This is a genomic window from Pseudomonas sp. WS 5079 (assembly GCF_012985465.1).
Taxonomy (GTDB): Bacteria; Pseudomonadota; Gammaproteobacteria; order Pseudomonadales; family Pseudomonadaceae; genus Aquipseudomonas.
In genome coordinates this window covers 1-115,343 of the sequence record NZ_JAAQWN010000011.1, presented here as the reverse complement: position 1 = coordinate 115,343, position 115,343 = coordinate 1, and the positions used below count along the sequence as shown (strand labels likewise).

The 115,343-nt window shown below is 62.5% G+C and carries 58 protein-coding genes and 1 riboswitch (1 of these 59 running past the window's edge); of the genes, 36 read left to right on the top strand and 22 right to left on the bottom strand.

The features are described 5' to 3' along the window. Positions 1-470: the 3' portion of a hypothetical protein gene (locus HBO05_RS24975; protein WP_169954746.1), read on the top strand. Its footprint begins 115 nt before the window's first position; only the last 470 of its 585 coding nucleotides appear in the window; its start codon lies off the left edge, out of view; the stop codon is at positions 468-470. Between the two features lie 135 nt (positions 471-605). On the opposite strand, the gene cobF is transcribed toward HBO05_RS24975, so the two are convergent. Both cobF and HBO05_RS24965 read right to left on the bottom strand, forming a co-directional pair. Further along, positions 606-1,364: a precorrin-6A synthase (deacetylating) gene (gene cobF, locus HBO05_RS24970; RefSeq protein WP_169954747.1), complete on the bottom strand. Its 759-nt coding sequence runs from the start codon at positions 1,362-1,364 to the stop codon at positions 606-608. Between the two features lie 47 nt (positions 1,365-1,411). Continuing rightward, positions 1,412-1,978: a histidine phosphatase family protein gene (locus tag HBO05_RS24965; protein WP_169954748.1), complete on the bottom strand. Its 567-nt coding sequence runs from the start codon at positions 1,976-1,978 to the stop codon at positions 1,412-1,414. Positions 1,979-2,149: 171 nt separating this feature from the next. Here HBO05_RS24965 and HBO05_RS24960 point away from each other — a divergent pair, with 171 nt between their 5' ends. From HBO05_RS24960 to dkgB, 5 genes are all read left to right on the top strand, one after another. Beyond that, the gene (locus HBO05_RS24960; protein ID WP_172314496.1) at positions 2,150-6,481 is read left to right on the top strand and encodes a hypothetical protein; all 4,332 of its coding nucleotides are present in this window, start codon (positions 2,150-2,152) and stop codon (positions 6,479-6,481) included. Between the two features lie 66 nt (positions 6,482-6,547). Further along, positions 6,548-6,753, top strand: a riboswitch (cobalamin riboswitch). A gap of 90 nt (positions 6,754-6,843) precedes the next feature. Next, positions 6,844-8,784 carry a TonB-dependent receptor gene (locus HBO05_RS24955; protein ID WP_172314494.1) on the top strand — a complete coding sequence of 647 codons (1,941 nt, stop codon included), beginning with the start codon at positions 6,844-6,846 and terminating at the stop codon, positions 8,782-8,784. Continuing rightward, positions 8,784-9,143: a (2Fe-2S) ferredoxin domain-containing protein gene (locus HBO05_RS24950; RefSeq protein ID WP_169954751.1), complete on the top strand. Its 360-nt coding sequence runs from the start codon at positions 8,784-8,786 to the stop codon at positions 9,141-9,143. The genes HBO05_RS24955 and HBO05_RS24950 overlap by 1 nt, the downstream gene beginning before the upstream one ends. After that, entirely contained in the window at positions 9,140-10,054 is a 915-nt protein-coding gene (locus HBO05_RS24945; RefSeq protein WP_172314492.1) for an ABC transporter substrate-binding protein, read from the top strand. The genes HBO05_RS24950 and HBO05_RS24945 overlap by 4 nt, the downstream gene beginning before the upstream one ends. A gap of 122 nt (positions 10,055-10,176) precedes the next feature. Then, positions 10,177-10,980, top strand: a complete 804-nt coding sequence (dkgB, locus tag HBO05_RS24940; protein ID WP_169954753.1) for a 2,5-didehydrogluconate reductase DkgB — start codon at positions 10,177-10,179, stop codon at positions 10,978-10,980. Between the two features lies 1 nt (position 10,981). Here the strand turns inward: dkgB and HBO05_RS24935 are convergent, their stop codons facing one another. The 5 genes from HBO05_RS24935 to HBO05_RS24915 all read right to left on the bottom strand — a co-directional run bounded on the left by HBO05_RS24935 (position 10,982) and on the right by HBO05_RS24915 (position 18,497). Beyond that, positions 10,982-11,395 (bottom strand): chemotaxis protein CheY, encoded by a 414-nt coding sequence (locus HBO05_RS24935; RefSeq protein WP_172314490.1) that lies wholly within the window; start codon positions 11,393-11,395, stop codon positions 10,982-10,984. 133 nt (positions 11,396-11,528) lie between these two features. Next, a complete protein-coding gene (locus HBO05_RS24930; protein ID WP_172314488.1) occupies positions 11,529-15,167 on the bottom strand; it encodes a transporter substrate-binding domain-containing protein in 3,639 nt (1,212 codons plus the stop codon). A 1-nt stretch (position 15,168) separates the two neighbouring features. Then, a complete protein-coding gene (locus HBO05_RS24925) occupies positions 15,169-15,795 on the bottom strand; it encodes a response regulator transcription factor (protein WP_169954756.1) in 627 nt (208 codons plus the stop codon). A gap of 325 nt (positions 15,796-16,120) precedes the next feature. Continuing rightward, entirely contained in the window at positions 16,121-16,837 is a 717-nt protein-coding gene (locus HBO05_RS24920) for an MgtC/SapB family protein (protein WP_169954757.1), read from the bottom strand. Between the two features lie 322 nt (positions 16,838-17,159). After that, the gene (locus HBO05_RS24915) at positions 17,160-18,497 is read right to left on the bottom strand and encodes a SidA/IucD/PvdA family monooxygenase (RefSeq protein ID WP_169954758.1); all 1,338 of its coding nucleotides are present in this window, start codon (positions 18,495-18,497) and stop codon (positions 17,160-17,162) included. Positions 18,498-18,883: 386 nt separating this feature from the next. Here HBO05_RS24915 and HBO05_RS24910 point away from each other — a divergent pair, with 386 nt between their 5' ends. The 3 genes from HBO05_RS24910 to HBO05_RS24900 are packed head-to-tail and all read left to right on the top strand — an operon-like array spanning position 18,884 to position 23,438. Further along, a complete protein-coding gene (locus tag HBO05_RS24910) occupies positions 18,884-20,056 on the top strand; it encodes an efflux RND transporter periplasmic adaptor subunit (protein ID WP_169954759.1) in 1,173 nt (390 codons plus the stop codon). Next, positions 20,057-22,030, top strand: a complete 1,974-nt coding sequence (locus HBO05_RS24905; protein WP_169954760.1) for a MacB family efflux pump subunit — start codon at positions 20,057-20,059, stop codon at positions 22,028-22,030. It abuts the gene before it with no gap. 7 nt (positions 22,031-22,037) lie between these two features. Then, positions 22,038-23,438, top strand: coding sequence for an efflux transporter outer membrane subunit (locus HBO05_RS24900; RefSeq protein ID WP_172314486.1), 1,401 nt, complete (start codon positions 22,038-22,040; stop codon positions 23,436-23,438). Between the two features lie 107 nt (positions 23,439-23,545). Here the strand turns inward: HBO05_RS24900 and HBO05_RS24895 are convergent, their stop codons facing one another. Next, positions 23,546-25,174, bottom strand: coding sequence for a PvdJ/PvdD/PvdP-like protein (locus HBO05_RS24895; protein WP_172314484.1), 1,629 nt, complete (start codon positions 25,172-25,174; stop codon positions 23,546-23,548). 171 nt (positions 25,175-25,345) lie between these two features. Between HBO05_RS24895 and pvdM the strand changes: the two genes are divergently transcribed. The 7 genes from pvdM (at position 25,346) to HBO05_RS24860 (ending at position 56,005) form a co-directional block, all read left to right on the top strand. Then, a complete protein-coding gene (gene pvdM / locus HBO05_RS24890) occupies positions 25,346-26,707 on the top strand; it encodes a pyoverdine-tailoring dipeptidase-like protein PvdM (RefSeq protein ID WP_169954763.1) in 1,362 nt (453 codons plus the stop codon). Continuing rightward, entirely contained in the window at positions 26,704-27,975 is a 1,272-nt protein-coding gene (locus HBO05_RS24885; RefSeq protein ID WP_172314482.1) for an aminotransferase class V-fold PLP-dependent enzyme, read from the top strand. The genes pvdM and HBO05_RS24885 overlap by 4 nt, the downstream gene beginning before the upstream one ends. A gap of 30 nt (positions 27,976-28,005) precedes the next feature. Next, on the top strand, positions 28,006-28,884 hold the full coding sequence (locus tag HBO05_RS24880; protein WP_169954765.1) for a formylglycine-generating enzyme family protein: 879 nt from the start codon (positions 28,006-28,008) through the stop codon (positions 28,882-28,884). 138 nt (positions 28,885-29,022) lie between these two features. Next, positions 29,023-30,672, top strand: coding sequence for a cyclic peptide export ABC transporter (locus HBO05_RS24875; RefSeq protein ID WP_169954766.1), 1,650 nt, complete (start codon positions 29,023-29,025; stop codon positions 30,670-30,672). A 188-nt stretch (positions 30,673-30,860) separates the two neighbouring features. Next, positions 30,861-43,178 (top strand): non-ribosomal peptide synthase/polyketide synthase, encoded by a 12,318-nt coding sequence (locus HBO05_RS24870; RefSeq protein ID WP_172314480.1) that lies wholly within the window; start codon positions 30,861-30,863, stop codon positions 43,176-43,178. Beyond that, entirely contained in the window at positions 43,178-54,985 is an 11,808-nt protein-coding gene (locus tag HBO05_RS24865) for a non-ribosomal peptide synthetase (protein ID WP_172314478.1), read from the top strand. Before HBO05_RS24870 ends, HBO05_RS24865 begins: the two co-directional genes overlap by 1 nt. Before the next feature lie 57 nt (positions 54,986-55,042). Continuing rightward, positions 55,043-56,005, top strand: a complete 963-nt coding sequence (locus tag HBO05_RS24860) for an alpha/beta hydrolase (protein WP_172314477.1) — start codon at positions 55,043-55,045, stop codon at positions 56,003-56,005. Positions 56,006-56,076: 71 nt separating this feature from the next. Here the strand turns inward: HBO05_RS24860 and HBO05_RS24855 are convergent, their stop codons facing one another. The 7 genes from HBO05_RS24855 to HBO05_RS24825 all read right to left on the bottom strand — a co-directional run bounded on the left by HBO05_RS24855 (position 56,077) and on the right by HBO05_RS24825 (position 84,306). After that, entirely contained in the window at positions 56,077-58,584 is a 2,508-nt protein-coding gene (locus HBO05_RS24855) for a TonB-dependent siderophore receptor (RefSeq protein ID WP_172314475.1), read from the bottom strand. A 337-nt stretch (positions 58,585-58,921) separates the two neighbouring features. Then, on the bottom strand, positions 58,922-61,444 hold the full coding sequence (locus HBO05_RS24850; protein ID WP_172314473.1) for a TonB-dependent receptor: 2,523 nt from the start codon (positions 61,442-61,444) through the stop codon (positions 58,922-58,924). 106 nt (positions 61,445-61,550) lie between these two features. Continuing rightward, positions 61,551-62,483 (bottom strand): FecR family protein, encoded by a 933-nt coding sequence (locus HBO05_RS24845; protein ID WP_172314471.1) that lies wholly within the window; start codon positions 62,481-62,483, stop codon positions 61,551-61,553. Next, positions 62,480-62,986 carry an RNA polymerase sigma factor gene (locus HBO05_RS24840; RefSeq protein ID WP_262377088.1) on the bottom strand — a complete coding sequence of 169 codons (507 nt, stop codon included), beginning with the start codon at positions 62,984-62,986 and terminating at the stop codon, positions 62,480-62,482. The genes HBO05_RS24845 and HBO05_RS24840 overlap by 4 nt, the downstream gene beginning before the upstream one ends. 125 nt (positions 62,987-63,111) lie before the next feature. Then, entirely contained in the window at positions 63,112-66,282 is a 3,171-nt protein-coding gene (locus tag HBO05_RS24835; RefSeq protein ID WP_172314469.1) for a non-ribosomal peptide synthetase, read from the bottom strand. Beyond that, positions 66,279-72,017 (bottom strand): non-ribosomal peptide synthetase, encoded by a 5,739-nt coding sequence (locus tag HBO05_RS24830; protein WP_262381460.1) that lies wholly within the window; start codon positions 72,015-72,017, stop codon positions 66,279-66,281. Before HBO05_RS24830 ends, HBO05_RS24835 begins: the two co-directional genes overlap by 4 nt. Beyond that, on the bottom strand, positions 72,010-84,306 hold the full coding sequence (locus tag HBO05_RS24825; protein WP_172314465.1) for a non-ribosomal peptide synthase/polyketide synthase: 12,297 nt from the start codon (positions 84,304-84,306) through the stop codon (positions 72,010-72,012). The genes HBO05_RS24830 and HBO05_RS24825 overlap by 8 nt, the downstream gene beginning before the upstream one ends. A gap of 196 nt (positions 84,307-84,502) precedes the next feature. Here HBO05_RS24825 and HBO05_RS24820 point away from each other — a divergent pair, with 196 nt between their 5' ends. Beyond that, positions 84,503-84,754, top strand: a complete 252-nt coding sequence (locus tag HBO05_RS24820) for a type II toxin-antitoxin system HicA family toxin (RefSeq protein ID WP_057439099.1) — start codon at positions 84,503-84,505, stop codon at positions 84,752-84,754. After that, positions 84,751-85,116 carry a type II toxin-antitoxin system HicB family antitoxin gene (locus HBO05_RS24815; protein WP_169954779.1) on the top strand — a complete coding sequence of 122 codons (366 nt, stop codon included), beginning with the start codon at positions 84,751-84,753 and terminating at the stop codon, positions 85,114-85,116. Before HBO05_RS24820 ends, HBO05_RS24815 begins: the two co-directional genes overlap by 4 nt. 1 nt (position 85,117) lies before the next feature. On the opposite strand, the gene HBO05_RS24810 is transcribed toward HBO05_RS24815, so the two are convergent. Beyond that, positions 85,118-86,290: an MFS transporter gene (locus tag HBO05_RS24810; protein WP_169954780.1), complete on the bottom strand. Its 1,173-nt coding sequence runs from the start codon at positions 86,288-86,290 to the stop codon at positions 85,118-85,120. 131 nt (positions 86,291-86,421) lie between these two features. Here HBO05_RS24810 and HBO05_RS24805 point away from each other — a divergent pair, with 131 nt between their 5' ends. After that, the gene (locus HBO05_RS24805; protein ID WP_169954781.1) at positions 86,422-87,006 is read left to right on the top strand and encodes a TetR/AcrR family transcriptional regulator; all 585 of its coding nucleotides are present in this window, start codon (positions 86,422-86,424) and stop codon (positions 87,004-87,006) included. 22 nt (positions 87,007-87,028) lie between these two features. On the opposite strand, the gene HBO05_RS24800 is transcribed toward HBO05_RS24805, so the two are convergent. From HBO05_RS24800 to HBO05_RS24785, 4 genes are all read right to left on the bottom strand, one after another. Continuing rightward, positions 87,029-88,549 carry an MDR family MFS transporter gene (locus HBO05_RS24800; RefSeq protein ID WP_169954782.1) on the bottom strand — a complete coding sequence of 507 codons (1,521 nt, stop codon included), beginning with the start codon at positions 88,547-88,549 and terminating at the stop codon, positions 87,029-87,031. Beyond that, a complete protein-coding gene (locus HBO05_RS24795) occupies positions 88,539-89,690 on the bottom strand; it encodes an HlyD family secretion protein (protein WP_172314463.1) in 1,152 nt (383 codons plus the stop codon). Before HBO05_RS24795 ends, HBO05_RS24800 begins: the two co-directional genes overlap by 11 nt. Then, positions 89,687-91,165, bottom strand: coding sequence for a TolC family protein (locus tag HBO05_RS24790; RefSeq protein WP_172314461.1), 1,479 nt, complete (start codon positions 91,163-91,165; stop codon positions 89,687-89,689). Before HBO05_RS24790 ends, HBO05_RS24795 begins: the two co-directional genes overlap by 4 nt. Before the next feature lie 114 nt (positions 91,166-91,279). Next, positions 91,280-92,023, bottom strand: coding sequence for a helix-turn-helix transcriptional regulator (locus HBO05_RS24785; RefSeq protein WP_170043706.1), 744 nt, complete (start codon positions 92,021-92,023; stop codon positions 91,280-91,282). Positions 92,024-92,184: 161 nt separating this feature from the next. On the opposite strand from HBO05_RS24785, the gene HBO05_RS24780 reads away from it, so the two are divergent. From HBO05_RS24780 to HBO05_RS24765, 4 genes are all read left to right on the top strand, one after another. Continuing rightward, positions 92,185-92,985 carry a glucose 1-dehydrogenase gene (locus HBO05_RS24780; protein WP_169954786.1) on the top strand — a complete coding sequence of 267 codons (801 nt, stop codon included), beginning with the start codon at positions 92,185-92,187 and terminating at the stop codon, positions 92,983-92,985. Beyond that, positions 92,978-94,804, top strand: a complete 1,827-nt coding sequence (locus HBO05_RS24775; protein ID WP_172314459.1) for a glycoside hydrolase family 15 protein — start codon at positions 92,978-92,980, stop codon at positions 94,802-94,804. Before HBO05_RS24780 ends, HBO05_RS24775 begins: the two co-directional genes overlap by 8 nt. A 206-nt stretch (positions 94,805-95,010) precedes the next feature. Further along, on the top strand, positions 95,011-95,583 hold the full coding sequence (locus tag HBO05_RS24770) for a GNAT family protein (RefSeq protein ID WP_172314529.1): 573 nt from the start codon (positions 95,011-95,013) through the stop codon (positions 95,581-95,583). 37 nt (positions 95,584-95,620) lie between these two features. After that, a complete protein-coding gene (locus HBO05_RS24765) occupies positions 95,621-96,553 on the top strand; it encodes an alpha/beta hydrolase (RefSeq protein ID WP_172314457.1) in 933 nt (310 codons plus the stop codon). Here the strand turns inward: HBO05_RS24765 and HBO05_RS24760 are convergent. Further along, complete coding sequence (locus HBO05_RS24760) at positions 96,523-97,491, bottom strand: AraC family transcriptional regulator (RefSeq protein WP_172314455.1); 969 nt, start codon at positions 97,489-97,491, stop codon at positions 96,523-96,525. The two genes, HBO05_RS24765 and HBO05_RS24760, sit on opposite strands and share 31 nt — an antisense overlap. A 90-nt stretch (positions 97,492-97,581) precedes the next feature. Here HBO05_RS24760 and inhA point away from each other — a divergent pair, with 90 nt between their 5' ends. After that, the gene (gene inhA, locus HBO05_RS24755; protein WP_169954790.1) at positions 97,582-98,262 is read left to right on the top strand and encodes an isonitrile hydratase; all 681 of its coding nucleotides are present in this window, start codon (positions 97,582-97,584) and stop codon (positions 98,260-98,262) included. 399 nt (positions 98,263-98,661) lie between these two features. Here inhA and HBO05_RS24750 read toward each other — a convergent pair whose 3' ends face one another. Next, positions 98,662-99,291, bottom strand: coding sequence for a LysE family translocator (locus HBO05_RS24750; RefSeq protein WP_172314453.1), 630 nt, complete (start codon positions 99,289-99,291; stop codon positions 98,662-98,664). A 474-nt stretch (positions 99,292-99,765) separates the two neighbouring features. On the opposite strand from HBO05_RS24750, the gene HBO05_RS24745 reads away from it, so the two are divergent. The 12 genes from HBO05_RS24745 (at position 99,766) to HBO05_RS24690 (ending at position 114,909) form a co-directional block, all read left to right on the top strand. Further along, positions 99,766-101,178, top strand: a complete 1,413-nt coding sequence (locus HBO05_RS24745; RefSeq protein WP_172314528.1) for an undecaprenyl-phosphate glucose phosphotransferase — start codon at positions 99,766-99,768, stop codon at positions 101,176-101,178. Continuing rightward, a complete protein-coding gene (locus tag HBO05_RS24740; RefSeq protein WP_172314451.1) occupies positions 101,178-102,641 on the top strand; it encodes a mannose-1-phosphate guanylyltransferase/mannose-6-phosphate isomerase in 1,464 nt (487 codons plus the stop codon). The genes HBO05_RS24745 and HBO05_RS24740 overlap by 1 nt, the downstream gene beginning before the upstream one ends. After that, on the top strand, positions 102,641-103,552 hold the full coding sequence (locus HBO05_RS24735; protein WP_172314449.1) for a glycosyltransferase: 912 nt from the start codon (positions 102,641-102,643) through the stop codon (positions 103,550-103,552). The genes HBO05_RS24740 and HBO05_RS24735 overlap by 1 nt, the downstream gene beginning before the upstream one ends. Positions 103,553-103,558: 6 nt before the next feature. Next, the gene (locus tag HBO05_RS24730; protein ID WP_170043697.1) at positions 103,559-104,380 is read left to right on the top strand and encodes a polysaccharide biosynthesis/export family protein; all 822 of its coding nucleotides are present in this window, start codon (positions 103,559-103,561) and stop codon (positions 104,378-104,380) included. 76 nt (positions 104,381-104,456) lie between these two features. After that, complete coding sequence (locus tag HBO05_RS24725) at positions 104,457-106,436, top strand: exopolysaccharide transport family protein (RefSeq protein WP_170058395.1); 1,980 nt, start codon at positions 104,457-104,459, stop codon at positions 106,434-106,436. Further along, positions 106,436-107,614 carry a glycosyltransferase gene (locus HBO05_RS24720; RefSeq protein ID WP_172314447.1) on the top strand — a complete coding sequence of 393 codons (1,179 nt, stop codon included), beginning with the start codon at positions 106,436-106,438 and terminating at the stop codon, positions 107,612-107,614. The genes HBO05_RS24725 and HBO05_RS24720 overlap by 1 nt, the downstream gene beginning before the upstream one ends. Continuing rightward, positions 107,614-108,954, top strand: coding sequence for a beta-xylosidase (locus HBO05_RS24715; RefSeq protein WP_172314445.1), 1,341 nt, complete (start codon positions 107,614-107,616; stop codon positions 108,952-108,954). Before HBO05_RS24720 ends, HBO05_RS24715 begins: the two co-directional genes overlap by 1 nt. A gap of 25 nt (positions 108,955-108,979) precedes the next feature. Next, positions 108,980-110,194, top strand: a complete 1,215-nt coding sequence (locus HBO05_RS24710) for a glycosyltransferase family 4 protein (RefSeq protein ID WP_170043693.1) — start codon at positions 108,980-108,982, stop codon at positions 110,192-110,194. Next, entirely contained in the window at positions 110,185-111,288 is a 1,104-nt protein-coding gene (locus HBO05_RS24705; RefSeq protein ID WP_172314443.1) for a glycosyltransferase family 1 protein, read from the top strand. The genes HBO05_RS24710 and HBO05_RS24705 overlap by 10 nt, the downstream gene beginning before the upstream one ends. Then, positions 111,288-112,685 (top strand): O-antigen ligase family protein, encoded by a 1,398-nt coding sequence (locus HBO05_RS24700; RefSeq protein WP_170043691.1) that lies wholly within the window; start codon positions 111,288-111,290, stop codon positions 112,683-112,685. The genes HBO05_RS24705 and HBO05_RS24700 overlap by 1 nt, the downstream gene beginning before the upstream one ends. After that, the gene (locus tag HBO05_RS24695; protein ID WP_172314441.1) at positions 112,682-113,503 is read left to right on the top strand and encodes an acyltransferase; all 822 of its coding nucleotides are present in this window, start codon (positions 112,682-112,684) and stop codon (positions 113,501-113,503) included. The genes HBO05_RS24700 and HBO05_RS24695 overlap by 4 nt, the downstream gene beginning before the upstream one ends. Beyond that, positions 113,503-114,909, top strand: a complete 1,407-nt coding sequence (locus tag HBO05_RS24690) for a lipid II flippase MurJ (RefSeq protein WP_172314439.1) — start codon at positions 113,503-113,505, stop codon at positions 114,907-114,909. Before HBO05_RS24695 ends, HBO05_RS24690 begins: the two co-directional genes overlap by 1 nt. The last annotated feature ends 434 nt before the right edge of the window (positions 114,910-115,343 follow it).

Sequence of the window (115,343 nt, the reverse complement as noted above, 5' to 3'; positions counted from 1 at the left end):
AGATCGTCTCGACCCTGGACGGCAAGTTCACCTTCACCCTGCCCAAGGGCTACGTGGCCGACGCCCTCCCCGCCGGCGCACAAGCCCAGGGCACCGCGGGCGCCAATGGCACGATGTACATCAACCAGGCGTCAAAAAGCGTGGTGGTAGTGGCCCAGACCTTGCGCAACGACGGTATCGACCTGAAGGACGACGAACCGCTGTTTCTCGATAGCGCGGCTGAAGGTTTCCTCAAGGACGTAGGCACCAGCCTGCCGGACTACAAAAAACTGGCGCAGAAGAAACTGCTGATCAAGGGCGTGGGCCTGCGCCAGATTGATGGCACCGCCAGCATGGGCGGCGGCAAGACCTTGAACTCGACCTTCCTTGCCGGCTCCGGCAACCGATTGCTGGTGATCCAGGCGATTTCCCGGGCCGAGGATGTAGCGGGGCATGGCCTGCTGGTCAGGCAGATTACCAGCGGCAAGTGACATTCCCCCAAGCACCACACATCCAATGTGGGAGCGGGCTTGCCCGCGATCGCGGTGTATCAGCCAATACATAGGCTGACTGACACCCCGCCATCGCGGGCAAGCCCGCTCCCACTTTGTTTATTGCATTCCCCCCTACGGCTTGCGCAGCAGGTAGGTATCCATGATCCAGCCATTGGCCTGGCGCGCCGCCTTGCGCACGCGCTCGATTTCGTCGGCCACCTCGGCCACCTTGCCGCTGATCAGGATTTCATCCGGGGTGCCCAGGTACGCGCCCCAATAAATGTCCATCTCCTGGTCCGCGACGCTACGGTAGGAGTCCTCGGCGTCAAGCATCACCACCAACGTATCGGCATCGCTGGCCTGCCCCGCCGCGAGCCGGCGCCCGGTGGTGATCTCGATGGACCGGCCAATGCGGTTCAACGCCACCTTATGCTGGGCCGCCAAGGCCTGGACGCTGGTAATCCCGGGAATGACCTCGAATTCAAACTCACTGCTGCCACTGGCCAGGATCGCCTGCAGGATGCGGATGGTGCTGTCGTACAACGCCGGATCGCCCCAGGCCAGGAAAGCGCCCACTTCGCCGTCGGCCATTTCCTGGTTGATCATGCGCTCGAACGTCTGTTGCTTGTCGCGGTTCAGATCCTGCACGGCCGTGGTGTAGTCAATCTCGCCACGCACGCGCTCGGGGCAGTCGGCTTCGACAAAGCGGTAGACGTGCCCGGCGTCGATGTAGGTCTGGCAGATTTCCCGTCGCAGGTCGATCAGCTTGTCCTTGCTCTGGCCCTTGTCCATCAGGAAAAACACGTCGGTGCGGTTAAGCGCCTTCACCGCCTGCATCGTGATGTAGTCGGGGTTGCCGGCGCCAATGCCGATGATCAGGATTTTTTTCATGACGGGGTTCTCAGTGCGGGGCGGGGATTTTGCCATGTTCGCGCCGCTCAGGTCTCGCGCGTTTGCAGGCGCAGGCGCCAGATGCCATTGAAACGCAGCTCAGTGCTAGAGAGCGGTTCCACATCGATCCGATTGAACATAGCCGGGGGGCATTGCAGCGCATGCAGCAACGCAGCACGGATCACAAAGGGGTGAGTCACCGCCAGCACATGGCCCGGCGCCTGTTCCAGGGTGCCTAGCCACTGCGCCACTCGCTCGCACAACTGGGCCACGGACTCGCCGCCATGGGGCGCTGCCGTGCTGTCCGTGAGCCAGGCCTGCAAGGCCTCGGGTTCAGCGTGTTGAATCGCATCGATGGCCATGCCTTGCCACCGCCCCAGATCACAGTCACGTAACGCCTGTTCAACCTGCGCGGACTCGCCGAACAACCCCGCAGTTTGCCGGGTTCGCGCCTCCGGTCCACACAGCAGGCGCGGTGCCCGCTTGAAGCGCTGCGCCTGGGACAGGCGTGCCTGCTGCCAGTCCATTTGCAATGACTCGTCCAGGGCAAAACGTGCCGGTTTACGGGCGCACGTAGGGGCGTGGGCGATCAGGGTCAAGCGAGTGGCCTGCATTCAGAATCCCGCGAGGTTGAAGGTAGTGGAAGGGTCGACCGCCGAAGCGGCCTCACCATAGTACAGCGGTTGGTGCGACACATTATCTATCGCATGGGTTGGCGCTCGGGGCGGAACCGCGGGCAACCGACCGCCACCCAAAAAGCCTCCCCTATTGTCCAAGGAATGCCCATGAGACTGACCGACTCCCGCCCCGCCCTCGCCCCTGCGGGCACCTACCCAAGCGTGCAACCGGCACCCGCGCAACCCAGCGATGCGCCCCCCCTAGGAAGGGTGCCGTTTATCAGCCTCGACGCCCAGCAACAAGCCCGGTCATTGGTCAGGCAAGCCGATAGCGACCTGGCGTGCCTGTTGGCCGCCACCTTGATGAGCCGGGTCATTTCCCTTGAGCCTGGCGGGCAAGACAGCCCCAGCGCCAGGCAGGTGGACGCTATTCCCGCCGACTCGACCTTCGGCCAGGCCTGGTCGCGCCTCACTCAAGCCGTGAATAGCGAGCCATTTGCGACATTTGCCAAAGAACACCATATCGACACCTCACGTTTTACGTTCAACCCCAGGTCGGGGTGGCTGGACTGCACCGTCAACGACAAACCGGCCACGTTTACCTCGTACGACAGCGGCTGGGACCAGGCATCCGCCGACGTTTTAGCGGCTGCGCGGGTGCTGGCCCCGACACTTGCACAGTCGTTTGAATACGCCGGTGAACACAGCGCGTCATCCAACGTGGTAAGCGACTTCTACGGGGACTCCTTCGCCAATACCAAGGCCGACACCCTCACCTATATTGGCCGCCTACAGACCGAACATGGCTTTGCCGCCCTGGTTTACCCAGGCTCTGAGCAGCCGCGCTACAACCGCCCCGAGCACCAACACGCCAAGCAACTGCAGCGGGATGCGATCGACTCCGTTGCGGCCCGCGATCAGAGCCCGTCGTTGCCCCAGCAGAGCTCATTGGAAAAAATCAGCGCAGGCGATCTGTTTCTGGCCAGGCTGTGCAGCAGCGACCTGAGCTCCGGGCACCCCGAAACCCGGCTGCCTGGGCACGGAACATCCGGGGGGAGCATAGGCCGGCTGCCAACGTTCTCGACGATGGGCCAAACCCGCCAGGCGTTCGAACAGGCGTTGAACGCCGAGGCTTTTTTGCGCTTTGCGCAACAGCACAAACTTGACCTGCCCAGTGTCAGCATTGCCCCGCAAACCGGCGATCTGGTCTGCCAGGTCACCGACCCCAATGGGGTGATGCTCGAAAAACGCTTCACCCTGAGCGACGACTCCGGCTGGTCAGCCGTCGCGGCCGACATCGTCGCACAGGCCCGGGACCTGGCCGCAGGGTCGACAGACAGGGTCCGTCACCCGCACTACAACGCGGTCCGTTTCCAGGACATCTTGAACTTCTATGGTGAAACACCCGCAGACGGCACATTGCTGGAAACCCTCAAGCGCTGCGCGGTACTCAACCGCAGTGGTTTCCCGGCGTTAAGCGCAAGTAGCCCCACGGACACTGCCCCCACACGCGCCCTCCAGCAAAAACGGCGCCTTGCGATTGAACGCCTCGACCAGGCAACCAGTGCCACTGCGGCCGGGCCTGCCAAGGCCCTCAACCCGACAACCGAGACCGTTCGCCGCCAATTTGACGGCCAACCCGATGTGCGTTCGGTTGTGCAACGACTGCTCACCGAGGCCATTCAGAAGGTCTCTCCCGGCCTGGACTTCGATATCAACCAGATCGCTTACGCCGAGCCCGACCCGGCCAACCCGGGGCACTTCCGGCGCAGCTCCCTCACGGCCGTGGCCTTGAACTACCTGAGCGGCGAGGACGCGCCGAGCTTTCCCGACAACAGCAAGTTGGTCGACACCCGCCCGGACCTGCTCGCCCATACGGGCAACACCCCCGACACGCCCCTGCCGATCAATCTGAAAGCCGTTGAAGCCGCCCTGCACGCGCTGCCCACGCAGTTGAGCGAGGCCATGGCCAGCGACCTGCGCAGCTACTGGGCACAACCGGCGTTCAGCACCGCGGCCGGGCCATTCGCCGGCGATCGGCAGGCGCTGGTCAGTGAGTTGTTGCGCAACAATCTGCGCCTGGCCGGGCTCAAACAGCCGGGGCTGGATGACGCGCAACGCGAAACACTGGACCAACTGGTGACACGCCCACCTCCCGCCGCCAACAGTGACATCACCGTATTTGCCCTTGGCAGCGTTACACGGCAACACCCGGACGCCAGCGAAACCGCCTCCCCCAACCTGCTGGTGCAACGCCATATCGGCGAGCGTTTGATCCTGTTGCTGTGCGCGCCAAACGGCACCGTCACCCCCTATGACTCCTACGCCGCGTTCGACGCCGCCCGGGCGCAACACCTCAGCCAACAAGCCCCAGGCACGGGGCGCCTGAACACCTTGAAGAAAATCGACGCAGATCCGTTCGTCGCCCAGGCACAGACCCTCATCGAACAGGGCCTGGGTGACGTGCTCAGCAGCAGCCCGGCCTACGGCGCGGTGGCGGGCGAGCGGCCCACACGCAAAATGCCGGGCTGGGTCAACAACGCCAGCGAGGCCGAACGTTTTGTGTTGCATGACCTGAGCCTGCAGTTGGCAAGCATCCACCAGCGCAACAAGGGCCGCACCTACAACAGCGACATTCCCGATATCCGCCCCTTTGCCGAACAGACTTTCGATAACCTCAAGGCGGTGAACCATCCCGCCAAGGATCTGCAGGTGGTGTTCAAGGTTGCGGTGGGCGGCACCTCGCCCGGTGGTGTGATCAGCGGCGGCATTCATCGCGAGTCCATGAGCCTCACCGACGCCCTGCTGCGCAACCTCTCGGGCCTGCCCAGTCGAGACGTGGAGGTCTACCTCAAGCCGGGCAACACCCGCGTCACCGAACTTGAAAAGGATGGTGTCCTGCAGAAGCTGATCGAGGACGCCGACGTCGGCAAGAAGTACCCGCTGTTGCTCAAACGTGAACTGCAAGACGAGCGCACCAAAAAGGCCGAACGCCTGGCCCTGTTTGCCGAGCAAGTGCCAGTAGAGCTGCAAATAAAGGCCCTGGAGTTGGCCGTCAACAAACAATCCGGTGTCGATACCACTGGCTTGAGCTACATCCAGGCCATCCTCGACCCCGCCCCCGGCACCAAGCGCGTCGACGGCCAGGAGATCGTAATCCGCCCACTGGCATTCGTGCCGGGCCCCGGCAAGAGCCCCGATGTGGTCGACAATATGTACCTGATCGAACCCGAGGACAGTGCCAAGGGCCCGCATATCCTCTACCGCCCGCTGATCGCCGATGCGCCGCTGATGCAATTTCCGACGCGCCAGGCATTGCTCCAAGCCATCCAGCAACCAGGCCGCCTGCAAAAAGACATCCTGGCCTGGTTGCCCGATGACGCGACCCGGGCGTACTACAAGGCCTGGAGTTTCAAGGAGCCCAGCCTCCAGACCACCAGCATTTTTGGCGTGGGCGACGGTGAGACCGTGCCTGCCGAGCCCAAGCTGGCCGCCGGCGGTTACGAGGCGGCCAATACACTCAAAGAGAAGCTGCAAACCGGGCAACTGATGAACCACCTGTACGACGCCAATGCCTTGGGCCTGACCAGCATTGCCGAACAACAGTCGGTCTCCGATGACGAAAGCCGCTGGGCCACGCTCAAAGAGGGCGGTTATCTGCTGCTCAACGCCGTGCTGCCCGCACTGCGCGGGCCGGGCGCGGCCATCGGCGTGGCGTTGCAGTTCCAGGGCATTCTCAGTGACCTACAGACCCTGGCCGACGACGATACCGGCAACAAAGCCCCGGCCATGGCCGACTTGTTGGTCAACCTGGCAATGCTGTTACTCCAGACGCCCGCGCGGCCTGCGGCCAGGCGAGTCGGCGCCCCCGTGAGCGCCAGCCGCAACAGCATTGTCGAGGCCCCCAATGGCCAGAAGGTCCGGCGCCTGCAGGTCATGAAGGGCACGATGGAAAAGATGCAACTGGTCAAAGGCAACCTCTTTACCTTTGAAGACCAATACAAAGGCAAACCCCGGCTCAATATCAACGCCCATGGCCGCGACCTGAGCGTCACCGAGCGCCTGACCGGCGCCAGCTCAACCATCCTCTATGACGGCGCCGAACACACCCCCGAACAGCTGCACGCCCACCTGCTGGCCAAAGGCATCGACCCCAGCCAGTTCGACAACGTGCGCCTGCTGGTGTGCTACTCCGGCAATGGCGCCGAAAACTCCTTTGCCGCCCAGTTCCAGCGCTTGATCAACAAACCGGTAAAGGCCTTTGTCGGCACGGTGACCGTAACTCCCAGCCCCGAACTGGTGACTGCCGAGTTCAAGACCGGCATCCAGATGCACGGGCCGCACGACGGGCCCAGGCTGGTGAGTGACACCTATGCGCAGTACGACAGCGTGGAAACCGTCAAGGATCGTACGGACATCTCCATGATCCGTAACCCGCTGGAGTACCTGCTGTTCTCCTACTACCCCGTCCACTACCCGCCTCGCGCGGCCAATCGCTGAGCCCAGGCAAGCACGCGGCGCTGCGCAATCGGTTCGGCACATTGACGAACGGTCCGGCGAATGTTCAGATGCGGCCCTGTTTCAGGTGCCGCATGCCGCCGTGCATGAGGTGAAACGGGAAACCGGTACGCTCGTTCGAGCAAGTCCGGTGCTGCCCCCGCAACGGTATTCGCGTGACCCCTTCGACACACCACTGTGGCCAGAGCGCCATGGGAAGGTGAAGGGTTCGATACGCGAGAGCCCGGAGACCGGCCTGGAATGTGTGTTTGGCAAAATCCTGCGGTGGGCGGGCATGGGCCGGTATTGGCGTGTGCTCGATACTTTCTCCTGCGTGCTTCTGCGAAGATACTTTCGAGAAGACTATGATTTTTCAACGTTACGTCACTTCTGGCCCAACCCTGCTGTTGGGTTGCCTGTTCAGCCCCCTGCTACTGGCTGACAACAGCGCCCTGGAACTCAAGCCGCAGACCATTCTGGCACCGTCGGTGGAGTCCACCACCGTGGCCGACATGGCCCAATACGGCAGCAAGGTCGAGATCGTCACCCGCGCCCAGATCGAACGCGCCGGCCCCAGCGCCGATATCACGCGGGCGATGCAGATGTTTATCCCCGGTTTCTACGTCGCGCCGAAAAACGGCCCGTTCGACTACGGCACCTATTCCCTGCTGGGCGGGCGCAACGACGACACGCTGATCCTGCTCGACGGCGTACGCCTGAACAACCGCCTGTACGGGGGCCTGTACCTGGACACCCTGCCGGCCAACGCCGTGGAGCGCATCGAAGTGCTCAAGGGTGGCCAGAGCCTGTTGTTCGGCACCCAGGCCGTGGCGGGCGTGATCAATATCGTCACGCGCAGCCCGCAGACCCGTGAGGTGTCCGGCGAAACCAACCTGGGCGTCGATACCTTTGGCGGCACCACGGGTGATGCCCGGGCCGAGCGGATTTTCACCAATGGCCTGGGCGACCTCGGCCTGCTGGCCTATGTCAGCCATAACGTGTCCGAGGGCTACCAGCCCTTTCGCAACCGCGACATGAGCAACGTCACCGACAAGAAACGCTCCTACGAAGTCACCACCCTCGGCGCGAAGGCCATCCAGTCTTTTAGCGATGACTCGCGCCTGGAACTGTTTTACCAGTACTCCGACGCCAACCTGGACTTTGCCGGCGCCACCAACAACCGCAAGACCACCAACGACCGTGTGCAGCAGATTGCCACAGCGACCTTCGAGCAAAACATCAACGAGCGGCTGAGTTACTTCCTCAAGGGCCATATCAACGACTGGGACACTCGCTACTCAAGGGTCAACAACACCGCCGACGGCGGCACCGTGGTGCGCAACCACAATGACTACTGGGGCTTTACCGACTGGGGCGTGCAGGCCGAAGGCAAGGCTGAGCTTACGGGCGGCCATGTGCTGGTGTTCGGCTCGGACAACCAGTGGTTCAAGGGCCAGGACGACGTGCTGGTGATCGACGACAACAAGGCCCAGGCCCACGCCCTGTACACCCAGCTGCGCCCGCAGATCGACGCCCTGCCCGACTGGCATCCGAGCATCGGCGTGCGCCACGAAACCATGAGCGGCGGCGACAGTGCCACCGTCGGCATGCTCACCTCGCTCTACGACCTCAACCCCAACTGGGCCCTGCGCGGCCAGTACGGCACGGCCTACAAGCTGCCGAATGCCGAGCAATTGTTCGTCAATGAACCCGGCGACGAGTTGGGCAACCGCAACCTCAAGCCGGAAAGAAGCCGTAACGCCGAGCTGGGCCTGGACTACAAGGGCCTGCTGGCCGACCGTGAATTCAGCGCCAGCGTGACCCTGTTCAAGCGCAAGATCACCGACCTGATCACCCTCGACGATAGCCACTGGGTCAACGTCCAGGGGCAGATCCAGGTGCGCGGTTTCGAGGCCGACGCCAAGCTGGCGCTCAACGAGCAGTGGAGCTTGCAGGCGGACATGACCCGCAACCTGACCGAATCGCGCGCCGGGGTCACCCTCAATGACGTGCCGAGCTTCTTCGCCCGCTCGCGGGTGGGTTTCGAGTCGCAGAACCGCCTGTGGGGCGCCGGCGCGGCGATCCGCTATATCCACGATGTAATCAGCTCGAAAAGAGTCGAATACGGCCACTATTCGGTGGTGGACGCCGACGCCTATCGCTACCTCGACCCTGCCCATCAACACCGCGTGAGCCTGCTGGTAGAAAACCTGTTCGACCGCGACTACGTCACCAGCCGCTCCAGCAATGTCGACAACCTGGGCCGGCCGTTCACCACGGAGGTGCGTTACACGTATCGCTTCTGATGACTGAAATCACGCAAATCGACGGGGTGGACACCCACCCCGACTGGTCCCGTATCCCCGAGCATGCCCACCATGTGCTGCTGTGCACCGGCCCGCGCTGCACCCAGCGTGGCGCCCTGCAACTGTGGAAAACCCTGCGCCGGCGCCTTTTGGAGCACCAGCACATCGAAGTGCCTGGCGGTGTGCTGCTGACGCGCACCCATTGCCAGTTCCCCTGCAACCTGGGGCCAGTGCTCACGGTGTACCCGCAGCGCTGCTGGTATGGGGTGCACAGCAAGGCCGATGCCGTGCGCCTGGTGGATGTGCACCTGGTGGGCGGCGAGGTGGTCGAGGAACTGTTGATCCGGGAGCATCCATGAAACGTTTGGCAGGCGTTGCCATCGCCCTGTTGTGCAGTGCCTCGGCCATTGCGCACGACTACCGCAACTGCCAGCAGGATTGGCAACTGCCCCATGCACCGCCGGCGCGGATTGTCGCCCTCAACCAACACGCTGCCGATATGCTGCTGGCCCTGGACGCCGGCCCGGCGCTGGTGGGTGTGGCGTACCTGGATGACAACGGCGTCGCGCATAAGCAGGGCAAGTATTTGGGGGTGCCGGTGATTGCCCCGCGCTACCCGGCCAGCGAGGTGCTGTATGGGCAGAGGCCGGACCTGGTGGTGGGCGGGTTTGCCACGGCTTTTGGCGACGGCATCACCTCGCGCACTGGGCTGGCGGGCAATGGCGTGGCTTCGTATCTGCTGGAATCGGCCTGTGCCGGGCACTCCCTGGATTATTTCGGGCATATCCGCACAGACCTGCAAACCCTGGGCAACCTGCTGCATAAGCCGCAGCGCGCCCGCGAGCTGATTGCCGCCCTGGACGCCGACCTGGCCAGCGCCCGGGCACTGGCCAAGCCGGCAACACCCTTGTCGGTGTTTTACCTCGACAGTGAAGTCAACGGCCTGGACAGCGAAGGACAGCAAGGTTTCGTCACTGCCCTGCTGGCCGCCGCCGGCGCGCGCAACCTGTTGGCCGGGATCAATCAATACCGGGTCACGGTCAGCAGTGAGACGCTATTGATGAGCGACCCGGATGTGATCCTGCTGGCCGATGCCGTATGGTCCCCGGCCAGCCGTAAACGCCAGTTGCTGACCCGCGACCCGGTGCTGTCGCGCCTGCGGGCGGTGCGGGAAAACCGCATGATCGATATCCCGTTTACCCACCTGGTGCCCACTGTCGGCAGCGGCAAAGTGGTGCTGGACCTGACGCGCCAGCTCAACACCCTGTAGGAGCGGGCTTGCCGGCGACTCGTGACTTATGGTCAAGAGTCATTTGAACAATCGTGGGTGTTTCCCCGGGCGCCCCGGGCAGATACTCGAGGCCATTGTTCACGCCACCACAGGAGTCACTCATGTCTATTCCCGCATTCGGCCTTGGCACTTTCCGCCTGCAAGGCCAGGTGGTCATCGATTCCGTCAGCACTGGCCTGGACCTGGGCTACCGGGTCATCGATACCGCGCAGATCTACGAGAACGAAGCCGAGGTCGGCCAGGCTATCGCTGACAGCGGTATCCCCCGCGATGAGCTGTTCATCACCAGCAAGATCTGGATCGCCAATTTTGCCGAAGGCCAGTTGATCCCCAGCCTCAAGGAAAGCCTGCGCAAGCTCAAGACCGACTACCTGGACCTGACCCTGATCCATTGGCCGTCGCCGGAAAACCAGGTGCCCGTCGCCCAGTTCATGGGGCAGTTGCTCGAAGCCAAGCGCCAGGGCCTGACCCGGCAGATCGGCATTTCCAACTTCACCGTGGCATTGATGGAACAAGCCATCGCCGCCGTCGGCGCCGAGAATATCGCCACCAACCAGATCGAGCTGCACCCGTACCTGCAAAACCGCAAGGTGGTGGATTTCGCCACGCGCCACGGCATCCAGATTACCTCGTACATGACCCTGGCCTACGGCGAGGTGCTCAAAGACCCGGTGATCCAGGCGATTGCCGAGCGTAACCAGGCCACACCGGCACAGGTGGCCCTGGCCTGGGCCATGCAACTGGGGTACGCGGTGATTCCGTCCTCGACCCAACGCGCCAACCTGCAGAGCAACCTCAAGGCCGTGCAACTGACCTTGAGCGAAGCCGATATGGCGCAGATCGCAGGCCTTGAGCGCGGTCAGCGCCTGACCAGCCCCAAGGGCATTGCGCCGCAGTGGGACTGAGCTAAACCGCCGGACTGCGCGCCAACTCCCGCAGCCACGGCAAGACCCGCAAGCCGCTGGCCGGTGACGGCGGGTCGATGATGCCCATGAAGTGCTCCAGGGTGAGGCTGTCGGGCGACCCCGGCAAACGCATCATCGCCTGGGAGGCCGGCGCCCCGCTGTGCTGGTCGTCATAGACCAGCACATGGCGCACCTGCTGGAACGCCAGTGCGTCACCCGCGCTGGCGGCCAGGCCCGCATGGATAATCAGCACATCGAATGGCTCGGCTGGAATATCGGTCAGGATCAGCACTTCATTGAAGGTCTGCACCGGGACGATCCGGTAGTAACCCAGTTGGTTGAGCATTTTCTCGAGGTGCAAGCGTTGCAGGTGCTGTTCATCAGCGATCAGGATGGTCAGTGCTTTGGTGGGCATGGCAGGTCCCTGAGCAGGCAGCGCTCGTGGTTTGAAGGAGCGGCCTACTTTTTCAGACATATTTCGATAGCAAAATCAGCGTAGTTCCCTCTGCACGTAGGAGTTCTCCTAAACACTCTCGCACTTCCTACTCTTATGCCCGGTTGCAATAGTCCGCCAGGGCCTGATGCAACTGATCAATGGCTGCTTGCACGCCAGTCACCGCCAAGGCCAACGCCTCCCGATCACGTTGTTCACAGGCGGCTTCCAGGGCCTCACAGGCGCTCACCAACGCCTGCGCCTCAACCAGGCGCGCCCCGCCCTTGGTCCGGTGGGCCAGGTCATGCAACTGTGCGTAGTGGTTTTGTTGCAGCAAGGCCGGCAGTTGCATGCGGTCTTCGGCGAGGCTGTCGAGCAGCGGCTCCAACAGTTCCCTGATCGCGTCCATATCGCCACCGGTCAACTTCAGCAAGCGGCCCAGATCGATCGTCTGGATCGCCTCGGCCGCCTGCGGCTCGTTGACCGAAGGCAGGGCCGTACGCGAAGCGAGCGCCGCATGCAGGTCGTCGAGGCCAGTCGGCTTGAACAGGCAACCGTCCATCCCCGCTGCCAGGCAACGCTCGGTTTCCTCGGGCTGGGCATTGGCGGTAAACCCCAGCAACAGGCAAGGCGCCAGGCCACGGGCACGCTCGTCGGCACGAATTTCCCGCGCCAGGTCATAGCCGTTTTTCAGTGGCATATTACAATCGGTGATCACCCCATCGAAGCGCTCGGCCCGCCAGTACTCCAGGCCCTGCACGCCATCTTCGGCCGTAGTGATGCGGTGCCCCAGGAAGCTCAGTTGGCGGGTCAGCAATTGGCGATTGGCCGGGTAGTCATCCACCACCAGGATATTCAACCTATGGGCCGGCGGAGCATCCAGAGCGGCCGGCTCGTGATGGGCCGCGGCAGCAGACGCCACGGCCAGGGCCAACGTGACCTCCACGCGAGTGCCCTGCCCCAGCACACTGCTCAACTTCAGTTGGCCACCCATCATTTCACACAGGCTGCGGCTGATCACCAGCCCCAGGCCAGAGCCACTGCGCGCCGACTGGTCGGTATTGCGCCCCTGGACAAACGGGTTGAACAGGCGCATCTGGTCCTCGACGCTGATGCCTACCCCCGTGTCTTCCACCACCAGCCGCAGGCTCAGATAACCATTGGCAACCGCAGGCGAGCCACTGCTGCTCAAGCGCACATGGCCCTGGGCGGTGAACTTGATGGCGTTGCTCAACAGGTTGGAAACCACCTGCTTGAAGCGCAGCGGATCGATCAGTACATGCCGGTCAAGCAGCGGGTCCAGTGCCACCTGCAACACCAGGCCCTTGGTCCGCGCCAACCCTTCGAAAATGCGCGCCACCGAGGCCAGCAACTCACGCAGGTTCGATGGCTCCAGGGCCAGGGACAGGTGGCCGGACTCGATGCGCGCGATGTCGAGAATATCGCCGATCAATTCCAGCATGCCCCGCGAAGCGTCGGAGGCCACGGCCAGGGCATCATGGTCGATCCGCCCCTGCTCGGCATTTTTCAACGCCAGCTCGATCATGCCGATCACCGCGTTCATCGGCGTGCGGATTTCATGGCTCATGGTCGCCAGGAACGTGGTCTTGGCCCGGTTGGCAGCGTCGGCACCCTCCTTGGCCTCCTGCAATTGCCCCAGCAAGCGCTGGCGTTCACTGACATCGACCCAGCCGGCAATCATGCCCACGACCTTCTCGTCACCGTCGCGGTACGGCAGCATCCAGTGGTAAATGGTCAGGGTCGCGCCCCCAGGCACCTTGAGGACACGGTCGTGAATCTGCGGCTCGCCGCGCTCCATCAGGCGCAAGTAGTCTTCATGGTAGGACTGGGACTGGGGCTGGTTGCCGGTGTCGGTCTCGACCACGGTCTTGCCGATCACATCTTCAAGGCAAAAGCCGAATACATTCAGGTAGGCGCTGTTGCAAGCCATCAACCGGCCCATGCGGTCGCGCACATAGATCGGGTGCGGCGTGCCGTCGATCAGCACGCTCATAAAGCGCATCTGGTCGCTTAGCGCGCGCTCGGCCTGGCCGCGCTTGCGTATCAGGCTGCGCAGGTAAATGGCCCAACCCAGGGTGAGCGCCAACAGCAGCGCGGCCAGCGCAAACCCCTGGATAATCGTGTCGCGGTGGCGCAGCCAGTAACTGTCGTCGATCACCACTTCGCTGCGCCAGTGGTTGGTCAACTCGTCCATTTCCTGGGGAGAGATGCTCAGCAGCGCCTTTTCCAGGATCGAATACAGCTCCAACTGGCCGCGCCCCACGCCAAAGGCGATACGCGCTGGCTGCGCGCCCACGGTACTGGTGATACGCAGGCGATCACGGTATTTATGGGCAATCATGTAGCGCGCAATCATCAGCGCATTGACCGACGCATCGACCCCGGCACTGGCCACCAGGGCCATGGCCTCGGCGGGGCCGTCGACGTCTACCAGGATGATTTGGGGGTATTCCCGGCTGATGATTTCCCGCTGTACGCTGCTGCGAATCACCGCCAGGCGCTTACCTGTCATATCTTCCATGGTGATCGGGCTGCGCTCATCGTCGCGGGTGACCAGCACGAACGGGTTGCTCAGGTAAGGCCGGGTAAAGCGGATCTTGTCCTCCCGGGACATGCTTGGGGTAATCAGCGCGATCATGTCCGCGTCGCCCTCGCTGACCTGCTCGACTTGGCGCGGCAGCGAACCGCCGCGTATCACGTCGAACTTCAAGCCGGTGCGCAAGCTGACCTGCGCCAGTACCTCGGCACTCAAGCCCTGGAACTGCCCACGGTCGTTGAAAAATGACAGCGGCAGGAATTTGTCGAGCGCCGTGACCCTGACCCGTGGGTGCTTGTCCAGCCAGCGTTGCTCACTGGCGCTCAGGCGCAGGCGTTCGCGGCCGACCACCCCCAGGTTACCGGCGCTCCAGCGGCGCAGGATCTCCATCTGCTCATTGGCGGGGATCACCTCCAGCACCGCATTGACAATACGCAGCAGCCGCTCATTGTCGCCGGCGAGCGCGAACGCAAAGGGGTTGACCTCCAGGCTGGAAAAGTCCGCCATGCGCACGTTATTGAGATGATTTTTATTGATCAGATAGTTGGTGCTGATTGCATCGCCCAGGTAGACGTCCGCCTGGCCAAAGGCCACTGCGCCAATCGCCTCGAAGGCCGACGGATAGATATGCAATGAAGCATTGGGGTAGAAGGCCGCGACTGCACCGGGCTGCATGTAGTGATAAAGCATGGACAGGCGCTTGCCGTCCAGGTCGGCCGTCAGCGACTGGCTATCGCCCACCCGCGTCACCAGGATCGGCTGGTCATTGGCGTAGGAGCGCGACAGCTTCAACTGGCCGTCCGCCGCCTCGTAGCCGTTGGCCGTGCCTACAAAGTCCACCTCCGCGTGCTTGAGGGCGGCGATGGCTTCGTCGCGGTGCTCATAGCGCTGCACCTGGACCTTGACGTTGAGGGCCAGGGCGATCAACGCCGCATAATCGGCGGTAATCCCCTCCAGTTCGTCGTTGTTATTCGTCAGATCAAAGGGCGCGTAGTCGGGAGCGGAAACCCCCATCACCAACGTGCGGCGCTGGCGCAACCAGCGCCAGTCCGCCTCATTGAGGTTCACCTGCGGCGCTTCCAGGCTCGAATGCCCCAACAGATGCAAAGCCTGTGGCTCGCCCAGAGCCACGTTGACGGTGAGTGACAGGCCCGCCAGCCAGAGTACGGCGAGCCACTTGCCCAGAGAGGTCGACATTTCAGATCAGATGATTGCGCTGGGCGAACTTGGATAAATGCACCACCGAAGACATGCGCAGTTTCTCCTTCAACCGGGTTTTATAGGTGCTGATGGTCTTGTGACTCAACAGCATGTCCTTGGCGATTTCATTGTTCCCCAGGCCCAGGGCGAGCTTTTGCAGCACCATCAGTTCGCGGTCGGAAAGTGCCTCTACCAGTTGCTGTTCAGTGGTTTGCAAGTCGTCTTTGCGCACCGAACTGGTGGGCAGGCTGGGGAAGCAGCTGTAGTTGGACATGACGGCCTTGATGGCTTTTTGCAGCTCATCGAGTTCACCGGTTTTCGCGACAAAGCCCATCGCCCCGGCGCGCATGCAACGAGTGGAAAAGAACACTGCCAGATAGGAGGTCAGCACCAGGATTTTACAGGGCAGGCCCAATGCCTTGATCCGGCTGATGACCTCCAGCCCGCCCAACTTGGGCATGGCCAGGTCGAGGATGACCAGGTCCGGTCGCTCCTCCCTGGCAATCTGTAAGGCGTCGGCACCGTTGGCAGCTTCGAAAATCTTCTCGAAGCCCTCCTGGCGCAACAGGTATTTGACGGTAGAACGAATGAACGGATGATCATCCACGATTAGCGCTTTGCTCATGCGGCTCCCTGGGAAGACACCACGATTGTTTAGTTGCTTCATTGGCGACCACTCATTTCAGGGGCGCCAACACCCTTACACATCACACGAAACCCCTGTACCTGTGAGAAATACCAGTTCCGACCAGCGGCACTGTCTACACAGAACGTTTCAACGGAATTTGGTTAGGTGCAACGGCGCAACATTAACAACGGAATGATGTTTCGCCCGAAGGGAAAATCCGGCGCACTTGTAGGATTAATCCTTCCAAAAGCGTAGTCAAATTCAATAAAAAAAGCCGCCTCCTATGACAGGAGGCGGCTTTTTGGGGGATGCAGGGTTTGCTTCAGTCGGTGGTGCTGGGGCTCCAGAAGGCCTGCACCACAAGGTTCGACTGTGAGATCCGCGCCACCAGGGCGTCCAGTTCGTCACCGTCGACCGAGTTGGCCGCCAGCGTCGCCTCGATTTCCACCTCCTCAGTGCCAAATGGCCGTACGTCGACATCACTGGCCGGGTAGTTGCAGCGCGCCAGTTCCGATTCGAGCAAGGCCATCACCGCCTGCTGCTGGGCGCGCCGGGCGATCACGTAGAGGATATTGGTGACCTCCGCCGACACCACATCCAAAGGCTGGCGGTTGATGTTATTGACGATCGGCCGCAGCAAGGTGTTGGCCGCCAGCACAAAACAGGTACCCAGGAACGCCTCGAGGATCAGGTCGGCGCCGGCGCAGGCGCCCACGGCGGCGGAAGTCCACAGCGTGGCCGCCGTATTGAGCCCGCGTACATTGCCCTCCTCGCGCATGATCACCCCGGCGCCGAGAAAGCCAATCCCGGACACCACATACGCCACCACCCGCACCGCCCCTTCGGCCCCGGCCAGGCGGTTGGCCATGTCGACAAAGATCGCCGCCCCCACCGCCACCAGCACGTTGGTGCGCAGCCCCGCCGTGCGCTGGCGGAACTGGCGCTCAAAGCCGATCAGCCCACCCAGGATGAAAGCCGCGCTGAGGCTGACCACGGTGTCGATCAGGGAATCCAGATTGATATTGTTGAGGGCTTGCATGATGAATCTCCCTTTGATTGCCCGCAGAATCAGCGTCGAAAAAAGGGGGATCAGGCAGGAACCGGACGGTTCGCTACCCAAAGACCGCTTCTCGCTTTATCGGCGAGGCAACGGCACGGGGATGCGCGTCAGCTGGCCAAGCCTGGTCGACAACTGTCACTCGAAAGTCTGTTCACGAAGGTCTGCGCTATGGTTGAAAACCGGCGCAGCTTACGCCCGCAGTCTGCGGGAGGAAAGTGACAGTGCGGCGAATCGCCGGGTTCTTCAGCCAGGGTTCAGCCAGGCATCGCTCCCGCGGGCGCGGGAACGATCTGCAACGCTGTCAGCTCGCGGTGGCCAGCAGCACATCACGCACCGAGCGCGCCTGGCCCAGGCTGCGGTCATGCTCGTGCAGCGAGGCAGCAATCTCATCGGCGCGAATCGGCAGGATCGACAGCAACGTATCGCTCAAGCCATGGCTGGCCTGGCTGAAACCCTGCATGTAGATGCCCGCCTTGCAGCGCTCGTCGGTGACCACGCGGTAATCGCGGCTGACTTCAAAGTCACCCATATAGGCCTCCAGCGGCGCCAGCAACTGGCGATGCATCTGCCGTTCATAACCTGTGGCCAGGACCACCGCATCGTAGTGGTTGATCACGGTCTCACCGGTGGCGTTGTGACGTACCAACAACTCGATGCCCAAGGGCCCGGCGCTGGCTTTTTCCACGGTGGTCAGGGTGCGGAATGCGTGGCGGGCGATGCCGGAGACTTTCTGCCGGTAGAAAATCCCGTAGATGCGCTCGATCAGGTCCAGGTCCACCACCGAATAGTTGGTGTTGTGGTACTCGTTGACCAGGCGTTCGCGCTCGCTGCTGGGCTGCTGGAACACCAGGTCGGTGAACTCCGGGGAGAACACTTCGTTGACGAACGGGCTGTCATCGGCAGGCTTGAGGGCCGAGCCGCGCAGGATGATGTCCACCTGCACCGAGGGGAAGCTGTCGTTCAGGTCGATAAACGCTTCGGCCGCGCTCTGCCCACCGCCGATGATTGCAATGCGCATCGGCTTGCCCTCGACACACGGCTGCTGGGCCATGCGCGCCAGGTACTGGGAATGGTGGAACACCCGCCCGTCATCCTTGAGCGCCTTGAACGCCTCGGGAATCCGTGGCGTGCCACCGGCGCTGACCACCACCGAACGTGCGGTGCGCACCAGTTGCTCGCCATGGGCATCGCGGGAGATCACCCGCAGCGCCTCGACCTGCTGCTGATGCAGGATCGGCTCGATGGCCAGCACTTCCTCGCCATAGCGGCTTTGCTCGGTAAATTGCCCGGCGACCCAGCGCAGGTAGTCGTTGTACTCCATGCGGCACGGGTAGAAGGTGCCCAGGTTGATAAAGTCCACCAGGCGCCCGTGGGCCTTGAGGTAATTGACGAAAGAGTACGGGCTGGTGGGGTTGCGCAGGGTCACCAGGTCCTTGAGGAAGGAAATCTGCAGCTCGCTCTGGCTCACCAGGGTATTGCCGTGCCAGCGGTAGTCGGCCTGCTTGTCGAGAAACAGCACATCGAGCTTACCCTGGGCTTTCTCGCGCTCTTGCAGGGCGATGGCCAGCGCCAGGTTCGAGGGACCGAAACCAATACCGATCAGGTCGTGAACCGCGGGCGATGCAATTGCCTGTGTCATTCCAGTGTCCTCTGGATAAGCCCCGTGGCGATGGGGCGGAAAGCCTGGGCGACCTGCTGAACAACAGGCCATGTGTTGATAGGAAACGAGGACCATGAAAAAAAATTTAAGCCCCGCACCGGATTCACCCTGGCAGGCGCGGAGCCGCCGGCGCGGGCAATGCGGTGATGGCAGTTTGAGGCCGTCTAATTTATAGTAATTCTCATGTAGATTTGAAAAGTCCTACACACAACGTCCAATACTGGCGTTTCGCCCAGCTGTAACGGCGTGTGTAAGCACTTAAATTTCAGGGCAAATACCTCGTTTACCTGACAGCTTGCCGCGCCTGTCTCTGCCCTTGTGGGCGATTGAGCTGCGGTCCGAACTTTCCTGGCTGGAACCCGTGCATGAACCGTCCCCGACACACCCGGCGCGCTCTGCTGGCAGCACTTTGCCTGATCCCCGTGGCCGCGTTCGCCGCCTGGCAACTGATCCCGCCCGGCCGGGATAAATTTGCCACCCTGCAAGTACACCGGGGCGATATCGAAAGCAGTGTGACCGCCCTCGGCACCCTGCAACCGCGGCGTTACGTGGATGTCGGCGCCCAGGCCTCCGGGCAGATCCGCAAGATTCACGTCGAAGCCGGCGCCCAGGTCAAGGAAGGCGACCTGCTGGTAGAGATCGACCCCGCCACCCAACAAGCCAAGCTCGACGCCACCCGCTACTCCATCGCCAACTTGCAGGCCCAACTGCAGGAACAGCACGCGCAACACCGCCTGGCGCAGCAGAAGTACCAGCGCCAGCAACGCCTGGCCGCCGGTGGCGCCACCCGCGATGAAGACGTGCAAACCGCCCAGGCTGAACTGGATGCTACCCAGGCGCGCATCGACATGTTCAAGGCGCAGATCAGCCAGGCCCAGGCCACGCTGCGGGTTGATCAGGCTGAACTGGGCTACACGCGCATCTATGCGCCGATCTCCGGCACCGTGGTGGCCGTGGATGCCCGCGAAGGCCAGACCCTCAACAGCCAGCAGCAGACGCCGCTGATCCTGCGCATTGCCAACCTGTCGCCGATGACCGTGTGGGCGGAAGTCTCGGAAGCCGATATCGGCCATGTCAAACCGGGCATGCAGGCCTATTTCACCACCCTGAGCGGTGGCAACCGGCGCTGGACCAGCACCGTGCGCCAGATCCTGCCGGTGCCGCCCAAGCCCCTCAACGAAACCAGCCAGGGCGGCGGCAGCCCCAGCAGTTCGAGCAAGAGCGGCAGCGGCCGGGTGGTGCTGTACACCGTGCTGCTGGATGTGGACAACGCCGACAACGCACTGATGGCGGAAATGACCGCCCAGGTGTTTTTCGTCGCCAGCCGCGTCACCGATGCGCTGACCGCGCCCGTCGCTGCCCTGCAGGGCAGCACCCGTCCCGACATGCAACTGGCCCGCGTGGTGGCCAAGGACGGCAGCATCGAAGACCGTGAGGTGCGGGTGGGTATCAGCGATCGCCTGCGCATCCAGATCCTCGACGGCCTGAACGAAGGCGATCATCTGCTGATCGGCCCCGCCGACAGCAGCGGAGGCTGAATGTTGACGCCGCTGATCGAACTTCGGGACATCCGCAAATCCTACGGGGGCGGTGATGCGCCCCAGGTCGATGTGCTGCGCGGGATCGACCTGTCGATCCATGCCGGGGAATTCGTGGCGATTGTCGGGGCCTCCGGCTCAGGCAAGTCGACCCTGATGAATATCCTCGGCTGCCTCGACCGCCCCACCGTCGGCCAGTACCTGTTCGCCGGGGAAAACGTCGCCCAACTGGACACCGACGAACTGGCCTGGCTGCGCCGCGAGGCCTTTGGCTTTGTGTTCCAGGGCTACCACCTGATCCCGTCCGGCTCGGCCCAGGAAAACGTCGAGATGCCGGCGATCTATGCCGGCACACCGGCCGCCGAACGCCACGCCCGCGCCGCCGCCCTACTGACCCGCCTGGGGCTGGCCGGGCGCACCGGCAACCGCCCGCACCAGTTGTCCGGCGGCCAGCAGCAACGGGTGTCGATTGCCCGGGCCTTGATGAACGGCGGGCATATCATCCTCGCCGACGAACCTACCGGCGCCCTCGACAGCCATAGCGGCGCCGAGGTCATGACCCTGCTCGACGAACTGGCGAGCCAGGGCCACGTGGTGATCCTGATCACCCATGACCGCGAAGTGGCGGCGCGGGCCAAGCGCATCATTGAGATCCGCGACGGCCTGATCATCAGCGACACCCCCAACACCCACAACCAGCCCGCCACTGAAGCCAACCCCAAGGCCCTGCAAGCGGTGGACCTGCGCCAACGCCTGGCCGACGGCGCCGAGCACAACGGCGCCTGGAAGGCTGAACTGGTGGACGCGGTGCAGGCGGCCTGGCGGGTCATGTGGATCAACCGCTTCCGCACGGCCCTGACCCTGCTGGGGATCATTATCGGCGTGGCCTCGGTGGTGGTGATGCTGGCCGTGGGCGAAGGCAGCAAACGCCAGGTCATGGCGCAGATGGGCGCCTTTGGCTCCAACATCCTGTATGTCAGCGGCTCGGCGCCCAACCCACGTACGCCGCCCGGCATTATCACCATGAACGACGTCGCCGCCATGGCCGCCCTGCCCCAGGTCAAACGAATCATGCCGGTCAATGGCGCGGAGGCCGGGGTGCGTTTCGGCAATGTCGACCACATGGCCTATGTCGGCGGCAACGACACCAACTTCCCGACGATCTTCAACTGGCCAGTGGTCGAGGGCAGCTACTTCACCGAGGCTGACGAACGCGCCGCCGCTACCGTCGCGGTGATCGGCAAACGGGTGCGCGACAAGCTGTTCAAGGACCTGCCCAGCCCTATCGGCCAATACATCCTGATCGAAAACGTGCCGTTCCAGGTGATCGGCGTGCTTGCCGAAAAAGGCGCCAGCTCCGGCGACAAGGACAGCGACGACCGTATCGCCATCCCCTACTCTGCCGCGAGTATTCGCCTGTTCGGCACCTATAACCCTGAATACGTGGTGATTGCCGCCGCCGACGCGCGCAAGGTGCATGAGGCCGAAAAAGCCATCGACCAGTTGCTGCTGCGCCTGCACAACGGCAAGCGGGATTTTGAACTGACCAACAACGCCGCGATGATCCAGGCCGAGGCCCGGACCCAAAACACTCTGTCGCTGATGCTCGGCTCGATTGCCGCCATCTCGCTGCTGGTGGGCGGCATCGGCGTGATGAACATCATGCTGATGACCGTGCGCGAACGCACCCGGGAAATCGGCATCCGCATGGCCACTGGCGCCCGGCAGCGCGACATCCTGCGCCAGTTCCTCACCGAAGCGGTGATGCTCACGGTGGTCGGCGGGGTGGCCGGGATCGGCCTGGCCCTGCTGGTCGGTGGCGCGCTGATCCTCAGCAGCGTGGCCGTCGCCTTCTCGCTGCCCGCAGCCCTGGGCGCCTTCGCCTGCGCGCTGGTCACCGGCGTCATCTTCGGCTTTATGCCGGCCCGCAAAGCAGCCCGGCTCGACCCGGTCACGGCCCTTACCAGTGAATGATCGCCCTATGAAAGCGCACTTGACCCTCGTTGCCGCCAGCCTGCTGCTGGCCGCGTGCAGCAGCCCGGCGCAGCGCCCGGCCAGCGGCCTGCAGCCGCCGCCGGCCTGGGACACGGCAAGCCAGGCCAACGCTCTGCACGTCAACCAGCAATGGTGGAAGGCCTTTGCCAGCCCGCAGCTCGACCAACTGATCGAACAGGCCCGCACCGGCAGCTACGACCTGGCCAGCGCCATGGCCCGGGTGCGCCAGGCCCAGGCCGGCGCCGTGGTGGCCGGCGCGCCGCTGCTGCCCGAACTCAAGGGCGGGCTCAACGCCAACCGCCGGAAACTGCTGCGCGGCAACGGCTACAGCGAACTGGATGCCGACAACAACAATGACGCGGTGGATTATTTCAATGCCAGCCTGACTGCCACCTACGAAATCGACTTCTGGGGCGGCAAGCGCGCCGCTCGCGACAGTGCTGAACTGGCGGTGCGCGCCAGCGAATTCGAGCGCGCCACGGTGGAATTGACCCTGCTCAGCGGCGTGGCCACCACCTACACCCAGCTCCTGGCCCTGCACGAACAACAACGCATCGCCGAGCTCAACCTGGCCAATGCGCAGAACGTGCTCAAGCTGGTACAGACCCGGAATGACGCGGGCTCTGCCACCCAACTGGAACTGGCCCAGCAAAAGAGCCTGGTCGCCGCGCAGCAACGCCAACTGCCCGAGGTACGCCAGCGGACCGAAGCCGCACGGATCAGCCTGGCCGCCCTGCTCGGCCAACCGGTGCAGACGCTGCAACTGACGCCCCAGGCCTTTGAGCAACTGCGCTGGCCAAGCATCGCCGCCGGCGTACCCAGCGACCTGCTCAGCCGCCGCCCGGACATTGCCAGCGCCGAAGCGCAACTGGCGGCCGCCCAGGCCGACATCATCGTCGCCCGCGCCGCCATGCTGCCCAGCGTGACCCTCAGCGCCAACCTGGGCTCGGGCGCCAACCGTGCTGGCGATATGCTGCGCAACCCGTTCTACAACCTCACGGGCGGGCTGATCGCACCGATTTTCAACAACGGCCGCCTCAGCGCCGAACGCGACAAGGCCACGGCACGCCAGGATGAGCTGCTGCAAACCTATCGCGGCGCGATCATCAATGGCTTTGCCGATGTAGAAAAGGCCCTGAGCAGCATTCGCCGACTGGACGAACAGCGCCAGTGGCAGCATGAAGAACTGGACCAGGCACAGACAGCCTTCCGTATCGCCCAGAGCCGCTATGAGGCTGGCGCGGAGGACTTGCTTACCGTACTGGAAACCCAGCGCACGCTGTATGCCGCCCAGGATTTGAACGTGCAACTGCGCCAGGCACGGCTGGGGGCGAGTATTGCGCTGTACAAGGCACTGGGAGGGGGGTGGCAGGCGTCTGGTCTTTAACGATGAGGATCTAATGTGGGAACTGGCTTGCCGGCGATGTTGCCTGCCCCATCGCCATTGCCATCGCCGGCAAGCCAGCGCCTACCGTTTGACGTTGATCGGACAGGTCAAATCGTCCGCTCCCTGACCTTCAAATGCCGCGCATACCACGGCCGCTTCGGCACCTTGCGGAACAAGTCCTGCAACTTGTCATCATCAGCGCCGAAGGTGATGCGCAACGCCAGCTTCATGGTTTCCGGATCCATCTCCACCGTGCGCCCCATCTGCAATCCCGGGGTGGTGCTGCAACCGTGGGTATCCGGCCCCAGCCATGGATCACCCACCTCGACCCAGCGCCCTGGCGCAAACCATGGCACACCGTTGACCTCCAGGCGGCTCAGCTCACCCGGATTAAAGCGCTGATGGGCGCGGAACCAGTCCTCCAGCCGGTCATCGATCCAACCGTGGAAATGCCAGAACACCGGGTTCACATGGGAGGAAAACGGGTCGCCCAAAAAGTCATTTTCAGGCTCATACCACCGCGCCGAAAAATCCGCAGGATCGCGCGCAAAGGGCACCGGTGCGCCGTTGGAAGGGTCGCGCGGCACCGACGCCCAGCGCATGTGCAGCCAATCGTGCAGCCCCAGCTCAACCTCCGAGCCGAACTGGCCCAGGGTCAACCTGGCCAGGTAACGCGGGTCGCGGTACTGCGACTCCCACACCTGGAAGTTGCTGTGATAGGTCTCGCAAGCCTTGATATCACTGACCCACTGGCTGTACTGCTCATCGCCACTGGCCATCCAGGTCGGCGGCAGTGCGAAGCCATCGTGATTGTCAAAGTAGCGCGCGAAGCCCTGGCGATCACGCTCAAGCTCGGGCTGCGGCGGCGGGAAGCGCGGCCAGGACGGCAAGTCCTGCAGGGAGCGCGCCGTACCGAGCATATGCCGATGCATAAAGAAAAAATCGATACCCGAGCCATTGCGATCCTTACGCGGGCCACGGGCATCGCGCTCTTGGTCCCGTGGCCCGGGCTGCCAACCGATGCCGCGCAGGGCGTTGCGCTTGTCTTCGGGGAGCTTGTGCCACTGGTCCCGCGTGGCGTGCCAGAGCTGGTGGAACAGGCGGTGTTCGGGGGCAATCAACCATGCCAGCAGTGCTGGGTTCAGACCGATGCGTTCGCGGGCTTCGGGGAACAGCTGTTTGGTGGCGACAAATCGGTTATCCAGCTCCAGCAGCGCCAGGGGCCGGTCGAGATTGAGAATCTGCCCGCTGAGGGTGCCGCTGCCGGCATTGCCGAAGCTGCCCCAGACTTCGTCCAGGCGCATCGTCAATTCATAGGCCGGCATGCCGTCCGGCGCGTCGCGGTCGATCAGGCGCCAGTACAACAGCGCCGCGTCGCCCGGCGCCAAGTCACCAAGCACCTGATAGCGCGGCTCGCCCGGCCCACGCAGTTGGCCAGCGGTGTCCAGGTAGCCACGCACGCCACGGCCGCGCGGTGCAATATCAAGAAACAGTTCCAGACCGTCGAGGGGCAAGCCTTGCAGCCCGGCGTCACGCCCTTCCAGGCGCAGGCTCCAGATCCCGCGCAGGCTGTTCGCCAACTGCTGGCCGGCGGTGTCCGCCAGGTCCACCGTGGCTTCCTCGGGAGTGATGGGAAATTCCTCACGCGTCAACTCGCGATGGGCATAAAAGGCAGCAGGTACGGCGGCGCCGGTCAGCGCCAGGCCTGCGATAAACCCTCGTCGAGAAATCGTCATGTTCCTACCTGTGTCAGCCCTGGAGCAGGCTTTATCCAAGCTAGAACGTTTAGCCGGGCGGCAAATTTACTGTAGGGGCCGCGCTTAAATTTCCCGGCCCTGCGCTCGTTCTCCCCAGATAGCAAAGGCCCCTTGCGCCCGCACCTCAAAGGCGAACCGACTGAGATGGCAATGACAAAACCACGTTCGAAAAAGGCTCTATACATCGGCCTGCCCTTGGCCCTGGCCATTGCTGCCGGCGCAGGCCTGGCCTGGGATCACTGGTTTGGCGGCAATGCCGGCTACCCGCTGGAAGTGATCAAGCAGGCCAATGAATTGCAGGACCGCCTGCTGTCGTTCGACAGCCATATCACCGTGCCCCTGGACTTCGGCACCGCCGGCCATGAAGCAGACAAGGACGGCAGCGGCCAGTTCGACCTGGCCAAGGCCAGTCGCGGGCGCCTGTCGGGGGCGGCGCTGACGATTTTCGGCTGGCCCGAGCTGTGGAATGGCCCCAATGCACCACACAAACCCACCGCAGGTTTTGTCGACGAAGCCCGGCACCAGCAAGAGGTGCGCTACAAGATCATCGCCGGCATGGTCCGCGACTTCCCCAACCAGGTGGGCATCGCCTACACCCCGGCCGATTTGCGCCGCCTGCATGGCGAGGGCAAGTTTGCGATTTTTATCAGCATGCTCAACGCCTACCCCCTGGGCAACGACCTGAACCTGCTGGACATGTGGACGGCGCGCGGCATGCGCATGTTCGGCTTCAGCTACATCGGCAATAACAGCTGGGCCGATTCCTCGCGCCCGTTGCCGTTTTTCAATGATTCGCCGGATGCCCTCGGCGGCCTCTCGGCCATCGGCAAGCAAGCAGTGCAGCGCCTGAACGACCTGGGCGTGATCATCGACGTCTCGCAAATGTCGACCACCGCCCTCGAGCAAGTCGCCCAGCTTAGCCGCACCCCCATGGTCGCCTCCCACTCCGCGCCCAGGGCCTCGGTGGATATCCCGCGCAACCTCAGCGACAAAGAACTGCAACTGATCAAGAACAGTGGCGGCGTGGTGCAAGTGGTGGCCTTCGGCGGGTATCTGCGCCCGTTGAGCCAGCCGATCCAGGACAAGCTCAACACCCTGCGCGCGCGTTTCGACCTGCCACCCCTGCCCAACCTGGCGATGGCCCTGATGCCCGGCGACCCGATCATCGCTGCCTGGCCGGAGCAGAAGTTCGGCGAGTACGCCAGCGAGCTCTACGCCATTCTCGAAGAAGAACCCAAGGCCAGCCTCAAGGACCTGGGAGACGCCATTGACTACACCGTGCGCAAGATCGGTATCGACCACGTCGGCATTGCCTCGGACTTCAACGAAGGCGGCGGCGTCAAGGGCTGGAACGATGTCAGTGAAGTGCGCAACGTGACCGCCGAACTGATCACCCGCGGCTACTCCGAAGCCGATATCGCCAAGTTGTGGGGCGGCAATTTCCTGCGGGTGTGGGAGCAGGTGCAAAAGTCCGCCAAGCCTGGTGTGCTGCCAAGCGAGCAAACGCCATGACCGACCGTCGCACCTTTCTCAAACAGGCCGGCATCCTCGCCGCCAGCCTGCCGCTGGGGACCAGCCTGCACGTGCAGGCGGCTAGCGCCAAGGCCCCCGTCGATAAATGGGCCGGCCTGCGCCAACTGTTCGACCAGGATCCGAACTACATCCATTTCTCCAACTTCCTGATCACCTCGCACCCAAGGCCCGTGCGCGAAGCCATCGAGCGCCACCGCGCCGCCCTTGACCGCAACCCCGGCCTGACCATGGACTGGGACCTGCAGGAACCCTGGAAACGCGAAGGCCAGGTGCGTGAATGGGCCGGCCGCTACCTGCAAGCCAAACCCGGCCAGATCGCCCTCACCGGCAGCACCACCGAGGGCCTGGCGATGATCTACGGCGGCATCCACGTGCGCCTCGACCAGGAAATCCTCACCACCGAGCACGAGCACTTTTCCACCGACAGCATCCTCGCATTGCGCACCCAGCGTGACGGCACCCAGGTGCGCAAGATCAAGCTGTTCGCCAACGCCCACCACGTATCGGTCGATGAAGTGCTGACGGCCATCGAGCGCAACATTCGCCCCAATACCCGAGTACTGGGCATGACCTGGGTGCAGTCGGGCAGCGGCGTGAAGCTGCCTATCGCTGAAATCGGGCAACTGGTCAAGCGCCACAACCAGGGGCGCGAAGAAAAGGATCGGATCCTCTACGTGGTCGATGGCGTGCATGGCTTCGGCGTCGAAGACCTGGCCTTCCCGGACATGCACTGCGACTTCTTTATCGCCGGCACCCATAAATGGATGTTCGGCCCACGGGGCACTGGCCTGGTGTGCGCCGCATCGGAGCAAGTGACCACCCTCACCCCGAGCATGCCGACGTTTTCCGAAGACACCGATTTCGCCACCACCTTCTCCCCCGGCGGCTATCACGCCTTTGAGCATCGCTGGGCGCTGGACGAGGCCTTCAAGCTGCACCTGCAATTGGGCAAGGCCGAGGTTCAGCAGCGCATCCACAGCCTCAACTCCTACCTCAAGGAGCGCTTGCAGGCGCGACCGAACATCGAGCTGGTCACCCCGGCCAACCCGCAGCTGTCGGCCGGTTTCAGCTTCTTCCGGGTCAAGGGCCAGGACAGCGACAAGGTGGCCGCCTACCTGATGCGTAACCGCGTGGTCAGCGACGCGGTGAACCGCGACGTCGGCCCGGTGGTGCGTACCGCGCCGGGCCTGCTCAATACCGAAGATGAGGTCGACCGCTTCCTGGCCCTGCTCGACAAAGCCCTCTGATCCCCTTTTTTCTTGCCCACGAGACGACTCATGAACGATGAACCGCTCACCCCAACGCTGCTCAAGTCCCTGGCGCTGACGGCATTGATCGCCTGCCTGGCACCCTCCGCCCAGGCCGCCACGCCGCCCAAGCCCGGCACCGTGTTCAAGGACTGCAAGAACTGCCCGGAAATGGTGGTACTGCCCACCGGTACCTTCAAGATGGGCACCCCGGACGATGAAGTCGGCCGCCAGCCCGATGAAGGCCCGATCCATGACGTGACCTTCGCCAAACCCGTGGCCATCAGCCGCTTCCAGGTGTTGGCCGGCGAATGGGACAGCTACCTGCAAGAAACCGGCTACAAAATGCCCGACGGCGACGACCGCCCTGGCCGCAAATGCACGGCTGGCAAGCCCACCTACAAGATAAGCGCCAAACATCCAGCCGTATGCATGGACTTTGCCGAAGCCCGCGCCTATGTCGCTTGGCTGTCGAAGAAAACCGGCAAGCAGTACCGCATGGTCAGCGAATCCCTGCGCGAGTACGCCGCCCGTGGCGGCACCTCCGGGCCCTTCCCGTTCCCGTTCGACGAGGGCAAGGAATACAGCATCGCCAAGCACGCCAACACCTACGGGCCGGCCGATGGCTACAGCTACACCGCGCCGGCCGGCAGCTATGCGCCCAATGCGTTCGGCGTGTATGACATGCATGGCAACGTCTACGAATGGGTCGAAGACTGTGAAAACGACAGCTATGTGGGAGCGCCCAGCGATGGCAGTGCCTGGCTGACCGGGCAATGCGAGGTGCGGCAGATTCGCGGCAACGACTGGGGCGAGGCGCCGGTGTTTTCCCGCTCCGGCAACCGCAACAACCTCTACCCCAACGTGCGCGGCGACTGGCTGGGCTTTCGCGTGGCACGGGAGCTCTGAGCCTGTGCAACTCGGGACGCGGCTAAATCGCGCCGGGCCCGACTCGTCCTCCTACTATCGGCCTGCCAGCGGTAAACCTTCGCGCGCAGGCCTTCACTTGCCCACAGCACGTAGCCACGTCGCGATCGAGGTAGTTTCATGACCGCAGCACCGCGCAGCGCCATTCGCGAACTCTTGAGCCTGCTCAAGCCCTATCGACGGATTGTCATTTCTTCCATCACCCTGGGCATCGTCGGCGGCCTCAGCGTCACCGCGCTGCTGGCCACGGTCAACCGCGGCCTGCACAGCGCCGACGGCATGGGCACCGGCGTGGTCCTGGCCTTCGCCGGGCTGTGCCTGCTGGCGTTGCTCAGCAGTATCGGCGCCGATATCGGCACCAACTTCGTTGGGCAGAAGGTGATTGCCAAACTGCGCAAGGACCTCGGCGCCAAGGTGCTCGCCGCGCCCATCGAGCAGATCGAGCGCTATCGCACCCACCGCCTGATCCCGGTGCTGACCCATGACGTGGACACCATCAGCGACTTTGCCTTCGCCTTTGCCCCGCTGGCGATTTCGACCACAGTGATCCTGGGCTGCCTGGGCTACCTGGCGGTGCTGTCCTGGCCGATCTTCCTCATGACGCTGCTGGCCATCGGCATTGGTTCGGCGGTGCAGTTCGTGGCCCAGAGCAAAGGCATCAAAGGCTTCTACGCGGCCCGTGACGCCGAAGACAACCTGCAAAAACACTACTCGGCGATTGCCGAGGGCGCCAAGGAACTGCGCATCCATCGCCCACGCCGGCACGCCATGCACACCCGCAATATCCAGGGCACCGCCGACCATATCTGCGACACCCATATCCGCTCGATCAATATTTTTGTGATCGCCAAGAGCCTGGGCTCGATGCTGTTTTTCGTGGTCATCGGCCTGGCGCTGACCCTGCAACAGTTCTGGCCCAGCTCGGACCCGGCGGTGATGAGCGGCTTTGTCCTGGTGCTGCTGTACATGAAAGGCCCGCTGGAAAACCTGATCGGCAACCTGCCGATCATCAGCCGCGCACAAATCGCCTTCCGGCGCATTGCCGACCTGTCGGAGCGTTTCTCCTCGCCGGAACCGCACCTGCTGCTCGATGACGCCGACAAAAGCGTGCCGGTGATGAAGCACCTGGAACTGCGCAACGTGCAGTACGCCTTCCCGCCCGTGGAAGGCAGCGAGCCATTCAAGCTGGGGCCGGTCAACCTGAGCATCGAGCCTGGGGAAATCCTGTTTATCGTCGGCGAAAACGGCTGCGGCAAGACCACCCTGATCAAGCTGCTGCTGGGCCTGTACACCCCGCAGCAAGGTGAAATCCGCCTCAACGGCCTGCCCGTGGACGCCCTGGGCCTGGACGACTACCGCCAGATGTTCACCACGATCTTTGCCGACTACTTCCTGTTCGACGACCTGGTGCAGAACGACAAGGCCCTGCCCGACGACGCCACACAGTACCTGGAGCGCCTGGAGATCGCGCACAAGGTCAGCGTGCGCGATGGCGCGTTCACCACCACCGACCTGTCCACCGGGCAACGCAAGCGCCTGGCCCTGGTCAACGCCTGGCTCGATGAGCGCCCGGTGCTGGTATTTGACGAGTGGGCGGCCGACCAGGACCCGACCTTCCGACGGATTTTCTACACCGAGCTGCTGCCGGACCTCAAGCGCCTGGGCAAGACCATCATCGTCATCTCCCACGACGACCGTTACTTCGACGTCGCCGACCAGTTGGTACGCATGCAGGCCGGTCGCGTCATCAGCGAAAAAGCCTGCGCCTGACCTCCCTCCCCCAGGAGCCGGCGTGCCGGCGATGGCTGCCTCAAGGCATGCGATGAAGCCACGAGCCTCATCGCCGGCAAGCCGGCTCCTACAACGCCTCCCGCCGGCTATTGCGCCTAAATCTGATCGATCGAACTTCGTCTTCCTGACACAGCTTATTTCCTCTGCCGACGGCGACGAGATCGATCATGAACCAATTGAACCAACTTCCCGACGACGACCTGCTGGCCCTGTTGCTGGCCGATGAAGCCGGCGCCGGGCAGTCCATCCAGAGCCTCGCCGGGCATGACCCGGTACCGCTGTCGTTCGCCCAGCAGCGCCTGTGGTTCCTGCAACAGTTCGATCCCCAGAGCCATGCCTACAACCTGCCACGGACGATTGCCCTCAAGGGCCCGGTAGACGCGCGCGCCCTGGAAGCAGCGCTGAACCGGGTGATCGACCGCCACGATATCCTGCGCACCGCCTTTCGCGACACCGACGGCACGCCGCTGCAAGTCATCGAGCATGATGCGCGGCTGACCCTGCTGGAAGAGGACCTGAGCGCCCTGGACAGCCAGCAGCGCGACCTGCTGCTGCAACAGCGTATCCGCCAGCACGCCACCCAACCCTTCGACCTGCGCCAGGCGCCGCTGATTCGCAGCAGCCTGCTCAAACGGGCCGAACAGGACTACGTGCTGCTGCTCAACATGCACCACATTGTCTCGGACGCCTGGTCCAACCCGATCCTGACCCACGACCTGGCCAGCGCCCTCGGCCAACCGGGCCAGGCCCTGCCGCGCCCGGCCATCCAGTACGCCGATTACGCCCAGTGGCAGCGCCAGGACTACCCGCAGACGCCGCAACACAGCGCAGCCGCGCAGTATTGGAAAGCTTGCCTGGGCGACGAAATCCCCACCCTGCAGCTGCCTCGCGAGCGCCTGGAAAAGAGCGCCGGTGCCGGCCATCATCGGCACGCGTTGCCCGCCCACCTGAGCGAGCGCCTCCAGACCTTTTGCCAGCAACAGGGCCTGACGCCTTTCGTGGTGCTCCTGGGCGCCTGGCAGTTGCTGTTGGGGCGCTACAGCGGCCAGGTCGATTTCACCGTCGGTGTGCCCAACGCCACCCGTAACCAGGCGCAGATCCAGGACCTGGTGGGCTTTTTTGTCAGCAGCCAGGTGTATCGCGCGCGGCTGGCGCCCGAGCAAACCTGCAGCGCGTTCCTCCAGGGCCTGCGCCAGCAGTCCCTGGCCGCCCTGGAACATGCCGACTACCCCATCGAGCTGATCCTCGAAGACCTGCACCTGCAACGCAGCCCCCAGGCTAACCCGCTGTTCCAGACCCTGTTCAACTGGCGCGTCGGCGCCGCGCAGGAAGAGGCCCTGCACCTGGGCCCGCTGGAGCTGAGGTTTATGGACAGCCACCCGCTGCAGGCCAAGTTCGACCTGTCGCTGGACGTGGAATACAGCCAGCAGCAGATCACCGCGCATTTTGAATACGACGCCGCTTGCTTGCGTCCGGCGACCGTCGCCACCCTGGCCGGGCACTGGCAGAACCTGTTGCAGGCCATGATCGAGCATCCCCATGCCCTGATCGGCGAACTGCCGATGCTCAGCGACCAAGAGCGCGGGCAGCAATTGGCGCAGTGCAATGCCACGGCCGTCGACTACCCCGACGCAGAACCTGTGCATGTGTTGGTCGCCAAGCAAGCCGAACGCCAGCCACAGTCTGTCGCCGTGGTGTTCGGCGACCAGCAACTGACCCTGGACCAGCTCAATCGCCGCGCCAACCAACTGGCCCACAAACTGCTGGAACTGGGCGTCGGCCCCAACGTCTGCGTGGGCCTTGGCCTTGAGCGCAGCCTGGAGATGGTCATCGCCCTGCTGGCCGTGCTCAAGGCCGGCGGCGCCTATGTGCCGCTGGACCCGGCCTACCCCGCCGAACGCCTGGCCTACATGATCAACGACAGCGGCATCGGCCTGCTGCTGAGCCAAAGCAGCCTGGCATTGCCCGCCCCTGACAGCCTGCCGTCCCTGAGCCTGGATCAGGACAGCGATTGGCTGGAAGGCTATGACAGCGCCAACCCCCAGGTAACGGTCAGCGCCGACAACCTGGCCTACATGATCTACACCTCCGGTTCCACCGGGCAGCCCAAGGGCGTGCAAGTGCGTCATGGCGCCCTGACCAACCATATGCTGTGGATGCAGGGCGAACTGGGCCTGAGCGCTGCGGACCGGGTCTTGCAAAAAACCGCCTTTAGCTTCGACGCCTCGGTGTGGGAGTTCTGGCTGCCATTGCTCAACGGTGCGCAGTTGGTCCTGGCTTCCAGCGAGCTGGCCGAAGACCTGTCAGTGCTGTGGTCGCAAGTAGCCGCCCAGCGCATCAGCGTGCTGCAAATGGCGCCTTCCCTGCTGCAAGCCTTGCTCGCCGATGAACAGGGCGCACAGATGCAATCCCTGCGCCTGCTGCTGCTCGGCGGCGAAGCCCTCGGCACCCCGCTGGTCGCACAATTGCGCGAACGCTGGAACGGCCGCCTGTGCAACCTTTACGGCCCAACCGAAGCCACCATCGACAGCACCTTCTTTGATGTCCAGAGTTTGCCCGAGGGTGCCATTGCCCCTATCGGCCGCCCCATCGCCAACGTGCGCACCTACCTGCTGGACCACGACCTGCAACTGTGCCCCATGGGCACCAGCGCCGAACTGCTGATCGGCGGCGACTCCCTGGCGCAGGGCTACCACCAGCGCCCGGGACTGACCGCCGAACGCTTTATTCCCGATCCGTTCGCAGGCAACGGCGCGCGCTTGTATCGCAGCGGCGACCTGGCCCGCTACCGCGCCGATGGGGTCATCGACTACATCGGGCGCATCGACCATCAGGTCAAAATCCGCGGCCTGCGTATCGAACTGGGGGAAATTGAAGCGCAACTGCTGCAACACGAGGCGGTGCGCGAAGCCGTGGTCATCGCCCACCCAACCCTGGGCGGCGCGCAGTTAGTGGGCTACGTGGTGCCGACAGCGCTGGCAACGGACACTGCCCGCCAGGACGCCTTGCGCGAGACCCTCAAGGCCCACCTCGGCGAACACCTGCCGGACTACATGGTCCCCGGCCACCTGCTGATCCTCGCGCAACTGCCCTTGACCCCCAACGGCAAACTCGACCGCAAGGCCCTGCCCGCCCCCAACGCGAGCCAGGCCCTGCACGCCTACGTAGCCCCGCAGAACGAAGTGCAACAGCGTATCGCCAGCATCTGGCAAGACGTACTCAAGCTGGAAAAAATCGGCCTGAACGACAACTTCTTCGAACTGGGCGGCGACTCGATCATCTCCATCCAGGTCGTCAGCCGCGCGCGCCAGGCCGGTATCCACTTCACCCCCAAGGACCTGTTCCAGCACCAGACCATCCAGGGCCTGGCCAGCGTGGCAAAAAACCACGGCCAGGGCCTCGCAATCGACCAGGGCCCGGTCACAGGCCCAGCCCCGCTGCTGCCGATCCAACACCTGTTCTTCGACACCGACATCCCCGAGCGTCACCACTGGAACCAATCAGTCCTGCTCAAACCCGCCACCCCCCTGGACCCGCACCTGCTGGAACAGACCCTCAACGCCCTGATCCACCACCACGACGCCCTGCGCCTGAATTTCACCCAGGCTGAACACGGCTGGCACGCCGAATACCGCCCGAGCACAGCCTCGGTGCTATGGCAAACCCGCATCGACGACGCCACACAGTTGCACTCGGTGGGCGACGAAGCCCAACGCAGCCTCAACCTGCAAGACGGGCCGTTGCTTAGAGCGGTGCTGGTCAGCCTGGGGGACGGTAGCCAGCGTTTGCTGCTGGCTATTCATCACCTGGTGGTGGACGGCGTGTCGTGGCGGATTTTGTTCGATGATTTGCAGATGGCCTATCGTCAGGTGCAAGCGGGTGAAGGTTTCTCCTTACCGGAGAAAACCAGCGCCTATAAAGCCTGGGGCCAGCGTCTGCTGGACTACGGTCAAAGTGCCGAACTTCAAGGACAGATCGCCTATTGGCAACAACTGGCAGACGGCTGCGCCGATCTGCCAGTGATACGCGCTGACGCCAGCCTGAAGAAAGCAGACAGTCAGACCGTCAATACCCATCTCAATCAGGATCTGACCCGACGTCTGCTGCAAGATGCCCCGAGCGCCTACCGCACACAGATCAACGATCTGTTGCTCGCTGCACTGGCACGGGTCATCAGCCGCTGGACCGCCCAGCCACAGGTGCTGATCCAACTCGAAGGCCATGGCCGCGAAACCTTGTTCGACGACATCGACCTGACCCGCACCGTGGGCTGGTTTACCACGGTGTACCCGGTGTGCTTGACGCCCCAGTCCGACCACGGCACCACGATCAAACAGATCAAGGAGCAATTGCGCAGCATCCCGAACAAAGGCCTGGACTTCGGCGTCCTGCGCCACCTGGCCCCCCCCGAGACGCGGCAAGTACTACAAGCGCTGCCAGTGCCACGCATCACTTTCAACTACCTGGGCCAGTTCGACACCAGCTTCAACGCCAACGACGACGCCCTCTTTGCTCCAGCTCCTGAAAGCAGCGGTGCTGAACACAGCGCCGAGGCACCGCTGAGTAACTGGTTGACCCTCAACGGCCAGGTATACGACGGCGAACTGAGCCTGGTGTGGACCTTTAGTGCGCAGATGTTCGAGCCCGCACGCATGCAAGCCCTGGCCGATGAATACGCCGAGGAGCTGACACAACTGATCGAGCATTGCTGCGACCCACATAACCGTGGCGTAACGCCTTCGGACTTCCCCCTCGCCCACCTCGACCAAGCGCAACTAGACGCACTGCCAATAGCCGTCACGCAGATCGACGACATCTACCCGCTGGCGCCGATGCAGCAAGGCATGCTGTTCCATTCGCTCTACGAGCAAAACGTTGGCGCCTACGTCAACCAGATGCGCCTGAACGTTACCGGCCTCGACCCACAAGGCTTGCGTGATGCCTGGCAACAGGCGATGGACGCCCACGATATCCTGCGTACCTCGTTCATCTGGCAAGGTGAGCTGCAACAACCGGTACAAGTGGTCCATAAGCGATTGACACTGCCCATGGTCTGCCACGACTGGCAGCAACACGCAGACCTGCAACCAGCACTGGATAAACTGGCCTGGGAGCGTTTGCAACAGCGCTTCGACCTGGCTCGTGCGCCGCTACTGGACGTGCAGGTGATTCAGACCGGGGAAGCCCAACACCACCTGATCTACACCGTACACCACATCCTGATGGACGGCTGGAGCAACTCCCAACTCATGGGCGAGATCCTCCAACGCTACGCCGGCCAGACCTTGCCGGCCAGAATGGGGCGCTACCGCGACTACATCGCCTGGCTGCAACGCCAGGACAGCAGCGCCAGCCAAACCTGGTGGGCAGCCCAACTGGCGACACTGCAAGAACCCACCCGCCTTGCCAGCAGCCTGGTCAGCGTACCTACCACCGCCACCGGCCACGGTAATCATTACCAGCACTTCGGTATCGTCGAGACCCGTTACTTCAACGAGTTTGCCCGTCGCCAGAAAGTCACCCTCAACACTCTGCTGCAAGGCGCCTGGCTGCTTCTGTTGCATCACTACACTGGACAGGACAGCCTGTGCTTCGGCGCCACCGTCGCCGGGCGCCCGACAGATATCGCCGGTATCGAGCAGCAAGTCGGACTATTCATCAATACCCTGCCGGTGATTGCCACGGTCAACCCGCAAACCCGGGTCGATCAATGGCTACAGGCCGTGCAAACGCAGAACCTGTCGTTGCGCGAATACGAACATACCTCGCTGGCCGATATTCAACGCTGGGCCGGGCACAACGGCGAAGCGTTATTCGACACGCTGTTGGTGTTCGAAAACTACCCGATCGCCGACGCTCTTGAACAACAGGCCCCCAAAGGCCTGGAGTTTGGCAACGTCGACACCTACGAACAGACCAACTACCCGCTGACTCTGGCCCTGAATGCCGGGGAAACCCTGTCACTGCACTACAGCTTCGCCCACGACGCCTTCAGCGATGCCGTGATCGAACGGATGGCGGAGCACCTGCACAACCTGCTGTTGCGCCTCACCGAACGGCCGGACCGAGCCATCGGCGAGCTAAACTTGCTGGACGACAGCGAGCGCGCGCAGGTTGTGCATCGCTGGAACGATACTGCCAGGCACTACCCGTTGGAGCGGCCGGTACAGGCGCTGATCGAACACCAGGTCGAGCAGACTCCCGACGCAGCGGCCCTGATATTTGCAGATGTTCGTCTCAGCTACGCCCAACTCAACGCCCGGGCCAACCTACTGGCCCATCATCTGATCGCTCTGGGCGTAGGCCCGGACCGACTGGTGGGGATTGCGCTGGAACGCAGCGTGGAAATGGTCGTTGGTTTGCTCGCCATCCTCAAGGCGGGCGGGGCCTATGTGCCGCTGGATCCTGAGTATCCGACTGATCGCCTGGCCTACATGATCGACGACAGTGGTATCGACCTGCTGCTGACCCAGCAATCGCTGCTCAGCACCCTGCCACTGCCAGCAACACTCCATACCTTGTGCCTGGATACCCTGGCATTGGATGCCTTGCCGGACACCAATCCAGCTATTAGCGTGGCAGCGGAAAACCTCGCCTACGTGATCTACACCTCGGGCTCTACCGGCAAACCCAAAGGTGCCGGCAACCGCCACAGTGCCCTGACCAACCGTCTGTGCTGGATGCAGCAAGCCTATGGGTTAAGCGGCGACGACACCGTGTTGCAAAAAACCCCGTTTAGCTTTGATGTATCGGTGTGGGAGTTTTTCTGGCCCTTGATGACAGGTGCCCGCCTTGTCGTGGCGGGTCCTGGGGATCATCGTGACCCGCAAAAACTGGTGCAATTGATCACCGAGCACCAGGTGACGACCCTGCATTTCGTACCGTCGATGCTGCAAGCCTTCCTGCAAGACGATAGCAGTGAGCGTTGCACCGGCCTGACCCGGATTATCTGCAGCGGCGAGGCCTTGCAGGTGGATACGCAACAACAGGTGTTCGCCCGCCTGCCGGGTGCCAGCCTATACAACTTGTATGGCCCTACTGAAGCTGCCATCGACGTCACCCACTGGACCTGCCGCGAGGAACAGGCTCACACCGTACCGATCGGCCAGCCCATCGCTAACCTCAGCACGTTCGTTCTCAATAGCGATCTGGCCCCATTACCGGTGGGATTGGTGGGCGAGTTATACCTGGGCGGTGAAGGCTTGGCCCGTGGTTACCACCGCCGTGCGGGCATGACTGCCGAGCGCTTTGTTGCCAGCCCCTTTACCAAAGGCCAGCGCCTGTATCGCACCGGCGACCTGGCGCGGCAGCGAGCCGATGGCGTGATCGAGTACATCGGCCGTGTCGACCATCAGGTGAAGATTCGTGGTCTGCGCATTGAGCTGGGAGAAATCGAGGCACGCCTGCTGGAGCAGGCCGAGGTTCGTGAGGCCGCCGTGCTGGCTGTGGACAGCGGTCGCGGCCTGCAACTGGTCGGTTACGTGGTGCCAAGCGCCAACGCCAACGAAGCACTGCGCGAGACCCTCAAGAACACCCTCAAGGAGCACCTGCCGGACTACATGGTCCCGGCACTCTGGGTGTTCCTCGATGCCCTGCCGCTGAGTCCCAACGGCAAGCTGGACCGCAAGGCCCTGCCGGCACCAGATGCCAGCCAGGTGCAGGTCCGGTACGTTGCCCCGCAGAGCGAGTTGGAACAGCAAATCGCCAATATCTGGCAAGACGTACTGAAGGTACAGAACGTCGGCCTGACCGATAACTTCTTCGAACTGGGCGGCGATTCGATCATCTCCATCCAGGTAGTCAGTCGCGCGCGCCAGGCCGGGATTCAATTCAGCCCCAAAGAACTGTTCGAAGCCCAGACCGTACAACAACTGGCCATCCTGGCCCGCACCGGTACGCCCGCGCAGGAAATCGATCAACAACCGCTCACGGGGCCGACCCCTCTACTGCCGGTACAGCAGGCGTTTTTCCAGCGGGCGATCCCCGAGCGTCACCATTGGAACCAGGCAGTACTACTATCGGCCCAGGCACCGTTGCAGGCCGATGCGCTCGAGCAGGCGCTGCAGGCCCTGATCCTCCATCATGACGGTTTGCGCCTGAGCTTCAGCGAAAACACTGCAGGCTGGCAGGCCAACTATCGCTCGGTGGCACAACAGCAGCAGGACTGGCAACAGGCTCCTGCGTTGTACCAAGCCTGCGCCCTCTCCACCACGGAGCTGGACGAGTTGTGCAACCAGGCCCAGGCCAGTCTCGACCTGGCCCAGGGCCCCCTGCTGCGAGCGGTGCTGGTGACCCTGGCCGATAACACCCAGCGCCTGCTGCTGGCGGCCCACCACCTGGTGATTGATGGCGTGTCGTGGCGCATCCTGTTTGAAGACTTGCAGACCGCTTACCAGCAAGCCTTAGCGGGGCAGATCATCAGCCTGCCGGCAAAAACCGACTCAGGCAAAACCTGGGCCGAGCATCTGCAACGCCATGCCACCCAGGGTGGCCTGGCGGGAGAGCTCGCTTACTGGCAGTCCCAGTTGAAAGATGCCCAGGGCAAGCTGCCTGGTGCTCGCTGCGACGCCAGCCTGGAAAACCGTCACGGTCATAGCGTCAATACCCGGCTGGACAAGGCCCTTACCCGGCAGTTGCTGCAAGAAGCTCCCGCCGCCTACCGCACCCAGATCAATGACCTGCTGCTGACAGCGCTGGCACGGGTGATCAGTCGATGGACCCACCACCCACAGTGCTTGATCCAGCTTGAAGGCCATGGCCGTGAAGAGCTGTTCGAACCCGTGGACCTGACGCGCACCGTAGGCTGGTTCACCAGCCTGTTCCCGGTGGCACTGACGCCTGTCGCCAATGACCTGGGTGCGTCGATCAAGCAGATCAAGGAACAACTGCGGGCCATCCCCAACAAAGGAATCGGCTTCGGTGCCTTGCGCTACCTGGGCGATGCCCGGGCCTGCGAAACCTTGGCGGCCCTGCCTGAGCCGCGCATTACCTTCAACTACCTGGGCCAGTTCGATGGCAGCTTCAGCGCCGATGCACAGGCCCTGTTCAGCCCGGCCAGCGAAGGTACGGGTGCCGAGCAAAGCCCGGACGCGCCGCTGGGCAACTGGTTGACGCTCAACGGCCAGATCTACGCTGGCGAGTTGAGCCTGAACTGGCTGTTCAGCCGTGAGATGTTCGACGAGGCCACCATCCAGTGCCTGGCTGATGAATACGCCGAAGAGCTTGCCGCCCTCATCGCCCATTGCCTTGATCCGGCCCACCGCGGCCTGACGCCCTCGGATGTGCCTCTGGCCGCTATTGGTCAGGCACAGCTGGATCGCTTGCCCATACCTGCCGCACAGATCGCCGACCTCTACCCATTGTCGCCGATGCAGCAGGGTATGTTGTTCCATACCTTGTATGAACAAGGGACCGGCAATTACATCAACCAATTGCGCGTGGATATCGACGGGCTTGACCCGCAGCGTTTCCAGCAGGCCTGGCAAGCAGCGATGGACAATCACGACATCCTGCGCACAGGTTTTGTCTGGCAAGGGCTGGAGCAACCATTGCAGTGGGTACTCAAGCAAGCGCAGGTGCCGTTCAGCGTATACGCCCTGGGCAGCCACGATGCACAGCAACTTGACACGCTGGCCCTGACTGAACTGCAGCGGCCGTTCGTGCTGGATCAAGCACCGTTGTTGCGCCTGGCCCTGGTACAGACCGGCGCCGAGCGCTATCACCTGATCTACACCGGTCATCACATCCTGATGGACGGCTGGAGCAACTCCCAGCTCATGGGCCAGGTGTTGCAGCATTACAGTGGGCAAGCCGTAACCGCCAATACCGGGCGCTATCGCGACTATATCGCCTGGTTGCAGCAGCAGGACAGCGCCGCCAGCCAGCGCTTCTGGCAAGAGCAATTGCGCGGCCTGGAGTCGCCAACCCTGCTCGGCCAAAGCGTGACGCTAGTACCTGGAGAAGGCCATGGCGAATACCGCAAGGTCATTGACCCCGCCACTACCGAGCGCCTCAACACCTTTGCCCGCCAACAGAAAGTGACCACCAACACCCTGGTGCAAGCGGCGTGGCTACTCCTGTTGCAGCGTTACACCGGCCAAACCACGGTGTGCTTCGGTGCCACCGTGGCCGGGCGTCCGGCACAGCTCAATGGCGTCGAGCAACAGATCGGCCTGTTCATCAACACCCTGCCCGTGGCGGCCAGCCCGCGCCCAGAGCAAAGCGTTGCGCAGTGGCTACAGCAGGTCCAGGCACAGAACCTGTCCTTGCGTGAGCATGAACACACACCACTGTTCGAAACCCAGCGCCAGGCAGGTGTGGGAGGCGAAAGCCTGTTCGACAACATCTTGGTGTTTGAGAACTACCCGATCTCCGAAGCCCTGGAACAAGGTGCACCGCAAGGCCTGCGTTTTGGCCCGGTGCATAGCCAGGAGCAGACCAACTATCCACTGACCCTGAGCGTTGGCCTGGGTGCCAGCCTGACCCTGCAGTACCGCTACGTGCGGGCGAATTTCAGCGATGCGCTGATCGAGCAGATCGCCCGGCACATGGATCAACTGTTGAACGGTTTGATGGACAGCGCCGACCGTGCGCTGGGCTCGCTAAACCTGCTGGACAAGTCCGAACAAGCCTTGATCCTCAACACATGGAACAGCGCTCCACTGTCGGTTGCCGATGAACAGTGCATTCACCACCTGATCAATCGCCAGACCCAGGAAACCCCCGGGCAGTTGGCACTGATCGACGGTGAGCAACGCCTGAGCTACCAGCAATTGGACCAACGTGCCAACCGCCTCGCCCACAAGTTGATTGAGCTTGGGGTCGGCCCGGAAGTGCGGGTCGGCGTAGCCATGCCACGTACCGGCGACCTGCTGGTCGCATTGCTGGCAGTACTCAAGGCCGGTGGCACTTATGTGCCGCTGGACCCCGACTACCCGGCCGACCGCGTGGCTTACATGCTCGACGACAGCCGCGCGCACCTGCTGCTGGTTGGCCAACAATTGCCGGACGAATTGCGCGCCCACGCGACCACTCAAGTGCTGACGATCGAGCCCAGTGACGCCTGGCTGGCCGGTTACAGCGAGCAGCAGCCTGTCACTACGGTAACCCCCGATAACCTGGCCTACGTGATCTATACCTCGGGTTCCACTGGCCTGCCCAAAGGCGTGGCCATTGCCCATCGCAACGTTTGCGCCCTGGTTCGCTGGTCTGCTCAGGTGTATTCACGCGAAGACTTGCAAGGGGTACTGGCCTCGACCTCGATCTGTTTCGACCTGTCGGTGTGGGAGCTGTTCGTGACCCTGGCCTGCGGTGGCCATATCGTTCTGGCGCGCAATGCCCTGGAACTGCCAACCCTGCCAGCACGCGATCAGGTGCGCCTGATCAATACCGTGCCTTCTGCTATCAACGCCTTGCAACGTGCCGCGCAGATTCCAGACAGCGTACGCATCATCAACCTCGCCGGTGAACCACTGAAACAGACCCTGGTGGATACGCTCTACGAACAAACCAGCGTCACCCACATCTACGACCTGTACGGCCCCTCGGAGGACACCACCTACTCCACCTGGACCCGCCGCGAAGTCGCAGGCTCGGCCAACATCGGCCGCCCGGTCGGCAATACCGCCAGCTATCTGCTCACCCAGGACCTGCAACCAGCTCCCCTGGGCGTTGCGGCCGAGCTGTATCTGGCCGGCGCCGGCATAACCCGAGGTTATCTGGGCCGGGCGGCGCTGACCGCTGAAAAATTCGTGCCCAACCCGTTCTCGACAAGTGGCGAGCGGCTCTACCGCACCAGTGACCTGACCCGCTATCGCCAGGATGGGGTGATTGAATACATCGGGCGTATCGACCACCAGGTGAAAATCCGCGGATTCCGCATCGAGCTGGGCGAAATCGAAAGCCGCCTGCTACAACACCCCGACGTACGCGAAGCAGTGGTGCTAGCCCAGGAACACCTCGACGGCCAGCAGCTGGTGGCGTACGTGGTTACCCGTCAATCACTCCCTGACGCAGCATCCCAGGACCAACTGCGCCCGCTGATCAAGGCCAGGCTCCAGGAAAACCTGCCGGCCTACATGGTCCCTGCGCACCTGGTGTTCCTCGATCAACTGCCGCTGACGCCCAACGGCAAACTGGATCGCAAAGCCTTGCCTATGCCTGAGGCCGTCCAGTCGCAACGCGCCTTTGTCGCCCCCCAGACCCCGTTGCAACAACAGATGGCGGATATCTGGCAACAAGTCCTGGAACTGGAGCGCGTAGGCCTGGATGACAACTTCTTTGAACTGGGCGGGCATTCCCTGCTGGTGGTGCGCGTGGTCTCACGCGCCCAACTGGAGCTGGGCATGCAGCTGACCCCACAACAACTCTTTCAATTCCCCACCCTGGGCGCTTTCGTCAGTGAACTGCAAAGCAGCGGTGGGCAATTCGATACCGAAAAATTGAGCAAGCTCGAAGCGCTGCTTGACGATATGGAGCAACTGTAATGGACAAGAGCGTCGCCACCCGAATCGCCAAGCGTTTCATCACCCTGCCCCTGGACAAGCGCACGCTGTACCTGGAAAAAATGCTGGCCGAAGGCGTCTCGCCCGCCAACCTGCCGATCCCCGAAGTGCGCAGTGAGTTCGAGCTCATCCCGCTGTCGTTTGCCCAGGAGCGCCAATGGTTCCTCTGGCAGTTGGATCCCACCAGCGCCGCCTACCACATCCCCACCGCCCTGCGTCTGCGCGGCGCGTTGGACGTGCCAGCACTGGAACACGCGTTCAACACCCTGGTGGCACGCCATGAAAGCCTGCGCACCACCTTCCAGCAAATCGATGAGCGCGCGGTGCAAGTCATCGCCCCTCACATGCCCCTCGCGGTGGAACTAGTCCGCCTAGACGCACACCTGAGCGAAAGCGAACAACAACAGCAGATCAAAGACTTCGTCGAACACGAAACCCAACAACCCTTCGACCTGCACAACGGCCCACTGCTGCGAGTCAAGTTGCTACACCTGGCCAACGACGACCACGTACTGGTACTGACCCAACACCACATTGTCTCCGATGGCGCCTCCATGCAAATCATGGTCAGCGAACTGGTGCAGGTTTACGGCGCCTTCGTCCGGGGACAGGACATCACCCTGGCGCCGTTGCAGATCCAGTATGCCGACTACGCCATCTGGCAACGGCACTGGATGGAAGCGGGCGAGCGTGAGCGGCAACTGGCGTACTGGAACAAGCAATTGGGCGGGGAGCAGCCGGTGCTGGAATTGCCGACGGACTATCCGCGGCCGGCGGTGCAGAGTTTTCGTGGGGCACAGTGCTCATTTGAGCTGAGCGATGCACTGGGAACAGGCATCAAACAATTGGCTCAACAGCACAATGTCACTCCGTTCATGGTTCTACTAGCCTCGTTTCAGGCTTTGCTTCATCGTTACAGCCGACAAACGGACATCCGGGTGGGGGTTCCAACCGCCAATCGAAACCGGGTCGAGAACGAGGGGCTGATCGGCTTTTTCGTCAATACTCAGGTGCTCAAGGCGGACATATCACCCCTAGGCCCCTTCAGCGAATTGCTTGCCCAGGTCAAACAAACATCCCTTGACGCCCAGGCCTACCAGGAGTTGCCCTTCGAACAACTCGTCGAGGCGCTGCATCCAGAGCGCAGCCTGAGCCATAGCCCGCTGTTTCAGGTGATGTTCAACCATCAGAAGGCTAGCGTCGCCGATCATGATGAGCGCAGCCGTCAACTTTCTGGCTTGATGATGGAAGGACTGAGCTGGGAAAACTCGACCGCACAATTTGACCTGACCTTGACTGTGCTAGAAACCCCACAAGGGTTCTGCGGCGCCTTCACTTACGCCACCGACTTATTCGAACCCGCCACTATCGAACGCATGAGCCGCCACTGGCAATGCCTGCTGACAGCGGCCGTGGCCAACCCCCTGCAATCTGTCGCTCAGTTGCCATTGCTCGACACTGCGCAACAGCAGCTAATACTTGAGGAGTGGAACAGCAGTACCGTCGACTACCCCCGCGAACTGCGGGTGCACCAGCTAATCGAAAACCAGGCCGAATTCTCACCCGACTCCATTGCATTGGTATTCGCAGAGCAACGACTGACCTACCAACAGCTCAACAGCCGTGCCAACCGCCTGGCAGGCAAATTGATCGAACTGGGAGTAGGCCCAGACGTACTGGTAGGCATCGCCCTCGAGCGCAGCGTGGAGATGATTATCGGGTTGCTGGCTGTGCTTAAGGCCGGCGGTGCATATGTGCCACTTGATCCTAGCTATCCCGAAGACCGCCTGGCCTACATGATGCAGGACAGTGGGATCGCCTTGCTGCTGACCCAGAGTTTCGTGCTACCCCGGATGCCTGTTCCCAATAGTGTTCAGGCGTTGAATCTGGATCAAGCACACAACTGGCTGGAGCATTATCCCGACGTCAATCCACGACAACCCCTCTTTGCGGAGCATTTGGCTTACGTAATCTACACCTCTGGCTCGACGGGCAAGCCAAAAGGCGTGATGGTGTCCCACGGTGCCTTGAGCAACTTCGTCACCAGCATGACGCGATTACCCGGGGTTTCCAGTCAGGACCGAGTCTTGTCGCTGACAACATTCTCGTTTGATATTTTTGGCCTGGAAATCTATGTGCCGCTCTCCGTTGGCGCCCTCGTGACATTGACCGGCCAGGCGATCAATCAAGACCCTGACTCGTTACTCAAGCTGGTGCATGAAGAAGAGATAACGGTTCTGCAAGCCACCCCCTCCACATGGCGAATGCTGCTCGACAGCCCCGATAGTCTGGTGCTGCAGGGCTGCAAGCTGTTCTGCGGGGGCGAAGCGCTGCCTGAAGAACTCGCGCAACGTATGCTCGTGTTGTCGGATCAGGTCTGGAACCTTTACGGCCCCACGGAAACTACCATCTGGTCCGCTCTCCACGCTCTGGATCGCACACATACCCAACCTTACCTCGGCCGTCCAATTGCAAATACCACACTGTTTTTGCTGGATGATGACCTGTGTGCGGTACCTATAGGCGTAGGCGCCGAGCTGTTGATCGGCGGAGAAGGCCTGGCTCGCGGCTACTTCCAGCGACCGGCGCTGACTGCAGAACGTTTCGTGCCTAATCCATTTGGGGCTCCGGGAGCACGCCTGTATCGCACCGGTGACCTGACCCGCTACCGTAACGACGGTGTAGTTGAATACATCAGCCGCCTCGATCATCAGGTGAAAATTCGCGGCTTTCGAATTGAATTGGGTGAGATCGAAGCGAGATTACTTGAGCATCCAGAGGTACGCGAAGCCACTGTACTGGCACAAGAAGGTCCGGGAGGGGCACAACTGGTAGCTTACCTCGTCCCCCATTCACTACGGGTTGAAAGCGAACTGCGCCAAATCCTCAAGCTGCATCTCAAACAGAGCCTGGCGGACTATATGGTCCCGCCTCACTGGATGTTTTTACCCGCACTGCCACTGACTCCCAACGGCAAGCTTGATCGCAAAGCCCTACCTCGCCCGGATGCCGATCAACTGCGTAAAACTTACATTGCGCCGCAAAATGATATCGAGCGCACGGTGGCCAATATCTGGGCAGAAGTGCTGAAGATCGATCAGGTCGGTATGACGGATGACTTCTTCGAACTAGGCGGCCACTCTTTACTGGCGACTCAGGTGATATCGCGGGTCCGGCAGGCTCTCAAGTGCGATGTCGCCCTGAAAAGCCTGTTTGAACACAGTGAACTGCGGGCGTTCGTGCAAGCTTTTGAGACATCTTCTAGTATGCATGTCCCGCTGGTAGCACAAGAACGCAGTACCTCCCTGCCATTGTCATATGCTCAGGAACGTCAGTGGTTCCTTTGGCAACTGGCCCCTGATAGTGCTGCCTACCATATTCCGGCAGCCCTGCGCCTGAAAGGTGATCTCGACGTCCCGGCTCTGGAGCGTAGTTTCAGCTCGCTGATCGAACGTCATGAGACCTTGCGCACCCATTTTCTCCTTGAAGGCGAACAGGCCGTCCAAGTCATCGCTCAGGCGACACCTTTGACCATAACCCTGGACACGCTGGCACCTGCCGATGAGCTAGAACAAGCGATCAAGAAGTATGTTGAAACGCAGACTGCAGAATTGTTTGACCTACAATCAGGTCCTCTCCTGCGAGTGAAACTGCTGCAACTGGCTACGGACGACCACGTGCTGGTTATCGTTCAACACCATATCGTTTCCGACGCCTGGTCTATGCAAGTCATGGTGCGTGAGCTGATTGAGCTATACACCGGCCAGAGCCAGGGAGTGAATGTTGCGTTGCCAGCATTGCCAGTGCAGTACGCCGACTACGCGATCTGGCAGCGCCAGTGGATGGAGGCTGGTGAACGCGAGCGTCAACTCGCATATTGGTCGCAACAACTAGGAGGCGAACAAACACTCCTGGAATTGCCTCTGGACCGTCCACGCCCGCTGGAACAGAGCTTTCGTGGCGCGAAGGTGGAGTTCTCCTTATCCAACTCACTGAGCCTGTCGCTCAAGCAGCTCGCCCAGCAATTAAACGTGACACCGTTCATGCTGCTGTTAGCCTCGTTCCAGGCGCTGCTGCATCGCTATAGCCGACAAACCGAGATATGTGTCGGAGTGCCTATCGCCAACCGCAATCGCCTGGAAACTGAAGGACTCATCGGTTTCTTCGTCAATACTCAAGTACTTAAAGCCAATGTGAATGGTCAATTACCATTCAGTGAGTTTTTGCAACAGGTCAAGCACACGGCATTGCAGGCACAAGCGCATCAGGACCTGCCTTTCGAGCACTTGGTCGAGGCACTGCGCCCGGAACGCACCCTGAGTCACAGCCCACTATTCCAGGTACTGTTCAATCATCAGAACAGCGGACAACCATCCAAGGAACACCTGACGAAACTCTCCGTTGAGAGTCTGAAATGGGAGACCCGGACTGCGCAGTTTGATCTGACCCTCAATACCTTCGAGTCAGTTAATGGTTTTTCCGCTGCCCTGACTTACGCCACCGACCTGTTTGAGCGGGCAACCATCGAACGTATGGTCAAACACTGGCAAACGTTGTTGCAGAGTATTATCAAATCGCCCCAACAGCGTATCGCTGAGTTGGCACTACACAGTGCTGACGAGCTGCAGCAGACGCTTGAAGAATGGAACCCACGTGTCACGCAATATCCTGAGGCTGGCTGTCTGCATCAGTTCATCGAAGGTCACGCCACACGTGCGCCGCACGCCATAGCACTGACGCTGGGCACACACCAGTTAAGTTACGAACAACTCAACACACGCGCGAATCAGTTGGCCCATCAACTGATCGAGCAGGGTGTCGGTCCCGAAGTCATGGTGGGACTGGCTAGCGAAAGAAGCCTGGAGATGGTCATAGGTTTGCTGGCGATTCTCAAGGCAGGCGGTGCCTATGTGCCTCTAGATCCGGCCTATCCGAATGATCGGCTCGCCTACATGATCCAAGATAGTGGCCTGACACTAGTACTTATGCAGGCCTCTCTGATTGAACAGATACCCGTGACGTCCAATGTCCGCATCCTGCTGCTGGAGTCCGACAAGCAAAACCACTACAGCGTGGAGAACCCACGGATCCCGGTAGAGGCAGAGAGTCTCGCTTACGTCATCTACACCTCGGGGTCGACTGGTCACCCAAAGGGCGCGCTACTTACCCATCAGAATGTTCTGCGACTCTTCAGCGCCTGCGAGAAAGAGTTTTCCTTCGACGCCCAGGACGTATGGAGCCTTTTTCACTCCTACGCCTTCGATTTTTCGGTGTGGGAGATTTTTGGCGCTCTATTGTACGGAGGCCGACTGGTTATCGTGCCCCATGAAGTCAGCCGCTCACCGGAAGACTTCTACACATTGTTGTGCGAACAGCAGGTGAGCGTACTTAACCAGACACCTTCGGCGTTCAAGCAACTCATGCACAGCGTCTGTGCAACGCCGCACTCAGACAAAAAGCTGGCACTGCGCTACGTCATATTTGGTGGTGAGGCCTTGGAGATCCAGAACCTACGTCCTTGGTTCGAGCAGTTCGGCGATAGCTCACCGCAATTGATCAACATGTATGGCATTACCGAAACCACGGTACATGTGACCTACCGACCGATCAGCCTGGCCGACCTATCGAGCGACGCCACCAGCCCAATCGGGCGGCCACTGAATGATTTATCATGGTATTTGCTGGACTCCGACCTCAATCCTGTAGCCCAAGGGTGCGTCGGAGAGCTGTATGTAGGCGGCGCAGGTTTGGCACGTGGTTACCTCAACCGAACAGACCTGAGCGCAACCCGCTTTATCGCAGACCCGTTTTCCCAAAACGGCGCACGCCTTTACCGCACCGGAGACCTGGCCCGCTATCGAACCGACGGGGTAATCGAATACATCGGGCGCATCGACCATCAGGTAAAGATTCGCGGATTCCGTATTGAGCTGGGAGAAATCGAAGCCGTCCTGTCGAACCTGGAGGCTGTACGCCAAGTCGTCGTCTTGGCACAAAAGGGCAAGAGCGGCCAGGCGCAACTCGTTGCCTATATCGTCCCCGGCCAAATCACAACTGAAGACAGTATGCGTGAAACCATCAAGGCGCATCTGAAAGAGCACCTTCCCGATTACATGGTGCCAAGCCACCTGCTGTTCCTGCCGCACTTGCCGCTGACCGCCAACGGTAAACTCGACCGTAACGCCCTGCCCTCACCAGATACCGGCCTGCTGCAACAAACCTACATCGCACCGCAAAGCGAGATGGAGCAACGCATCGCTGCCATTTGGCAAGATGTCCTCAAGCTCGAAAAGATCGGCATACACGATAACTTCTTCGAATTGGGCGGAGACTCGATCATTTCCATTCAGGTAGTCAGTCGTGCCCGCCAGGCAGGAATTGGTTTTACCCCAAAAGAACTATTCCAGCATCAGACCATCGAGGGTTTGGCTAGGGTAGCGAAGGCTGGCACACAGGCTGTATCAGTCGACCAAGGAGCCGTCAGCGGAACAGCACTACTGTTACCAATTCAACATATGTTCTTCGAGACCGAGATACCGGAGCGCCATCATTGGAACCAGTCCGTGCTGCTCAAACCGAGCACAACACTTCAGGCTGGTTTACTAGAGCACGCCTTGCACGCTCTGATCCAGCATCACGATGCATTGCGACTGATCTTCCGGGAAAGCGACCATGGCTGGCAGGCAAGTTTCCAAGCCAGTGGCGAAGTTCCGGCCGTCGTTCAACAGATTACCGCCCACGATACCGATGAGATTGCTCGGCTGTGCACCGACGCGCAGCGTAGCCTGAACCTGGCCAATGGTCCTATGCTGCGCGCGCTTTTAATTGATCTGGACGATGGCGGTCAACGTTTGCTGTTGGCAGTTCATCACTTAGTGATTGACGGTGTTTCCTGGCGCATCCTGTTCGAGGATCTGCAAACCATCTACCAACAATTGCAAGCCGCACGATCACTGACATTACCCAACAAAACCAGCTCGGTGCAAACCTGGGGCGAGCGACTAAGCAATCATGCCCATAGCGATGCCTTGCGTCAGCAACTGCCCTACTGGCAGGAACAATTGCGTGACGCCTTCGTCGCCCTACCCTGCGATGATAGTGCCGGTAGCCTGGAGCGTTCTCATGGCCGTGGTGTACAAACACGATTGGACGCTCGACTCACCCGTCAATTGCTGCAAGATGCCCCGGCTGCATATCGGACTCAGATCAATGATCTGTTACTTACAGCGCTCGCCCGCGTCATTGCACGATGGACCGCGCGTCCCGACTGCGTGATCCAACTCGAAGGCCATGGTCGTGAAGATCTGTTTGAAGATGTCGACTTGACCCGTACTGTCGGCTGGTTCACCAGTGTTTTCCCGGTAAAACTCTCTACGACCAGCGATTTGGGAGAGTCAATTACCCATGTCAAAGAACAGTTACGCCGCATTCCTGACAAGGGTATTGGCTACGCCACACTACGTTATCTGGGCGATGACCATTCACGCCAAACACTGAGTGCACTGCCCGTTCCGCGACTCACCTTCAACTACTTGGGTCAGTTCGACAGCAGTTTTGACCATGCTAAAGACGCGCTTTTCGCACCGTGCGACGACAGCGCTGGTGCCGAACGCAGTCCGCAGGCCCCTCTGGACAACTGGTTGAGCATCAACGGCCAAGTGTATGGCGGTGAATTAAGTCTTAACTGGGGCTTTAGCGCCCAGATGTTCAAGGAAAGCACTATTCAGCACCTGGCGGATGAATACGCCAACGAGCTTAAAGCCCTCATTGAGCACTGCTGCGATGGCCACTATTCGGGCGTCACACCATCAGACTTCGCACTCGCCGCACTCAGTCAGCAGCACCTGAATACGCTTCCTGTAGCCTCGCAAGACGTCGAGGACATCTATCCCCTCTCTCCCATGCAACAAGGGATTTTGTTCCATACGCAAGAGTCTGCAGAGGTTGCGCTTTACATCAACCAGATGTCGGTACCCGTTGAAGGCCTGGACAGTAGCCGTTTCATCAGCGCCTGGAACCGCGTGATCCAGCACCATGAGATCCTGCGAACGGGTTTCTGGTCCTCCAGCGATCTGGCTGAACCGCTGCAAATTGTCTACCGCAAGGCCCGATTGCCCGTTCAGATCATTGATTGGCAGAATCGAGCCGTCACGCCGCAAGACCTTGAACAGTTAGCCAAGGATGACCTAGACAAAGGCTTTGATTTATTACACGCACCGCTGGTCAGGCTGACATTGATCAAGCTCGATGAACAGCGAATGCATCTTATCTGGACCAGCCATCATATTCTGATGGACGGCTGGAGTAGTTCGCGACTGCTGGGTGAAGTGTTCCAAATCTACAATGGCCAGACTCCGGCGGCTAAGCGAGGCAGTTACCGCGATTACATCCAGTGGCTGAGAAATCAGTCCCTGATTGATCTGGAAACTTTCTGGAGAGGCAAGCTGGAAGGGTTCAGTGGTTCGACGAATCTGGCAAACAGCATCGTCCCGCGTGCGCCATCAGATCTCCAAGGTCATGCAGCGCTATACATGATTTGGAATGCGGATCGAACCCAGTATCTGCGTGAGTGCGCGCAGCGCCTGCGCGTTACGCCCAACACGCTGATCCAGGCTACGTGGCTGATGCTCTTGCAGCGCTATACCGGGCAAGCCACCGTCTGTTTTGGCGCCACCGTCGCCGGTAGGCCAGCAAGTCTGCCCGGCGCTGATGAAATGCTCGGGCTGTTCATCAACACCCTTCCCATCATTCAAACTCCAGACCCACAAGCCTCTGCGCGACAGTGGCTACAAGCATTGCAAAACTACAACTTGGAAATACGCGACCACGAACACGCCTCCCTCGCCGACGTTCAGCGCTGGTCGGGTCAAGGTGGAACGCCACTCTTCGACAGCATTGTCGTGTTCGAGAACTATCCGGTGGATGAACGCCTGCAAGAGGCAGAGCACAACCAATTACGTTTCGGCGAAATCAGCACCCGCGACGTCACTAACTTTGCAATGGACCTGGCCATCAACCTCGGCAACACCCTGACCATCGAGTTCCTGTACCTGCGCAACCGCTTCACCCCAGAAGCGACCGAGCAAATCCGCACTAGCTTCGAAACCTTGCTGTGCGCCATGCTCGACACCCCCGACGCAACCCTCGGCAGCCTGGCCATGCTCAGCAACAACGAGCAGCAACGCCTCAACCAACGCAACATACTGGCCCCTTTGCAGGAAACGGCGCCGTTGCTGGCCGAGGTCATCCGAAGCCACGCAGCAGCCACACCAGACGCCGTCGCAGTGGTATGTGCCGAAGCTCAGTTGACCTATGGGCAACTGGAGTCCCGCGCCAACCGCCTGGCCCATTACCTGATCGCCCAAGGAATAGGCCCGGAAAGTTTTGTCGGGATTGCCTTGGAGCGCTCAGTTGACGTCATCGTCGCGTTCTACGCGGTCATGAAAACCGGAGGTGCCTATGTGCCGCTGGACATCGACTATCCCCAGGAGCGCGTGCAGTGGATCGTCGAAGACTCGGCCATGAGTTTGCTGATTACCCACGAAAGCCTGCATTCGCGCTTCAATCAACCGTGGGCGCCGGCACTGATCGCGCTCGACGGCCTGAGCCTGGACAGTCAGCCCGACCATTGCCCTACCAGCGCTGTACTGGATGACAACCTTGCCTATCTGATCTACACCTCCGGTTCCACTGGCAAACCCAAGGGCGTAGCAGTCAGCCATGGGCAGATCCGCATGCATTGCCAGGCCATCGCCCGGCGCTACGACATGGACGCCAGCACCCGCGAGTTACTGTTTATGTCGTTCGCCTTCGACGGTGCCCAGGAGCGCTGGCTGTCGACGTTGGCCAGCGGTGCTCGCCTGGTGGTACGCGACAATCGCCTATGGACTGCGGAAGAAACCTGGCAGGCGTTGCATCAGCACGCCATCAGCATCGCCTGCTTCCCGCCGGCTTATCTGCAGCAACTCGCCGAGTTCGCCCAGACTCAGGACCAGGCGCCACCACCGGTACGCATCTACTGCTTTGGCGGTGATGCAGTGGCCGACGCCAACTTCGAACTGGTCAAGCGCGCCCTCAAACCGCAGTACTTGACCAACGGTTATGGGCCAACTGAAACCGTGGTGACCCCACTGCTGTGGAAAGTCCCGGTAGACGCCGTGTGTGGCGCGGTTTATGCGCCGATCGGCGAGCGTGTCGGCGAACGTACTCTCTACGTGCTGGATGATGCCCTCAATGTTGTGCCAGAGGGTGTGGCCGGTGAGCTGTATATCGGCGGCGAAGGTGTGGCGCGCGGTTATCACCAGCGACCCGGATTGAGCGCCGAGCGTTTTGTCGCCGACCCGTTTTCCAGTACCGGCGCACGCCTGTACCGCACAGGCGACCTGGTGCGCCAGCGTGCGGACGGGGTGATTGATTATCTCGGGCGCTTGGACAATCAGGTAAAAATCCGTGGCTTCCGCATTGAACTGGGAGAGATCGAAGCACGTCTACGCGAACTTTCAGATGTTCAGGACGCTGTAGTGGTTGCCCGGGAAACTGCCGGTGGCAAACAACTGATCGGCTACGTGGTCGCCTGCGACGTGGCCGGCCTCGGTGAGCGCCTGCGTGGCGAACTGCAACAGGATCTGCCGGACTATATGGTGCCTGTGCAAATCCTCGCGCTGGAGTGCTTGCCACTCAACCCGAACGGCAAACTAGATCGCCAGGCCCTGCCCGACCCGGACTTCAAAGGACGCCAGTTCATCGCCCCGCGCAACGCGCTGGAAAAAGCCTTGGCAGCGATCTGGCAAGAGGTGTTGGAGGTAGAGCAAGTCGGGGTCACCGACAACTTCTTCGAGCTGGGCGGCGACTCGCTACGAGTGCTTAAAGTGTTGTCCAAAGTGCGTAGTCAACCGGAACTGGGGCTGAGCCTCAAGCTACGCGACATGATGGGCAAACCGACCATTGCCGAACTGTCGGGCTACACCCCGAGCGAGCAGAACCTCGACCCGCTGTTGCTGCTCAACAATCGTGTGGCCAATGCTGCGCCGCTGTTCTGCCTGCACGCCGGTTTCGGCACGGTGTTCGACTACGAGCCCCTGGCCCGGCGTCTGGACGGCCAGCGCAGTGTTTATGGCCTGCAGTGCCGAATGCTGCTGGACCGCGATTGGGAGGATGAATCCTTGCAGGCCATGGCCATTGACTACGCCCAGTACATCCGGCAGAAACAGGCCGATGGCCCTTACCACCTGTTGGGCTGGTCCCTTGGTGGCCCATTGGCGTTACTGGTGGCGCAGGAGCTGGAAAGCCAGGGCCAAGTCGTGGAGTTCGTGGGGTTGGTCGATGCCTTCACCCCGACTGCAGAACAGGCGCAGCCTGAGGACGACTGGAGCGATGACTTGCGCGGTTTCCTCGCAGTCATCTTCGATGTGGCTGTCAGGCGTTTGCCGGCGATTGAAATTCCGGCGGGCAGCGACATTGCGCGCCTGGAACAGTTGATCGCATCGGTGCAAGGCAATGTCGCTGGCGACTCGGCATACAGCAGCATCAGCACCGAAGAATTGGCCCATACGTTTATCGTGGCGATGAAACTCAAGGCGTTGTCCGAACAATTGCAGGTCCTGCCAGATACCGGCTGCCGTCCTCATTGTTGGTGGGCCAGCACGCCGCAAGCGGACTTCATCAGCCCAGTGCCTGGTGCACTGAGCGACGAACTGATTGCCGCTGGTCACTACGACATCCTGAAACACCCGGACTGGCTCCATGACCTGCTGCAGCAACTGCCGCAAAACGAAGCCGTGACCAACTGAACCCAACGCCGCCCCTGCACAGGGGCGGCACTGTATTGAATCAATAAGGAACATGTAATGCCCCTGGACCCCGATCTCGAAGGTTTTCTGGAGTTGGCTGAAATGGGCCGCCTGAGTGGCAAGAGTCAGCCCATGCATGCCTTGAGTGTGAGTCAGGCACGGCAGGAGTTCGAGATGAGCTCGCAGATCCTCGACCCTTCGCCGCCCGCCAGCCTGACGATTACAACCTTGCACATCCCGACACGCGACGGCGCAAAGATAGAAGCCCGGCTATATCGCTCGGCACATCATGCCCAACCTTCACAACCGAGCATTCTGTATTTCCACGGTGGCGGCTACGTGGTCGGCAGCCTTGACTCCCATGACTCGATTTGCCGCCGCCTGGCATCAAGCGGACGCCATGCCGTCCTGGCCCCGGCTTATCGGCTGGCTCCGGAGCATCCGTTCCCCACGGCCGTCAACGATGCCCTGGATTGCGCCAACTGGCTGGCTCGCGAGGCGCACTCCCTGAATCTGGATCCGGACAATGTCAGTGTCGCCGGCGACAGTGCCGGCGCCACCCTGGCCACGGTACTGGCCATCAGCGCCGTGCAGACACCCGAACACCTTGCGCTAAAGCCCAAGACCCAGTTGCTGTTTTACCCGGTGGCCGACACTCAGCGTACGCGCCCTTCCCACCAGCTGTATGCCGAAGGCTACCTGCTGGAAAGCGATACCTTGCAGTGGTTCTATCGACATTACACTCCCGACGCCGAGCAACGCGGTGACTGGCGCACATCACCGTTGTTGGCAAAAGACCTCGGTCCTCTTGCACCGGCCTACGTCAGCCTGGCCGAGTACGATCCGTTGTATGACGAAGGACTTGAATATGCCCAGCTGCTTCGCGATACCGGAACTGACGTTACTTTGTTGACTCAGGGTGGGTTGACCCATGACTTCCTGCGGATGTCGGGGATCAGTGCGGACATTGGCGGGATTTATGTGGCAGTCGAGGGTTGGTTGGAAGAGCGTACGGACTGAATATGCTGTGTTGCTCCGTGAGACATAAAAAAGGGACATCTGGCGATGTCCCTTTTTATTTCAAGCTACGGTTACCAGAAGGTACCGCGCAAAGTCAGCATGTGGTTGCGCTCGTCGCCATACCAGTTGCCCGATGCCGAAGACCCCAGTTTGCTGTAGTACTTCTTATCAAACAGGTTGTTGGCGTTGTAAATAACACTCCAGTTTTCGTTAACTCGGTATTCGGCCATGGAATCCCATACGGCATAACCCGCCTGAACGTACTTGTAGTTCTGCTCCACATCGTTCACGAACGTGGTCCCACTGACGTAGGTAGCGCTTTGCAAATTCACGCCACCGCCGATTTTCACGTCGTTGAGTATTCCTGGCAACCGGTAGGTGGACCATAGTTTAAACTGATGTTTTGGCGTAATACTGCTGAATACCTTCGCCGCAGTGCGGTTGCGATTATGGTTATACGTATAGCCCGCCAGAACGTTCCAGTCCGGCAAGACTTCACCGGTAAACTCCATGTCGACGCCTTTGCTGACGACCTCACCCTGAGGCAAGTAGCAACAGTTGCCGCCGAACAGAATACTGGACTCTTCGTAGCGTGGATCCAGCACTGCCTCGTTTTTACGCGAGGTGTAGTACAACGCAAAGGAAGTGTTGACGGCTCCGCCCCACAACTCGCCCTTTACGCCGGTCTCGTACGTCTTGCCGGTCATCGGCTCCATGGAGCTGCCCGGTAATGGTCCCTGCATCGTGCTTTGTTGAGGCTTGAAGATTTCGGAGTAGCTGGCGTAGGTCGACCATTCGTCCGTCAGGTCATAGACGATACCGCCATAAGGAACCAGTTTGGTTGCTTCGCGGGTCGATACGTCCGACTGCACTTTCCAGGCTCCCTCTTCGATCGCTTGGTACAACTGATCAAACTTGTACCGCTGCGCACGAGCACCAATGATCAAGTGAAGTGGGTCCGCCAGTTGCAAACGCAATGTAGAGTAAAGGCCATATTGTGTCTGGCTGTTGGGGCTGTAGTTACGAATAAAGTTCTTGTCTGTTCCAGGTTGTGGCCAGGGCGTCGCATCCGGGTCAAATACATTCACCGGATTGCCTACCCCGTTGGACGAGGTAGTCCCCTCCCACTGGCTGGTGATTTTTTGATGATCCATGCCAACCAGCAATTCGTGCTGCAAGCCTGCGTATTCGAATTTGCCAGCCAGGTTCACATCAAGAAGCTTCTGATCGCTGCGATACTGATTATTAGTGCCTCCGGTTTTCGGGCCGGTGAGTGTTACCGGGTCGACAGCGCCGAAGCTGAATGCTGCTTTTGAAAAGCCAGAATCCAGCGTTTGGGTATACGAAACATTGAGCTTCCAGTCATCGCTCAGTTCATGGTCGACCTTGGCAAAAATTTCTTGGGATCGCCCGTCCAGATACGACCACTTCTGGGTCAGGCTGGTACTTCTGGACAGACCAAGGTCCTTGCCGTTCACATCGCGCGGTAAACCGATCCCCGACCCCGTTTCATGAATACGCTCCGAGCGCCCACCCAAGGTCAGGCGTGTGTCAGGGAGGATATCGGCTTCCAGAATCCCGTAGAAAATCGGCTTTTCTGTACCCCGATCATCCAGCATGTACTGACGATCCGTGTAAGCCGCGACCATCCTGCCACGCAACTTGCCATCAAAGCCCAACGGACCGGTGACATCCATTTGGGTGCGATAATTGTCCCAGCTGCCCGCCGACATATCGACTTTCAACTGATAGGCATCCAGCGGGCGTTTGCGCACCAGATTGATCATGCCACCCGGGTCGCCGGTACCGCCAAAGAGACCGGAAGCACCACGTAGGACCTCAACATGGTCGAACTCAACCAGATCGTAGTTTTTGTTGGAGTAGAAGCTGCCAGACGTAGTGCCCAATGCCATCGGGGCAGCACCGTCGATTTGAATATTCTCAATCTTGAAGCCGCGCGACGAGAAGTCCGACAAACGGAAATTGTTGTTAGTGACCGTGATGCCCGGCGTCACTTTCATGGCTTCAGCCAGGTCAGTCATGCGTTTTTCGTCAATAACCTGCGCCGTCACCACCGACACTGACTGTGGCGTCTGCCGCAGACTGGTCGGGGTTTTCGAACCGATACTGGTCAAGCCGGTGGTGTAGGAGCCGGAGTTCTCCGTCATCTCTCCCATGCCCTGGCCCTGGATGGTAGTGGCGCCCAGCTCAAGAGTTGAACTCGTACTATTTTCGGGGCCGAGGATGACGGTATTGTTTTCAATCCGGAAAGTCAGGCCCGCGCCTTTGAGCAATGCTTCAAGAGCTGCCTCGGGCTCCAGGGTGCCTTTGACGGCGGTGGACTTCTTGCCCGCAACCATATCCGGCCCGAAAAGCACTTGCAGGCCGGTCTGCTTACCCAGTTCGGTCAGGGCCTTGTCCAGCGACTGGGCTGGCACATTTACCTGTATGGGCTGGGCGAAAGCCACGCCGCAGACACTGAGAGCCAACCCAAGGAGCGCTACCGACACGCAACTGCGGCAGGAAGAGAGGGGAGCATTGAAGAGTTTTTGCCTGAACCTTTTACTCTCGCGTTTCATTGTTTGGTTAAGCCCCAGATATGTCATTAATGTCGAAGGCCTCCCACTCTTGAGGCGGAATGACCTGAATTTAGTTAAACCGTCCGGACTCCACTCCCTGTTGCAGAGGGACGGTTTTGGCTTGAATCGGTGTCGAGCCATTAATGAACGTTTGGGATAAAAATAATTTAGAAGGATTCTCAATCACTTTGTAACAGTCGCAAAACCTTTGCCTTAGGTCCACACCGCTTCTTGTCCGCCACGCAGTGGAGCGCTCACCTCTAAATCATTGGCGAGCTTGGCGCACGTAAAAAAAATCACCTCAGGTGAGGTGATTTTCTACGACGATAGGGACAGCCTAGAACGTACCCCGCACAGTCAGCATGTAGTTGCGCGGTTCACCGTAGTAATTGCCATACTCGGAAGTCTTCAGAGTCTCGAAGTACTTGCGGTCAAACAGGTTGTTGCCGTTGAGGGCAACGGTCCAGTTTTCATCGACTTTGTATTCGACCATGGCGTCCCATACGGCGTAGCCGCCTTGGGCCATATCAAAAGGCTTTTCATCGTACGCATCATACCCGTCACCTGTTTGGTTCTTTCTAACCCTATAAGATGTTCCGCTGGCGTAGCTGGCACTCTGAATGTTGACACCACCACCTACTTTCCAGTCAGAAAGACGATCAGGCAGTGTGTAAACGGTCCACAACTTCGCCAAATGCTTGGGTGTAACCGTAGTGAGGAAAGTGTCCTTGGTACCATTGTCTGTGAGATTCAAGGTGTAGCCGCCCATCACCATCCACCCAGGCAACACCTCACCACTGGCTTCAAGCTCAAGACCCTTGCTGACGATTTCGCCCTGGGCCAGATAACAGCAACTACCGCCATACAAGACTGACTCAGCCACGAACCGAGGATCTTGAATCGCCTCTTTCTCCCGCTTGGTATAGAACAGCGCAGCCGAAACGTTCAGCGTTGCGCCGTAGAGTTCCCCCTTAATGCCGGTTTCGTAGGTCTTGCCAACCATGGGTTCCAGGACTTTTCCAGAAGTACTTGGACCTTGCAGTTGCTGGGCCTGGGGCTTGAAGATTTCCGAATAGCTGGCGTACGCCGACCATTCATCATCGAGGGCGTAAACCAAACCACCGAAGGGAACCAACTTAGTCGGTTCACGATGATTGCTCTGGGACTCAATGCCCCATGCACCTGTATCAGCCTTTACGGCCATGTAGGTCTGTTCGAACTTATAGCGCTGCACCCTGGCCCCGATGATCAACTTGAGTGGATCTGTCAGTTGTAAACGCAAGGTCGAGTACAGACCATACTGCTTACGGGTATTGGGGCTGTAATCACGCTCAAGCTTGTTGCCAATGCTGTCAGAAGGCAGAGGTGTGAGGTCTGGATTGTAGACATCAATAGGATAGAAGCCCTGCATAGCTTTCGTTGAGCGCCAGCGGCTGGTCACCTTCTGCGCATCAGCACCGATCAGCAGTTCATGCTCACGATTGAACGCCGTAAATTTTCCGGAAACGTTGGCATCGAACAGCGTCTGCTCACTCCAGCTTTTAATGTAACTCCCTCCCCAGGTAGCGCCTTCAAGCGTTACCGGATCAGGAGAGCCCCACAGGAATGCACCTTTGGTCTCGGATTTATCGAAGGTATTGGTCAAGGAAACGTTCAACTTCCAGTCGTCAGCCAATTCCTGGTCGTACTTGGCAAAGATTTCCTGGGAGCTGTTATCGCCATAGGCCCAGTTCGGCGAGTACCAAGTGCGGCGACTGAGCTTCAAGTCCTGCCCGGTGCTGAAGCGCGGCAAACCGTCGCCGGTGCCATTTTCATGAATTTTCTCGTAGCGCCCCCCGACGGTAACCCGCGCCGTGCCTGTTACATCAGCCTCCAACACGCCGTAAATGAAAGGTTTCTCGGTGCTACGGTTATCCATGAAGTACTGGCGATCGGTGTTGGCGACCACCACACGCCCACGCAATTTACCGTCAAAGGCCATTGGCCCCGTCACGTCGACTTCAGTACGGTAGTTGTCCCAGGAACCTGCCGATGTATTGAACTTGAGCTGGAAGTAGTCCAGCGGACGTTTACGCACGGCGTTGATGATGCCACCCGGATCACCAGTCCCACCGAACAGGCCGGATGCTCCCTTCAACACTTCGATATGGTCGAACTCAGCCATGTCATAGGTTTTGTTGGCGTAGAAGGTACCGATACCAGAGCCGATATCCATCGGCGAGGCGCCATCAATCTGGATGTTATCGATACGGAAACCACGAGAAATGAACTGCGGCAGGCGGTAGTTGGCGTTTTTGACGGTGATGCCCGGCGTGCGCCGCATGGCATCGGACAGATCAACAATACGCCGGTCTTGCAGGACCTGCTGGGTGATGACAGACACCGACTGCGGTGTGTCCCTCAGACTGGTAGGCGTTTTTGAACCGGCGCTGACAAGTCCGGTAGTGTACGACCCCGAATTCTCCGTCATCTCCCCCATCCCCTGCCCCTGAATCGTGGTAGCCCCCAACTCCACCGCCCCTCCCTGCACCGGGGCCTTTTCAATCAAGATCACATCATCACTCAGCCGGGCGACCAGGCCGCTGTTCAGCAACAGCCGGTCAAGCCCCTGCTGCACCGGGTAGTTCCCCTTCAACCCTTGCGACTGCTGACCCGCCACCCACTCGCTGACGACCATCAACCGCAACCCGGATTGCTCGGCAAAGCGCGTCAGTACCTGGTCAAGTTGACCGGCTTCGATATCGTAGGCCCGGTTGTCGGTCTTCTGCTGCTGCGCCGCCTGTGCCGGCAGGCTTATTCCCACGGCACTGGCCGTGGCTAGTGCCAGGCTCAAGGCGGTGTGCCTGATCAGATGCTGCATAACGCTCCCCCTGCTGAAATCAGCCAAATAAAAATCAATCTCAACAGGAAAGACGTCAGCCTTCTGAAACCCGACAGCGGCGGCCAGCGTATTTTTTGCGCATGGGTTACTGTCGGCGCGAGTCGTCGCGCTCGATCACGGTCAGCCACGGCAGCAGGCGCACCCGCAGTGGCAGGGTGCGTTGCAGCAGTTTGAGTTGGGCGTCGGTATCGTCAGTGGCGATGATGCCGGTCACGGGCAGGTCGCGCAGGCTGTTGTCGCGGACCCAGATCACGCCGCGATGGTAGCGACCCAGTTGCTCCAGCACCTCGCCCAGGGGTTGGCGGTTGAACACCAGTTTGTCGCGGCGCCAGGCCGTGGCGGTGCCGACGTCGACCGGTTGGGTGCGCGCGCGGCCGTCCGGGCCGTATTGCACGGCCTGTCCGGCCTCGACATCGGTGGTCTGCGGGTCGCCGTCCAATGTCACGCGCACGGTGTGTTCGGTGACGACCATCCGCACCTGCTCGCCCTCGCGTCGCACGTCGAAGCCGGTGCCCAGCGCGCGCAGGCTGCCGCGCCCGGCGCGTACTTCGAAGGGGCGTTGGGTATCGGGGGCGACCTGGACGAACAGTTCGCCGGTATACAGATGCAGCACCCGGCGACCACCTTGCATGTCGATATCCACCCGGGTGCGCGGCGCCAGTTCCAGGTGTGAGCCGTCGTCCAGTGTGACGCGGCGGTGCTCACCCAGGCCGGTCACCTGGTCCGCCATCCAGCCGTGTTGCTCCGCCTGCCAGGACAAGCCGCCCGCCAGGCTCAATGCGACGACCAGCCCCAGTTGCAACAAGCGGCGTGACGATCCAGGTGGGCGCTCCAGTGCGCTGCCCAGGCTCTCCCACAGTCGTTCCGCCGCATGGGCGGCACGCTGGTGTTCGGGCGAGGTTTCGCACCACTGCAGGTAGGCGTCCCAGGTCGGTGCCTCGGGGCTGCCCGAATGCAGGTCGACCAGCCACTGCAACGCCTGCTCGGTCAGCAATGGTGAAGGTTTTTCCAGTGTCACTCGGTCATCCCAAGACGCCGGGCGCAATGCAGCACCGCGCTCATGATGTATTTGCTGACCATACTGGGAGACACCCCGAGTTGCTTGGCAATCGCCGCATGGCCCAAGCCGTCGAGGCGGTTGAGCAGCAAGGCCTGGCGGCTGTTCTCGGACAATTCTCCCAACGCCTGCTGCAACAGCTGCAATTGCTGGCGCATTTCCACCAGTGCCGCAGGGCCCGGGCATGGGTCGAGCAACTCGTGTTGCACATCCTCCAGCGAGTCCATCGGCCCGCGCCGTGTGCGGCTGCGGCCCAGGTCGATGATCAGGTTGCGCAATACGCGAATCAGGAAAAAGCGCGGATTGGTGATGGTATGGGTGCGCTGCTGCCGGTCCAGGCCGACGTAGCGCACGAACGCGTCCTGCATGAGGTCGGCCGCCATTTCCCGGTCGCCCAGCCGACGGTAGGCAATCTGCTGCAGTTCGCGATGATAGAGGCGAAACAACCGATCCAGATTATCCAACGCACACTCCATGGGCATCCGTGTGCAGGGCACACATAGGGGGCGCTAGACTACAATTTATGAGAATCGTTCGCAACAGCATAAAACGTGCGGGCGCTGACTGACCGCCAGCGCCCGCAACCGTCTCAGCTCTGCACTGCCGCCTGTTGGCGCGCCTTCTCCAGCAACGCGGCCTTCTCCTCTGGGCTCAATGCATCCAGGCGCAAACGTGCCTGGGCCAGTTTCTCCAGTTGGCCAGGGCTGTCTTCCTGGGCGCGCAGGGCCTGGGCCAGCTCGCCGGGGCTTGGGTGGTCGAACACGATGCCGGGATGGACTTCGCAGTGCAGCAGTTTGCGAATCCCCGCCACCAGCTTGATCACCAGCAGCGAATGGCCACCGGCGGCAAAAAAGTCGCGGTCGCGGCCCAGGCGGTCACGACCCAGCAACTGGGCCATGCGGCTGGCCAGCAAGGCTTCGAGGGCGTCCTGGGGTTCGGCGAAGTTGTCGTCTTCATCGATGGGCTCCAGGCGCTGCAAGGCCTGGCGATCGACTTTGCCATTGCCCAGGCGGGGCATGTGCTGCACCACTTGGTACTGACGCGGCACCATCACCGCCGGCAAGTGCTCGGCCATGTGCTGCTTGAGGGTTTGCAGCCAGTGCGCTGGCGCGTCCTGCCTCGGCAGTACAAAGGCTACCGGCTCATCCTGCGCCAGCAGCACCACGGCTTCACTCACTCCTGGGGCACGCAGCAGGTGTTGTTCGATCTCTGCCAGTTCGATACGGAACCCGCGCACCTTCACCTGGTGGTCGCGCCGGCCATACAGGGCGATGCCGCCTTGGGGCAGGTAACGGGCCAGGTCGCCGCTACGGTACAGGCGCTCGCCAGGGACGAACGGACTGCTGATAAACGCGGCATCGGTCTGCACCGGGTCATTCAGGTAGCCTCGGCACAATTGCTGGCCGCCGATATACAGCTCACCCAGTTCACCGCTGGCCACCAGTTGCTGGTCCTCGTTGAGGATGTACAACTGGTTGTTTGGCAGCACCCGAGTCAGGGCAATCGCCATCTGCTGCAAGTCGTCCGGGCTGATCCCATGCACGGCGACGCCGACGGTGGTTTCGGTGGGGCCGTAGTGATTGAACAGGCGGCAATCGGCGCGCAGGTTGAAGATGCGCGCAACCAACCCCTGGCCGATGGCCTCGCCGCCGAGGATCAGGGTCGCCGGTACTGTCGGCTGCGGTGCTTCGAGCAAGGCCGCAAGATGGGACGGGACGATTTTCAGACAGTCGATGCCCTGGGTCTGGATAAACGCTGCAAACGCCTGCGGATCCTGCATCGTGGCTTCATCAGCGATATGCAAGGTGGCGCCGTTGTACAACGCACCAAACAGGCTGGTATTGCCCAGGTCGGCGGCGACGGTTGAGCCCTGAGCGAAGTGCCGGCAGGCGGCCAGGTCCAGCTCACCGCTGACACCCGCGACATAGTTGAGCAATTGCCGATGCTCAACCACCACGCCCTTGGGTACACCGGTGGTGCCGGAGGTAAACAGCACATAGGCCGCGTCCTGGCCTTGCAGGTTCGCGCTCGGCCCTTCCGGCAACGGCTGCTGCACCGGTTGATCGAGATCCAGCACCGCACAGCCCAATCCATCCGGCGCCGCGCCCTGGGTGACCAGCAGTTGCGCGCCGGCCTGCGCCACCAGTTGGGCCTGGCGGGCCGCGGGCCAGCTGGGGTCCAGCGGCAGGTAGGCGGCCCCTGTGCGCCAGGTGGCAAGAATGGTCAGCACCTGGGCCACGCCGCGCGGCAACGCCAGGGCGACGATACCGCCCGCAGTAACGCCGTGCTGGCGCAGACGGCCGGCCAGTTGGCGCACACCGGCGTCCAGCCCGGCATAGCTCAACGATTGCCCACCCGCCACCAACGCCAGCGCATCCGGGGTGATTTCGGCCCAATTGAGAATATGCTCGGGCAACAGCACCCGCTCTTCCAGCACTTGGGTCGCAGGATTGAATGCCAGCAAGCGTTGGCGCTCCGCTTCCCCCAACAGGCTCAAGGTAGCGATGGCCGCGTCCGGCTGCTCCAGCACACTGGCCAGCAGCACTTGATACTGCGCCAGCAGCGTGTGCATCGATGCCTGGCTGTACACGGCGGCGGCATAGTCCAGCGACAGCCCGGTAACCGCGCCGCCCTCCTCCACATCGACATTCAGCGCCAGTTCAAACAGCGGCCGCAGATCAGCACTGTAGGCGCCACTCCAAGTGCATGCCCCCACTGCGCGCGCTGCCGGCTGGCGGCGCACGCCAAAGCCATGGGTCAGCGGCAGGCCAGCGTCGAGCGGCGCATATTCCTGCCAGGTGCCATGGCTGTCCAGCACCCCCGCCAACTGCGCCAGGACGCTGCTGAACGAGGCCGTCGGCGCCAGGTCGAGGTGCAGCGCCAGGGTTCTTTGCAACAGGCCCACGGTCGGCGCGAAGAACTCATAGTCCGCGCGCGCGTCATGCCGCAGGCCTGCGACAAAACCTTCGCGCCCGCTGATCCGCGCCAGCAGCACCCACCAGGCGGCTTGCAAGAGCGTGGTCACCTGGGTGCCGTGCTGGGTCGCCAACTGGCCCAGGCGCGCCAACACGCGCGGGTCAAGGTCGGTACTCAGGGACTGCCCAACGGCCTTGCCCTGCACGGTATTGGCGTAGCGGCCCGGCAAGTCCGGCGCCAGCGCGCCAGCGCCCGCCAGGTAGGTTTGCCAATAGGCCTTGGCGGTATCCGCGTCTTCGTCAAGCACCACTTCTGCGTGCCATTCCAGGTACTGGGCAAACTGCCCCAGTTCCTCGTCCACACTGCAACTGCCCTGCTCATAGGCTGTGCACAGGTCTTGATAGAGAATTGCCAGGCTGGCCTGGTCGCCGATAAAACCCGCCAGGCCCAGGGTCAGTTGCCAGTGCTGCATGTCGATACGCTGCAACAGGCCCTCAAAAAACACCCCGGACGCCAAGCTCACCGGGCGCTGACACCACAGCGCCAGGACCTGCGCGGTGTTACTGGACTCATCCACCGCCAGTGCCCCATTCGCCGCCCCGGCATCAAAGAACTGCCGCAGGCCACGGTAACCGGGCGCGGTCGCCAAACGTGCCGCGAGGGCTGTGTGACGCTGGCGCAACCCACTAAACGCCGCTTGCAGCCGTGGCACATCGAGCGCGCCGCTGATCTGGATAGACAGCAGGTGCGCAATATCGCCCCAGCTCGCGCCGCCCTGGGCGTCCAGCACCCGCTGCTGCTGTTCGGCGAGCAGCGCCAGGCCTGCATCGTTAAGCGTACTCATGCGTCAGTCCCTTCAGTTTGCATACGTGTGGAGGGCACTACCGTTTCCAGGTCGCGCCGTTCGATCATTTCGCCCATGGCCACGACGATTTTGCGTGGGCCTTCAAAGGGGTCGCGAGCGTGGGCGGCGAGCATGTTGTCCAGCAGGATCACATCGCCCTTGCGCCAGTCAAAGCGCACCGCACAGGCCTCGTAGAGTTCGCCCAGTTGCTGCATCACCGCGTCTTCAATCGGGCTGCCGTCGCCGTAGTACACGTGGCGCGGCATCCGCTCGGGGCCGAACAGGCCCAGCAAGTCGTCGCGCACATCGGGGTCCAGGCAGTAGATATGGTGCAGTTGCACCTGGTTGAAGAAGGTTTTCTCGCCGGTGCTCGGGTGGGTGATGATCGCCGGGCACGGGGTGCGGATCTGCAGTTCGTCGTTGTCCAGCCAGGTCCACTGGATGCCAGCCAGCGCGCAACGCTGCTCGACCTGGGCGCGGTCTTCGGTCTTGAAAAAATGCTGCCAGGACACGTCGAGCTTGTCGGCAAAGGTGCGCACATACAGCAGGCCCTTGCTTTCGAAGGTATCGCGCAACGCTTGCGGCAAACGCAGGTACATCTGCCGGCAATCGACCACCGGCGTGGCCCCGCCCACGGGCGACGGTTGCTCACAGAAAAACAGCTGCTTGCGCGGCCAACGATCCTGGTGCGAGCTCTCGTTATGGAACAGGATCATTTTCTTTTCCGGGTAAGGTGTGGAGCGATAGGTGTTCTTGCCGCCCTCTTTCTTCGGCAAGTCGCCGTACTGGCCATACAGGCCCGGCTGGACGGCTTCGGCAAAGGCCTCGAAGTCGTGGATGTCACGCATGGCGAAGCCTCGGAACAGGATCCCCGCATGCCGCGCGAGTTTCTCTTCGACCAGGGCGCGATTGGCCTGGACCCAGGTCACCAGGTCGAGCCCCGGGTCGTTGGGTTCCATCAGCAACGGGAACACCTGGTCGGTGTTCAACAGCGATTCACGCATCGCCGGCAGCGGGGCCCTGGCCACCGGGCTAGATGGTTTCTTGAGGAACTTACCCAGCTTGTCGGCCTTCGGGCTGGCAGGTGCGGCAGGAGCAACAGCGGTATTCGACGGCATGATGATGTCCCCTAATCGGATGTCTGGATCCATGACAATCTGTTGAAGAATTCCCATCCAGGCGCTCACAAGTTCGGTGATGCGCTCTTGTTTGAATAAGTCATTGGCGTACTGCCAGGTGCCCTGCCACTGGCCGTGGTCTTCGTCGATAAACAACGCCATATCGAACTTGGAATAGCCGCCCAGGCTGGGCACCATTTCCACCGCAATGTCCGCCAGGCCCGCGCTGTGCACCGGCAGGTTGTTCATCACGAACAGCACTTGCACCAAGGGGTTGAAACCCTTGTGGCGCGGCACGTTGCTGGCTTCGGCGATCATGTCCAGGGGCAGGTCCTGGTGTTCGAAGGCACTCAGGGAGGTTTCCCGGGCCGCGGCGAGGAAATCGCTGAAGCGCGCCCGGGCGTCGAAGCGCGAGCGCAGGGGCAGGATATTGACGAAGAAACCAATCAAGCCTTCCAGCTCGGCATGCTGGCGCCCCGCCACATCGGCACCCACCAGCAGGTCGTCGCTGGCGGCGAGGCGGTGCAGCAACACCTGGAATGCGGCCAACAACGTAGTGTAAGGCGTGACACCCTGGCGTGCGGACAGGCTTTTCAGTGCCTCGCCCAACGCCGGCGGCACGCTGAATGACTCGCTGGAGCCCTCGAACGACGGCATCGGCGGCCGCGCAAAGTCTGTCGGTAGCAGCAGTTGCCCAGGGTGACCGGCCAGGGCGTCCTTCCAGTAGCCGGCCTGTTGCTGCAATACCCCGGCCTGCTCCAGCGCCAGTTGCCATTGCGCATAGTCGCTGTATTGCACCGGCAGCGGCGGCAGATCGATGCCACGCCCCTGCTTGAGGGCGGCGTAGTGTTGCACCAGTTCACCCACCAGCACCGCCATCGACCAACCATCGGAAATGATGTGGTGCATCGAATACAGCAGCACATGTTCATGGGCGCCCAGGCGCAGGATCTGCCCACGGAACAACGGCGCCTGCGCCAGGTTGATCGGGCGCCGGGTATTGTCCAGTGTGGCCTGGGCGACCTGGGCTTCCTGTTCGATGCGGTCCAGGTGCGACAGGTCGACCACGGCGAAGTCCACATTCACTTCAGGCGCGATCACCGCCAGTGGATCGCCGTCATCGTCGGCGACATAGGCGGTACGCAGCACCTCATGGCGTTGCACCACACACTTGAGGCTTGCGATCAACAACGCCAGCGAGACTTCGCCACGCAAGCGCAACGCCAAGGGCATGCCATACGCGCCGTTGCCGGCCGAGAACTGCTCGGCCACCCACAAGCGACGCTGGGCCAGGGACAACGGCGCAGTGCTGCGCGGGCCATGGGCGTGCAAGGCGATTTGCGCCGGCTGCACAGCCGAACGGCTTGCCAGCAATGCGGCAAAATCTTCCAGCACCGGAGCGTTGAACAGGTCACGCAAGCCTGGGTTGCTGGCCAGGGTTTGCTTGAGTCGCGCGATCACCTGGGTGGCCAGCAGCGAGTGCCCGCCGAGCTCGAAGAAGTTGTCGCTCACCCCCACTTGCGCCAGGCCCAGCACCTGCTGCCAGACCTCGGCGATCTGCTGCTCCAGGGCGTTGCGCGGCGCGATGTAGTGTTGCTGCAAGGCGCTGGCATCCGGCGCCGGCAACACTTTGCGGTCGAGTTTGCCGTTGGGAGTCAGCGGCAGGCTGTCGAGGAAGACCCAATGGCTGGGCACCATGTACTCCGGCAGGTCGCCCTTGAGCTGACGCTTGCACGCCTCACGCAGCGCCTGCTCATCGCTCACCGCTTGCACGGCAACCACGTACGCCACCAACTGCGGATGGCCAGCGACGTCCCGCACCACCACGGCGGCTTCGCGCACTGGCGGTTGCTCCAACAGCCGCGCTTCGATTTCCCCCAGTTCGATCCGCAACCCACGGATTTTCACCTGATGGTCCACGCGGCCGATGTACTCGATCACCCCGTCCGCGCGGTAGCGCGCCAGGTCGCCGGTGCGATACAGGCGCGCGCCGGGCGCACCAAATGGGTCAGGCAAGAAGCGTTCGGCGGTGAGTGCCGGCCGCTGGAAATAACCCCGCGCCAGGCCGTCGCCGCCAATCAACAATTCGCCGGCGACCCCGACCGGCACCGGCGCCAGGTTATCGTCGAGAATATACAGGCTGGTATTGGCAATCGGCCCGCCGAGCCACGGCTGTGGCTGGGTCGGCGTGAGTGGGTACTGCGCCGACCAGATGGTGGTTTCGGTCGGCCCGTAGAGGTTCCACACCTGGGGCGAGAGCGCCAAAAGTCGGGTCGCCAGCTCCAGGGGCAGCGCCTCACCGCCGCACAATAGTTTGCAGCCCTTGAGGGCGTCGGCCTGGGGGTGATCGAGCAGCATGCGCCACGTGGAAGGCGTGGCCTGCAACACGCTGATGCGCTGCTGCTTGACCAGGGCCAGCAAGGCTTGCGGGTCGAGGTTGATGTCCTGCCCGGTCAGCACCAGGGTCGCGCCGACCAGCAGCGGCCCGTAGATTTCCAGGCCGAAAATATCGAACGAGAAGGTGGTCAGCGACAGTAACCGGTCCTGGGCGTGCAACCCCGGCTGACGGGCCATGCTGCACACAAAATTGGTCAGCGCGCCATGGCGCACCATCACCCCTTTGGGCTTGCCGGTGGAGCCGGAGGTGTAGATCACGTAGGCCAGGTGTTCGGTGGTGCTGCGCGGCAGTGGGTTTTCGCAGCTGTAACCATCGAGCCACGCACCCGGCTGGTCCAGGACCAGCGCACTGACCCCGGCCGGGATCGGCAAGCGCGCGAGCAACGGTGCCTGGGTCAGCAGCAGGGCCAGGCCGCTGTCTTGCATCATGTAGGCCAGGCGATCCTCGGGATACGCCGGATCCAGCGGGATGTAGGCACCACCAGCCTTGAGAATCGCCAGCAGCCCGACCACCAGGTCGACGCTGCGCTGCACCGCGATGCCCACCAGCACATCCGGGCCCACGCCGGCTTCGATCAAACGATGGGCCAGGCGGTTGGCCTGCTGGTTGAGCTGGGCAAAGGTCAACGACTGTGTATCAAACACCAACGCCACAGCGTCCGGAATACGGGTGGCCTGGGCCTCGATCAACTGATGGATGGCGCTGTGGCGAGGGTAGTCGGCGGTGCTGCTGTTCCAGCTTTGCAGCGCCAGGCGTTGTTCGGCGGCGGTAAGCATCGGTAGTTGGCCAATGCGCTGGCGGGGGTCATCGAGCATGCCCTGCAACAAGGCCTGCCAGTGCCGCGCCAGGCGCTCGACAGTCGAGGCGTCAAAGATGTCGGTGGCATAGGTAAGAGCCGCCGACAAGCCATCGGGCCCGTCGAAGGTATTGAGGGTCAGGTCAAACGGCGCACTGCGGTTTTCCGAGTCGACCGGGGTGCACAGCAACCCGCCCAGGGGCTGGCCATCGGCAAACCGGCCAGCTTCCATCTGGTGGTTGAACATGACCTGGAACAACGGCGTGTGCAGGCTGTTGCGCTCGGGTTGCAGCGCCTCCACCAACTGCTCGAACGGCAGGTCCTGCCAGGTCTGGGCCTCGTGGGCGGCGGCCTTGACGGTCTGCACAAAGTCCGCAAACGGCTGCTGGCTGTCGAGCGTGGCCTGCATCACCTGGGTGTTGACGAAAAAGCCGATGACCCGCTCCGTCTCGGCGCGGTTGCGGTTGGCGGTGGGCACGCCGACGCGGATATCCGACTGGCCGCTGTAACGGTGCAACAGCACCTGGAACGACGCCAACAGCAACATGAACGGGCTCACCCCTTGCTGCTGCGCCAGGCCCTTGAGGCCATCGCTCAGGGCGCGGTCCAACGCCAGCGGCAGCGTCGCACCCTGCTGGTCCGGCGGCCCCAGGCGCGGGCGATCCACCGGCAGCTCAAGCAGGACGTGCTCTGTACCCAGTTTGCCACGCCAGTAATCCAGCTGCCGGCGCCCTTCCCCGGCCTCCAGCCATTGCCGCTGCCAGGCGGCATAGTCGGCGTACTGGATGACCGGCGCCGGCAACGCGCATGGCGTGCCCGTGACCTGGGCGATGTACAGCGCCAGTAGCTCATCGATCATGATCTGCATCGACCAGCCATCGGTGATGATGTGGTGCAACGTCAGCACCAGCACATGCTCATCGTCCGCCAGGCGCAACATTGCGGCACGCAATAACAGATCGTGTTCCAGATCGAACGGCTGGCTGCTCTGCACCTGGACAAACGCCTTGATGACAGACTCGGGGTCGCCCGCCGCAGCGTCCTGTACCGCAAGTTCCAGCGCGTCAATCGGCCGAATGATGCACCGCACCCGCTCATCCTCTTGCACAAACCCGGCGCGCAGCCCTTCATGACGCGCCAGCACCTGCGACAGGCTGCATTGCAGCGCCTCGACATCCAGTTCGCCCTTCAAACGCAGGGCCGCGCAGATGTTGTAGGCACTGCCCAGGGGGGCGAACTGCCAGAGGAACCATTGCCGCTGCTGGGCATACGACAGGGCCTGGGGCCCGGTCTCGCTGGCCGGCACAATCGGGAAACGCGCGACATTGACCCCCTGTTGTTCCAGCTTGCTGAACAGTTGCGCGCGCTTGGGTGCGCTCAAGTCCTTGATGCGCGCCACCAGTTCCGCAGTTTTGTTAAGCATTGCTTTCCTCCAGGTTTTCCTGCTCCAGCTCATCGAGGGCATCGAAGATCAGGTCAAAGTCATCGGCCAGGCCATCGCCCTGGGCCGCGTCGGCCAGGGTTTTGGCCAACGCCCCAAGGCTGTCCTGGGCATAAAAGTCCTTCACCGCCACGTCCACCCCAAGCACCGCGCGCACGCGAGACAGCATCACCACCACCTGCAGAGAGTGCCCGCCCAGGTCGAAGAAGTTGTCGCCAAGCCCGATACGCTCGACCTTGAGCACTTGCTGCCAGATTTCGGCCAGTTGCTGCTCGAGCGGCGAGGCCGGTGCCACATAGGCCCGTTGCATTTGGCTGACGTCCGGCGCCGGCAGGGCCTTGCGGTCCAGCTTGCCGTTGGGGGTCAGGGGCATCTGCGTGACAAACACCAGGTGCGCCGGGACCATGTAGTCGGCCAGGTGCTGCTTGAGGCCGGCCTTGATCGACTCGCGCAACGCCGCGTGCCGTTCGGGGCTATCGCTAGGTTCGGCGAGTACCACATAGCCCACCAGTTGTGGCCCGCTGGGCCCGTCCAGGGCCAGCACCGCCGCTTCCCGCACAGCGTCCTGGGACTGGATGCGCGCCTCGATTTCCCCCAGTTCGATGCGAAAGCCACGGATTTTCACCTGGTGGTCCAGGCGCCCGAGGTATTCGATCACCCCTTCGGCGCGGTAGCGCGCCAGGTCGCCGGTGCGATACAGGCGCTGGCCGGGCGCACCGAATGGGTCGGGCAAGAAGCGCTCGGCAGTCAGGCCTGGACGCTGGAAGTAGCCGCGCGCCAGGCCATCGCCGCCGATCAACAACTCGCCGGGCACGCCGACCGGGGCCAACGCACCGTCCTGGCTGAGGATGTACAACGCGGTGTTATCGATTGGCCGCCCCAGCCATGGCTGGCCGTCGAGGCGGTGGGCTGCCGACCAGATGGTGGTCTCGGTCGGGCCATAGAGGTTCCACACCGCGCCGCCGAGGGCGAGCATGCGTGCCGCCAGTTCGTCGGCCAGGGCTTCGCCACCGCAGAGCAAGGTACAACCCTGCAACGCCGCCACCTGCGGGCTGTCGAGCAACATGCGCCAGGTCGAGGGCGTGGCTTGCAGGGTGTTGACGCGCTGGCTCGCGACGGTGCTGAGGATCGCGTCCGGATCGAGGGTGGTGTCTTTGTCCACCAGCACCGCACAGGCGCCGACAGTCAGCGGCAGGTAGATCTCCAGGCCGAAGATATCGAACGAGAACGTGGTCAGCGAGAGGATCCGTTCACCCGCCGCAAGCCCCGGCTCGCGGGCCATGCTCGCAATGAAATTGCCGAGGGCGCCATGGGGCACCATCACGCCTTTGGGCTTGCCGGTGGAACCGGAGGTGTAGATCGCATAGGCCAGGTTGTCCGGCCCGGCCGACGCCGGTGGGTTGTGGCTCGGGTAACCGGCGAACCAGCCCGCCTCGCCCTCCAGCACCAGCGCCTGCACGCCGCCCGGAATCGGTAGCGAACCAAGCAGCGGCGCCTGGGTAATCAATAACCTCAGGCCGCTGTCTTGCATCATGTACGCCAGGCGATCGGCCGGGTAAGCCGGGTCCAGCGGCACGTAGGCGCCACCGGCCTTGAGGATCGCCAGCAGGCTGATGATCATCGGCAAGCCGCGCTCCACCGCAATCCCCACCAGACGATCCGGCCCGACACCTTCGGCCAGCAACCGATGCGCCAGTTGGTTGGCCTGCTGATTAAGCTCGGCATAGGTCAGCGATTGTTGGCCAAACACCAGCGCGACGGCCTCGGGGGCCCGCTTGGCCTGGGCTTCGAACAATTGATGAATGCACTGCTCGCGCGGGTAATCGACCGCCGGTGGATTCCATTGCGCAACCACCTGTCGTTGACGGGCCGCACCTTGCATCGACAAGTCACCCAGCGCCAGTTCGGGCTGATCGAGCATGCCCAACAGCAGGCGGCTGAAATGCTCGCTGAGTTCATCGATGGTGCCCACGCTGAAATGGGCGTGGATGAAGCGCAAATGCACGGTCAGGGTTTCCCCCAGGCTGACCAGCAGGCTCAACGGATAGTTGGTCTGCTCGACACTGCGCACCTCACCGAACACCAGCCCCTGGGGTGCGCCACGCTTGAGGGTTGCGGCCACCGGGTAGTTTTCAAATACCAGCAGGCTGTCGAACAGCGCGTCACCACTGTGCCCGGCCCAGCGCTGGATATCGAACAACGGCGTGTGCTCATGCTCGCGCAGGGCCAGGTTTTGCTCCTGTACGGCGTGCAGCCATTGGCTGACCGTGTGCTCGGCACGCGGGCTGGCAATCACCGGCAAAGTGTTGATGAACAGGCCAACCTGCTGCTCGATACCCGCCAGGTCAGCCGGGCGACCGGCGACCGTGGCGCCAAAGGCTACACTGTCCTGCCCGGTATAACGCTGCAACAGCAACAGCCATGCGGCCTGCACCAGGGTGTTGGGGGTGACTTTCTGCTGGCGGGCAAACTCGCCCAGGCGGCGGGTTTGCGCCACATCCAGCGTCAGGTAATGATCGCCATGACCACCGGCCAGCGCCTGCGCCGGGTCGCTGACCGCCTGGGCCAGCAGAGTCGGCTCTTCCAGTGCCGCCAGGTTGGTGCGCCAGAACTGTTGGCCAGCCTGCTGATCCTGGCGTTGCAGCCAGGCGATGTAATCGCGATAGCGCCCCACCGACGGCGTCGGCACCTGGCCGTCATAGCGTTGCAGCACCTCGCCCAACAGCTGGGAGTTGCTCCAGCCATCCATCAGGATGTGGTGGTGGGTGTACAACAATTCGCAACGACGCGCGTCCAGGCGCACCAGCACCAGGCGCAACAACCCGGGCTGGTTCAGGTCAAAACCCTGGGCCAGCTCGGCGGCGGCCAGCGCTTGCAGCGCCTGTGGCTGGTCGCTGCGTTCACGCCAGTCGAGCACGCTGAACGGTACTTCAAGCTGCTTGTGCACCACCTGCACCGGTTGCGGCAAACCACCCTGCCAGGCAAAGGCGGTGCGCAGGATAGGATGAGCATCGACCACCGCCTGCCACGCCGCCCGGAAGCGTTCGGGATCGAGGCCGTCGATGCTGACCTGCATCTGGTTGACATACTCGCCGCCGCCTTGCTCCAGCAGGCTGTGGAACAACATGCCCTGCTGCATGGCCGACAGCGGATAAATATCCTCGATGGCGTCGCAGGCGTCGGCCAGGGTATCCACTTGCACCTGGGTCAACGCCGCCAGCGGGAAGTCCGATGGGGTCACGCCGTGATGGCCGGCGCTCGTGCAGTGTTCAATCAGCGCCTTGAGCTCCGAGGCCAGGGCGTCGGCCAGGGGCTGGATGGTGGCGGCGTCGAACATCTGCTGGCTGAAGGTCCAGCCCAGGCACAACTCGCCGTCGAACACCTGCCCGTTAAGGGCCAGCCAGTTGCCCAGCGGCGCGTCCGGGTGCTGCTCAAGCCCGGCACGTTCGCCACTGGGTACGAACAGTGCGGTGTGCTCGCCTTCAAGGCTACTGTCGAACTGGCCCAGGTAGTTGAAGGTGATACGCGGCACCGGCAGTGCCGCCAGGGTGTGCCGCACCGATGCGTCGCCCAGGTAACGCAAGGCGCCAAAACCCACGCCCCGATTGGGGATGGCGCGCAATTGCTCCTTGACCTGCTTGATCGAATCGTCCAGCGCCTCGGCGGGTACCAGGCGTACCGGGAACAGGCTGGTGAACCAACCCACGGTGCGGGTCAGGTCCAGGTGGTCGAACAGCTCTTCACGGCCATGGCCTTCGAGCTGGATCAACACTTCACGGCGCCCGGTCCAGCGCGTGATGACCCGCGCCAATGCCGTCAGCAGCAGGTCATTGACCTGGGTGCGATAGGCCGCTGGTGCGTCCTGCAACAGGCGCCGGGTCAGGTCGGCGTCCAGGCGCGTATCCAGCGTAATGCCGTCGCGGCTGCGCAGGCTGGCGTCCACCCTGGCGCCCGGCAGGTGGTTGTCGGTGCCGTGTAGTGCTTGCCAGAACGCAACCTCGGTGTGTAGCGCGGGACTGCGGGCAAGACCTTGCAGTTGCTCGGCCCAGGTTTTGAACGCGGTGGTCTTGGCCGGCAAGCTCACGGTGGGCTGGCGGTAAGCGTCCTGCAGGTCTTGCAGGAGGACGCGCCAGGACACGCCGTCGACCACCAGGTGATGGATGATCACCAGCAGGCGCTGGCTGCCATCGGCCTTGTCGAACAACGCCGCGCGCAGCAGCGGACCTTGTTGCAGGTCCAGGCTGGCCTGGGCCTGGTCGGCCAGCGCCTGAAGCTCGGCGTCGTGATTGACCCGGTGCTGCCAGAGCAGTTCCTGGGTTGACGCCGCGCCGTGGCTGGCGAGCCACTGCGCGCCGTCGTGCTGGAAGTTCAGGCGCAGCGCATCGTGATGGGCGACCAGCACCTGCAAGGCCTGGGCAAGTCGCGCCCCGTCCAGGGGCTGGCGGGGCGTCAACAGTACCGACTGGTTCCAGTGCTGGCGCTGGGGAATATCCTCGTCAAAAAATACCTGCTGCACCGCCAGCAACGGCATGCCACCGACCACCGGGCCCTGGTCGATGCTCGGCAGGCCATCGCCACTGCGGGTGACACTGGCCAGGCCTTGAATGGTCTGCTGCTCGAACAACGCCCTGGCAGTGAAGTGCAGCCCCGCCTGACGGGCTCGGCTGACCACCTGCATGGACAGGATCGAATCACCGCCCAGCTCGAAGAAGTTGTCGCCAAGCCCCACCCGCGGCAGGTTCAACACTGCTTGCCAGATAGCCGCCAATTGCTGCTGCACGGCGGTGACCGGCGCCACATAGTCCCGCTGCAACAGGCTGGCGTCCGGCTTGGGCAGGGCCTTGCGGTCGAGCTTGCCGTTGGGGGTCAGCGGCAAGTGGTCGAGCAGCATCCAGTAGGTCGGCACCATGTAGTCCGGCATGTTCGTCTTGAGACTGGCCTTGAGGCGCTCGCGCAACCCAGGCTCGGCCTGCGCCGGCACGATATAGGCCACCAGTTGCTGCGCGCTCGCGCCCTGATGGGCCAGGACTACCGCGTCACGTACACCGGGCTGTTGCAACAGGCGCGATTCGATTTCGCCAAGTTCGATACGGAAACCACGGATCTTCACCTGGTGGTCGATCCGCCCACAGTAATGCACCACCCCCGCCGCGTCGCGTCGCGCCAGGTCGCCACTGCGGTACACGCGGCTGCCGGCCACAGCGGCGAATGGGTCGGGAATGAAACGCTCGGCAGTCAGTGCCGCACGCTGGTGATAACCCTGGGCCAAGCCCTCGCAAGCGGCAATGCACAACTCACCGACCACGTCATCGGGCAGTGGGTTGGCGTCGCGATCGAGCACATACAGCGCCCGACCCGGCAAGGCACTGCCAATCGGCACACCATTGGCCGCGTCGGCATCCATCAGTTGGCACAGGTGGGTGCTGGATACCACCGTGGCTTCGGTCGGGCCATAGGTGTTGAGCAAGCGCACGCCGCCTAGGCCTGCGGCGTGCCAGAGCTTGAGCCCTTCCACCGACATCGCCTCGCCCCCCACATGCACCTGGCGCAGTTGCCCGCGACTGCGCTGCGGGTCGGCGGCCCAGTCCTGGGCCAGCAGGAACCAGTACGCCGCCGGCAAGTCGGCCAGGGTCACGCCGTGCTCGATGATCTGCTCGTACAGGGTCACGGTGTCCCAGGTGTCGTCACCGCGCAGCACCAGGCAGGCGCCTTCGCACAGCGGCGGGAAGCATTGCTCGACAAACCCGTCGAAGCTGAATGTGGCGAATTGCAGCACCCGCTCCTGAGGGGTGAGTTGCGAGTACTCGGCGGCTATCGTGCAGAACTCGCGCAGCGCGCCATGGGCGATGGACACCCCCTTGGGCTGCCCGGTGGAGCCGGAGGTGTAGATCACGTAGGCCAGGTGCTCGGCCAGCGCCAGGTTGGCGAGGTTGGTGCACGGATAGTCGCGCTCCGATCCGTCGAGCAGCAGGCACGGCACGCGTGCATCGGCCAGGGCGTCGTCGAGCACGCCGGGCTGGCGCAGCAGCAGGTCCATGGCGCTGTCATCAATCATGTAGGCCAGGCGCTGGGCCGGGTAATCAGGGTCCAACGGCACATAGGCGGCGCCGGCCTTGAGGATCGCCAGCAGGCTGGCAATCATCGCCCCACCGCGACGCACCGCCAGCCCGACGCGCTGGCCGGGCACTACACCCTGCTCGCGCAAGCGATGGGCCAGGCGGTTGGCGCGCTGATTGAGCTCGGCATAGGTCCAGCGCTCGTCACCGCTGATCAAGGCCAGGGCATCCGGGGTCGCCGCAGCGCGGCGCTCGATACGCTGGTGCGCCAGCAACGGGTCGACGGCCGGCTGCACCGCCGCCCGCTCCAGGGCCGGATCGCGCAGGCTCAGGTTGCCCAGTGCCTGGCCGTGCGCCTCGACAAACTGCTCAAGCAGTTGCAACAGGCTCGCGCCGATAGTGTGTATTTGCTGCGGGCTGAAGGCGGCCCGGGCATAGCTGAAGTCCAGGCTCAGGGTTTCACCCAACTCGATGCCCAGGGTCAGCGGATAGCTGGTCTGCTCGTGGTTGTGCAGCCCGCTGAAGCTCAAGCCGGCCGGTGCGCCGGCTTGCAGCGCCTGGGACACCGGGTAGTTTTCGAACACCAGCAAGGTGTCGAACAGTGCGCTGCCCGGCTGCCCGGCCCAGCGCTGGATGTCGTACAGCGGTGTGTGCTCGTGCTCGCGCAGGACCACACTGTGCGCCTGCACCTGTTGCAACCAACTGGCGACGCTCTGGGTGGCCTCCGGGCTGCAAATAATCGGCAACGTATTGATAAACAGCCCGACCTGCTGCTCGATCCCCGGCAAATGGGCCGGACGCCCGGCCACCGTGGCGCCAAAGGCCACGCTCGGCTGGCCGCAATACCGTTGCAGCAAAATCGCCCATGCCGCTTGCAGCAGGGTGTTGAAAGTGACCTTGTGGTGCCGCGCGAACTCCCCCAGCCGCGCGGTGGTGCTGGCGTCCAGCAGCAACTGGTGACTGGCCTGACCGCTGCCCCCGCGCGGCGCCGGCAGAGCGTTGGCCAACAGGGTCGGCGCGGCCAGTGCTTGCAGTTGCGCGCTCCAGAATTGCTCGCTGGCCTGGGGGTCCTGGGCCAGCAGCCAGCCCACATAGTCGGCATAGCGCCCGGTGACCGGCGCCGGCACCTGCCCGGCGTAACGTTGCAGGACTTCGCCCAGCAACTGCGCGTTGCTCCAGCCGTCCATCAGGATGTGATGGCTGGTGTAGATCAGTTCATAGCGCTGAGCCGCCAGTGGCACCAACACCAGGCGCAACAACGGCGCCTGGTGCAGATCGAAACCTTGTTCACGCTGTTCAAGGGCCAGTTGGTCAAGGTCGTCGGGGGCGACGTCGAGCACCGTCAGCGGCAGTTGCACCGCACGCTGGATCGCTTGCAACGCCTGTGCCTGGCCTTCCCAGACAAACCGCGCACGCAGTACTTCGTGGCGCTCCAGCACCGCTTGCCAGCATTGGCCAAACCGCTCCACGTCCAGGCCATCGATGGTCAGGCGCAGTTGGTTGATATAGGCGCCAGCCCCGGCATCGTAGGCACTGTGGAACAGCATGCCCTGCTGCATGGGCGACAGCGGATAGAGGTCCTCGATCTGCGTCAGGGGCAAGCCCAGGCCTTCCAGTTGTGCCTGGTCGAGGCTGACCAGCGGGAAGTCCGAAGGCGTGGCCCCGCCCTGCTGCGGGTCGAGACAGTGTGCGATCAGCTCGTGCAATGTCCGGGCGCAATGATCCACCAGGGCCTGGATGGTCTCGCGACGGTAGACTTCGCCACTGAAACTCCAGTCCAGTTCCAGCTCGCCGGCGTACACCCGCCCTTCCACGCTCAGCCAGTTGGCCAGGGGCGCCTCCGGGCTCTGGGCCTGGCCGCCGCCTTCGCTGGCCGGTACGAACAGCGCATCATCGCCAAACTGCTGGTCGAACTGCCCCAGGTAGTTGAAGGTGATCCGTGGCTGGGCCAGCGCCGCCAGCTCTTGAGCCGCAGCACCGTAGCGCAGCACGCCGTAGCCAATGCCTTTGCGGGGCACCTGGCGCAATTGCTCCTTGATCGCCTTGAGGGTCGCGCCCGGCTCGTTGCCAGGGGTCAGGCGCAGCGGGTAGAGGCTGGTGAACCAGCCTAGGGTGCGGGTCAGGTCGATATCATCGAACAGCTCTTCGCGACCATGGCCTTCGAGCTGGATCAGCGCCGAGGGGTGGCCGGTCCATTGGCAGATCGTGCGGGCCAGGGCGGCCAGCAGCAGGTCGTTGACCTGGGTGCGGTAGGCCGCTGGCGCCTGTTGCAGCAGTTGCCGGGTGTGTTCACGGTCCAGGCGCAGGCGGATGTGTTCAGCCACCGCCTGGGTCTGCCGGCCGTGGGGATTATCCCGTGGCAAGTCGCTGGCAGCGCCCTGCAACTGCCCGCGCCAGTACGCTAACTCGGCCAGCAGCGCCGGGCTGCGGCTGTAGTCGTCCAGGCGCGCGGCCCACTGCTGGTAGGCACTGGTCTTGTGCGGCGTGGTCAGCGGTGCGCCGGCCAGGCCCTGGGCGTAGTCGCGCTGCAAGTCTTCCAGCAGCACACGCCAGGACACCCCATCCACCACCAGGTGATGCAGCACCAACAACAGGCGCTGGCTGCCATCGGCCATGTCCACCAGCAAGGCCCGCATCAACGGGCCGTGTTGCAGGTCCAGGCTGGCCTGGGCCAGATCACACTGCTCGCGCAATGCCTCGACGCTGGCGGCCTGGCGCTGCCATAGCTCCACCGTCGTGGATTGCGCATGCGCTTGCTCCCAGCCCTGCCCACCCTCGACGAAACGCAGGCGCAAGGCATCGTGTTGTACCACCAACGCCTGCAACGCAGCGGTCAGTGCGGCGACCTGTATCGGCTGGCGCGGGGTGAGCAGCAGCGATTGGTTCCAGTGCTGGCGGGCGGGAATGTCCTGGGCAAAGAACCATCGCTGCACCGGGGTCAGCAGCACCGGGCCTTGGGCCGGGCCTTGCTCGATGGCCAGTGTCGACACTTCACGGGCGGCGGCGGCCAGGCTGCGCAGGGTCTGGTGGCGGAACAGGTCGCTGGGCGCCAGTTGCAAGCCGGCCTGGCGGGCGCGGCTGACCACCTGGATCGAGACGATGGAGTCGCCGCCCAGCTCGAAAAAGTTGTCATCCAGGCCAATCTGCGGCTGGCCAAGAATGTCCTGCCAGATCCCGGCCAGCAGCAATTGCCGAGGCTCCTGTGGTGCGCTGAAGCCCTGTACCTTGGCCTCGCCGGCCCGTGGCAAGGCCTTGCGGTCCAGCTTGCCGTTGGGGGTCACGGGGAATTGCGCCAAGGCCATGGTTACCGTGGGCAGCATGTATTGCGGCAGGGTTTCGGCCAGATGCGCGCGCAGGGTCTGCTCAAACGCACCCTGGTCTTCAGGCATCGTCGCCGGTACCACATAGGCCACCAGCAAGCGGCCATCCTGGGCAATCACCAGCGCTTCCTTGACCTGTGGGTGGCTGAGCAGACGGGCCTCGATTTCCCCCAGCTCAATGCGCAGGCCACGGATCTTCACCTGATGGTCGATACGCCCGACGTACTCGATCACCCCATCGGCGCGATAGCGGGTCAGGTCGCCGGTACGGTACAGGCGCTCGCCGGTGGTGGAAAAAGGATTGGGCACGTACTTTTCGGCGGTCAAGGCTGCCTTGCCCAGATAGCCACGGGTGATCCCGGCGCCGGCCAGGTGCAGCTCGGCAGCGGCCCCGGTAGGTACGGGCTGCAGGTCGGCGTCGAGGAGGTAGGCCTGGGTGTTGCTCAACGGTCGGCCAATACTCGGCTGGCCCAAGGCTTCGCGTGGCGTCCAGGTGGAATAGGTGGTGTCTTCGGACGGGCCATACAGGTCATAGACCTGCTTGATCGACGGCTGCTGGTAGAGGCGGTCCACCAGGGATTGCTTGAGCGGCTCGCCGGCCAGGTTAATGATGCGCACGCTCTCGGGGATCTGCCCGGCGCGCTGCAAGGCATTGATCGCCGACGGCACGGTGTTGATCAGGCGCACCTGGTCGCGGGCCGGCAGGTCGGGCAGTTCCAGGGCATTGCGAGCGAGGATCAGCGAGCCGCCGTTGGCCAGGGTGACGAAGATTTCCCACACCGACAGGTCAAAACACACTGAGGTCGAGGCCAGCACGCCCTGGATATCTTCGCGGCTGTACACCTGCTGCGACCAGTGGATCAGCGCCAGTACGTTGCCATGGGCAATCGCCACGCCTTTGGGCTTGCCGGTGGAGCCGGAGGTGTAGATCACGTAGGCCAGATTATTGGGCGCCACGGCGGTGACCGGTGCTGTCAGCGGATAGCCGGCCAGTTGATCCATCAGTAGCACCCGGGCCTGCGTCTGGGGCAAGTCGGCGAGCAACTCGGCCTCGGTCAGCAGCACCTGGGCGCGACTGTCTTCGAGCATGTAGGCCACGCGGTCGGCGGGGTAATCCGGGTCCAGCGGCACATAGGCGCCGCCGGCCTTGAGCACCCCGAGCAAGGCGACGATCAACGCGTCGGAACGCTGCATGGCCACGCCGACCCGCACTTCAGGGCCCACGCCCAGCTCGATCAGCTGGTGCGCCAGTTGATTGGCCTGGCCGTCCAGCTGGCGATAGCTCAGGGTCTTGGCGCCGTAGGTCAGGGCCAGGGCATCCGGTTGACGCTCGACCTGCTCGGCGATCAGTCGATGGATGCTGCGCTCTTGCGGGTACTCAGAAGCTGTGGCGTTCCAGTCATGGATCTGCTGCTGGTAGTGCGCAGCGTCGAGCATCGGCAGTTCGGCCACGCGCTGCTGCACGTTGTCGACCATGCCAGCGAGCAAGTTGCTCCAGTGGCGGGCCATGCGTTCGATGGTGGCGGGCGTGAACAGGTCGGTGGCGAAGGTCAGTGCGGCCCGCAGGGTGCCGCCCTGCTCCCAGGTGTCGAGGCTCAGGTCGAATTGGGTGGTGCGGCTTTGCCACTCCACCAGGCTCAAGGACAGGCCGGATTCCAGCACCAGCGCCTCAAGATCAGCCACCTGCGGCTGATGGTTGTACAGCACCTGGAACAGCGGCGTGTGGCTCAGGCTGCGCTCCGGCTTGAGGGCTTCGACCAGGCGTTCGAACGGCAGGTCCTGATGGGCCTGGGCGCCGCTGACCACGTCCTTGAGCACCTGCAATAAGTCACTGGCCCGCGCCTGCCCATCGACGTGCGCGGCCATCACTTGAGTGTTTACGAACAGGCCGATCAAACCCTCGGTTTCACCGCGATGCCGGTTGGCAATCGGCACGCCCACCCGCAGGTCGGTCTGGCCGGTGTAGCGAAACAGCAGGATCTTGAATGCAGCCAGCAGCACGGTGAACAACGACACATTCTGCTGGCGCGCCAGCAAGCGCGCGCCCTCAGCCAGCGGCGCCGGCACCGCGAACTCATAGCGTTGGCCCTGATGACTGGCCACGGCTGGGCGCGCAAAGTCCAGGGGCAACTCCAGTACTGGGTGCTCATCGCCCAGCTGCTCTCGCCAGTAATCCAGTTGCCGCGCCTGCTCCCCGGCTTCGAGCCAGCGGCGCTGCCACAGGGCATAGTCGCTGTACTGGATCGGCAGGGCCGGCAGTTGCGGCGCCTGGTTGCGCTCAAAGGCGTCATAGCAGCGGATGAACTCGTCGATCAGCACGTTCATCGACCAGCCGTCCGAGACGATGTGATGCAGGGTCAACAGCAACACATGCTCCTGCTCGGCAAGCTTGAGCAATTGCACACGCAGCAGTGGGCCCGTGGCCAGGTCAAAGGGCTGCAGCGATTGTGCGGTGGCGGCGGCCATCACGGCCTGTTCGCGCTCGGCCGCTGGCAAGTTGCCAAGGTCCAATGGCTCAATCGCCAGCGCCGGTTTGCAGGGCACTTGCAACAGGCGCTCATCGGCCTGGCGCTGGAACACCGTGCGCAGGGTTTCATGGCGTGCGACCAGGCTGGCAAACGCCTGCTCGATGGCTGACAGGCTCAATCGGCCCTTGAGGCGCACCGCTCCCGGCAGGTTGTAGGCGGCGCTGGCCGGATCCAGTTGCCAGAGAAACCACATGCGCTGCTGGGCGTAGGACAACGCCTGACGGTCCTCGGCCTCGACCTGGGCCGGAATCGGAAAACGCGAAAAATCGATCCCTTCCTTTTGCAGCGCCTGGAGGAACATCTGGCGTTTTTCCAGGGGCAACCCGATAAACCGGCGAGCAAGTTTCAAGGAGTCTTCAGCGTTCATTTCTTGGGATCCGGAGCAATAGGCAGGAAGCACAAAGGCACGTCGTCCCTATAAAACGAATCCAGACAGGAAAAATTAGCGCAGGCGAGTGCAGTCATCGGGCGTTACATCAAACCCGACAGAGGCCCGCGAAGGCGTCCTATCATTGACGGATCAACGCATTTGCAACTACATTTAGTTACACGCAGGGAACGCCGTGTCCAAAAATGAAAAGCTGCTCGCCAAACTGCTCAACCTGCAGATGGCATTTACCTGGCCCGAGCTCGTCACGTTGCTGGGCTGGCTGGGTTATCGACAAATCGAAGGGGCTGGGAGCCGCGTCAAGTTCGACATTGGCGACCCGAGTGCAATGATCACCCTGCACAAGCCCCACCCTGGCAATGAGCTGAAGTACTACATTCGGCGCCAGATCATTGAACAGTTGGAATCAGGAGGCTTGATTCAATGAGCAACCAGTTGAGACACAAAGGCTACATCGGCTCCATAGAAGCCAGCGTCGAGGACAATTGCCTGTTCGGCAAGCTGCTGTTTATCCGCCCGCTGGTCAGCTACGAAGGCCAGACCGTGGCCCAGTTGGAAGCGGCCTTTCGCGAGGCCGTGGAGGATTACCTGGCTACTTGCCAGACCCTGGGCCAGACACCGGAAAAGCCCTGCAAAGGCTCGTTCAATGTGCGGGTCGGCCATGATCTGCACCTGGCCGCGGCCCTGGCGGCGACGCAGAAAAAGGTCACGCTCAACGACCTGACGCGCCAGGCGTTGCACGAGTTCCTGCGCCATCACGGTGCGGACAGTCACCCCGCCCTGGGGTGACTCATCCCAGGCGGCGGTAGCCCAGCACCGCGGCCACCAGCACCACCGCGCCGGCCACCAGCGCCACCCAGAACCCGCTGGGGGCGCCAGATTGGTCGATCATCCAGCCGGAACTGGCAGCACCGATGGCCACGCCGATGCTCAAGCCCGTGATCAGCCAGGTCATGCCTTCGGTCAGGCGGCTGGGTGGCACGACCCGTTCCACCAGGGCCATGGACACAATCAGCGTCGGCGCAAAAAACAGCCCGGAGACAAACACCGCCAGCGACAGCCCGAGAATGTCCCCCACCCACAACAACGGCAGGGTGGTCAACGCCGTGGCCAGGCCACACAGCAGGAACTGCCGGGGCAACGGCATGTGCAGTTTCAACGCGCCAAAGGCCAACCCCGCCAGGCACGAGCCAATGGCATACACCGACAGCACGATGCTCGCGGCAGCCGGCTGGCCCTGATGCTCGGCAAACGCCACGCTGACCACATCCACCACCCCGACAATGGTGCCCATGGCCATCAGCAGGATCATCAACACCAGCACCGAAGGTTGGGTAATCAGCCAGCGGCCATGCTGCTCAAGCTGTGCATGGACGGCAGGCTCCGTCTGTTTTTGCAGGACGAACGTGCTCACCCCGACCGCCAGCAAGGCCGCCCCCACCAGGGGCCCGGCTTCCGGAAACAGCAGCACACACAACCCCACCGACAGCGGCGGGCCGAGGATAAAACACACCTCGTCGAGCACCGATTCCAGGGCAAAGGCGGTTTGCAAACGCGGCTGGCCGCGATAGATCTCGGTCCAGCGCGCCCGCACCATGGCCGACATGTTGGGCATGCACCCGGCCAGGGCGGCAAAGATAAACAGAGTCCAGTCCGGCGCCTGCAAGCGGGTGCACAGCAATAGCAACAGCAACGCCCCCCCGCCAATCATCGCCGCCACCGGCAAGACACGGCCCTGGCCGTAACGGTCCACCAGCCGTGAAACCTGCGGCGCGCAAAAGGCCGTGGCCAGGGCAAACGTCGCCGCCACCGCGCCCGCCAGCCCATAGCCGCCGCGAAGCTGCGACAACATGGTGATCAACCCGATACCGGTCATGGAAATCGGCATGCGGGCGAGCATGCCAGCCGATACAAAAGCCCTGGAGCCTGGCGCCTTGAACAGCTCGGCGTAGGGGTTTGCCATGGTGCGTGACCTCTTGCTGGGAGCCCTGGAGCTGGCCATTCGATGAAATATATACGGTGCGTATGTGACAAATCATGAGTAATATACGCAGCGTATGTCAACCACTCACCCGCAAATAACGAGCGTTTCCCATGAGCCGAGCCCGCGCCGAGATGATCGAACAAACCCGTGCCCGCCTGCTTGCCAGCGCCCGCCAGGCCTTTGCCGCCCAAGGCTTTGCCAATACCTCGATGGATGACTTCACCGCCCGCGCCGGCCTGACCCGTGGAGCGTTGTACCATCACTTTGGCGACAAAAAAGGCTTATTGGCGGCGGTAGTCGCGCAACTCGACGGCGAGATGGATCAACGTCTACAGCAGATCAGCGCCCAGGCCGAAAACCCCTGGGATGGTTTTTGCGAACGCTGTCGCGCCTATCTGCGCATGGCCCAGGACCCCGAGATCCAGCGCATCGTGCTGCAAGATGCACCGGCAGTACTTGGCGAAAACACCGCAGCCCAGCAGCAATGCATCCAATCATTGCGCGGGCTGCTGGAGGGGTTGATGCACGCCGGGCTGGTTGAACAGGCCCCCAGCCTGGCGCTGGCCCGATTGATCAATGGCAGCCTGGTGGATACGGCGCAATGGATTGCCCATGCCGAACGCCCGGACGAACGCCTGGAGCAAGCGCTGCAAGGCTTGGAGTTGCTGCTGCGGGGGCTGAAACCCAATCGCTGAATTGCTCAACCCGCGACAGCCATCAAGTGCGACGAAGCAGCAACGCCGCCACCGCACACAAGGTCAGCGCCACACACGCCAGGTAGAACGCGTCGCTGTAAGCCATCAAAAATGCCTGGTGCCGCACGCTCTGGTCGAGCAACTCCAGCACTTGCTGCTGCTGCGGCCATTGCTCCTGCAACACGCCGCCGCCCGGCAAATGTTGCTGCAAAGCAGGTTCGAAAATGCTCAGCGACTCACCGATGCGCGCCGAATGCACCTGCTCGCGCACCACCACCAGTTGCGCCAGCAAGGCCGTGCCCACCGCACCGCCCAGGTTGCGCAGCATCGAGAACACCGCCGAGGCCGAACCGGACTGCGCCTTGGCCAGCCCATGCACGGCCAGCACCGACAGCGCCACCATGATCAACGGCTGGCCAATGCCGCGCACCACGATCGAGGGGATGATCACGTTACTGGCGCTGTCTGCCGACAAATGCGCGCCCATCCAACAGCCCAAAGCCATGATCGCAAAACCCGAAGCCACGAGGATTTTCGCGCTCAACCACTTCATCAGCCGCGGCAGGAACGGCGCCAGCACCAGTTGCACCAAACCATAGGCAATCAGGCTGATGCCAATTTCACTGGCGTTGTAGCCCTGCATCTGGGACAGGTAGTTGGGCACCAGAAATACCAGGCCATACGTACTGGCGCCGAAGATAAACATCGCCACGCTGGCGACGCCAAAGTTGTAGTGCGCCAACAACCGCAGGTTGATAAAGCTCTTGCTGCCCCACAATTGCCGGCCGACAAAACCCACCAACCCCACTACCGCCGCCAGGCTCATCCACACAATAAAGGAGGAGCCGAACCAGTCCTTGCGCCCACCCTCCTCCAGCACGATCTGCAATGCCCCCAACCCCAGCACCATGCAGGCGATGCCCAGCCAGTCGCCCTGGCGCAGCAACCCAAGGTTCATCGGCTGGCGGTCGATGGACCAGGCCACGGCCGCCAACAGGGCAACGCCGGGAAACAGTTGCAGGTAGAAGATCCAGCGCCACGAATAAACATCAGTCAGCCAGCCACCAATGGACGGCCCCGCAGCCTGGGCCACACTGTTGGCCAGGCTGAACAGCGCCATGCCCAGGGGGATCTTGCTGGCGGGCAACTCAGTGATGATCAACTGGAACGACAACGGAATCAGCACCGCCCCCGCCGCGCCCTGGATGACCCGGATGATGATCATCACCGGCAGGTTAGGCGCCATCGAGCACGCCACCGAGGCCACCAGAAACACCCCGGAGCCCCACAACATCACCCGCCGCAACGAAAACACCTGCACCAGCCAGGCAGTGAGCGGGATCATGATGATTTCCGCCACCAGATAGGCCGTGGAAATCCACGAACCCTCCTCGAACGTAGCCCCCAGGGCCCCTTCGATTTCCGGCAGGGCGGCGCTGGTGACATGCACGTTCATGCCGGCCATGAAACACCCGAACAAGCCACCGATCACCGCGACCCAGGCGCGAAACGATACGTTCGAGGTGCGTGCATCAGCCTCCATGGGAACCGTCCTGCTGGCTGGCCGGACGGGTGTCCACCGTGGCGATCACCGACATTCCCGGCAAGATGACGGGCGCATTCGCCGCGTCGGTCACCAGGCGGATCTTCACCGCAAAGCGCTGCACGATCTTGGTGAAATTGCCGGTGGCGTTGTCCGGCGGCAACAAGGCAAACACCGCGCCGGAACCGGGCGCGATGCTTTCCACCTGGCCGCGCCAGTGCTGGCCGGAAAAACTGTCCACCGCGATATCCACCGATTGCCCCGGCGCCATGTGTTGCAACTGGGTTTCCTTGTAGTTGGCGATCACATAGGCCTGCTCCACCGGCACCACTGCCAGCAACGGCAGGCCCGGCATCACGTACTGCTGGCGACGCACCTTGCGCTGGCCCACGACCCCATCGAACGGCGCGCGGATCGCCGTGTCATTCAAGGCGTTGCGGGCCAGGGCCAGTTTGGCCTGGGCCTCGCCCACCCGGGCCTGGGATTGGGCAATCCGCGCCTGGGCCTGTTGGCGGCGCGCCTGCAACACCTGGCACTGGGCCTGCTGCCGGGCCACTTGGGCACGGGCCTCGGTCACTGCCGCCAGCGCCTTGGCCTGGCCGGCACTGGCGGTTTCCAGACGCTCACGGGTAGCAATCTGCTGGTCCACCAGGTCGCGATAACGCAGGAAGTCCAGGCGCGCACGATGAGCCTCGGCCTCGCTGCTGCTCAACGCAGCCTGGGCCTGGACGATGCGTTGTTGCTGCTCGCCCAGGCGTGCGTCCAGGGTATGCAGGCTGGACTGGCGCGCCGTTGCCGCTGCCCGGGCTTGCTGCAACTTGGCCTCGGTGCTGTGCAACTGTTCGATAAAGTCGCGTTCATCCAGGCGTACCAGCACATCCCCGGCCTTGACCGGCTGGTTGTCCTCCACCAGAACCTGGGCCACGTAGCCGGCGATGCGTGGGCTGATTGCCACCCAATCGGCGCGCACGTAGGCATCGTCGGTTTCTTCAAGGAATCGCCCCCATTGCCACCAATACCCGGCAAACAGCCCCAGCCCCAACAGCGTCGCCAGGGATGCGCCCGTCAGCAATGCACGGCGATGGCGTTGCATCAAGCTGGGAGTGGATTGCAGGATGGCGGGTTCAACAGCCTGGTTCATGGCGTGGCTCCAAGGGTCGCAAGGGGGATGGGTTGAGGGTGATCGTCACGTTGCCAGCCGCCACCTAGGGCCTGGAACAGGTCGATCTGGCGGTTGATCAAGCGCAGGTCGGCCTGGGCCAGGGTGGCCTGCAGGTTGACCAGGCTGCGCTCGCTGTCCAGCAGTTGCAGGGCATCGAGGGCGCCGGCCCGAAAACTGCGGTTGGCCAGCTCAAACGCCCGCTGGCTGCTGTCCAGCGCGGCTTGCAGGGCCTGGCGGCGTTGCTGTTCGCCCTGATACAAGGCCAGGGCTTGCTCGACCTGTTTCAAGGCATTGAGTACCGTGCCGTCAAAACGCGCCTGGGCCTCGCGCGCCTGGGCCCGGCGCTGGCCCACCTGGGCCTGGGCAACGCCGCGATGGGGAAAGCGCCAGGACAGCAACGGCCCCACGGAATACACCAGCGCCTCACTGTCCCCCAACTTGCCCAGGCTGCTGGCGGAAGACTCCAGCGCGGCACCGAACGTCACCCGCGGATACAAATCTGCGCGCGCGACACCGATGGCCAGCGTGGCCGCTTGCAGTTGGCGCTCGGCACGCCGGATATCGGCACGCCGCTGCACCAGCGCCCAGCCGTCTCCCACCGGCAGCGGCGCCTGCAATTGCGGGGGTCGGGCACAGCTGTTGCGGGCCACGTCCTGGGGCGCCACCCCACTGAGCACCGCCAATTCATACAGCGCGGCCTGGCGGCGGGCAGTCAACATTGGCAACGGCGCACGGGTTTCTTCCAGCAGGCCATCGAGGCGCGCCAGGTCCAGCGCCGTCGCCGCCCCGGCTTTCTGCAACGCGCGGGTGACTTCTACACTGCGCTCCAACACTTGCACCGAATGACGCTGCACCTGGCGGCTGAACTCATAGACGCAGGCCTGGCCATAGGCGCGGGTGATCTGCGCGGCCACCGTCACCCGCCATTCATCTTCCAGCGCGCGCGCCGCATCCGCATCGGCGCGGGCGGCGGCCAGGCGATAACGCACCTCGCCCCACAGCTCCAGGGTGTAGCTCAGGGCGAATCCGGGCGTATGGCTCCATTGCGCGTCGGCATGTTTACCGCTCGCCTGGGCCAGGGTCTGGTCGTCTCGGCTGCGGCCATAGCCCACGCCGTAGGTCAGCAGGCTCGAGGGTTGGCGCTCGCTGTCGACCTGTTCCAGGCGGGCCAGCAACGCGTCGACATGGGCGGCGGCAGCCTCCAGGTCTTTGTTGTGGCTCAAGGCCTGCTCGACCAGCCGGTCCAATTGCGGGTCGCGGTACAACTGCCACCAGCGCTGGGGCAGCGGCTGGGTGGCCGAGCCACTGGACAATTGCGGCGCCGCCTGGGCTGTCAACTGCGCGGCTGGCTCGTCGGGCAGGCCGCTGCATCCGGCCAGCGTGCCCAGCAGAAGCAGGGTCAGGGATGCCGGGGATCGATGGCTAGTGGGTGGATGAACGACAAGGCTGGGCATCACAAAGCTCGCTGAAGAATGAGCTTTGCAGATTAGGCATGCACCCTGGCGGATTCGCCCGCGCCAGGGCCATGTATCGTCGCCAAATGGACAATTGGGTTACATGAAGCAACATCAGGCCCCGGGACGGAAATGACTCGGCGGATATCCCAGCGAACGACGAAACATCGCGCTGAATGCGCTCGGGCTCTGGTAACCATGCTCCAGCGCCACCTCCAGGATCGAAGCGCCCTGGGCCAGCAGCTTCAGGCTCAGGGCCAGGCGCGCACGCTTGCGCCACTCGCCAAAGCTCATGCCCAATTCCCGCTGGAAAATCCGGCTCAGGGTGCGCGCGCTCATGTTCAGGGTCTCGGCCCAGGACTCCAGGCTGCTGTCATCGGATGGGTTGCGGATAAACCGGTTACATAGCCGGGCCAAGCGCGCTTCGCCGGGAACCGGCACATGCATGGCCACCACCGGTGCAGCCAGCAGCTCCATGCGGATCAGCTCCACCATGGCCTGCAAGCGTGGGCTGTTCTGGCCGGCGATCTGTGTGGCGGCCACGATCAGCTCGCGCAGCAGGGCCGAGACCTCGATCACCTGGCAGGTCCGGCCCAGGCTTGGCTCCACCTCAGGTATCAGGAACAAGGTGCGCATGTGCACCTCGCCGGCCATACGGATCTCGTGGGGCGTCCCGGCGGGTACCCACAACGCATGCCCGGACGGCACCAGCCAACTGCCCTGGGCGGTGCTGACCACCATCACTCCGGTGACCCCGTGAATCAGTTGCGCCTGGGTATGACAATGGGGGTGGACCACTTCGTCGTTGCGGTAGTTGTCGGCATAAGCCTCAAGCCAAGGCCGGTGCGCAGTTGTCATGGGCAGCGTCTCACGTCATCGAGCCGCTGATTCTAACCAAAAGCCCGCTGGCGAAAACGATAGATATAGACAGCCATCGTCGCATTTCAGACAAGCCGCTGAACTTGTGCCGCGCACCATCAGTCAGCTCAATGGACTCCTGAAGAAAGGTTGGGTGGACAATGCGCATCTCGTTGGAACAACAAGTGGCCGTGGTCACCGGGGCCAGCTCCGGCATCGGCGCAGGCGCCGCCAAAGCGTTGGCCGCCGCCGGCGCGGCGGTGGTGGTGAACTACAACAGCCAGGCAGAACCCGCCCAGGCCCTGGCCGCGCAGATCAACCAGGCCGGTGGCCGGGCCCTGGCGATCGGTGCCGACGTGTCCAGGGAGGCCGATGTCGAGCGCCTGTTTGCGCAAACCCTCGACGCCTTCGGCCACCTGGACATCCTGGTGGCCAACTCGGGCCTGCAGAAAGACGCCGCCATCAGCGACATGACCCTTGAGCAATGGAACGCGGTGATTGGCGTCAACCTCACCGGCCAGTTCCTCTGCGCCCGCGCCGCCTTGCGCATTTTCAACCGCCAGGGTGTGCGAGTCGGCGTATCGCGGGCTGCCGGCAAGATCATCCATATGAGTTCGGTGCACCAGTTGATCCCCTGGGCCGGCCACGTCAATTACGCGGCCTCCAAGGGCGGCGTCGAGATGCTGATGCGCAGCCTCGCCCAGGAAGTCAGCCACCAACGGATCCGCATCAACGGCATCGCGCCGGGGGCGATCCGCACGGCCATCAACCGCGCCGCCACCGAGGGCGATGCCGAGCAGCAGTTGCTCAAACTGATCCCCTATGGCCGCGTTGGCGACGTGGAGGATGTGGCCAACGCCGTGGTCTGGCTGGCCAGTGATGCGTCCGACTATGTGGTGGGCAGCACCTTGTTTATCGACGGCGGCATGAGCCTTTATCCGGAGTTCAAAGACAATGGTTGATCTGAAAAACGAAGCGCAAAGCGCCATCGACGCCCACGGCATCATCGGCGACATGCGCAGTGCAGCGCTGATCAACGACCAGGGCAGCATCGATTTTTTCTGCTGGCCGGAATTCGACAGCCCGTCGATCTTCTGCTCACTGCTCGACTCCCCCGCCGCCGGGATCTTCCAGCTCACCCCAGACCTGCCAGAGGCGCGCCGCGAACAAATCTACCTGCCGGACACCAACGTCCTGCAAACCCGCTGGCTGAGCGATGAGGCGGTGGTGGAAATCACCGACCTGCTGAGCATCAGCGACGACGTCGACGACCTGCCCCTGCTGATCCGCCGCGTGCGGGTGGTGAGCGGCAAGGCCACCTTGCATATGCGCTGCGCGGTACGCCATGACTATGCCCGGGCGCCCACCCGGGCTACGGCGGATAAGACCGATGTATGTTTCCAAGCCCCGGGCCTGCCCGGCCTGCGCCTGGCCAGCAGCCTACCGGTACAGATCGAGGACGATGCCGCTGTTGCCTGCTTTACCCTGGACCAGGACCAGGGCGCCGAATTTGTCCTTGGCGGCCTCGACGATGTGCGTGTCGACAGTGGCGGCACCGACCTGTGCCTGCAACGCACCCTGCAGTTCTGGCGCGGCTGGCTGGCGCAGTCCAACTACCGTGGCCGCTGGCGGGAAATGGTCAACCGCTCGGCCCTGGCCCTGAAGCTTTTGACCTCGCGCAAACACGGAGCGATCCTCGCAGCGGCCACCTTCGGCCTGCCCGAAAGCCCCGGCGGCGAGCGCAATTGGGACTACCGCTACACCTGGATCCGCGACGCCTCGTTCACCGTCTATGCCTTTATGCGCCTGGGGTTTGTCCAGGAAGCCAATGACTACATGCGCTGGCTGCGCGGGCGCGTCAGCGACTGCTGCGGGCAGCCGATGAAAATCAATATCCTGTATGGCATCGACGGCCGCCAACAGCTGCCGGAAACCGAGTTGACCCACCTCAGCGGCCACGGCGGCGCGCAACCGCTGCGCATTGGCAATGAGGCCTTTGACCAGGTGCAACTGGATATCTTTGGCGAACTGATGGACGCGGTGTACCTGGTCAACAAGTACGGCGAGGCCATCTCCCATGAAGGCTGGAAACACACCCTGGAAGTGGTGGACCAGGTGTGCGAAACCTGGAACCAGAAAGACGTCGGCATCTGGGAGATGCGTGGCGAGCAGCATCACTTCCTGCACTCGCGGCTGATGTGCTGGGTGGCGCTCGACCGGGCGATACGCCTGGCCTCCAAACGCTCGCTGCCAGCCCCGTTCGCCCGCTGGGACCAGACCCGCCAGGCGATTTATGAAGATATCTGGAGCAACTTCTGGAACGCCGAACGCGGGCATTTCGTGCAGCACATCGGCAGCACTGCACTGGATGGGTCGATGCTGTTGATGCCCCTGGTGCGCTTCGTGGCGGCTACCGACCCGCGCTGGCTGTCGACCCTGGAGGCCATCCAGAAAAGCCTGGTGCGCGACGGCATGGTGTACCGCTACCGCAATGACGACAGCCAGATTGACGGCTTGCAAGGCACAGAGGGAGCGTTTACCGCCTGTTCATTCTGGTACGTCGAATGCCTGGCCCGCGCGGGGCAAGTGGAAAAGGCCCACCTGGAGTTCGAGCAACTGCTGCGCTATGCCAACCCGCTGGGGCTGTATGCCGAAGAGTTCGACAGCCAGGCACGGCATCTAGGCAACACGCCCCAGGCCTTGAGCCATTTGGCGCTGATCAGCGCGGCGACGTTTCTGGATCGCAAGTTGAGTGGGGAAAAAACCGTGTGGCAACCTTGAGAATCGAGCAGCGAAGTGAAACCCTTGTAGAAGCTATCAGGCAACCTCCACATTGGCTGCACCGACGCCATCGCTACCTCGCTAAAGCTCGACCGCTCCACCTTTGATCTTTGCTACCTTGAGCAAGCTATCTGCCTGCCCCCTCCTGTATTCAAGGAACGAATATGAACCCGCCCCTGGCGCCCGACAATGTTCAGTCGATACCCATGCCAACCGCGCCACACCACAGGGATGCGTTCCCCACCCTGCACACTGAACGTTTGCACCTGCGGGAGTTGACCCCCCACGACGCCCCGGCGCTGTTCGCGATCTATCGCGACGCCGAGGCCATGCCCTGGTTTGGCATTGATCCCATGACCGATGTATCCCAGGCCCACGCCCTGATCGCCACCTTCGCTCAATGGCGGACCCAGGCCAATCCGGGCACGCGCTGGGGTCTGGAATGTGAAGGCAGGTTGATTGGCACCTGTGGGCTGTTCAAATGGAATCGCCAGTGGAACAGCTGCGCCCTGGCCTGCGAGCTGGCACCGGCGGCCAGGGGCAAAGGCTTGATGAACGAGGCCCTGGGCAGCGTGCTCGATTGGGGCTTTGCGCAGATGCAACTGCATCGTGTCGAAGCGCTGGTTCATCCGCGCAACCTGGCGTCCCAGGCGCTGCTGGGGCGCCTGGGTTTTAGCCGCGAAGGCGTGCTGCGCGAGGCCGGGTTTTGGGCGGGGCGTTATCAGGACCTGCAAGTGTTTTCGCTGCTGGCCCATGAACACGCAAAGGTTTCGCGCTAAAGTCCAGGCTCCCTGCTGTGACCCTAACGGAGTCCCAATGAGCCCCTCGATCGCGCTGCTGTATATCCGCACTCCCATGCTCGATATCGCCTACGAAGCCCATGGCCCGGCCGACGGCGAAGTGGTGATTCTGCTGCACGGTTTTCCCTATGACCCTCGCGGCTACGATGCCATCGCGCCGGTGTTGGCCGAGGCTGGCTATCGCGTGCTGGTGCCTTACCTGCGCGGCTACGGCCCGACCCGCTTTGCCCACGCCCAGGTAATGCGCTCCGGCCAACAGGCGGCGCTGGCCAAGGACCTGCTGGATTTCATGGACGCCCTGTCCATCGACCAGGCAGCCCTTGCTGGTTATGACTGGGGCGGGCGCGCCGCGTGCATTGTCGCGGCGCTTTGGCCCACGCGCGTACGCTGCCTGGTCACAGGTGATGGCTACAACATTCAGGACATTGCCAAGTCCGTCCAGCCACGCGCGCCGGTCACGGAGCATCGGTTGTGGTACCAGTTCTATTTCCACACCCAACGGGGTGTCGATGGCCTGACCGCCAACCGCGGCGAGCTGTGTGAACTGCTGTGGTCACTCTGGTCGCCCTCCTGGGCCGAGGGGCCGAGCCTTTACCCGCAGACGGCGCCCTCGTTTGATAACCCGGACTTTGTGGAGGTGGTGATCCACTCCTATCGCCATCGTTTCATGTATGCCGAGGGTGATCCGGCGCTGGAAGGGATTGAACAGGCGCTGGTGCAGCCGCCGCCGATTTCGGTGCCAAGCATTTCGCTGTGCGGCGCCGACGACGGTGTCGGCCCGGCTCCCGAGGTGGATGACGACGTGGGCAATTTCAGCGGACTCTATCGACGCCGGGTGCTCGCCGGGGTGGGCCACAATATTCCCCAGGAAGCACCGCAGGCCACCCTCGATGCATTGTTTGAACTGCTGGAGCAGACTCACGCCGGCGCCGCAAACCGCTCGCGATAAAGCTGCGGGGTGATCGACAACGCGCGGATAAAACTGCGGCGCATGGTTTCTTCGCTGCCAAAGCCGCATTGCGCCGCGATGCGCTTGATTGCCACGGTGCTGTCGGCCAGTTGCCGGCGTGCGGTTTCCACGCGGATCAGTTCCACCGCCCGGGCCGGGGTCTGGCCGGTTTCGGCGCGGTAATGGCGTACGAAGCTGCGTTCGCTCATGCCACACGCAGCCGCCAGGGTCGGGATGTTCAAGTTAAGGTGCAGGTGCTCGGCAATCCACGCATGCAATTGACTGAAGCGGCTGCCGCCCTTTTGCAGGGACAGGGTGACGCTGAACTGCGACTGCCCACCGGGTCGTTTGAGAAACACCACCAGGTGCCGCGCTACTTCCAGGGCCACCGCGCGGCCCAGGTCCTGTTCCACCAGGGCCAGGCACAAATCGATACCAGCCGTGACCCCCGCCGAAGTCCAGAGCGAGCCCTGCTGGATAAAGATCGGGTTGGCCTCGACCCGCAGCCTGGGGTATTTAAGCGCCAGTTCCTCGCAGCGCGTCCAGTGGGTGGCGACACGGCAGCCGTCCAGCAGGCCACTGGCGGCCAACAGGAAGGCACCGGTACACACCGAGGTGATGCGCCGCGACTGCTTGGCTTTTTGCCGCACCCACTCCACCAGTTGCGGATCATCGGCCGCCCCATACACGCCCCAGCCACCAGCGATCACCAGGGTGTCGCAAGGCGTATCGGCGGCAGGCAACGGCTCGGCCACCAGGGCCAGGCCGGCAGAGGTCATCACCGGCTCGGCCTGGGCGGCAACCACGTTGACCGCATAGGGCAACGGCAAACCTTGCTGGCGGGCCAGGTCGTTGGCCGAGGCAAACACTTGCAACGGCCCGGTGACGTCGAGTACCTGCACGTTGGCAAAGGCCAGCACATGGATGATTTTCGGCATGATTGGCGTGATTCGTGGGCTCAATGGCGTATACGCCAAAGCCTAGGCCACTAGAGTGAAGCCGTCCATCCCCTCTCCTGGAGTTTCACCATGACCTTGCAGATCGGCTTTGTGTTGTTCCCCGGCATCCAGCAACTGGACCTCACCGGCCCCTACGACGTACTGGCGTCATTGCCGGACGTAAAGTTGCACCTGATCTGGAAAGACTTGGCGCCGATCACTTCCAGCAGCGGGTTGGTGCTGTCGCCGACCATCACCTACGACCATTGCCCGACGCTGGACGTGATCTGCGTACCGGGCGGCTCGGGGGTTGGGCCGCTGATGGAAGATGAGCCGACCCTGGACTTTCTGCGGGCACAATCCCAGACCGCGCGCTATGTGACGTCGGTGTGTACCGGCTCGCTGGTGCTGGGAGCGGCGGGTTTGCTGCGCGGGCGGCGGGCCACCACGCATTGGGCCTATCACGAGATGCTGGCCACTTTGGGCGCGACTGCGGTGCAGGAGCGTGTAGTACGCGACGGCAATCTGTTCACCGGGGGCGGCATCACGGCGGGGATCGACTTTGCCCTGACCCTGGCCGCCGAGCTGTACGGCGAGGCGGCGGCGCAGTTGGTGCAATTGCAGCTTGAATATGCGCCAGCCCCGCCCTTCAATGCCGGCCGCCCGGACACCGCGCCACGGCCGGTGCTGGACGAGGCGAATAAGCGCACCGCTGAATCACGCAAGACCCGGGGCGAAATTGCCGCACGGGCGGCGGCGCGGCTGGGCTGAAGGCCGGACGCTTTTCCCTTGTGGGAGCTGGCTTGCTCGCGAAGACGTCGGCCCAGCAAACATTGATGTTGACTGACCCACTGCTTTCGCGAGCAAGCCCGCTCCCACAGGGGATGTGCGTCGGGGCAGAAGCCTGGGCCACACCACAAATCAAAGGTAGGAGCTGGCTTGCCTGCGATGGCGGTATACCAGCCGCCAAAAATAATGGCCGAACTGCCGCTATCGCAGGCAAGCCCGCTCCCACAGGGGATGTGCGTCGGGGCAGAAGCTTGGGCCACACCACAAATCAAAGGTGGGAACTGGCTTGCCTGCGATGGCGGTATACCAGCCGCCAAAAATAATGGCTGAACCGCCGCTATCGCGGGTAAGCCCGCTCCCACAAGGAGAGGCATCTGCCATTTACAAGCTGCGCGGCATCACCGCCAGGCGCACGGCCAACACCGTCAGCACCGTGGCCACCCCCCATTTCTGCAGGCCGGCGGTTCTTTTACTACCGGCGAAAAACCGGCTGATCGCCCCGCCAAAAATCCCCAGTACCGCGTGAAATACGCCCGCAATCAGCGTCAGGACCACACCCAACTGCACCAATTGCAGGGCAATGGGGCCGGCTTCGGGTTTGACGAACTGCGGCAGGAACACCATGAAAAACAGCAGCGCCTTGGGGTTGAGCAGGCTGTTGAGCATGGCCCGCATAAACACCCCGCCCAGGCGTACCCGCACAACTTGGGCGGTATCCAGGGACGGTTTTTTCTGCAAGGTCTTGAACGCCAGCCACAGCAGGTAGACCACCCCGGCATAACGAATCAGGTCAAACGCCGGGGGCCAACTGGCCACCAACGCGGTGACACCGGTAGCGGTGAGTGCGGTCAGTAGCAGGTCGGCCACCCCGATCCCCAACCCCGCCGCCACCCCACCGCGCCAGCCATAGCTCACGCCATGACTGATGACAAAGGCCATGTTCGGCCCGGGCGACAGCAGCAACAGCAGCACGGAACCAGAGAAAACCGCCAGGGTTGGGAGATCGATCATGCTCAGCTCATCCGCCAGGGAAAACCGTAGATTAGTCTCACCCCTGGGCCAGATGCCAGCAGCCGCCAGAGAGTTCCTACAGATGCCGGCGCAGCCCGTCAAAAAAGCTTTTCCTGCCCGGCAGGATAATTCCCGCTTTTGTTTCTACACTCCAAAAAGCCATCACTTATTCTCGATTAATCTGAGAATACCGCAAAATATGTCAACAAACCGTCATCATAAGAGTATCTTATGACACTAGACGGCTAGACTCATGGAAAAAGTCAAAACCTTGACGAGAAAATCAAAAGGAGCCATCATTTAGACATTACTTCGCAACAGCCTGCGCCCAGACAGGCAATTGCGCGTTACCCAGTGAAAGCAGTCGTTCGCCTTGCACCACTTATAAAGCAGACCTGCCTTATGGATGAGCAAACGAACAGGGAAGTCCTGGTGGTGTATTGAGGGATGATTTATGCGTGAGAAGTCGTCAGCCTGTTTCTGACTCGTACCGGTTTTGTTGAATTCTTTGTGGTTTTCGTCAAATTAATCCACGGCCTGACGGCAGTCCTGCCGGCGATGATCCTGTTGTTCTACCCGGATCCGGTCGACCCGCAAATGCGTGGTCACTACCTGGGCCTGCTGCTGTTTTTTGCGATCCTGACCATCATTCTGTTCCAGGCCCTGGGGGTGTACTCCGAGGACCTGTTCAGCAACCGCCTGCGTTTTCGCGTGATGTTGGTCGCGTGGATCTCGGCGTTTTGCATCCTGCTGTTCATGTACCAGATCCTGCTGCTGTTCCCGCAGTTGAGCCCGCGCAACCTGATGTTCTGGTTCAGCCTGAGCCTGATCCTGTTTGGCGTGGAACGCATCCTGATGCTGCGCCTGTATCGCAACCTGATGAAGAACGGCAAGTTCCTGCAGCGCACGGTGATCCTCGGCTTTACCGACACCGCCATCCATGTGGCCGAACACCTGTCGCGCAACAGTGACATCCGCTCCGGCCTGATCGGTTTTATCGACGACCGCACCGAACGCATCCCCAAGGAATTGAGCAACCTGCCGTTGCTGGGCAACACCCGCGACCTGGAAAAACTGATCAGGTCCGAACAGGTCAACCAGGTGATGATCACCCTGCCCTGGGCCGCCGAGCAGCGCATCAACGGGCTGGTCAAGCGCCTGCGGCAGATGTCGGTCAACGTCATGCTGGTGCCGGACATGGCCGCCCTGCGCTATGGCCATAACCGCATCACCGATGTCGGCGGCATCCTGATGTTCAACACCTCGCAACTGCCGCTGCGCGGTTGGTCACCCTTTATCAAGCGCTGTGAAGACCTGCTGTTGGCCAGCGCCGGCCTGCTGCTGTTGTCGCCGATCATGGTGGTGACCGCCATTGCCATCAAGCTCGACTCCAAGGGCCCGGTGCTGTTTCGCCAGAAGCGCTACGGCTATAACGACAACCTGATCCGGGTGTTCAAGTTCCGCTCGATGTACGTCGACCAGAGCGATTTCAACGCCGAGTGCCAGACCACCCGCCGCGACCCACGTATCACCCGTGTCGGGCGAATCATTCGCAAGACCAGCATCGACGAGCTGCCGCAACTGTTCAATGTGCTGCTGGGCAATATGTCGATGGTCGGTCCGCGCCCCCATGCCACCGCCACCAAGGCCGCCGGGATTCCGTTCGAGGAAGCCGTCAGCGAGTACAGCTCGCGGCACCGAGTCAAGCCGGGCATCACCGGCTGGGCGCAGATCAATGGCTACCGGGGTGAAACCGACACCCTGTTCAAGATTCAGAAACGGGTCGAATACGACCTGGAATACATCGCCAAATGGTCGGTGTGGTTTGACCTGTACATCGTTTTCATGACGGTCCCGGCCGTCCTTTCCACCAAGGAAGTCTATTGATGAACACCCTCAACGGATTGATTCCCTGCATCATCTCCGGTGGCTCGGGCACGCGGCTGTGGCCGGTTTCGCGGCAGAACATGCCCAAGCCGTTCATGCGCATGCGCGACGACCAGAGCCTGTTGCAGAAAACTTTCCTGCGCGCCAGCCGCCTGCCGGGGGTCGACAGCGTGCTGACGGTGACCAACCGCGACCTGCTGTTTCGCACCCTCGACGATTACCGCGCAGTCAACACCGCCCACCTGGGCCTGGATTTGCTGCTGGAACCGTTCGGCCGCAACACGGCTGCGGCCATCGCGGTCGCTGCCCTGCATGTGCAGGAGTTTTTCGGCGACGATGCGCAATTGCTGGTGATGCCGGCCGACCACCTGATCCTCGATGAAAACGCCTTCGCCAAGGCCGTGGCCCAGGCCCGCGAATTGGCCGAAGCGGGTTACCTGGTGACCTTCGGCATCCAGCCCGACCGCCCCGAGACCGGCTTTGGCTATATCGAACAAGGCCCGGCGCTGGCCCAGGGTTTCCGTGTCCAGCGCTTCGTCGAAAAACCCGACCTGGCCACCGCCCAAGGCTACCTCGACGGCGGCAAGCACCTGTGGAATGCCGGGATGTTCTGCTTCAAGGCCGCCACCCTGCTCGAAGAGCTGGCGACCCACGCCCCGGCCGTGCTGGACGCAGCCAAGGCGGCGCTGGAACACAGCACCAGCCTGCAAAACAACAGCAGCCGCCAGCGCGAACTGAACCCGCAAGGCTTTGGCACCGCGCCGGACATCTCCATCGACGTGGCCCTGATGGAGAAATCCGCCCAGGTTGCCGTAGTGCCGTGTGACATCGGCTGGAGCGATATCGGCTCCTGGGAAGCCCTGCGCCAGCTGACCCCCAGCGACGACAACGGCAACCAGATCAATGGCGAAGCGATCCTGCACGACGTGCACAACTGCTATATCGACTCGCCCAAGCGCGTATTGGGCGCGGTCGGGGTGCGTGACCTGATCATCGTCGACACCCCCGACGCCCTCCTGATTGCCGACGCCAACCGCAGCCAGGATGTGCGCCATATCGTTGCCGAACTCAAGCGCCAGAATCATCCCGCGTTCAGCCTGCACCGCACCGTCACCCGGCCCTGGGGCACGTACACGGTGCTGGAGGAAAGCACGCGCTTCAAGATCAAGCGCATCGTGGTCAAGCCCAAGGGCTCGCTGTCGTTGCAAATGCACCATCACCGCAGCGAACACTGGGTAGTGGTCAGCGGCGCGGCAATGATCACCAATGGCGAGCGCGAGATCCTGCTCAACATGAACGAGTCCACCTATATTCCCGCCGGGCACAAACACCGCCTGACCAACCCCGGCATCATCGACCTGGTGATGATCGAGGTGCAGAGCGGCGAATACCTGGGCGAAGACGACATTGTGCGCTTCGATGACATCTACGGCCGTGCGCCCGCCAGCGAGCCCAAGCCCTGATGCGTACGTCCCTGATCATCCCGACCCGCAACGCCGCCGGCCACCTCGACCGGCTGCTGCCGGCGCTGTGCATGCAGACCCTGCAACCCGACGCAATGCTGGTAGTGGACAGCGCCTCGAGCGATGACACGGTGGCGCGCTTTCGCGAGTTTGGCGCGCGTGTCGAAGTGATCGCCGCCCGCGACTTCAACCACGGCGGCACCCGGCGCTGGGCCAGCGAGCACGTGGGTGGCGATGCGCTGATCGTGATGACCCAGGATGCGATCCCGGCCGAGCCCGAGACCTTCGCCAACCTGCTCGCCGAGCTGCAACTGGACCCACTCAACGGCGTCGCCTATGGCCGGCAGCTGCCGCACCCCGGTGCGGGAGTGCTGGGCGCGCAGTCGCGGCACTTCAACTACCCGGCCAACAGCCGCAGCAAAAGCCTAGCCGATGCGCCGCAGTTGGGGATCAAGACCTGCTTTAGCTCCGATTCGTTTTCCGTGTACCGGCGCAGCGCCCTAGAGGCCGTGGGCGGCTTTCCTGCCGATGTGATCGGCAGCGAAGACGCCTACGTCGCCGCGCGCCTGCTGCTGGCGGGCTGGAAGGTGCAGTACGCCGCCAGCGCCCGGGTTTATCACTCCCACGATTACCGACTCATGGATGAATTTCACCGCTACTTCGACATTGGTGTGTTCTACGGCCGCGAGCCATGGATTCGCCAGGCGTTTGGCGACGCCGGCGGTGAAGGTAAACGCTATGTACTGGCCGAATTACGTGCCTTGCGCGAGGCCAACGCCTTGCACCGCGCCCCCGAAGTGGTGGTGCGCAGTGCCTTTAAATTGCTGGGCTATCGCCTCGGCCACCTTGAACGCTACCTGCCCAAGTCGCTCAAGCAGCGCCTGGGCATGTTTTCCACCTACTGGACTTGAGCCGTCATGAAGACTACCAACCGACGTTCCCGTCTTACCCTGTTCAGCCTGTTGAGTGCCTCGATCTGGCTGGCTGGTTGTTCGACCCCTGCGCGGGTGCCGCTTCCTGACAACAACACGCTCAAGGCCGGCCACCAGGCGGCGCTGACCTTGGCCGACCTGCCGCCCCCGCAGGTGCTGATCCAGAGTGGCGACCTGTTGCGCATCGTGCGTGATGCCCAGGAGCCGGCGGCGGCCGACGACATGACGGTATTTGTCGTGCGCCCCGACGGCGTGATCTCCATCCCCAACATCGGTCGGGTCAAGGCGGCATTGCGCACGCCGGAAGACCTGGGCAAGGAAATCACCGACAAGTACAAGCGCATCTACCGCGAACCGGCAGTGACGGTGAACATCGCCAGCGCCCCGAGCAACAAGGTGTTTATCGGCGGTGCGGTGCCGAACCCGGCGTTTTTCGACCTGGCGGGTAATGTCAGTGTGGAGCAGGCGTTGCTCAGCTCCGGCGGCGTGCTGGCCTCGGCGGACGCCTCCAACGTGGCCCTGATGCGTACCGGCCCGGATGGCAAGTACAAGACCTACTTCATCAGTTTGAACAGCATGCTGACCGATCCCAATCACCCTCGGGTGGCCCTGCAACGTGGCGACCTGATCTACGTGCCGCAGTCGGGCATCGGCGCCACCGTGGAAGCGGTGGACATGTACTTCACCCGCCTGTTCCCGATCAACAAGGGCATTGGTGTGGGCTTGAACTACGACCTCAACGACAGTGGCGTGAAGAACAGCGGCAACACCATCTACAACAACCCAGTCATCAACGCAGGCCAATGATTATGGACCAGGCTTCGTATCACTCGAACCGACTGTTCCCGTCTGGCGTACACCACATATTCAATGGAGTGATCCTGTGATCGAAATCCGCTCTCTACGCGACCTTTTGCGGCTGTTTTTCATCTTCCGCCGCGAATTCAAACTGGCTGTGATCACCACGATTGTGGTGGCCGTGTTGGGTGCCTTCCTGTTGCCGGCTCGCTACGAGTCCGACGCGCGCTTGCTGGTCAAGCCAGGACGGGACAACACCACGTTGCCGATCGAAGCCGCCAACCGCCAGACGCTGATTGCGCCCAGCACCCAGCACGACCCGATCGTCGATGAGGAGAAGATGCTCACCGGCCGGCCCATCGTGCATATCGTTGCCGAGCGCTACCTGGCAATGACGTCCGAGCCGCCACAGGGCTTCTGGAAAGTCACCAAGTTCTACGTCAAGAAAGCCGCCGGTGAAGTACTGGATGCGGTGCGCAGCGTCCTGCAATTCGTCGGCCTGGCCGAGAAGCAAAGCCCGCTGGAACGCCTGGCGACCAAGCTGGAGAAGAACTTCGAAGCCGGCCACGAACCGGGCTCCTCGGTGATCGAGATTTCCTTCACCTGGGATGATCCGGTCATCGCGCAAAAAGTCGTCGAGACCTGGGTCGATGCCTACCTCGAAGAACGCGCACGGATTCTTGGGCGCAAGAGCCTGCACACCTTCTATGAAGCCGAGCGCACCAAGGTCGCCACCAATATCCAGGGGCTCAAGGATCAACTGCAGGGCCGCTTGAAGCAGATCGACTCGATCAGCGTAGACGCGCGCCTGAAAAACCTGACCAACCAGATCGACCGCGTCACCGACGCCAAGGTCACCGCACAAAACCAGATCGCGGGGATCCGCAGCTTCCTGGCCAACGCCAGCCAGCAGATCAAGAACCAGCCAGCGGAAGTGGTGACGGCCCGGGAAACCAGCCTCAACCCGACCCAGCTTGACCTCAAGCGCCAGCTCAATGCCCTGCAAGTGGAACGCGCGCGCCTGCTGCGCACCTACCTGCCGGGCACGCCGCAGGTCAACCAGATCGAGCAGAACATCCGCGACATGCAAGACCTCAGCGCCCAGGAAGCGACACGCCTGGAACGCTCGCAAAACACCGCGCCCAACAGCCTGGTAATCAACGTCAAGCAACAGATCATCGATGCCCAGTTGCAGGAGCGCAAACTGGCCGGGGAAATCGAGAACTACGAGAAGACCCTCGCCGAACTGCGCGCCCAGCGTGACCAGGCGATGACCGATGAACCTGAGCTGAACAAGCTCACCCAGCAACTGCGCACCGCCGAGAAAAGCTACGCGCTGTACTCGGAAAACCTCGAACAGGCACGCATCGACCACGAGCTGGACAGCAGCCAGATCAGCAACATCGCCCTGATCGAGCACGCCACCCTCAACCCGGCGCGCGTGTTTCCCAAGAGCCTGCTGATTCTGTTGTTCACCATTCCTGCCGGCCTGGCCGTCGGCTTGCTGACCATCTACGTGCTGTACCTGCTGGACCAGCGCATCCACGATGGTGCGCGCTTGCAGGAAGTGTTCGGTGTACCGCTGTGGAGCAGCATTCCCGATGTGCAACACGCGACGCCGGCAGCCCTCACCGCCAGCATCTATCGCCTCTACAGCCTGCTACCCGCCGAGCGCATCGCCAGCGAGGGCTTTGCCCTTGGCCTGACCTCGGCACGGCATGGCGAAGGCGTGAGCTTTATCATCGAGCAACTCAAGCGCCTGCTCGAAGAGCGCGGCCACCGGGTCTCGGTCAACGGCACCGAAGCGCCGAAGCCCGGTGAAGTGTTGCTGCTGGACGCCTCGGCCCTGTCGTCCAACCCGCAGGCGTTCCTCACCCTGCGCCGCGCCGAGCAGATTGTGCTGGTGATCGAAGCCCGCACCAGCACCGTGCCGACCATCGAGAACGCCCTGTCGCTGCTGACCACCGCGTTCGGCAAAGTCGACGGGATGATCCTCAACCGCCGCCGTTTTGAAGTGCCGGCCAATGTCCTGGCGCGGATCAACAGCTGGCGCGGTGCGGCCTGATGCGCATTGCGCTGCTGGCGCCGCTGCCGCCGGAGCAGACCGGGATCGCCGACTACGCTGCGCACTTGCGCAGCGCGTTGCGCGACCAGGGCCTGGAGGTGCTGACGCCTCTGGAAGGCTGCCTGGACCTGACGCAACAGTTGCAGCGCCTGCACGCCTTTGACTGGCGCGGCGTGGACCTGGTCCATGCCGAGCTGGGCGGCGGGCGCTTTGCTGAGTTCCAGGGCCTGGATTACTTGCGCCGGGCCCAGCCGCAACTGCCGCTGACCGCCACCGTACACGACCCGGAACGCCTGATCTGGCGCCGGGCCAAGCTGTTTTTCCCGCTGACCCTGCTCGAACGCCTGCCCCACCCGCTGCCCCAGGCCGCGGCGCTGCTCGCCGACCCATTGACCCTATACGAAGAGCGGCGCCTGGCCAAAAGCATGCGTCGCCTGATCACCCTCACGCGCCTGGGGGGCGACTGCCTGCGCCAGCGCATGGGGCTAAGACCTGAGCAAGTGGCAGTGATTGCCCACGGCAACCTGCCTATCGACCCCGTGGCCTTGCCGCCGTTGCAACCGTTGCGCCTGCTGTATTTCGGCTTTATCTACAGGGGCAAGGGCATTGAGGACCTGCTGCAGGCCCTGGCCCGCTCCCTGGCCGCCCACCCGCAATGCCGGGGCCAGGTGCGCCTGACCCTGGCCGGGGGCACCGCGCCGGAGATGACCTTCGACCCGGCCGGCAACTACCTCGATGGCCTGCGCCAACTGATCGCCAGCCTGCAACTGGGCGATGTGGTGGACTGGCAACTGGACCTGCCCTCGGCCGACATTCCCCACACCATCCAGGCCCACCATGTGATGGTGCTGCCGTACCGCGAATCGAAAAAACTCGGTTTCCTGGGGCAGATGCGCGGCACCAGCGGCGCGCTGTCCTGGGCCAACGCCTGCGGGCGCGGGGTGATTACCTCCAATGCCCGCGCCTTCGCCGAAGAAGTCGCCGGGGGCAATGGCATCACCTATCAACAGGGTGATATCGCCTCGTTGAGCGATGCCCTGAACCGCCTGATCCTCGACCCTCAACAGGCCCGCCAGTGGGCCGACCACGCTGCCGAGATCGGCCGGCAGCGCCAGTGGGCCAGCACCGCCCAACGCTTTGCCGAGATGTTCCAGGCCGCAGTCAAGGAGCCTTTGTGATGAACACTTCGTCTACTCGCCGGATGTGGCGCTACCTGCCACTGGTCATTGCAATGGCCGTGGGCGGCGCACTGCTGCTCAGTGAAAAGGTCGACGCGGAGCCCGTGAACCTGGCGCCCCAGCGCACTGTGGAGTGGCGCGAGTTCTTGGGGGTGAACGCGCATTTCCTGTGGTTCAAGCCCGAGCAGTACCAGAAGCAGATTCGCCAATACCAGAAGCTGGGGCTGGACTGGGTGCGCGTCGACCTGCACTGGGACCGCCTGGAGCCCAAGGAAGAAGATTACCAACTGAGCACTTTCGACGAACTGGACCGCACCCTGACGGCCGAGAAGATCCGCTCGGTGTTCTACCTGGTGGGGTCGGCGCCGTTCATCACCACCGCCCCCAAAGGCGCAGAATTCCAGGACCAATACCGCCCGCGGGATGCCAGCGTGTATGCCCTGCGCCTGGCCCTGTTGGCCAAGCGCTACCCGAACATCAACGCCTGGCAGGTGTGGAACGAACAGAACCTGCCGAACAACTGGCGCCCGCAAGTGAATGCCGAGGAATACGCGCGCTTGCTGCTGGCCAGTCACCAGGCCCTGAATATCGCCGCACCAGACAAGATCCAGGTGATGGGCGGCATGGCCTACTACAGCCAGATGCCGCCGCGTGGCAAGACCCTGATGTTCGAAGCCCTCGGCGCGCTGGGCGTACAAACCCTGGGCATGGTCGCGGCGTATCACCCGTACTCGATGACCCCGGAAACCGACGAACCGGGCAAGAACGAAGTACTGCTGCGCGGCGACCAACTCAACGCCGTGCTGCACGGTGCCGGGGTCAAGGATGTGTGGGCCACCGAGTGGGGCTGGTCCAGCTATGCCGGGCCCAAGGAGATGCAGGACCTGATCGGCGTCGACGGCCAGGCCGATTTCACCTTGCGCCGCCTGGCGTTGATGGCGTCCCAGGACTACCAGAAGATTTTCCTGTTTGCCCTGTCCGACCTGGATGAACGGGCCTCCGTGCGTGACCAGCACTACGGCCTGCTGGATCTCAACGGCGAACCCAAGCCGGTCTACCGCGCCCTCGCCCGCTTCCTCGAGATCACCGGGCCGACGCTCAAGCCTGGGGTCACCCCCGCGCTTGCAGACGTACCCAAGACTTTTTACAGCGTGGCCTGGACCCGCGAAGACGGCAAACACCTGTTGATGTACTGGAGCGCGCAAGGCACCAGCATCACCTTGCCCAACGTACAGCACGCCGAGCTGCTGGACCCGCTGACCGGCGCCCGGCAGACCCTTAACGATTACAACGGCATTCGCCCCGTGGTGAAACCGTCGTTGCAGATATTGGTGTGGTAGCACGCCCAGGCATGGAGAGCTGCACGTGAGAATCCTGTGGATTGTGCCCTATCTGCCGTGGCCGATGACCAGCGGCGGCAAGACCCGGCAGTACCATTTGCTGCGCACCTTGAGTGAGCGCGGGCATCGCATCACTTTGCTGGTGCAATCGAAAACCCCGGCCGACGCCGCCGTGCACGCCGCCCTTGAGCCTTTGCTCGAACGCCTGATCGTGGTGCCGCGCCGACCGCTGAAACACCCCATGACCCTGCTCGCCGGGGTATTTGCGCCCTGGCCGCTGCTGACCACGGTCAACGGCCTGTCGCCGGTGTTGCAGGCGCGCTTTCGCGAACTGCTGGACGAAACCTGGGATGTGATCCAGGTCGAGCACAGCTACAGCCTGCAACCGTACTTCACGCTCTTGCAGCAGCAAGCGCGGGATTTTGTGCTCACCGAACACAACCTGGAATCGAGCCTGGGCGGCGCCACCTATGACCGCTTTCCAAAATGGGCCGCACCGTTCGTGCGCTACGACCAATGGCGTTGCCAGCAGTGGGAACGCAAGGCGTTTGATGCTGCCTGCCATGTGGTGGCCGTGACCCAGGCCGATGCCCAGGCCATCGGCCAACTGACCGCTACACCGGTGAGCGTGGTGGTCAACGGGGTCGACAGCCGGGCCTTCAGCGACGTCAGCGCCGATCCGCAGAGCCAGCGCCTGTTGTTTGTCGGCAACTACGAATACGCGCCGAACCTCGACGCAGTGCAGTGGCTGCTCGACGACATCTTCCCCCGGGTCTGGTTGCAATGCCCCAACGCCCGCCTGGCGGTGGCCGGCTTCGGCTTGCCCGAACACTGGCGCGAGCGCTGGCCGGACGAACGTATTGAGTGGCAGGGTTTTGTCCCCGACCTGACGGCCTTGCAACGCCGCTGTGCAGGTTTTGTCGCCGCGCTGCGCCATGGTGGCGGCTCCAAGCTCAAAGTGCTGGAAGCGATGGCCGCCGGCCTGCCGCTGGTGAGTACCGCCCAGGGCGTGTCCGGGCTGGCGGTCGAGGCCCAGGCACACTACCTGGCCGGCGAAAGTGCCGAGGCCCTGGCCGATGGGATTGTGCGCCTGCTGGACGAACCGGCACTGGCCAGCCAACTGGCGGATGCCGCGCGGGATTACGCGCGCAACTATCACGACTGGGCGGTCGCCGGTAACGAACTGGAGCAGATCTACCGCACCCTGCCAACCCATCAGGAGCCCCAAGCATGCGCGTAGCCCTGGATTACCGCCCCGCCACGGTCGCACCTTCGTCGGGCATTGCCCGCCAGGTGCTGGCCCTGGAGCAAGCCTTGCGCGCACGGGACAACACTGAAGTGGTGCTGTTTACCGAGGCGCCCCTGGATCATCCCCAACGCGCCACCGCGGTGTGCCCGGCGTGGGCCAGCCCCCTGGAAGGCCTGCAACGGCCCCAGGTACGACTGCGCTTTGAGCGCGGTTTTTTGCCCAGGGAAATCCACCAACAGCGGATCGACCTGTACATCGCCACGGCCAACATGGGCCTGCCCCTGTGCCGCAAACCCGCCGGCACCCGCTATGTGCTGGTGCTGCACGACCTGTTTCAACTGACCCACCGCAACTTCCATCGCTCCCGCCTCAAGGCCCTGGCCTACCGCCTGATCGACGGCGCGTCGATTGCCTGGTCGGTGTGGCAGGCGGACCGGGTGTGGTGCCCGTCGCAGTTCTCGTGCGATGAAGCCGCGCGCCTGTTTCCCTGGGCGCGGGCCAAGTTCCGCGTGTTGAATAACCTGGTGCCGGAGTTCACCGATGCACCCGAGCCGCTGCCCGCAGGCATTCCGGCGCGCTACTGGCTGGTGGTGGGCACCCGCGAGCCACGCAAGAACATGGCGTTTTTCCTGGAGCAATGGCAAGCCAGCCGCGCCCAGGACCCGAGCGTGCCGGACCTGGTGCTGGTCGGCCACGCCAGCGATGTGCCGGCGGCCCTCGGCGAGTTGCCTGGCCTGCATTGGCGCAACGGGCTGTCCGATGGCCAGTTGCAGGCGCTCTACCGGCATGCCGCGTACCTGTGGCAGCCTTCCTATGCCGAAGGGTTTGGCTTGCCGGTGGTGGAAGCGCTGAGTGTCGGCACACCGGTTGCGGTGGCCCGTGGTTCGGCCCTGGATGAAGTGGCGCCGCCCACGGCGCCGCGCTTTGCACCCGACGACGCCTTGCAACTGCAAACATTGATGGTGTCACTGGCTGCACCTGGAGCCACGGTCGACCCCCAATTGCAACGCACATGGGCCCGGCAATTTGCCGAACCGGCCTATCGCCTGCGCCTGGATAAACTGCTCAAGGAATTGAACCGCTAATGCTGCCAGGAAAACTCGTTAGTCTGCTCCTGGGCCTGGTCTTCGGGGGCTTGCTGTTGGCACTGCCGCCGATGAAGGTCTTCATGATCGTGGTCGGCGTGGGCGTGGCGCTGACCCTGATCCGCAAACCGTTGTGGGGCTTGCTGATCTTTGCTGTCTTGGCCACCAGTATTCCCTACACCACCCTGCAACTGGGGATCCGCACCACCATCAGCGAAGCGGTGCTGGGCCTGACCTGGGCCGGGGTGTTCTGGCAATCGTTTATCGGCAAGACCCGTGGTTTCATGGTCTGGCGCCCCACGGAGCGGGCGTTGATGTGGCTGATGCTGTTCAGCACCATCCCGTTTATCTGGGGCATGCTCATCATCCACGCCGAGGGCAACGGCCCGGTGAACTGGGTGCGCTGGCTGATGAACCTGTCGCTGCTGTTTATCGTGCCGCTGCTGCTGCGTACCGATGCCGACCGCGACAAAGTGGTGGTCGCCCTGCTGCTGGGCAACCTGGCGATGCTGTCGCTGTCGATCTTCATGTTCCTCAAGACCCGCAACGCGATGTCGATGATCGATATTCTCACCGACCTCAAATACGCCCACCCCGAGGCGGTGAAGGACATCTTCTCGGCCAACTACAAGCGCATGGCCTCGCCCTGGGTCCACCCGAACCTGACCGGTGGCGTGCTGGTGCTGTTTATCCCGCTGGCGCTGTTCTACGGCTGGACCCGCACCGGCTGGCGCCGCGCCCTGGGCCTGGCAGTGGCGGTACTGGGTTGCGCCGGCCTGCTGTTGAGTATCTCCCGGGGCGCGATTGTGGCCCTGGCGCTGATCCTGATCTGGCTGACCTACAAGCGCGTGCCTCACAGCGGGCGGATCATCGGCATCGGCGTGGCCTTTGTGATCGCCCTGGTGCTGTTCTATCCACCATTGCAGGACCGCTTGATGACGATGTTCTCGACCACCAACGCCAGTACCGAGATCCGCTTCGACGAGTACGCCGGGTTCCCCGATGTCATGGCCAAGTACCCGCTGGGCATCGGCTTCAAGATCGACCCACCGGTACCGGGCAGCAACCTGCTGGGGATTTCCAACCTGTGGCTGAACTTCATCTACAAGATCGGCGTTCCGGGGATGCTGTTGTTCATCGCCATCACCGTATTGTGGTGGCGCGAAGTGCGACCGCTGGGCATGGTGCGCAAGGTCACCGCCGACAACGCCCTGTGGCTGGGCTGCGTATGCGGTGTGCTGGCGGCGCTGCTGACGGGGATTTTCGACCACTACTTCAGCTTCACCTTCGTATTGATCGCGCTGTTCTGGCTGTTGATGGGCATCAGCCTGCAACAGGTGCGCCTGAGCCCGACCATTACCGCTCCTGTTTGCGTACCAAAGGATGACCGACCATGAAACATCGCACTATTCACTCCCCCGACCTGCGTGACCGCCTGCCCGCCCTGGCCAGCGAACTCGGCGTGAGCCTGCAAGACCTGCAGGACGGCCTGGCCTGGTGCCTGGCCAACGAGGTGGTTTTTGAAGAGGGCGAAGGCGAGAACAAGCGCTTCTGGATGACGTCCTTCGATGTGGAGCCGACCATCGAGCATCCGGTGGCACGTCGGCTGTTCCATCGCATGAAACAGGACATTCCGGCACAGTTCCTGCCGATCTATGGCAAGAACTGGCCGACCCTCAAGGACCGCTGGCGCAGCGCCTGGGACATGGCCTACAACATCCTGATCAACAAGATCCCCAGTCACCACATCCGTATCGGCTGGCTGCGCCTGGGCGGCGCGAAAATCGGCAAGGGTTCGAGCCTGTGGCGCAACACCGAGGTGCTGGGCATCCACAACCTGAGAGTCGGCGACGACACGGTGATCGGCTGGCATTGCCAGGTGGATGCACGCTCTGGCCTGGTGATCGGCAACCATGTGGCGATTGCCTCCCATGTGCTGATCATCGCCGGCAGCCATGACTTGCAGGCACCGGAGTTCTGGTCGATTTCCGGGGCGATTTATATCGACGACTATGTGTGGATCGGCAGCCGTGCGCTGATCGGTTTTGGCACCCATCTGTGCGAAGGCTCGGTGGTGACTGCCAATACCGTGGTGGCGAAAACCGTCGCGTCGTACAAAATTGTCGGCGGCACCGGTGCCAAAGTCATGGGCGAACGCGTTCGCGGGCTGAACTACAAGGTGGGTGGCAAGGGCCTGTTCACCCTGTTCCACTGATGTTTGGCAGCACCCTGTGGCTGACCCTGGCGACGCTGGCCGGGCTGGTGGCCGGCTTTGCCCGGGAATGGCTGTTGGTGGCCGCCTGGGGTGCGGGCAGCCGCAGCGACGGGTTCCTGGTGGCGGTGTTTTTGCCCGAGGCGCTGCGCATCACCCTGGCCGCCGGCTTGCTCGCCGCCGCTGCCCTGCCCCTCTATCAACAGCGTGATGCGCAACGCCAGCAAGCCTGGCTGGCCAGCCTGTCGCCGCGCCTGCTCGGCGTCGGCCTGGGCCTGTTCGCCCTGCTGGCACTCGGCGCGCCGCTGTGGGTACGGCTGATCGGCCCGGGGCTGGACGCCGCCGCCCACGACCAGGCTGCCGCCAATCTGCGCTGGCTGGCCGCCTGTGCGCCAGGCTTGGTGATGCATGGCCTGTTCAGTATTCCGTTGCAGGCGCGCCAGCGCTTTGTGCTGCCGGGGCTGGGCTCGCTGCTGTTCAACCTGCCGCCGGTGCTGTACCTGTTTATCCGCGGCACGGCCAGCGACAGCGCGGAACTGGCGATGTGTTTTTTTGCCGGCAGCGTATTGATGTGCCTGCCGCTGCTGGCGCCGGTCTGGTCATTCGGCTGGCGCCCCTGGCAGGTCCGGGGCGATGCCCAGGCCGGCCGCGAACTGCTGGGGCGTATCGGCCCGCTGTTGGCGAGCAATGTCGCCAGCCAGGGCCTGGCGTTGCTCGAACGGCTGATCGCCAGCTACCTGGGCGAAGGCGCGGTGACCTGGGTCAACCTGGCGCGCAAGCTGATCAATCTGCCGCTGATCGCGCTGATGAGCCTTAACCAGGTATTGCTGGGGATGATGAGCGGTGAACAAGGCCAACAACGCCTGGCACTCCTGCGCCGTGGCCTGGACGCCGCCACCTTGCTGAGCCTGCCCTCCGCCCTCGGCCTGATTGGCGCAAGCCCAGTGCTGATTCACCTGCTGATGCCCGCGCAAAGCGCCGACGGCCCGCTACCCGCCCTGCTCGCCTGGTTCGCTACGCCCCTGGTATTCGGCGCCTGGAACGCCATGCTCGCGCGCTATGCCTACGCCAGCGGCGACACGCGCCTGCCGCTCAACTGTGAACTGCTGGGCAGCCTGGTCAATGCCGGCCTGCTGGTCTTGCTGCCGTACTTCTTCGGCCTGCCAGGTATTGCCTTGGCGGCCCTGGGTGGGGTGATCGTCACCAACCTGCTGCTGATGCAACGCCAACACCTGCTCGGGCAACTGAGCTGGCCGTTGCAGTGGGGCTTGAGTGTGGTGTTGCTGGGAGTCGCGGCACTGGTGCTGCACCCGCTGCATAACGATGGCTGGCAGCTGGGGTTGAGTACCTTGGCGGGCATCGTGGTATTGACAGGGTTGGGGCTGTGGTTCAAGCCGTGGAAGGCGTGAGCTGCGAGGGCGGTGTGTCAGCTAGCGGAAATGGCGCCTGAACTACCGCTATCGCGGGCAAGCCCGCTCCTACAAGGGATCTCAGTTGGGCTTAGGATTTTTGCCACACCGCAGTTCAAATGTAGGAGCTGGCTTGCCTGCGATGGCGGTGTGTCAGCTAGTGGAAATGGTGCCTGAACTACCGCTATCGCGGGCAAGCCCGCTCCTACAAGGGATCTCAGTTGGGCTTAGGATTTTTGCCACACCGCAGTTCAAATGTAGGAGCTGGCTTGCCTGCGATGGCGGTGTGTCAGCTAGCGGAAATGGTGCCTGAACTACCGCTATCGCGGGCAAGCCCGCTCCTACAAGGGATCTCAGTTGGGCTTAGGATTTTTGCCACACCGCAGTTCAAATGTAGGAGCTGGCTTGCCTGCGATGGCGGTGTGTCAGCTAGC

What these genes read in the sequence shown, in the direction of transcription:
- HBO05_RS24795 (WP_172314463.1), bottom strand. Translation starts at nt 89,690, where the DNA reads ATGAACCAGGCTGTTGAACCCGCCATCCTGCAATCCACTCCCAGCTTG.
- HBO05_RS24935 (WP_172314490.1), bottom strand. Translation starts at nt 11,395, where the DNA reads ATGCCCACCAAAGCACTGACCATCCTGATCGCTGATGAACAGCACCTG.
- HBO05_RS24735 (WP_172314449.1), top strand. Translation starts at nt 102,641, where the DNA reads ATGCGTACGTCCCTGATCATCCCGACCCGCAACGCCGCCGGCCACCTC.
- HBO05_RS24715 (WP_172314445.1), top strand. Translation starts at nt 107,614, where the DNA reads ATGAACACTTCGTCTACTCGCCGGATGTGGCGCTACCTGCCACTGGTC.
- HBO05_RS24770 (WP_172314529.1), top strand. Translation starts at nt 95,011, where the DNA reads ATGCCAACCGCGCCACACCACAGGGATGCGTTCCCCACCCTGCACACT.
- HBO05_RS24950 (WP_169954751.1), top strand. Translation starts at nt 8,784, where the DNA reads ATGACTGAAATCACGCAAATCGACGGGGTGGACACCCACCCCGACTGG.
- HBO05_RS24875 (WP_169954766.1), top strand. Translation starts at nt 29,023, where the DNA reads ATGACCGCAGCACCGCGCAGCGCCATTCGCGAACTCTTGAGCCTGCTC.
- dkgB (WP_169954753.1), top strand. Translation starts at nt 10,177, where the DNA reads ATGTCTATTCCCGCATTCGGCCTTGGCACTTTCCGCCTGCAAGGCCAG.
- HBO05_RS24915 (WP_169954758.1), bottom strand. Translation starts at nt 18,497, where the DNA reads ATGACACAGGCAATTGCATCGCCCGCGGTTCACGACCTGATCGGTATT.
- HBO05_RS24835 (WP_172314469.1), bottom strand. Translation starts at nt 66,282, where the DNA reads ATGAGTACGCTTAACGATGCAGGCCTGGCGCTGCTCGCCGAACAGCAG.
- HBO05_RS24960 (WP_172314496.1), top strand. Translation starts at nt 2,150, where the DNA reads ATGAGACTGACCGACTCCCGCCCCGCCCTCGCCCCTGCGGGCACCTAC.
- HBO05_RS24775 (WP_172314459.1), top strand. Translation starts at nt 92,978, where the DNA reads ATGGTTGATCTGAAAAACGAAGCGCAAAGCGCCATCGACGCCCACGGC.
- HBO05_RS24760 (WP_172314455.1), bottom strand. Translation starts at nt 97,491, where the DNA reads ATGCCGAAAATCATCCATGTGCTGGCCTTTGCCAACGTGCAGGTACTC.
- HBO05_RS24930 (WP_172314488.1), bottom strand. Translation starts at nt 15,167, where the DNA reads ATGTCGACCTCTCTGGGCAAGTGGCTCGCCGTACTCTGGCTGGCGGGC.
- HBO05_RS24830 (WP_262381460.1), bottom strand. Translation starts at nt 72,017, where the DNA reads ATGCTTAACAAAACTGCGGAACTGGTGGCGCGCATCAAGGACTTGAGC.
- HBO05_RS24695 (WP_172314441.1), top strand. Translation starts at nt 112,682, where the DNA reads ATGAAACATCGCACTATTCACTCCCCCGACCTGCGTGACCGCCTGCCC.
- HBO05_RS24810 (WP_169954780.1), bottom strand. Translation starts at nt 86,290, where the DNA reads ATGGCAAACCCCTACGCCGAGCTGTTCAAGGCGCCAGGCTCCAGGGCT.
- HBO05_RS24965 (WP_169954748.1), bottom strand. Translation starts at nt 1,978, where the DNA reads ATGCAGGCCACTCGCTTGACCCTGATCGCCCACGCCCCTACGTGCGCC.
- HBO05_RS24790 (WP_172314461.1), bottom strand. Translation starts at nt 91,165, where the DNA reads ATGCCCAGCCTTGTCGTTCATCCACCCACTAGCCATCGATCCCCGGCA.
- inhA (WP_169954790.1), top strand. Translation starts at nt 97,582, where the DNA reads ATGACCTTGCAGATCGGCTTTGTGTTGTTCCCCGGCATCCAGCAACTG.
- HBO05_RS24895 (WP_172314484.1), bottom strand. Translation starts at nt 25,174, where the DNA reads ATGACGATTTCTCGACGAGGGTTTATCGCAGGCCTGGCGCTGACCGGC.
- HBO05_RS24805 (WP_169954781.1), top strand. Translation starts at nt 86,422, where the DNA reads ATGAGCCGAGCCCGCGCCGAGATGATCGAACAAACCCGTGCCCGCCTG.
- HBO05_RS24780 (WP_169954786.1), top strand. Translation starts at nt 92,185, where the DNA reads ATGCGCATCTCGTTGGAACAACAAGTGGCCGTGGTCACCGGGGCCAGC.
- HBO05_RS24900 (WP_172314486.1), top strand. Translation starts at nt 22,038, where the DNA reads ATGAAAGCGCACTTGACCCTCGTTGCCGCCAGCCTGCTGCTGGCCGCG.
- HBO05_RS24855 (WP_172314475.1), bottom strand. Translation starts at nt 58,584, where the DNA reads ATGAAACGCGAGAGTAAAAGGTTCAGGCAAAAACTCTTCAATGCTCCC.
- HBO05_RS24885 (WP_172314482.1), top strand. Translation starts at nt 26,704, where the DNA reads ATGACCGACCGTCGCACCTTTCTCAAACAGGCCGGCATCCTCGCCGCC.
- HBO05_RS24750 (WP_172314453.1), bottom strand. Translation starts at nt 99,291, where the DNA reads ATGATCGATCTCCCAACCCTGGCGGTTTTCTCTGGTTCCGTGCTGCTG.
- HBO05_RS24945 (WP_172314492.1), top strand. Translation starts at nt 9,140, where the DNA reads ATGAAACGTTTGGCAGGCGTTGCCATCGCCCTGTTGTGCAGTGCCTCG.
- HBO05_RS24925 (WP_169954756.1), bottom strand. Translation starts at nt 15,795, where the DNA reads ATGAGCAAAGCGCTAATCGTGGATGATCATCCGTTCATTCGTTCTACC.
- HBO05_RS24730 (WP_170043697.1), top strand. Translation starts at nt 103,559, where the DNA reads ATGAAGACTACCAACCGACGTTCCCGTCTTACCCTGTTCAGCCTGTTG.
- HBO05_RS24905 (WP_169954760.1), top strand. Translation starts at nt 20,057, where the DNA reads ATGTTGACGCCGCTGATCGAACTTCGGGACATCCGCAAATCCTACGGG.
- HBO05_RS24700 (WP_170043691.1), top strand. Translation starts at nt 111,288, where the DNA reads ATGCTGCCAGGAAAACTCGTTAGTCTGCTCCTGGGCCTGGTCTTCGGG.
- HBO05_RS24955 (WP_172314494.1), top strand. Translation starts at nt 6,844, where the DNA reads ATGATTTTTCAACGTTACGTCACTTCTGGCCCAACCCTGCTGTTGGGT.
- HBO05_RS24865 (WP_172314478.1), top strand. Translation starts at nt 43,178, where the DNA reads ATGGACAAGAGCGTCGCCACCCGAATCGCCAAGCGTTTCATCACCCTG.
- HBO05_RS24740 (WP_172314451.1), top strand. Translation starts at nt 101,178, where the DNA reads ATGAACACCCTCAACGGATTGATTCCCTGCATCATCTCCGGTGGCTCG.
- pvdM (WP_169954763.1), top strand. Translation starts at nt 25,346, where the DNA reads ATGACAAAACCACGTTCGAAAAAGGCTCTATACATCGGCCTGCCCTTG.
- HBO05_RS24860 (WP_172314477.1), top strand. Translation starts at nt 55,043, where the DNA reads ATGCCCCTGGACCCCGATCTCGAAGGTTTTCTGGAGTTGGCTGAAATG.
- HBO05_RS24690 (WP_172314439.1), top strand. Translation starts at nt 113,503, where the DNA reads ATGTTTGGCAGCACCCTGTGGCTGACCCTGGCGACGCTGGCCGGGCTG.
- HBO05_RS24705 (WP_172314443.1), top strand. Translation starts at nt 110,185, where the DNA reads ATGCGCGTAGCCCTGGATTACCGCCCCGCCACGGTCGCACCTTCGTCG.
- HBO05_RS24825 (WP_172314465.1), bottom strand. Translation starts at nt 84,306, where the DNA reads ATGAACGCTGAAGACTCCTTGAAACTTGCTCGCCGGTTTATCGGGTTG.
- HBO05_RS24910 (WP_169954759.1), top strand. Translation starts at nt 18,884, where the DNA reads ATGAACCGTCCCCGACACACCCGGCGCGCTCTGCTGGCAGCACTTTGC.
- HBO05_RS24880 (WP_169954765.1), top strand. Translation starts at nt 28,006, where the DNA reads ATGAACGATGAACCGCTCACCCCAACGCTGCTCAAGTCCCTGGCGCTG.
- cobF (WP_169954747.1), bottom strand. Translation starts at nt 1,364, where the DNA reads ATGAAAAAAATCCTGATCATCGGCATTGGCGCCGGCAACCCCGACTAC.
- HBO05_RS24850 (WP_172314473.1), bottom strand. Translation starts at nt 61,444, where the DNA reads ATGCAGCATCTGATCAGGCACACCGCCTTGAGCCTGGCACTAGCCACG.
- HBO05_RS24720 (WP_172314447.1), top strand. Translation starts at nt 106,436, where the DNA reads ATGCGCATTGCGCTGCTGGCGCCGCTGCCGCCGGAGCAGACCGGGATC.
- HBO05_RS24765 (WP_172314457.1), top strand. Translation starts at nt 95,621, where the DNA reads ATGAGCCCCTCGATCGCGCTGCTGTATATCCGCACTCCCATGCTCGAT.
- HBO05_RS24870 (WP_172314480.1), top strand. Translation starts at nt 30,861, where the DNA reads ATGAACCAATTGAACCAACTTCCCGACGACGACCTGCTGGCCCTGTTG.
- HBO05_RS24800 (WP_169954782.1), bottom strand. Translation starts at nt 88,549, where the DNA reads ATGGAGGCTGATGCACGCACCTCGAACGTATCGTTTCGCGCCTGGGTC.
- HBO05_RS24815 (WP_169954779.1), top strand. Translation starts at nt 84,751, where the DNA reads ATGAGCAACCAGTTGAGACACAAAGGCTACATCGGCTCCATAGAAGCC.
- HBO05_RS24785 (WP_170043706.1), bottom strand. Translation starts at nt 92,023, where the DNA reads ATGACAACTGCGCACCGGCCTTGGCTTGAGGCTTATGCCGACAACTAC.
- HBO05_RS24920 (WP_169954757.1), bottom strand. Translation starts at nt 16,837, where the DNA reads ATGCAAGCCCTCAACAATATCAATCTGGATTCCCTGATCGACACCGTG.